The sequence below is a fragment of the Flavobacterium sp. FlaQc-47 genome, assembly GCF_044006475.1.
GTDB lineage: Bacteria > Bacteroidota > Bacteroidia > Flavobacteriales > Flavobacteriaceae > Flavobacterium.
Map to the genome: position 1 here is coordinate 461,373 of NZ_JBIPCQ010000004.1, position 115,343 is coordinate 576,715.

Annotated in this window: 103 protein-coding genes and 3 tRNA genes (2 of these 106 cut by a window edge); 61 read left to right on the forward strand and 45 right to left on the reverse strand. The window is 33.7% G+C overall.

The window, feature by feature from the left end; translation table 11 throughout:
* The 7 genes from ACHRVX_RS15205 to ACHRVX_RS15235 all read right to left on the reverse strand — a co-directional run.
* Nucleotides 1–272, reverse strand: partial view of a GNAT family N-acetyltransferase gene (locus tag ACHRVX_RS15205; protein WP_395333666.1) — the 5' portion only. The gene continues 133 nt to the left of window position 1, outside the view; only the first 272 of its 405 coding nucleotides appear in the window; it begins with the start codon at nt 270–272; its stop codon lies beyond the left edge, outside the window.
* Between the two features lie 74 nt (nt 273–346).
* Complete coding sequence (locus ACHRVX_RS15210) at nt 347–964, reverse strand: hypothetical protein (RefSeq protein WP_395333668.1); 618 nt, start codon at nt 962–964, stop codon at nt 347–349.
* A gap of 180 nt (nt 965–1,144) precedes the next feature.
* The gene (locus ACHRVX_RS15215; protein WP_395333670.1) at nt 1,145–1,537 is read right to left on the reverse strand and encodes an ACT domain-containing protein; all 393 of its coding nucleotides are present in this window, start codon (nt 1,535–1,537) and stop codon (nt 1,145–1,147) included.
* 21 nt (nt 1,538–1,558) lie between these two features.
* Nucleotides 1,559–3,430 (reverse strand): M1 family metallopeptidase, encoded by a 1,872-nt coding sequence (locus ACHRVX_RS15220; RefSeq protein WP_395333671.1) that lies wholly within the window; start codon nt 3,428–3,430, stop codon nt 1,559–1,561.
* A 163-nt stretch (nt 3,431–3,593) separates the two neighbouring features.
* Nucleotides 3,594–4,205 (reverse strand): hypothetical protein, encoded by a 612-nt coding sequence (locus ACHRVX_RS15225; protein WP_395333673.1) that lies wholly within the window; start codon nt 4,203–4,205, stop codon nt 3,594–3,596.
* Between the two features lie 149 nt (nt 4,206–4,354).
* Nucleotides 4,355–5,935, reverse strand: coding sequence for an NADP-dependent glyceraldehyde-3-phosphate dehydrogenase (locus tag ACHRVX_RS15230; RefSeq protein ID WP_395333675.1), 1,581 nt, complete (start codon nt 5,933–5,935; stop codon nt 4,355–4,357).
* A gap of 74 nt (nt 5,936–6,009) precedes the next feature.
* Complete coding sequence (locus ACHRVX_RS15235; RefSeq protein ID WP_395333677.1) at nt 6,010–6,321, reverse strand: rhodanese-like domain-containing protein; 312 nt, start codon at nt 6,319–6,321, stop codon at nt 6,010–6,012.
* A gap of 598 nt (nt 6,322–6,919) precedes the next feature.
* On the opposite strand from ACHRVX_RS15235, the gene ACHRVX_RS15240 reads away from it, so the two are divergent.
* Both ACHRVX_RS15240 and ACHRVX_RS15245 read left to right on the forward strand, forming a co-directional pair.
* Nucleotides 6,920–7,546, forward strand: a complete 627-nt coding sequence (locus tag ACHRVX_RS15240) for a Crp/Fnr family transcriptional regulator (protein ID WP_395333678.1) — start codon at nt 6,920–6,922, stop codon at nt 7,544–7,546.
* 272 nt (nt 7,547–7,818) lie between these two features.
* The gene (locus tag ACHRVX_RS15245; RefSeq protein WP_395333680.1) at nt 7,819–8,604 is read left to right on the forward strand and encodes a sulfite exporter TauE/SafE family protein; all 786 of its coding nucleotides are present in this window, start codon (nt 7,819–7,821) and stop codon (nt 8,602–8,604) included.
* 284 nt (nt 8,605–8,888) lie between these two features.
* On the opposite strand, the gene ACHRVX_RS15250 is transcribed toward ACHRVX_RS15245, so the two are convergent.
* From ACHRVX_RS15250 to ACHRVX_RS15280, 7 genes are all read right to left on the reverse strand, one after another.
* Nucleotides 8,889–9,305 carry a helix-turn-helix domain-containing protein gene (locus tag ACHRVX_RS15250; protein ID WP_395333682.1) on the reverse strand — a complete coding sequence of 139 codons (417 nt, stop codon included), beginning with the start codon at nt 9,303–9,305 and terminating at the stop codon, nt 8,889–8,891.
* A gap of 19 nt (nt 9,306–9,324) precedes the next feature.
* Nucleotides 9,325–9,732, reverse strand: coding sequence for a helix-turn-helix domain-containing protein (locus ACHRVX_RS15255; protein WP_395333684.1), 408 nt, complete (start codon nt 9,730–9,732; stop codon nt 9,325–9,327).
* Nucleotides 9,733–9,751: 19 nt separating this feature from the next.
* Nucleotides 9,752–10,165 carry a helix-turn-helix domain-containing protein gene (locus ACHRVX_RS15260; protein ID WP_395333686.1) on the reverse strand — a complete coding sequence of 138 codons (414 nt, stop codon included), beginning with the start codon at nt 10,163–10,165 and terminating at the stop codon, nt 9,752–9,754.
* 129 nt (nt 10,166–10,294) lie between these two features.
* The gene (locus ACHRVX_RS15265) at nt 10,295–10,675 is read right to left on the reverse strand and encodes a hypothetical protein (RefSeq protein ID WP_395333688.1); all 381 of its coding nucleotides are present in this window, start codon (nt 10,673–10,675) and stop codon (nt 10,295–10,297) included.
* Between the two features lie 193 nt (nt 10,676–10,868).
* Nucleotides 10,869–11,945 (reverse strand): cytochrome d ubiquinol oxidase subunit II, encoded by a 1,077-nt coding sequence (cydB, locus tag ACHRVX_RS15270; protein ID WP_395333690.1) that lies wholly within the window; start codon nt 11,943–11,945, stop codon nt 10,869–10,871.
* Nucleotides 11,946–11,947: 2 nt separating this feature from the next.
* Complete coding sequence (locus ACHRVX_RS15275; protein WP_395333692.1) at nt 11,948–13,294, reverse strand: cytochrome ubiquinol oxidase subunit I; 1,347 nt, start codon at nt 13,292–13,294, stop codon at nt 11,948–11,950.
* 234 nt (nt 13,295–13,528) lie between these two features.
* A complete protein-coding gene (locus ACHRVX_RS15280; RefSeq protein ID WP_395333694.1) occupies nt 13,529–14,122 on the reverse strand; it encodes an HD family hydrolase in 594 nt (197 codons plus the stop codon).
* Nucleotides 14,123–14,420: 298 nt separating this feature from the next.
* Here ACHRVX_RS15280 and ACHRVX_RS15285 point away from each other — a divergent pair, with 298 nt between their 5' ends.
* From ACHRVX_RS15285 to ACHRVX_RS15300, 4 genes are all read left to right on the forward strand, one after another.
* Nucleotides 14,421–15,839 (forward strand): rhodanese-like domain-containing protein, encoded by a 1,419-nt coding sequence (locus ACHRVX_RS15285; protein WP_395333696.1) that lies wholly within the window; start codon nt 14,421–14,423, stop codon nt 15,837–15,839.
* A 263-nt stretch (nt 15,840–16,102) separates the two neighbouring features.
* The gene (locus tag ACHRVX_RS15290; RefSeq protein ID WP_395333698.1) at nt 16,103–16,672 is read left to right on the forward strand and encodes a YeeE/YedE family protein; all 570 of its coding nucleotides are present in this window, start codon (nt 16,103–16,105) and stop codon (nt 16,670–16,672) included.
* Nucleotides 16,673–16,700: 28 nt separating this feature from the next.
* Nucleotides 16,701–17,180: a DUF6691 family protein gene (locus tag ACHRVX_RS15295; RefSeq protein WP_395333700.1), complete on the forward strand. Its 480-nt coding sequence runs from the start codon at nt 16,701–16,703 to the stop codon at nt 17,178–17,180.
* Nucleotides 17,181–17,208: 28 nt separating this feature from the next.
* A complete protein-coding gene (locus ACHRVX_RS15300) occupies nt 17,209–17,730 on the forward strand; it encodes a GNAT family N-acetyltransferase (protein WP_395333702.1) in 522 nt (173 codons plus the stop codon).
* A 1,067-nt stretch (nt 17,731–18,797) separates the two neighbouring features.
* Here the strand turns inward: ACHRVX_RS15300 and ACHRVX_RS15305 are convergent.
* Nucleotides 18,798–19,568: a DeoR/GlpR family DNA-binding transcription regulator gene (locus tag ACHRVX_RS15305; RefSeq protein WP_395333704.1), complete on the reverse strand. Its 771-nt coding sequence runs from the start codon at nt 19,566–19,568 to the stop codon at nt 18,798–18,800.
* Between the two features lie 155 nt (nt 19,569–19,723).
* Between ACHRVX_RS15305 and ACHRVX_RS15310 the strand changes: the two genes are divergently transcribed.
* From ACHRVX_RS15310 to ACHRVX_RS15425, 24 genes are all read left to right on the forward strand, one after another.
* Nucleotides 19,724–21,301, forward strand: a complete 1,578-nt coding sequence (locus tag ACHRVX_RS15310) for an FAD-dependent oxidoreductase (RefSeq protein WP_395333706.1) — start codon at nt 19,724–19,726, stop codon at nt 21,299–21,301.
* A 28-nt stretch (nt 21,302–21,329) separates the two neighbouring features.
* The gene (glpK, locus tag ACHRVX_RS15315) at nt 21,330–22,826 is read left to right on the forward strand and encodes a glycerol kinase GlpK (RefSeq protein ID WP_395333708.1); all 1,497 of its coding nucleotides are present in this window, start codon (nt 21,330–21,332) and stop codon (nt 22,824–22,826) included.
* A gap of 20 nt (nt 22,827–22,846) precedes the next feature.
* Complete coding sequence (locus ACHRVX_RS15320; protein ID WP_395333710.1) at nt 22,847–23,578, forward strand: MIP/aquaporin family protein; 732 nt, start codon at nt 22,847–22,849, stop codon at nt 23,576–23,578.
* A gap of 27 nt (nt 23,579–23,605) precedes the next feature.
* Nucleotides 23,606–24,376 carry a hypothetical protein gene (locus tag ACHRVX_RS15325; RefSeq protein ID WP_395333712.1) on the forward strand — a complete coding sequence of 257 codons (771 nt, stop codon included), beginning with the start codon at nt 23,606–23,608 and terminating at the stop codon, nt 24,374–24,376.
* A gap of 450 nt (nt 24,377–24,826) precedes the next feature.
* On the forward strand, nt 24,827–25,288 hold the full coding sequence (locus tag ACHRVX_RS15330) for a MarR family winged helix-turn-helix transcriptional regulator (RefSeq protein ID WP_395333714.1): 462 nt from the start codon (nt 24,827–24,829) through the stop codon (nt 25,286–25,288).
* 4 nt (nt 25,289–25,292) lie between these two features.
* Nucleotides 25,293–25,925, forward strand: coding sequence for an NAD(P)H-dependent oxidoreductase (locus ACHRVX_RS15335; RefSeq protein WP_395333716.1), 633 nt, complete (start codon nt 25,293–25,295; stop codon nt 25,923–25,925).
* Between the two features lie 31 nt (nt 25,926–25,956).
* Nucleotides 25,957–26,526, forward strand: a complete 570-nt coding sequence (locus ACHRVX_RS15340; protein WP_395333718.1) for a YceI family protein — start codon at nt 25,957–25,959, stop codon at nt 26,524–26,526.
* A gap of 205 nt (nt 26,527–26,731) precedes the next feature.
* The gene (locus tag ACHRVX_RS15345; protein ID WP_395333720.1) at nt 26,732–28,009 is read left to right on the forward strand and encodes a hypothetical protein; all 1,278 of its coding nucleotides are present in this window, start codon (nt 26,732–26,734) and stop codon (nt 28,007–28,009) included.
* Between the two features lie 294 nt (nt 28,010–28,303).
* On the forward strand, nt 28,304–29,704 hold the full coding sequence (locus ACHRVX_RS15350) for an anthranilate synthase component I family protein (protein ID WP_395333722.1): 1,401 nt from the start codon (nt 28,304–28,306) through the stop codon (nt 29,702–29,704).
* A 105-nt stretch (nt 29,705–29,809) separates the two neighbouring features.
* On the forward strand, nt 29,810–30,253 hold the full coding sequence (locus ACHRVX_RS15355; RefSeq protein WP_395333724.1) for a hypothetical protein: 444 nt from the start codon (nt 29,810–29,812) through the stop codon (nt 30,251–30,253).
* Nucleotides 30,254–30,335: 82 nt separating this feature from the next.
* Entirely contained in the window at nt 30,336–30,902 is a 567-nt protein-coding gene (locus ACHRVX_RS15360; protein WP_395333726.1) for an anthranilate synthase component II, read from the forward strand.
* Nucleotides 30,903–31,067: 165 nt separating this feature from the next.
* Complete coding sequence (locus tag ACHRVX_RS15365) at nt 31,068–31,472, forward strand: GNAT family N-acetyltransferase (RefSeq protein WP_395333728.1); 405 nt, start codon at nt 31,068–31,070, stop codon at nt 31,470–31,472.
* Between the two features lie 72 nt (nt 31,473–31,544).
* A complete protein-coding gene (trpD, locus tag ACHRVX_RS15370; protein ID WP_395333730.1) occupies nt 31,545–32,537 on the forward strand; it encodes an anthranilate phosphoribosyltransferase in 993 nt (330 codons plus the stop codon).
* 98 nt (nt 32,538–32,635) lie between these two features.
* Complete coding sequence (gene trpC / locus ACHRVX_RS15375) at nt 32,636–33,415, forward strand: indole-3-glycerol phosphate synthase TrpC (protein WP_395333732.1); 780 nt, start codon at nt 32,636–32,638, stop codon at nt 33,413–33,415.
* Between the two features lie 74 nt (nt 33,416–33,489).
* Nucleotides 33,490–34,113, forward strand: a complete 624-nt coding sequence (locus tag ACHRVX_RS15380; RefSeq protein WP_395333734.1) for a phosphoribosylanthranilate isomerase — start codon at nt 33,490–33,492, stop codon at nt 34,111–34,113.
* Nucleotides 34,114–34,125: 12 nt separating this feature from the next.
* Nucleotides 34,126–35,307 (forward strand): tryptophan synthase subunit beta, encoded by a 1,182-nt coding sequence (gene trpB / locus ACHRVX_RS15385; protein ID WP_395333736.1) that lies wholly within the window; start codon nt 34,126–34,128, stop codon nt 35,305–35,307.
* A 197-nt stretch (nt 35,308–35,504) separates the two neighbouring features.
* Complete coding sequence (locus ACHRVX_RS15390; protein ID WP_395333738.1) at nt 35,505–35,822, forward strand: gamma-glutamylcyclotransferase family protein; 318 nt, start codon at nt 35,505–35,507, stop codon at nt 35,820–35,822.
* Nucleotides 35,823–36,094: 272 nt separating this feature from the next.
* On the forward strand, nt 36,095–36,856 hold the full coding sequence (gene trpA / locus ACHRVX_RS15395; RefSeq protein ID WP_395333740.1) for a tryptophan synthase subunit alpha: 762 nt from the start codon (nt 36,095–36,097) through the stop codon (nt 36,854–36,856).
* Nucleotides 36,857–36,905: 49 nt separating this feature from the next.
* Nucleotides 36,906–37,148 (forward strand): hypothetical protein, encoded by a 243-nt coding sequence (locus tag ACHRVX_RS15400; protein WP_395333742.1) that lies wholly within the window; start codon nt 36,906–36,908, stop codon nt 37,146–37,148.
* Nucleotides 37,139–37,357, forward strand: coding sequence for a type II toxin-antitoxin system RelE/ParE family toxin (locus tag ACHRVX_RS15405; RefSeq protein ID WP_395333744.1), 219 nt, complete (start codon nt 37,139–37,141; stop codon nt 37,355–37,357). The genes ACHRVX_RS15400 and ACHRVX_RS15405 overlap by 10 nt, the downstream gene beginning before the upstream one ends.
* Nucleotides 37,358–37,599: 242 nt before the next feature.
* Nucleotides 37,600–38,229: a TetR family transcriptional regulator gene (locus ACHRVX_RS15410; protein WP_395333746.1), complete on the forward strand. Its 630-nt coding sequence runs from the start codon at nt 37,600–37,602 to the stop codon at nt 38,227–38,229.
* Nucleotides 38,219–39,547, forward strand: coding sequence for a TolC family protein (locus ACHRVX_RS15415; protein WP_395333748.1), 1,329 nt, complete (start codon nt 38,219–38,221; stop codon nt 39,545–39,547). The genes ACHRVX_RS15410 and ACHRVX_RS15415 overlap by 11 nt, the downstream gene beginning before the upstream one ends.
* Nucleotides 39,548–39,559: 12 nt before the next feature.
* Nucleotides 39,560–40,639: an HlyD family secretion protein gene (locus ACHRVX_RS15420; protein ID WP_395333750.1), complete on the forward strand. Its 1,080-nt coding sequence runs from the start codon at nt 39,560–39,562 to the stop codon at nt 40,637–40,639.
* A gap of 4 nt (nt 40,640–40,643) precedes the next feature.
* On the forward strand, nt 40,644–42,230 hold the full coding sequence (locus ACHRVX_RS15425) for an MDR family MFS transporter (protein WP_395333752.1): 1,587 nt from the start codon (nt 40,644–40,646) through the stop codon (nt 42,228–42,230).
* Nucleotides 42,231–42,563: 333 nt separating this feature from the next.
* Here ACHRVX_RS15425 and yaaA read toward each other — a convergent pair whose 3' ends face one another.
* Nucleotides 42,564–43,322 carry a peroxide stress protein YaaA gene (yaaA, locus tag ACHRVX_RS15430; RefSeq protein WP_395333754.1) on the reverse strand — a complete coding sequence of 253 codons (759 nt, stop codon included), beginning with the start codon at nt 43,320–43,322 and terminating at the stop codon, nt 42,564–42,566.
* Nucleotides 43,323–43,653: 331 nt separating this feature from the next.
* Between yaaA and ACHRVX_RS15435 the strand changes: the two genes are divergently transcribed.
* Nucleotides 43,654–45,081 carry a CCA tRNA nucleotidyltransferase gene (locus ACHRVX_RS15435; protein ID WP_395333756.1) on the forward strand — a complete coding sequence of 476 codons (1,428 nt, stop codon included), beginning with the start codon at nt 43,654–43,656 and terminating at the stop codon, nt 45,079–45,081.
* A 17-nt stretch (nt 45,082–45,098) separates the two neighbouring features.
* Nucleotides 45,099–46,124 (forward strand): COX15/CtaA family protein, encoded by a 1,026-nt coding sequence (locus tag ACHRVX_RS15440; RefSeq protein WP_213304631.1) that lies wholly within the window; start codon nt 45,099–45,101, stop codon nt 46,122–46,124.
* Between the two features lie 215 nt (nt 46,125–46,339).
* On the opposite strand, the gene ACHRVX_RS15445 is transcribed toward ACHRVX_RS15440, so the two are convergent.
* The 7 genes from ACHRVX_RS15445 to ACHRVX_RS15475 all read right to left on the reverse strand — a co-directional run bounded on the left by ACHRVX_RS15445 (nt 46,340) and on the right by ACHRVX_RS15475 (nt 52,786).
* On the reverse strand, nt 46,340–47,107 hold the full coding sequence (locus ACHRVX_RS15445) for a LytR/AlgR family response regulator transcription factor (protein WP_395333758.1): 768 nt from the start codon (nt 47,105–47,107) through the stop codon (nt 46,340–46,342).
* 35 nt (nt 47,108–47,142) lie between these two features.
* Nucleotides 47,143–47,511 (reverse strand): 2TM domain-containing protein, encoded by a 369-nt coding sequence (locus tag ACHRVX_RS15450; RefSeq protein ID WP_395333760.1) that lies wholly within the window; start codon nt 47,509–47,511, stop codon nt 47,143–47,145.
* 15 nt (nt 47,512–47,526) lie between these two features.
* Nucleotides 47,527–47,832 carry a 2TM domain-containing protein gene (locus tag ACHRVX_RS15455; protein WP_395333762.1) on the reverse strand — a complete coding sequence of 102 codons (306 nt, stop codon included), beginning with the start codon at nt 47,830–47,832 and terminating at the stop codon, nt 47,527–47,529.
* Nucleotides 47,832–49,190, reverse strand: coding sequence for a histidine kinase (locus tag ACHRVX_RS15460; protein ID WP_395333764.1), 1,359 nt, complete (start codon nt 49,188–49,190; stop codon nt 47,832–47,834). Before ACHRVX_RS15460 ends, ACHRVX_RS15455 begins: the two co-directional genes overlap by 1 nt.
* Before the next feature lie 20 nt (nt 49,191–49,210).
* A complete protein-coding gene (locus ACHRVX_RS15465; protein ID WP_395333766.1) occupies nt 49,211–49,834 on the reverse strand; it encodes a hypothetical protein in 624 nt (207 codons plus the stop codon).
* 46 nt (nt 49,835–49,880) lie between these two features.
* Entirely contained in the window at nt 49,881–50,288 is a 408-nt protein-coding gene (locus ACHRVX_RS15470; protein ID WP_395333768.1) for a DUF2141 domain-containing protein, read from the reverse strand.
* Between the two features lie 335 nt (nt 50,289–50,623).
* Complete coding sequence (locus tag ACHRVX_RS15475; protein ID WP_395333770.1) at nt 50,624–52,786, reverse strand: carboxypeptidase-like regulatory domain-containing protein; 2,163 nt, start codon at nt 52,784–52,786, stop codon at nt 50,624–50,626.
* Nucleotides 52,787–52,940: 154 nt separating this feature from the next.
* Here ACHRVX_RS15475 and ACHRVX_RS15480 point away from each other — a divergent pair, with 154 nt between their 5' ends.
* The 9 genes from ACHRVX_RS15480 (at nt 52,941) to ACHRVX_RS15520 (ending at nt 59,439) form a co-directional block, all read left to right on the forward strand.
* The gene (locus ACHRVX_RS15480; protein WP_395333772.1) at nt 52,941–53,399 is read left to right on the forward strand and encodes a DinB family protein; all 459 of its coding nucleotides are present in this window, start codon (nt 52,941–52,943) and stop codon (nt 53,397–53,399) included.
* Nucleotides 53,400–53,410: 11 nt separating this feature from the next.
* Nucleotides 53,411–53,974, forward strand: coding sequence for a sugar O-acetyltransferase (locus tag ACHRVX_RS15485; RefSeq protein ID WP_395333774.1), 564 nt, complete (start codon nt 53,411–53,413; stop codon nt 53,972–53,974).
* Between the two features lie 7 nt (nt 53,975–53,981).
* Entirely contained in the window at nt 53,982–54,371 is a 390-nt protein-coding gene (locus ACHRVX_RS15490) for a VOC family protein (protein ID WP_395333776.1), read from the forward strand.
* Nucleotides 54,372–54,626: 255 nt separating this feature from the next.
* Nucleotides 54,627–55,907, forward strand: coding sequence for a chloride channel protein (locus ACHRVX_RS15495; protein ID WP_395333778.1), 1,281 nt, complete (start codon nt 54,627–54,629; stop codon nt 55,905–55,907).
* A gap of 98 nt (nt 55,908–56,005) precedes the next feature.
* Complete coding sequence (locus tag ACHRVX_RS15500; protein ID WP_395333780.1) at nt 56,006–56,605, forward strand: HPP family protein; 600 nt, start codon at nt 56,006–56,008, stop codon at nt 56,603–56,605.
* Nucleotides 56,606–56,843: 238 nt separating this feature from the next.
* Nucleotides 56,844–57,383, forward strand: a complete 540-nt coding sequence (locus ACHRVX_RS15505) for a hypothetical protein (RefSeq protein ID WP_395333782.1) — start codon at nt 56,844–56,846, stop codon at nt 57,381–57,383.
* Nucleotides 57,384–57,495: 112 nt separating this feature from the next.
* Nucleotides 57,496–57,855, forward strand: a complete 360-nt coding sequence (locus tag ACHRVX_RS15510) for a four helix bundle protein (RefSeq protein WP_213304670.1) — start codon at nt 57,496–57,498, stop codon at nt 57,853–57,855.
* Nucleotides 57,856–57,901: 46 nt separating this feature from the next.
* A complete protein-coding gene (locus ACHRVX_RS15515) occupies nt 57,902–58,960 on the forward strand; it encodes a nucleoid-associated protein (RefSeq protein ID WP_395333784.1) in 1,059 nt (352 codons plus the stop codon).
* Between the two features lie 242 nt (nt 58,961–59,202).
* The gene (locus ACHRVX_RS15520) at nt 59,203–59,439 is read left to right on the forward strand and encodes a hypothetical protein (protein ID WP_395333786.1); all 237 of its coding nucleotides are present in this window, start codon (nt 59,203–59,205) and stop codon (nt 59,437–59,439) included.
* A gap of 74 nt (nt 59,440–59,513) precedes the next feature.
* On the opposite strand, the gene ACHRVX_RS15525 is transcribed toward ACHRVX_RS15520, so the two are convergent.
* Nucleotides 59,514–60,095 (reverse strand): TetR/AcrR family transcriptional regulator, encoded by a 582-nt coding sequence (locus tag ACHRVX_RS15525; RefSeq protein WP_395333788.1) that lies wholly within the window; start codon nt 60,093–60,095, stop codon nt 59,514–59,516.
* Between the two features lie 266 nt (nt 60,096–60,361).
* Nucleotides 60,362–61,114 carry a glucose 1-dehydrogenase gene (locus ACHRVX_RS15530; RefSeq protein ID WP_395333790.1) on the reverse strand — a complete coding sequence of 251 codons (753 nt, stop codon included), beginning with the start codon at nt 61,112–61,114 and terminating at the stop codon, nt 60,362–60,364.
* A gap of 226 nt (nt 61,115–61,340) precedes the next feature.
* On the opposite strand from ACHRVX_RS15530, the gene ACHRVX_RS15535 reads away from it, so the two are divergent.
* On the forward strand, nt 61,341–63,710 hold the full coding sequence (locus tag ACHRVX_RS15535) for a GAF domain-containing protein (RefSeq protein WP_395333792.1): 2,370 nt from the start codon (nt 61,341–61,343) through the stop codon (nt 63,708–63,710).
* Between the two features lie 181 nt (nt 63,711–63,891).
* On the opposite strand, the gene ACHRVX_RS15540 is transcribed toward ACHRVX_RS15535, so the two are convergent.
* Nucleotides 63,892–65,070 (reverse strand): Pycsar system effector family protein, encoded by a 1,179-nt coding sequence (locus ACHRVX_RS15540; protein WP_395333794.1) that lies wholly within the window; start codon nt 65,068–65,070, stop codon nt 63,892–63,894.
* Between the two features lie 26 nt (nt 65,071–65,096).
* Between ACHRVX_RS15540 and ACHRVX_RS15545 the strand changes: the two genes are divergently transcribed.
* Nucleotides 65,097–68,831, forward strand: coding sequence for a metallophosphoesterase (locus tag ACHRVX_RS15545; RefSeq protein WP_395333796.1), 3,735 nt, complete (start codon nt 65,097–65,099; stop codon nt 68,829–68,831).
* Between the two features lie 238 nt (nt 68,832–69,069).
* Here ACHRVX_RS15545 and ACHRVX_RS15550 read toward each other — a convergent pair whose 3' ends face one another.
* Both ACHRVX_RS15550 and ACHRVX_RS15555 read right to left on the reverse strand, forming a co-directional pair.
* A complete protein-coding gene (locus ACHRVX_RS15550; RefSeq protein ID WP_395333798.1) occupies nt 69,070–69,927 on the reverse strand; it encodes a hypothetical protein in 858 nt (285 codons plus the stop codon).
* Between the two features lie 93 nt (nt 69,928–70,020).
* Nucleotides 70,021–71,073, reverse strand: a complete 1,053-nt coding sequence (locus ACHRVX_RS15555; protein WP_395333800.1) for a hypothetical protein — start codon at nt 71,071–71,073, stop codon at nt 70,021–70,023.
* A 94-nt stretch (nt 71,074–71,167) separates the two neighbouring features.
* Between ACHRVX_RS15555 and ACHRVX_RS15560 the strand changes: the two genes are divergently transcribed.
* Genes ACHRVX_RS15560 through ACHRVX_RS15570 form a run of 3 tightly spaced genes read left to right on the forward strand, consistent with a single transcriptional unit; the run spans nt 71,168 to nt 75,286 of the window.
* Complete coding sequence (locus tag ACHRVX_RS15560; protein ID WP_395333802.1) at nt 71,168–72,079, forward strand: ABC transporter ATP-binding protein; 912 nt, start codon at nt 71,168–71,170, stop codon at nt 72,077–72,079.
* Between the two features lie 3 nt (nt 72,080–72,082).
* Nucleotides 72,083–72,919, forward strand: a complete 837-nt coding sequence (locus tag ACHRVX_RS15565) for an ABC transporter permease (protein ID WP_395333804.1) — start codon at nt 72,083–72,085, stop codon at nt 72,917–72,919.
* A 51-nt stretch (nt 72,920–72,970) separates the two neighbouring features.
* Nucleotides 72,971–75,286 carry a choice-of-anchor L domain-containing protein gene (locus ACHRVX_RS15570; RefSeq protein WP_395333806.1) on the forward strand — a complete coding sequence of 772 codons (2,316 nt, stop codon included), beginning with the start codon at nt 72,971–72,973 and terminating at the stop codon, nt 75,284–75,286.
* Nucleotides 75,287–75,474: 188 nt separating this feature from the next.
* Here ACHRVX_RS15570 and typA read toward each other — a convergent pair whose 3' ends face one another.
* Nucleotides 75,475–77,271 (reverse strand): translational GTPase TypA, encoded by a 1,797-nt coding sequence (gene typA, locus ACHRVX_RS15575; RefSeq protein WP_213304733.1) that lies wholly within the window; start codon nt 77,269–77,271, stop codon nt 75,475–75,477.
* 222 nt (nt 77,272–77,493) lie between these two features.
* Between typA and ACHRVX_RS15580 the strand changes: the two genes are divergently transcribed.
* Both ACHRVX_RS15580 and ACHRVX_RS15585 read left to right on the forward strand, forming a co-directional pair.
* Nucleotides 77,494–79,149, forward strand: a complete 1,656-nt coding sequence (locus ACHRVX_RS15580) for a PAS domain S-box protein (protein ID WP_395333808.1) — start codon at nt 77,494–77,496, stop codon at nt 79,147–79,149.
* A gap of 5 nt (nt 79,150–79,154) precedes the next feature.
* Nucleotides 79,155–79,562, forward strand: coding sequence for a response regulator (locus ACHRVX_RS15585; RefSeq protein ID WP_395333810.1), 408 nt, complete (start codon nt 79,155–79,157; stop codon nt 79,560–79,562).
* Between the two features lie 864 nt (nt 79,563–80,426).
* Here ACHRVX_RS15585 and rpsT read toward each other — a convergent pair.
* The 5 genes from rpsT to proS all read right to left on the reverse strand — a co-directional run bounded on the left by rpsT (nt 80,427) and on the right by proS (nt 82,691).
* Entirely contained in the window at nt 80,427–80,678 is a 252-nt protein-coding gene (gene rpsT / locus ACHRVX_RS15590; RefSeq protein ID WP_055095632.1) for a 30S ribosomal protein S20, read from the reverse strand.
* A gap of 154 nt (nt 80,679–80,832) precedes the next feature.
* Nucleotides 80,833–80,904, reverse strand: a tRNA-Glu gene (locus ACHRVX_RS15595).
* 44 nt (nt 80,905–80,948) lie between these two features.
* Nucleotides 80,949–81,020, reverse strand: a tRNA-Glu gene (locus tag ACHRVX_RS15600).
* 43 nt (nt 81,021–81,063) lie between these two features.
* A tRNA-Glu gene (locus ACHRVX_RS15605) sits at nt 81,064–81,135 on the reverse strand.
* A gap of 77 nt (nt 81,136–81,212) precedes the next feature.
* Complete coding sequence (gene proS, locus ACHRVX_RS15610) at nt 81,213–82,691, reverse strand: proline--tRNA ligase (protein ID WP_395333812.1); 1,479 nt, start codon at nt 82,689–82,691, stop codon at nt 81,213–81,215.
* Between the two features lie 101 nt (nt 82,692–82,792).
* On the opposite strand from proS, the gene ACHRVX_RS15615 reads away from it, so the two are divergent.
* From ACHRVX_RS15615 to ACHRVX_RS15640, 6 genes are read left to right on the forward strand one after another with little or no spacing between them, the layout of a single operon-like run.
* Nucleotides 82,793–83,803, forward strand: a complete 1,011-nt coding sequence (locus tag ACHRVX_RS15615) for a hypothetical protein (protein ID WP_395333814.1) — start codon at nt 82,793–82,795, stop codon at nt 83,801–83,803.
* A 38-nt stretch (nt 83,804–83,841) separates the two neighbouring features.
* Entirely contained in the window at nt 83,842–85,344 is a 1,503-nt protein-coding gene (locus ACHRVX_RS15620) for an OmpP1/FadL family transporter (RefSeq protein ID WP_395333816.1), read from the forward strand.
* Nucleotides 85,345–85,363: 19 nt separating this feature from the next.
* A complete protein-coding gene (locus ACHRVX_RS15625) occupies nt 85,364–85,519 on the forward strand; it encodes a hypothetical protein (protein WP_395333818.1) in 156 nt (51 codons plus the stop codon).
* 35 nt (nt 85,520–85,554) lie between these two features.
* Nucleotides 85,555–86,868 carry a 30S ribosomal protein S12 methylthiotransferase RimO gene (rimO, locus tag ACHRVX_RS15630; RefSeq protein ID WP_395333820.1) on the forward strand — a complete coding sequence of 438 codons (1,314 nt, stop codon included), beginning with the start codon at nt 85,555–85,557 and terminating at the stop codon, nt 86,866–86,868.
* Between the two features lie 42 nt (nt 86,869–86,910).
* Entirely contained in the window at nt 86,911–87,483 is a 573-nt protein-coding gene (locus ACHRVX_RS15635; RefSeq protein ID WP_395333822.1) for a hypothetical protein, read from the forward strand.
* Between the two features lie 33 nt (nt 87,484–87,516).
* Nucleotides 87,517–88,422 (forward strand): N-acetylmuramoyl-L-alanine amidase, encoded by a 906-nt coding sequence (locus tag ACHRVX_RS15640; RefSeq protein ID WP_395333824.1) that lies wholly within the window; start codon nt 87,517–87,519, stop codon nt 88,420–88,422.
* Nucleotides 88,423–88,808: 386 nt separating this feature from the next.
* Here ACHRVX_RS15640 and ACHRVX_RS15645 read toward each other — a convergent pair whose 3' ends face one another.
* The 7 genes from ACHRVX_RS15645 to ACHRVX_RS15675 all read right to left on the reverse strand — a co-directional run bounded on the left by ACHRVX_RS15645 (nt 88,809) and on the right by ACHRVX_RS15675 (nt 99,877).
* On the reverse strand, nt 88,809–89,903 hold the full coding sequence (locus ACHRVX_RS15645) for an outer membrane beta-barrel protein (RefSeq protein WP_395333826.1): 1,095 nt from the start codon (nt 89,901–89,903) through the stop codon (nt 88,809–88,811).
* Between the two features lie 597 nt (nt 89,904–90,500).
* Complete coding sequence (locus ACHRVX_RS15650; RefSeq protein ID WP_395333828.1) at nt 90,501–91,460, reverse strand: glycoside hydrolase family 5 protein; 960 nt, start codon at nt 91,458–91,460, stop codon at nt 90,501–90,503.
* An 18-nt stretch (nt 91,461–91,478) separates the two neighbouring features.
* Complete coding sequence (locus tag ACHRVX_RS15655) at nt 91,479–92,714, reverse strand: glycoside hydrolase family 27 protein (RefSeq protein ID WP_395333830.1); 1,236 nt, start codon at nt 92,712–92,714, stop codon at nt 91,479–91,481.
* Nucleotides 92,715–92,804: 90 nt separating this feature from the next.
* On the reverse strand, nt 92,805–93,860 hold the full coding sequence (locus ACHRVX_RS15660) for an IPT/TIG domain-containing protein (RefSeq protein WP_395333832.1): 1,056 nt from the start codon (nt 93,858–93,860) through the stop codon (nt 92,805–92,807).
* An 18-nt stretch (nt 93,861–93,878) separates the two neighbouring features.
* A complete protein-coding gene (locus tag ACHRVX_RS15665) occupies nt 93,879–95,477 on the reverse strand; it encodes a RagB/SusD family nutrient uptake outer membrane protein (protein ID WP_395333834.1) in 1,599 nt (532 codons plus the stop codon).
* A gap of 11 nt (nt 95,478–95,488) precedes the next feature.
* Nucleotides 95,489–98,686, reverse strand: coding sequence for a SusC/RagA family TonB-linked outer membrane protein (locus ACHRVX_RS15670; protein ID WP_395333836.1), 3,198 nt, complete (start codon nt 98,684–98,686; stop codon nt 95,489–95,491).
* 312 nt (nt 98,687–98,998) lie between these two features.
* Nucleotides 98,999–99,877, reverse strand: a complete 879-nt coding sequence (locus tag ACHRVX_RS15675; RefSeq protein WP_213304827.1) for an AraC family transcriptional regulator — start codon at nt 99,875–99,877, stop codon at nt 98,999–99,001.
* A 318-nt stretch (nt 99,878–100,195) separates the two neighbouring features.
* Here ACHRVX_RS15675 and ACHRVX_RS15680 point away from each other — a divergent pair, with 318 nt between their 5' ends.
* The 6 genes from ACHRVX_RS15680 to ACHRVX_RS15705 all read left to right on the forward strand — a co-directional run bounded on the left by ACHRVX_RS15680 (nt 100,196) and on the right by ACHRVX_RS15705 (nt 109,365).
* The gene (locus tag ACHRVX_RS15680; RefSeq protein ID WP_395333838.1) at nt 100,196–101,311 is read left to right on the forward strand and encodes a glycoside hydrolase family 26 protein; all 1,116 of its coding nucleotides are present in this window, start codon (nt 100,196–100,198) and stop codon (nt 101,309–101,311) included.
* A 485-nt stretch (nt 101,312–101,796) separates the two neighbouring features.
* Nucleotides 101,797–103,188, forward strand: a complete 1,392-nt coding sequence (locus ACHRVX_RS15685; RefSeq protein WP_395333840.1) for an MFS transporter — start codon at nt 101,797–101,799, stop codon at nt 103,186–103,188.
* Between the two features lie 28 nt (nt 103,189–103,216).
* Complete coding sequence (locus tag ACHRVX_RS15690; protein WP_395333842.1) at nt 103,217–104,407, forward strand: glycosidase; 1,191 nt, start codon at nt 103,217–103,219, stop codon at nt 104,405–104,407.
* Nucleotides 104,408–104,412: 5 nt separating this feature from the next.
* A complete protein-coding gene (locus ACHRVX_RS15695; protein ID WP_395333844.1) occupies nt 104,413–105,606 on the forward strand; it encodes an AGE family epimerase/isomerase in 1,194 nt (397 codons plus the stop codon).
* Nucleotides 105,607–105,907: 301 nt separating this feature from the next.
* The gene (locus ACHRVX_RS15700) at nt 105,908–107,197 is read left to right on the forward strand and encodes a cellulase family glycosylhydrolase (RefSeq protein WP_395333846.1); all 1,290 of its coding nucleotides are present in this window, start codon (nt 105,908–105,910) and stop codon (nt 107,195–107,197) included.
* A 188-nt stretch (nt 107,198–107,385) separates the two neighbouring features.
* Entirely contained in the window at nt 107,386–109,365 is a 1,980-nt protein-coding gene (locus ACHRVX_RS15705; protein ID WP_395333848.1) for a glycoside hydrolase family 97 protein, read from the forward strand.
* Nucleotides 109,366–109,466: 101 nt separating this feature from the next.
* Here ACHRVX_RS15705 and ACHRVX_RS15710 read toward each other — a convergent pair whose 3' ends face one another.
* Nucleotides 109,467–110,423, reverse strand: coding sequence for an aldo/keto reductase (locus ACHRVX_RS15710; protein ID WP_395333850.1), 957 nt, complete (start codon nt 110,421–110,423; stop codon nt 109,467–109,469).
* Nucleotides 110,424–110,538: 115 nt separating this feature from the next.
* Between ACHRVX_RS15710 and ACHRVX_RS15715 the strand changes: the two genes are divergently transcribed.
* On the forward strand, nt 110,539–110,769 hold the full coding sequence (locus ACHRVX_RS15715) for a DUF433 domain-containing protein (protein WP_395333852.1): 231 nt from the start codon (nt 110,539–110,541) through the stop codon (nt 110,767–110,769).
* A gap of 321 nt (nt 110,770–111,090) precedes the next feature.
* On the opposite strand, the gene bglX is transcribed toward ACHRVX_RS15715, so the two are convergent.
* The 3 genes from bglX to ACHRVX_RS15730 form a co-directional block, all read right to left on the reverse strand.
* Entirely contained in the window at nt 111,091–113,385 is a 2,295-nt protein-coding gene (gene bglX / locus ACHRVX_RS15720) for a beta-glucosidase BglX (protein WP_395333854.1), read from the reverse strand.
* Nucleotides 113,386–113,776: 391 nt separating this feature from the next.
* Nucleotides 113,777–115,156 carry a sialate O-acetylesterase gene (locus ACHRVX_RS15725; protein ID WP_395333856.1) on the reverse strand — a complete coding sequence of 460 codons (1,380 nt, stop codon included), beginning with the start codon at nt 115,154–115,156 and terminating at the stop codon, nt 113,777–113,779.
* Nucleotides 115,146–115,343, reverse strand: the 3' portion of a protein-coding gene (locus tag ACHRVX_RS15730; protein WP_395333858.1) for a GDSL-type esterase/lipase family protein. 891 nt of this gene lie beyond the right edge of the window; 198 of the gene's 1,089 nt are visible here — the last part of the coding sequence; its start codon lies off the right edge, out of view; the stop codon is at nt 115,146–115,148. The genes ACHRVX_RS15725 and ACHRVX_RS15730 overlap by 11 nt, the downstream gene beginning before the upstream one ends.

The window sequence follows — 115,343 nt, forward strand, 5'->3', positions numbered from 1 at the left end:
TTCTGTTTTGCGAGTTTCAAAATATATTTTAAAAGCTCAGAAGCGATTCCTTTTTGCTGAAATTCTTCTAAAGTTGCTAATTTTCTAAACTGCATTTCCTGATCAGTAATAAAACAAGAAACAATTGAAACTAATTTTTCCTGATCAAAAACGCCAAAATGCAATCCTGAATCATCTTCTTCTAATTGTACAAATTCAAAAGGCTGATCCGGCCACATTACCTCATGCCTGATTTGCCAGGTTTGTGAAGCTTCAATTTCTTTTATTTCCATAAACAGTATTTATTCAAGAATACAAATTTACTTATTATGCATAAAAAAAGGGAATCAAATTGATTCCCTTTTGGCTATTTTACTTTAACATAAAATCGTTCTATGTTATTGCTGGTTATTTTTTCGACACCGTTCTCTCCTGTTTTACCTACATTAATAACATGTAATTCATTTCCATCGTCATTTATATTGCAATTCCAGATTGTACCATCTGATAAAATAACATCAGAAAACAAAGCATCTGATTGTTCTTTATTATAGTACGCTAATTTCTCTGTTTTGATCAATTTCTTTTCCTGCGTTTTGGTATTCTTCTGATAAAATAAAATCTCATTTTGTGTTATTACCACAATTTCATCAAAATCTTTATTTGTATAATCACTCGTTTGTTTGGCTGCCCAGACTGGTTTATCACCAATCATTTTCCAGGTACCCAAAGCATGGGTCATTATATCTTGTCTTAAAATCGTTTTTAGAGTATCTACTTTTTTTATAGATTCTATACCTATTTCACTATCAGGTTTAATTTTAGAAGCAACATAAAATAAATCAATTGCTTTTTCAAAATCTGCCTTTTTGTATGATGCAACAGCTAATTCGTATCTGCTCTTTTGAAATGCAATTTTTGAATTGTTTTGAGCTACTGTTTTAAAAGCAATTAATAAAACGATAAATAGTAATTTTCTTTTCATTAACAATGTTGGTTTTTATTTTTTGCAAACGTAGTTTTTTAATTTGGATTACGTTTACGGTTTCCCACATTTGTTTTATTTATAAAAAAAGCAAGGTTTTGGTAATAAAAAAAAGGAAGTCTCTGCTTTAGACTTCCTTTTTTTACGATATTCGTTTTCTGACGAAATTTAAAAATCAAATTATTTAGAGAAAGAATGCAGGATTTGCATGGCTTTATCGGTATCTTTTTTATTCACAAAAATATGATCGTGATAAAAAGCGGCTACAACATTACAGCTAATTTCATGCTCTGAAAGTGCTTTTGAAAATGCCGCTGTTAAACCCACAGCTTCTAATGACGAATGAACTGTAAGCGTTATCCAGGACATGACAACCGAGTAATCCAGTTTTAATGTATCAGCAATTTCTTTTTTTAGAATTAAAGTGATCGCTTCTTTTTCTTTAAAAAACATTTCAATTTTATCAAGATTCACATTTTCTAAATTATCGATTTTACAAAAAACATAATCGCCTGAATTATATTCCGGCTTCATGCTTTTAAGTAATTCCTGTAAATCTTTTTCTCCGGACATATTTTGGTTTTATTCAATCAATTATTTAACAGCAAAAGTATTATTCTCTGGTGTTGCATCCATAAAAATACCACCGTCAACAGTAATTTGTTTCACTTGCTTGTTACTTTTTAAAGCAATAGTAACAGCTTTAGAATTTGCCTGCCAGACTGCAGGAGTTTGATGTAAAGTTTCTGTTGTATTATCTGAATAGGTAACCATTACATCAAACGGAATTGCAAAACCGCCCACATTTTCGACAGTAACTACATTTTTAGCCACATTTTTTACCGAGATATCGATATAATTATTCGTGAAAAACCAGTTGTTAAAAAACCAGTTCAGGTTTTTTCCTGAAGCTGTATTGAAGGAATTAAAATAATCCCAAGGAATTGGGTGTTTGCCATTCCAATTATCCATATAAGCGTGAAGCGATTTTTTAAACAAATCATCACCCAATAAATCTTTTAAAGCAAGGTAGGAAAGAGAAGCTTTTCCGTAAGAATTATTTCCATAACCTGCATCAGACACCTGAGATGACATGGAGATGATGGGCTGATCTTCTTCGGCTGATTTATCTTTGATATATCCTTGTACTCTAAATTGTTTGTAAAATTTATCCGCAGCTTCTTTTCCATGTTCTGCTATTCCTATTAAATATTCAAAAGTTGTTGCCCAGCCTTCATCCATAAAGGCATAACGTGTTTCGTTGATTCCCATATAAAACGGAAAATACGTATGCGCTACTTCATGATCCTGAACCAATTGTGCAAAAACAGGATCACCCATTTGTGAATCGTTACACATCATAGGATATTCCATATCTGCGAAACCCTGAAAAGCCGTCATTTTAGAAAACGGATACGGAACTCCGGGCCAACTGTGTGAAAAATAATCTAAAGCATATTGGTTATTTTTTACCGAATTCACAAAATCAGTTCCTTTACTATCATAAGCTGCCTGAACACTTGCACGACGATTTGTTTTTTTATCGACAATTACGCTGCTCGCATCCCATAAATAATGATCGCTTAAACCAAAACAAACATCTGAGATATTTTTAGCTTCAAATTTCCAGACATTCCAGTCATTTTGTTTTGTCACTATTCCCGTTTGCAATTCTTGCTCGTTTGCAATATGCAGAATTTCATCTGTTGTATATGATTTTTTTAAGCGTGCCGAAAATTCCGGTTGTAAAACATCATCAGGATTTAACAAATCTCCCGTTGCATAAACCACATAATTTTTAGGCGCTTTTACTGTAAATGTATAGTCATTAAAATCATTATAAAACTCCTGACGATCTGTGTGAGGCAATCTGTCCCATTTATTATAATCATCAAAAACACTTACACGAGGATAACTATAGGCAACAAAAAATGTTGTTTCGTCTATTTGTCCTTCTCTTCCGCTTTCTTTTGATAAAGGATAATTCCAATCGATATTGATAGTAACTTTAGTATGTGGCGCAACTGGTTTTTTCATTTTGATATTCCCCACTGTTCCCCATTTTCTTCCATCTTCTTTATAAACTTCTCCCTCAATTTTCAATGAAGTAATTGTCAAACCATCGCTTAAAAAATCATCACTTACACTTCCGCTTCTTGGCGAAGATGGCTTGTGCAGATTATTTACAAAACGAATTGGCAAATTCTTTAATGTATCTGTACTATTATTTTCATAAACAATAGTTTCAGTTCCGCTAACGATTTTTGTTTTTGGATCTACACTAATTTCCATAGTATATTTCCCGTGATTCTGCCAATAGTTTTTTCCGGGTTTTCCGTCCATCGAGCGCGTTCCTTTCGCGTAAGCATCTTTTATATTTCTTGGCATATAAAGATCCTGGGCGAAACTATTTTGTGCCAAAAATAAAAAAGCTATAAACAGTAATTGAAGTGATTTTTTTATCATAAGTGGTTTTTGGATTTTGATGATTTAATATTGTTTATAATATTAGAAGATTTTTTTAACTTAAAGTTACAATTATCAGTAAAATTATTTTTTAAAATATAAAAACCGCCTAATTCTAAAAGTAATAGACGGTTTAAAATAGAACAATCAACAAAATTATTTTTTATTTAACTCTGGTATAATAGAGTTCCTTATTATCTAAATAAATGCTATTTCTGCCTGAGATCGTTTTATTACCGGTATTAATTATGCGAAGATTCTTTGAAGATGCATCAATAACAAAAAGCCATAGTTCATTGACTGAATCTACCATTTCTGTAACTTGGTTATTCGCTTCAAAACCATTATAAAACTCTATTTTATCGGCTTTAAGAAACTTTTGCTCACTTGATTTAATATTTTTTACGTAATACGAAATTTGATCGCTTGTAATCATCATCATCGTATCACTAACTTTATTATTCACTTGCTTTTTAAGGATCCAAATAGGTTGGTTTCCTATTAGCTTCCATGTCCCTGTGAGTTGATTCACCAGATTTTTTCTAACTATTGGTATTAATGAATCTATTTTAACTTTTGAGATTTTTCCTGTTTCTGATTCCGGATTAATTTTATAAGCGAATAAAAAGGAATCAATAGCTTTATCCAATTGTTTGTTCTGCAGACATGAAACTGCGAGACTGTATTTGTTTTTTTGAAGAAATAATTTTTTATCGTTTTGTGACCATGAATACACTGAACAAAAGAGAAGCAATATTATTGTAGTTTTTTTCATTTAATGTAATATTTTTCTTAAATTTTTATTTGGTAAAAATAGTGCGATTAGTTTACCAAACAATAAAAATGTAAGATTTTATTTAAATAAAAACCGCCTTGTTCAAAAAGAAGAAGACGGTATCTACAATTAATATATAACCTCGATAGCTACAAAATATAATCGGTATTAATAAAATTCGATTCCTTGCTGTTTAGCAATTCCTGCAAAATTTCATTATTATAAGCGATATCTTTTGAAGCCACAAACGTACGAATGGAGAATGAACGCAATGCATCAGGAATACTTAAAGTTCCAACAGCCGAATCTTTACGACCTGTAAACGGAAACGCATCCGGACCTCTCTGGCAAGAACTGTTCAGGTTTACCCTGCAAACTAAATTCACTAACGAATCAATAAGCGGAGCCAGAGTTTTAATATCCTTCCCGAACAAACTTACTTGTTGACCATAATTTGATTCGGCCATATCATCCAGTGGTTCATCAATATGTTTAAACGAAATAATAGGCACAACAGGACCAAATTGTTCTTCGTGATACACACGCATATTTTTATCTACAGGATACAAAACGGCTGGAAAAATATAATTCTCAGTATGTTTACCTCCTTTTTCGTTGAGTATTTTTGCACCTTTAGAAGTTGCATCGTCAATTAAACCCTGAATATAAGCTGGTTTTTCGGCTTCAGGAAGTGGTGTTAACGAAACTCCTTTTTCCCAAGGATTCCCAAATACCAAACCATCAACTTTTTCAGAGAAACGTTTATTAAATTCTTCGGCAATTGATTCATGCACATAAAGTACTTTTAAAGCCGTACAACGCTGACCGTTAAAAGACAAACTTCCTGCAATACATTCCTGAATTGCCAGATCTAAATCAGCGTCCGGTAAAATAATCGCTGGATTTTTAGCTTCTAAACCAAGAATCAAACGCAATCTGTTTTTATTTGGATGTTGATCCTGTAACGCAATCGCAGATTTACTGTTCCCGATTAATGCCAAAACATCAATTTTTCCTGATTTCATTATCGGGGAAGCCACTTCGCGACCACGACCGTAAACAATATTAATTACACCTTTAGGAAAACTGCTTCTAAAAGCGTGTAATAATGGTGAAATACATAAAACACCATGTTTTGCAGGTTTAAAAATAACCGTATTACCCATAATTATTGCGGGAATCAACAATGAAAAAGTTTCGTTTAGCGGATAATTGTATGGTCCAAGACACAATACAACCCCAAGAGGTCCGCGGCGAATCATGGCATTCACGCCCTGAACTTTTTCAAAATGCGAACTACGACCGTTTAATTCCTTATAACTATCAATTGTATCCTGAATATATTCTACCGTTCTGTCAAATTCTTTTTGCGAATCGCCCAGGTTTTTGCCTATTTCCCACATCAAAAGTTTCACTACTTCCTCACGGGTTTCCTTCATTTGTCGCACGAAATTTTCCATACATTTAATACGGTCAGCAACTTTCATTGTTGGCCATAATCCTTGGCCTTTATTATAAGCTCCATTAGCAGCTTCAACAACTTCAGCGGCTTCTTTTTCTCCCATAAAGGGAATTGATCCCAATAATGTTGGCGTATATTTTTCTGTAGAAGAAATGGTCGAAAAAACAGGCGTGGTTTGTCCTGACCATTTTTTCAACTCTCCGTTTACAAGATAAGTATCCTGATTTATAATGGTTTTTATTTGATATTCTTCGGGTATTAAACTCATAATCTGGTAATTTATGTTTGGTTATTAATAGCGCTTAAAAGAAAAAAGAGGCTTATAGTGCCTCTTAATTTGTTTTATGGATTTATGGTTTCGCCTTCCCAATCCAGGATTCCGCCAAGCAGGTTATAGGCATTATTTATACCTAACTCATTCATAACCTGACATGCTTTTGCACTTCTGGCTCCTGAACGGCAATACACGTAATAATTTTTATTTTTATCTAACTCTTCAATTTCATAAATAAAACCCTGACCTTTATTAATGTCAATGTTTACGGCATTCTCGATATAGCCGTCATTAAATTCGTCCTGAGTTCTAACGTCCAGTATAACTGCATTCTCGTCAGCAGCAAGCTGATTAACCCAATCTTCTTGTGATAAATTCATAGTATCTGTTTTTTGTAAAATTACGACGTTTCTATTAATTAAAAACGTGCCAAATGCGATTTCGATTATTATTCTCAGAAAACGTTTTAGAGAAAGTATTATAATCAGTGAAATACAAATTTACTCACTATTTTTAAAAATACAGTCTATAAAATCGATAGAAAATAGGATTTTTTCATTTTCATAAAATGCATCAAAATATAGTTTTCTGATAATTAATAAGCTATCAATCTTCTATCTTTGTAATAAATTATATATTTTAATTTCTATTTCATAAAAAAGTTTAGCCACGAATTTCACGAATTAATTAGTACAACTTCGTGCAATTCATATTCATGTCGAAAAATAAAATTTCAACACATAGAAACATAGATTTATTATTTTGAGAATAGAGCAAAATAAAATAACACATTATTGTCACATAGCTATGTGTATGTATTAAAAAGTGAAATGCCTTTCATGATTTCTAAAAGCTATGTCTCTATGTGTTTAAAAAAATCGCCACACATTAATTCGAGAAATTCGTGGCAAAAGAAAAACTTGTAAAAACCCGTTCAATCCGTAAAATCCGTGGGTCAATAATCTCCAACAATAAAAAATGCAAAACTCCCTTAAAAATATATTTCCTAATTTCTCTACTGAACTTATTTCGACTATAGAAGAAAATGGAAGTCCGCAGAATTTTGAAGCTGGAACCATTTTAATGCGAACCGGACAATATATTAAAAACACCGTTTTAATCACCAAAGGAAAAATCAAAATCTACCGCGAAGGCGAAGATGGCGGCGAATTTTTAATGTACTATTTGCAACCCGGACAAGCCTGCGCGATTTCGATGATTTGCACTGCTAAAAGTGAAAAAAGCCAAATCATGGCAAAAGTTGTCGAAGATGTTTCGGTTATGATGATTCCGTTGCAAATGATGGATAAATGGATGATGGAACACAGAACCTGGTATGAATTTGTAATCGAAACGTATAGAAGCCGCTTTGAAGAAGTTCTTGAAGTTGTTGATAATATTGCTTTCCGTTCTATGGATGAGCGTTTGGAGTTTTATCTAAAACGTCATTCAGAAGCTTGTGGTTGTTCTCAAGTTAACCTTTCGCATCAGGAAATCGCAACCGAATTAAACACCTCACGCGAAGTCGTTTCAAGATTACTAAAAAAAATGGAACAACGAGGTTTAGTCAAACTCAATAGAAACCAAATAGAACTTTTGAAATAAAAATGTTTAGCCCACGGGTTTTATGGATCGAACGGATTTTTACAGATTTTTCTTTTTTTCGTGATAGTGAAAGCTCTGTTTTGTCAGTTCGAGCGAAGTCGCGAACCCACAAAGCATTTCGACTACCATAAATGTAATAAAATAAAAAAATAAACCCGCGAAAACCAGTTTGACCCGTAAAACCTGTGGGCAATAATTCAAAATTATCCTTATGTGATAAATGTTACTGTACATTTCTATTTATCAAAGCACCTTTGTATAAAACAAATGCAATGGAATATTTAGGTTATTTTGCTTCGATCATTATCGGGATTTCGCTGGGCTTAATTGGCGGAGGCGGATCGATATTGACCATTCCTATATTAGTGTATTTATTCAAGATAAATCCCGAGCAAGCCACATCATATTCACTATTTATTGTGGGATTAACTGCCATGTTTGGGAGTTTCAGCCATTATAAAATGGGAAATCTAAAATTGAAATCGGCTTTGTATTTTGCGATTCCTTCCGTGATTTCGATTTTGATAATTCGCGAAGTTATTTTTCCTCAAATTGCTTCCACACTATTTTCAATTGCATCATATTCTGTTTCAAAAGATTTCCTGATTATGATAATCTTTTCGATATTGATGATAACGGCAGCAATCTCGATGATCCGTAAAAATAAACCCGAAATAAAAACAAACGAAACCAATTATATTCAACTTAGTATAATAGGTTTCGTAGTCGGGATCATAACAGGATTTCTTGGTGCCGGCGGAGGATTTCTCATCATTCCTGCTTTGCTCTTTTTCGCTAATTTACCTATGAAACAAGCCGTAGGAACATCATTATTGATAATCTCAATAAATTCAACAATAGGTTTTGGAGGTGATTTATACATTGGCACTCCCATAAATTATCCTTTTTTACTAAGCGTTTCTGGAATGGCACTTATTGGAATGATTATAGGAAGTCAGCTTTCTAAAAAAATCGATGGATCCAAACTAAAACCTATTTTTGGCTGGTTTGTTCTCGTAATGGGATTTTATATTATTACGAAAGAGGTTTTGTTTTAGATCTTTCTCTCGCAGATTTTTCAATCATTGTCATTCCGAGGAAAGAGGAATCTCATCAAGTAATTTCGCTCAGAAAAGCCCACAATCGTTGCAAATGTGATTAACAAAGATGAGAACTAAAAAATCCGTTTATTCCTGAGAGTAAACGGATTTGTATTTTTTTGGGCGTTCCCTTCGGTCGGGCTATCCACTAAATTCCCGGTTAACAAAAACTACGGCTAAAAAGCCTTGTTTTTCTAAATCGGGAGATATCGTTCCTATCCCTAACGCAAATCCAAGTATTTCTATTTATTCAAAAGTTTTTCAAGATATTGCACTTTTTCTTTTTCAGCATTAACTAATTCTTTTTCGGCCAGAACCAAACGTTCGTAAAGTTCAACTATTTTCTCTAAAGGATTGAAAGTAGCAAACATACCTTGATTAAAGCTATTTCCCTGACTTGAACTATTATCATAGAAATTATTAAAAAAATTAAAAACTGATTCTTCCGAAAAGTTTTCAATTGCTTCTACCGTAACTCCAAGAACTTTTGCAATTTGTACAAGTTTGTTACTATCAACTTCTTCGCTTCCTTCAATATTAGAAACAGTTTGTTGGCTTAAGCCAATAGCTTCCGCGAGAATTTCTTGTTTCATTCCTTTAAGCTCTCTTATTCGGCTTATATTTCGTCCAATATGTTTTGGTTTTGTTGCTGTGCTCATAGTTCAAAAGTTGAGATTTCTATTTATTCAAAAGTTTTTCAAGATATTGAACTTTTTCTTTTTCGGCATTAACTAATTCTTTTTCGGCAATAACTAAACGTTCGTAAAGTTCAACCACTTTATCTAACGGATTGAAAGTACAAGAATTATTGGTTATAAAACTACCTGAAACAGATTCATTAAATGTGTTAAAATAATTGATAATACTTTCTTCCGAAAAGTTTTCAATCGCTTCCACCGTAACTCCAAGCGCTTTTGCAATTTGTTCAAGTTTGTTACTATCAACTTCTTCGCTTCCTTCAATATTAGAAACAGTTTGTTGGCTTAAGCCAATAGCTTCCGCAAGAATTTCTTGTTTCATTCCTTTAAGCTCTCTGATTCGGCTTATATTTCGTCCAATATGTTTTTGTTTTGTTACTGTGCTCATAGTTCAAAAGTTGAGATTTCTATTTATTCAAAAGTTTTTCAAGATATTGAACTTTTTCTTTTTCGGCATTAACTAACTCTTTTTCAGCCAGAACCAAACGTTCGTAAAGCTCAACCATTTTATCTAACGGATTGAAAGTAAAAATAGGTCCAGATGCTCCTTGTCCATTACTTGCACTGTTATCATAAAAATTATTAAAAAAATTAAAAACTGATTCTTCAGAAAAGTTTTCAATCGCTTCCACCGTAACTCCAAGAACTTTTGCAATTTCTACAAGTCTTTTATTCTCAACTTCCTCACTTCCTTCAATGCTGGAAATAGTTTGTTGGCTTATACCAATAGCTTCCGCGAGAATCTCTTGTTTCATTCCTTTAAGCTCTCTGATTCGGCTTATATTTCGTCCAATATGTTTTGGTTTTGTTGCTGTGCTCATAGTTCAAAGATATTTAAAATTCTTTAGAAAAATATAGATATGGTAAAATACAGATTCTTTTTTGTAAGATACGTTTTACATCCTTTAATTGATCTTTGTCAAAGTTTAATTCGTAAAGATAGTGCAGATTTATTTTTCCCAAGAATAAATTATTTCTTTATTATCTAATACAAATTTTTCTTTATTTCTATAAACTGTAATAATTGTTTCTCCTTTTTTCTTTACAACTGAATCCCCAATCTTGATTTCTGCCCAAAATTGTCCAAAAACAGCAAACTTGGTATTATTACTCAGATATATCATTAATGCATTATGATTAAACCTTTCAAATCCTTTACCGATAACATAGCCTTGGAAATTTTCTTCTTCAATATTTTTTATTGATTCTTCAAATCTTTTTTTATCAGTATCTATAAAAAAAGCCTTGATAAAAAGAAAAATTGCAAAAACAATAGTTACAATATTTAAAATATTTTTCCAATGTTTATCTGATAATTCTAAAGCTTTCATATTTTTATTTTGATTTGACAGCCGTTGGTTTTAAACAACTGAGTTTAGTAAAGATTTCACTTCGGCTTTAGCCAAATATACGCAACATTCGGCTAAAGCCATTCTTACTAAAACTAAAAAACCGTTGGTTAAAACCAACGGCTATTCATATAATTAATTCGTGAAAATTTGTGAAATTCGTGGCAAAAAAAAATCAATGTTCTCCGTACCCAACTTCATCCATTTTACCACTAAAAACTCTATACTGAACAATAAAATAAATAATTACCAAAAACAAAGCGATAAAAAACCAACTCATTCCGGCATTCAATCCATATTCTTCGGCGGCAGTATTATAAATGGTTAATGAAGGATTTACTTTATTTGTCGAAGGCAAAACATTCGGGAAAATCGAAACGGCTGTTGAAGCAAAACCTCCAACCAGAAATAAAGTCGAAAACAAAAATCCCATTCCGTCTTTTTGCCAGGAACGAACTTTGAATAAGCCTAAAATCCCAACAAAAGCCATTATCGGGAAAAACCAAAGAATTGGATTTTCGACAAAATTATGAAAAGGTCTTGGTTCAATAAAATGCCAGATTTGTAATGAAATACAAACCAAAACCAGTAAAACGATATTGAGTTTAAAAACCACATTTTTCAGTTGCGGATTCAACGACGAATTGGTTTTATAAATAATCCAGTTGGCACCGTGAATTGACAAGGCCACAACGCTTACAATTCCCAGGAAAAGCGTAAACCAGTCGATGATTCCTAATTCATTCGCTTGCGGACTAAAAGTTGGATTCCATAAAGGCAAAAAGAAAAAATGTGCTTCCTGAGTTGAAACTCCGTTTGTTACCATTCCCAGATTTACCCCGCGAACAATATTCCCCAAAGCAATCCCGAAGAACAATGCTAAAAGCAAACTTGCGATCCCGAAAGCTTTATCCCAAATGGCTTCCCACATGGGGTGATGTACTTGTCCGCGCATTTCCAGACCAATCGCACGGAAAATCAAAAGCCATAAAATCATGATCAACGGCAAATAAAATCCGCTGAATGATGAAGCGTATAAGGTAGGAAAAGCAAAAAACAAAACGCCTCCCGCTGCAATTATCCAAACTTCATTAGCATCCCAAAACGGACCAATAGCGCTTGTAATTGCTTTTTTATCTTTTTCGTTTTTAGCTAAAAATAAATGAATAATTCCTGCTCCAAAATCATAACCGTCTAATACAATATAAACGGCGAGAATTCCCATTAAAACAACATACCAAAAAAATTCCATAATTATATTTTTTCTGAATTCAGTTCAACATTATGAGGTCCTTTATTGATTATTTTTCCAATCAACAGTAAAAACAACATTCCAAGTAAAAGATACAATCCTATAAAACCCAGTAAAGTAAACAAGGTATTTCCGGATGAAACCGTTGGTGAAGCTCCCGCAGAAGTTCGTAATAAATTATAAACAAGCCAGGGTTGTCTTCCTAATTCGGCGGTGTACCAACCTGTTGTATTGGCGATGTACGGAAACGGCATCATAAACATCAACGACCATAAAATCCATTTGGTCTCGAATAATTTTTTTCTGATCAATTGAAAAAGCGCCAAAGCCATCAAACCTATAAATATAGTTCCCAGTCCCACCATAATATGATACGCATAATACAATCCGGAAATATTGGTTGGGTGAAGATCTTCTTCAAACTGGTCCAATCCTTTTATTTCCTGATGCCAACTACCGTAAGTAAGGAAACTCAGGATATTAGGAACCGCGATTTTATTGTCCAGTTTTTTATCTTTTACATCGGGCTGACCTATTAAAACAATTTCAGAACCTTTTTTCTCGGTATGAAAAATCCCTTCCATTGCGGCAAAAGTTACCGGTTGATATTTTACAACATTTTTAGCCAGTAAATCTCCCGTAGGAACGGCAACAATAATACTCGAAATCAATCCGAAGATTACGCCTGTTTTCAGGAATAATTTCCCAAAAGAAACATTCTTCTGGCTTAAAATATAAAATGCTCCAATTCCCGCCACAACAAATGAACTTGTAACCAATGACGCTGCCTGATTATGCAAATACGAAGGCCATAACCACGGATTCAGAAATAAAGCTTTGAAATTTGTCAGAACAAATCTTCCGTTTTCGAGAATTTCATAACCCACAGGATTTTGCATCCACGAATGTGTCGCTATAATAAGATATCCGCTTGCCCAGGAGCCAATCATAATTAATACTCCGGTGACAAAATGCCATTTATGTCCAATTATTTTTTCTCCAAATAAAAAGATTCCGAGGAAAGACGATTCTAAGAAAAAGGAAAACATTCCTTCCATCGCTAAAGTCTGACCGATAATTCCACCGGTTAATTCAGAGAATTTTGCCCAATTGGTTCCAAACTGAAACTCCATTGGGATTCCGGTAACAACCCCCATTGCAAAATTCAGGGCGAAAATTTTCATCCAGAAATGTGTGGCGTGATTGTATTGTTCGTTTTTGGTTTTAAGGTATTTCCATTTAAAATAAACAATGATCAGCGAAAGACCCATTGTAAGTTGCGGAAAAAGATAGTGAAAAGTAATGGTGAAGGCGAATTGCATTCGGTCATAAAAAAGCATTTCTTCCATAGTGGTATTTTATTTATGAAGTCCCACAAATTTACCCATTAAAACCCGAAATTCCTGCCTTTAAAAAAAGTTTATCCGCTAGTATTTGTTAAACTTTTCAACAATTTTGCCAAAGTTTGTCATTTCGACGAAGGAGAAATCTCCGCGAGAAACTCGACAAAGATTTGATTCTCAGTGAGGAGCTACTTTGCGAAGATTTCTCCTTCGTCGAAATGACAAGATTGTGTAAAAAAACTACTCGTCTTTCAAAATTCCTTTTGCTACACTTTCATTTATTAATCCTTCGGCATAATTCCATATCGTTTTTGAACCATCTTTTATAACACTCTTTTTTTCATAGACTTTGGTATAATTTACGTCGAATTCTTTCCATGTTCCACCATCATTAGATGTATTTTGAAGTAAAGGCTCTAATCTGTCCATTGATTTTGCAAATTTGGCTTCGTTGGTTTCCCCTGCTTCAAATTCTTCCCAAATGGCAATCATTTCTTCGGCTTGTTTCTGCGGAAGCAAACCAAAAATACGATTTGCCGCCAATCTTTCTTCATCGGTATTATCATGATTTTTTTGAGTATCGTATATAAAAACATCTCCTGCGTCTATTTCTACAATATCATGTATCAATACCATTTTTACCACTTTCAAAATATCAATTGGCTCATTTGAATGTCCTGCCAAAACAATTGCCATTAACGCAAGATGCCAACTGTGTTCTGCGTCATTTTCGTTTCGATCGCTATTGAACAGCTTCGTTTTACGCTGAATATATTTTACTTTATCAATCTCTTTTATAAAAGCAATCTGATTTAATAAATCTTCTGTGTTCATAGAAATGATTTTTGTAGAGTTGCAAAATTACGTAGATTTTTTTTTCTCACCATATAAGTTATATAAGTTCATTTTAGCATAAGGCAAATTACGTAAAGCCTTAAATTTACTTATATTACCTATATGTTAAAAATTAATTTAGCATAAAGTGATTGCGCGAAGGCTTAAATTTACTTATATAACTTATATGGTGAAAATTCCATTTTTTACATAAAAATCAAATTTGTGTAACATTAGTCACCCTATTTAATAAAAAAGTAGGTTACCTTTGTATTCCCATATTTTTAGAATATTTATCATGAAAATAGAACAAATTTACACCGGATGCCTTGCGCAAGGTGCTTACTATATAACTTCAAATGGCGAAGCTGCGATTATTGATCCGCTTAGAGAAATTCAGCCTTATTTAGATCGTTTAGAACGCGATAATGTAAAATTGAAATACATTTTCGAAACGCATTTCCACGCTGATTTTGTTTCAGGACATATTGATTTAAGCAAAGAAACTCAGGCGCCAATTGTTTACGGTCCTAATGCAGCTTGCGAATTTGATTGTATTTCTGCCAAAGACGGACAAGAATTTAAGGTTGGGAAAATTACCATTAAAGCCTTGCATACTCCTGGTCACACTATGGAAAGCACAACGTATTTACTGATTGACGAAAACGGAAAAGATCACGCGATTTTCTCCGGAGATACTTTATTTATTGGTGATGTTGGTCGTCCTGATTTGGCACAAAAAGCAGCCGGAATGACTCAGGATCAATTAGCCGGAATTTTATTTCATTCCTTAAGAGATAAAATAATGACTCTTGCAGATGATGTTATTGTTTATCCCGCGCACGGAGCCGGAAGTGCCTGCGGAAAAAACATGAGCAAAGAAACCGTTTCAACAATTGGGAATCAAAAAGCAAATAATTATGCTTTGCGCGCCAATATGACTGAAGCCGAATTTATCACGGAAGTTACAGACGGTTTATTGCCTCCTCCAGCCTATTTCAGCATGAATGTTGCCATGAACAAAGGTGGTTATGAAAGTTTTGAAAGTGTTTTACATAACGGAATGAAAGCGATTGATGTAAAAGATTTTGAGGCTGTTGCCGAAGAAACCGGAGCATTGATTTTAGATACCAGAAAAAGCGCTGATTTTTACAAAGGATATATTCCGCAATCGATCAATATAGGAATTAACGGTGATTTTGCGCCGTGGGTTGGAACTTTGGTTGCCGATGTAAAACAACCTATTATATTAATAACCGAAGCTGGTCTCGAAGAAGAAACCGTAACGCGTTTAAGCCGTGTAGGTTTCGATTCGATTATCGGGCATCTTGACGGAGGTTTTGAAGCCTGGGAAAAAGCGGGTTTTGAAACTGATACCGTAAATAGAATTTCGGCAGATCAATTTGCAAGTCAATTTAAAATTGAAGAAGATAAAGTAATCGACATTCGTAAAGAAACCGAATACAGTGCTGAACATATCGATGATGCATACAATAAACCTTTGGCTTTTATAAATGACTGGGTAAAAGACATTGACCCAAACGAGCATTTTTATTTGCATTGTGCCGGAGGATATCGCAGTATGATCGCAGCTTCTATATTACAAGCTCGCGGTTTCAGAAATTTTACCGAAATTGACGGTGGTTTTGGAGCAATTGCAAAAACAAATATCCCAAAATCAGATTTCGTTTGCCAGAGCAAGGTGCTGAAAGCATAAAAGTTGAATATAAATTTTTCACCATATAAGTTATTTAAGTTCATTTAATTACGGTGCGTTTTAATTCTAAAGTGGCTAAAATTATATGATCTCATATAAGTTCAGCGCGATTAAACTCCAACTTATAATAACTTATATGACTTTATAAGGTAAAAAAAAATATACAGATTATATGAGCTTAACAAGTTCAGCGCGATTTAAACGGCAGCTTATAATTGCTTATATCACTTATATGGTAAAAAAAAAATCTAATTTAAAAAAAAATGAACCTACTAGAAATTTTGAGAGAACCTTGGCCTTGGTACGTTTCAGGTCCGTTGATTGGATTGACCGTTCCTATTTTATTGATTATAGGGAATAAATCTTTTGGGATAAGTTCTTCGCTTCGTCATATTTGCGCGGCTTGTATTCCGGCGAATATTTCGTTTTTTAAATACGACTGGAAAAAAGAAAGCTGGAATTTATTCTTCGTTTTCGGAATTTTCCTTGGCGGAATAATCGCAACTTACTTTTTATCTAATCCAAATCCGGTTGAAATTACTGCCAAACTTTCAGAACAATTGAACTCTTACGGAATCACGGATCGTTCCGGTTTATTGCCGAAAGAACTTTTTTCTTGGGAAAGTCTTTTCACAATTCGCGGATTTATTATGATTGTGGTTGGAGGATTTTTGGTAGGTTTTGGAACTCGTTATGCCGGCGGATGTACAAGCGGACACGCCATTATGGGAATTTCAAATTTACAATGGCCTTCATTAGTAGCGACAATTTGTTTTATGATTGGCGGTTTTATTATGGCGAATTTGATTCTTCCTTATATTCTTGCTCTTTAAGATATTCCTTCACTTTAAAATTTTAAAAATGAATAATTTAGAAAATAAAAATACAGATACAGAAGGAATCAACGGAAGCCAATTGAAAGATTCAGGATTCTCAAACTTAAAATATATGTTGGTTGGAATTCTTTTCGGAATTGTATTTGTAAAAGCCGAAATCATTAGTTGGTTTCGTATTCAGGAAATGTTTCAGTTGCAATCCTTCTTTATGTATGGCGTAATTGGAAGCGCAGTTATTGTTGGAATTATCTCAGTTCAAATCATCAAAAGATTCAATATTAAAACCCTTCAGGGAGAAAAAATAGAAATTCAGCCTAAGACTTTCAGCAAAGGACAAATCTACGGCGGATTATTATTTGGCTTTGGCTGGGCGATTACCGGAGCTTGTCCCGGACCTTTGTTTGCTCAAATTGGTACCGGAGTTACTGTAATTGTGGTTACTTTACTAAGTGCTATTTTAGGAACCTGGTTTTACGGTTTGATTAAAGATAAATTACCTCATTAAAATTTGATCTACGCTTAATACTTAAAAAATGAACAAAACAACAGAACAGCTAATTTTAAGGAAAGCAGATCTTTCTGAAGTCCCTTTAATCTGGACTATCCTGCAAGATGCAATCGAACAAAGACGACAAGACGGAAGCACGCAATGGCAAGACGGATATCCTAATGAACTTACAATCCAGAACGATATACAAAATGGTTACGCATATGTACTCACAGAGAATGACTTGATTTTATGTTACGCTGCCATCATATTCGACAAAGAACCTGCTTACGAAGACATACAAGGCAAATGGCTCACCAATGGTGATTATGCTGTTGTACATCGTGTAGCGGTATCAAAATTAGCTAAAGGAAAAGGTATTGCCACAAAACTTTTTGAAAATATAGAGGATTTATGCCTCACACAGAATATCTACAGCATTAAAGTAGATACGAATTTTGACAATGTTCCAATGCTTAAAATTTTGGACCGATTAAGTTATACCTATTGTGGTGAGGTTTTTTTTAGAGGTGCGGCTAGAAAAGCATTCGAAAAAAAGTTGATTTAAAATTTAATTATTTGGGCGTGCCACCATTTAATAAAAGGCCTAATGCAGTTTGCGCTCATTAGGCCTTTTATTAAATACTGTCGGGCTATCCGCACTGCTTCGGCAGTTTCCTCCTATCCCTCACGCAAACCAACATACCAGAAACCGGGCAGGTTTTTAAAACCTGTCCAGTTTACTTACAATTTGTGCCGTTAGGCACTACAAATCGGTAGTTAATAGGAATAGAAGTAATCCAGCGTGCCGTAAGTATCCAACAGTTATAATTTTGTTGCGTACCTACGGCACGCCAACGTATTGCTAATCTATATTAACTACCAATTTGTAGTGCCTAACGGCACATTTCAACTCTTGGTTCAAATTAATCATAATTATCAAAAAAACTTAACTTAATGACATTTGCTCCTATCTCTCACGCAAACCATTATACGAGAAACCGTACAGGTTTTAAAAACCGGTACGGTTTACTTAGAATTTGTGCCGTTAGGCACTAAATATCGGTAGTTAATAGGAATAGAATTAAATCCAGCGTGCCGTAGGTACGCAACAGTTATAATTTTGTTGCGTACCTACGGCACGCCAACGTATCTCTAATCTATATTAACTACCAATATTTAGTGCGCAAAGGCACATTTCAACTATTGGTTGACATTAATCATAATTATCAAAAAAGCTTAACTTAATGACATTTGCTCCTATGTCTCACGCGAAACTATTATACGAGAAACCGGACAGGTTTTTAAAACCTGTCCGGTTTACTTATAATTTGTGCCGTTAGGCACTAAATATCGGTAGTTAATAAAAATAGAAGTAAATCCAGCGTGCCGTAGGTACGCAACAGTTATAATTTTGTTGCGTACCTACGGCACGCCAAAGTATCTCTAATCTATATTAACTACCAATGTTTAGTGCCTGGCGGCACATTTCAACTATTGGTTCTCATTAATTATAATTATCAAAAAAGCTTAACTTAATGAAATTTGATTCTATATCTCACGCGAAACCATTATACGAGAAACGCGACAGATTTTTAAAACTGTCGCGTTTCTCGTATGTATAAATATTAAAATTTATTTCGAAGCAATTACCACCTCTACTCCTATTTCTTCTAGTTTCGTTTTGGTTTCGATATCCATTCCGTCATCAGTAATCAATACATCTATTTTATCTAAATTACAGATTTTACCAAAACCCCTGACATTCATTTTCGTAGAATCTACCAGAATAATAACCTTTTCTGCTACCGAAATCATGGCTTGATTAAGATGCGCTTCTAAAGCATTTGAAGTACTCAAACCAAAATCAAGATGAAGTCCATCTGCTCCCAGAAACAATTTATTACAAGAAAACTGACTCAAAATCGCTTCAGAAATTGGACCAACAGCTGAGTTTGAACTTTTACGAATATCTCCGCCAAGTTGTATCGTATCTACATTTGCTTCTTTACTTAACTCTAAAGACACTTTTAAAGAAGGTGTGATTACGGTTAGTTTTTGAAATCCTGAAATAATCTGAGCTAAATATTGAATATTAGATCCTGATCCTAAAATGATATAATCTGAATTATGGATATATTTTAAAGCTTCTTTTGCTATTTGTTTTTTTTGCTCAACCTGCAAACCTTCCTTATCATTTACATCTCTTTCAAAAGCATAAATGGGCTGTTTACTTGCGCCCCCATGTGTTCGGTGCAATAAATTTTCGTTTTCTAAAAAATTCAGATCCTTTCGTATTGTTACAGTTGAAACATTTAAAATCTCGCATAAATCAGCCACGTTTACATGCCCGTTTTTATCCAGTTCTTTCAATATTTCTTCTTGTCTTTTATTTATCATCACCATAATAACCCATCCTATTTAGATTTTGGAAAGTATAAATATACGACAAAAAAATAATCAAAAAAAAAACCTTATTCTATTACTTTAGTTTCATTTAGTTTCGTTAATTTTGCTTTTACGAAAACAAAAACAATAAAAAGAAACAAAAGAAACACGATATGAAACGTTCAGAACAGTTATCGAAATTAAAAAGCACTGAAAAGTGGGATGTAATTGTAATAGGTGGCGGAGCAAGCGGACTTGGAACTGCTCTTGATGCTGCAAGCAGAGGTTACAAAACAATCTTAGTTGAAGCGATAGATTTTGCAAAAGGAACCTCAAGCAGAAGTACCAAATTAGTTCATGGCGGTGTACGCTATTTAGAACAGGGCGATGTGCATTTAGTGAGAGAAGCATTAAAAGAAAGAGGCTTAATGGCAAAAAATGCGGGACATTTAGTTAAAAATCAATCTTTTGTAATTCCTAATTACAATTGGTGGGGCGGTTCGTTTTATACCATTGGATTAAAAATCTATGATCTTTTATCAGGGCGATTAAGTTTAGGAAGCTCAAAATATATTTCAAAGAAAAAAACAATCGAAATGCTTCCTGCCGTAGAGCAAAAAGGTTTGGTGAGCGGTGTTATTTATCATGACGGACAATTTGACGATTCGCGTTTGGCTATCAATATTGCTCAGACAGCAGTAGAAAAAGGAGCTTGTTTATTAAATTATGCAAAAGTAATCAACTTATTGAAAGACGATAACAACCAGATTGTTGGTGTTCAGGCAATAGACCACGAAACAGGCGACAAATATGATATAAAAGGATCTGCGATAATAAATGCAACAGGAGTTTTTACAAATGCCATAATGAAACTAAACGATACTGTTTATAAAAAATATATTGTTCCAAGTCAGGGAATTCACCTTGTATTTGATAAGTCCTTTTTACCCGGCGACCATGCTTTAATGGTTCCCAAAACAAGTGATGGGAGAGTTTTATTTGCCGTGCCATGGCATAATCGTATTGTAGTAGGAACTACAGATACATTGATTAAAAAACATAGTCTGGAACCTATTGCTTTAGAAAGTGAAATTGCATTTGTACTGGAAACTGCGCAACGCTTTTTAGCCAAAAAGCCCACCAGAGCAGATGTTTTATCTGTTTATGCAGGTTTGCGCCCTTTAGCCGCTCCGGAAGACGAAGGAAAAAGTACTAAAGAGGTTTCCAGAAGCCATAAAATTATTGTTTCAGAAACCGGATTAATTACCATTACAGGAGGAAAATGGACAACGTACAGAAAAATTTCTGAAGACATTATAGACAAAGCGATAAGCACAGGCAAATTACCTAAAAAAGCGTGTAATACAGAACATCTTGCTATTCACGGAAATCAGGCCACTACAACTTTAGACAGAGAAAATCACTTGTACATTTATGGGACAGATATTCCTGAAATAATCAAATTGAAAGAAAACGAACCTGAATTAAAAGAAAAACTGCATCCTGATCACGAGTTTACAATGGCAGAAGTTGTTTGGGCTATTCGATATGAAATGGCAAGAACAGTAGATGATATTTTAGCAAGACGCGTTCGTTTATTATTCTTAGATGCAAGAGCAGCAATTCAGTCTTCTGAAAAAGTAGCAAGAATACTTGCGAAAGAACTTGGACATGATGAGGCTTGGATTCACAAGGAAATTGACCATTTCAAAGAAATTTCGAAAGGATTTCTCTTATCAGAATTTAGATAAAACTTTATTAACACTTTATAATACAACCATGCAAAACAAATTAATTCTGGCGCTGGATCAAGGAACAACTTCATCCAGAGCCATTGTCTTTAATCATGAAGGTGAGATTGTAAGCGTCTCCCAAAAACCATTTGAACAAATTTTTCCAAAACCGGGATGGGTAGAACATGACCCGAACGAAATATGGTCTTCACAAATAAGCGTTGCTGCCGAAGTAATTGCAAAAGTTGGAATCTCCGGCAAAGAAGTTGCCGCAATAGGAATCACGAATCAAAGAGAAACTACCATTGTCTGGGATCGCGAAACCAGCGAACCTGTATATAATGCTATTGTGTGGCAAGATCGCAGAACTGCAAAATATTGTGATGAATTGAAAGCACAGGGACATGCAGAGATGATTCAGAAAAAAACAGGCTTAATTCTGGATGCTTACTTTTCAGGAACAAAAGTAAAATGGATTCTGGATAATGTTCCCGGAGCACGTGAAAAAGCAGAACAGGGAAAACTTTGTTTTGGAACTGTAGATACCTGGCTGATCTGGAAATTAACCCGAAGTAAATTGTTTATGACGGACGTTTCTAACGCCAGCAGAACCTTATTATTCAATATTCATACACTGGAATGGGATAATGAATTATTAGAATTATTTGACATTCCGAGAGCTATGCTGCCGGAAGTAAAAGAAAGCAGTGCTATTTACGGAGAAACATCTACTACTCTGTTTGCAACAAAAATTCCTATTGCAGGAGTTGCGGGAGATCAGCAAGCGGCCCTTTTTGGTCAGTTATGTATCACTCCGGGAATGGTAAAAAACACCTACGGAACAGGTTGTTTTATGTTAATGAATACGGGTGACAAACCTATTCTTTCTACTCACAACCTGCTAACTACTATTGCCTGGAAAATCAACGGAAAAACAACTTATGCTTTAGAAGGCAGTGTTTTTGTTGGAGGTGCCGCTGTACAATGGTTACGCGACGGAGCAAAAATGATCAGCTCATCAGAAGAAATCGAGACTCTGGCCGCTAAAGTTCCTGATAATGGAGGCGTTTATTTTGTACCTGCATTGACAGGTTTAGGAGCTCCGCATTGGGATCAATATGCAAGAGGTGCAATAGTAGGAATAACAAGAGGAACAACAAATGCCCATATTGCCAGAGCGACTTTAGAAGGAATTGCTTATCAGGTAAATGACCTTGTTAAGGCAATGGAGGCAGATTTTGGAGATAAAGGAAAAGAACTACGAGTTGATGGCGGTGCGGCAAACAACAACTTGTTAATGCAATTTCAATCAGATATTTTTGGGACCACTGTTACACGTCCTAAAACACTCGAGACAACAGCTTTAGGAGCTGCCTATTTAGCCGGACTTGCGGTTGGGTATTGGAAAAACATAGATGAATTAAAAAAACAATGGTCTATAGACAGGGTGTTTTCACCTCAAATGCCAAAAGAAGATGTAAATCTACTGGTAAAAAACTGGGATAAAGCTGTTGGACGCGCATCAAACTGGATTGAAGAATAGAAATTTAAAAACATAAAGATATGACTCCTTTTATAGCAGAAATTTTAGGCACAATGGTGATGATTTTATTGGGGAATGGTGTTGTTGCTAACGTCAATCTTAAAGGCACAAATGGCAACAATTCAGGTTGGATTGTGATCGCAACAGCTTGGGCATTTGCCGTTTTTGTAGGCGTAACGATTGCAGGCCCCATTAGTGGAGCACATTTAAACCCAATTGTTACACTGGGTTTAGCGCTTATTGGCAAATTTAGCTGGAGCTTAGTTCCTACCTATATACTTGGTGAAATGATTGGAGCAATGTTAGGCGCATTTTTAGTATGGCTATCGCACAAAGACCATTTTGCCATAACAGAAGATGAAGGAGCAAAACTTGCGTGTTTTTCTACAGGTCCCGCAATTAAAAATAACGTTTCAAATATTATAAGTGAAGCAATTGCATCATTTGTATTGATATTCTCTGTCTTTTATATTGCAGGTCCAAGTCTCTCGATAGCGTCAGACACAAACGCTGCAATTGGTTTAGGAACCGTAGGCGCACTTCCTGTCGCAATAGTGGTTTGGGCAATAGGTTTATCATTAGGAGGTACAACCGGATATGCCATAAATCCAGCAAGAGATCTAGGTCCCAGAATCATGCACTCGATCTTACCTATAAAAGGAAGCAGCAATTGGGGATATGCCTGGATACCTATTGTAGGACCAATAATTGGTGCTGGCTTAGCAGCTGCCTTATACCTAACTCTTAACTAATCACGGTTATCTAAAACAAAAATTTTTATGAAAAATTTACTTCTTTCCTCTATGATTGCTATCATAGGGTTAACCGGATATGCCCAACAAACAGCCTCACAAAATATTCCCGACAAAGAACCTAGTCGTTTAAATTTTAATGTTACCCTTGCAACCAGCCATCTCTGGAGAGGATTAATCATTAATCCAAGCATGACTGTTATGGGAGATATTCATTATACTTTCGATAAAAAACAAAACTTTTCAGTGGGCGTCTGGGGAGGTAACGGATTTGATGGTAAATATACTGAGGTCGATTATTATGTTCAATACAAACATAAAGGACTCACCATTGGTTTGTGGGATTTATTTAACACTACAAATGTGGAGCGTCCTGAAGTTTTTAATTACGATAAAAACACGACAACACATCTTATTGATTTGAGAACTTCCTACCGTTTTTCTCAGGAATTCCCTTTGCGAATTGAAGCTGACATTATTCTTTATGGAAATGATAAAGAGTTAAAATCTGATTCTGATTATAAAAGCAGATATTCAACTTACTTTGAATTAGGATATCCATTGATAAAAAATGAAGAAATAACATTGGATGCTTATGTGGGAGCAGGATTTTCGCTTGATGGAAGATCAAATCTATATCTTACAGATCCTAATAGTAATTTTGGCATCGTAAATACAGGACTTAAAGCTTCTAAAAACATTTCGATATTACAATATAAACTTCCTGTTTTTGCAGGTATCATGTGGAATCCAGCTGAAAAATATACTCGTATACAAGTTGGTGTTTCATTATTCTAAACTTATAAAAATTATTCTGTACCAAACCCGACAGGTTTTAAAACCTGTCGGGTTTCTTGCATTCTGGGCTCGCGTGAGGGATAGAAACTAACTGCCGAAGCAGTGTGGATAGCCCGACAGCATCCATGCAAAAGGGCGAATATGCGTAGAGTAGCTTTGCCCTTTTGCATGGATGGTGGCACGCCCAACTATTAAATTTGAGTATTTATTTTAAAGTTCAAATTCAAAAGATGTAAAACCTTAATAAGATGCACTCACTTTAAACAATCGTTAAATATCAAAATATCAATGTATTATGTTAATAAATTTATAGTATTTTTATACTAATTTTTGAAGCGTTATCTCACTAAAATCATGCATTATTTCAATTAACAAAAAATTAACATGACATTTGTATATACAACTATTAATTGACATACATTTGTATATACAAATTATACACTTACGACTATGACAATTGAAGAGGTTATAAAAAGTACAGTTAAGATGGATAATGCGAAAAAAGTTATTCTGAATATCATGTACACGCAAAATGTGATTCAGGATCATTTCAACGAGTTGATAAAACCGTATGATTTATCTGGAGAACAATATAATGTGTTACGAATATTAAGAGGACAAAAAGGAAATCCTGCTAATATGTGTGTAATACAGGAACGTATGCTGGCAAAAACAAGTAATACTACCCGATTAGTAGACAAATTATTGCTTAAGGATTTTGTTACCCGAAATGTATGCCCCGGCAATAGACGGAAAATCGAAGTATCGATCACCCAAAAAGGTTTAGATGTTTTAAAAGAATTAGACCCGAAGGTCGATGAACACGAGAGAGCATTTGCTGAGAATATAAGTCAGGAAGAATTAGAATTATTAAACCAATTATTAGAAAAATACAGAACCCAACAAAATTAATTTTATGAGTACATTATTAGAAAATTTAAACTGGAGATATGCCACAAAGAAATTTGATGGAACAAAAAAAATATCTTCAGAAGATTTAAATACTTTGAAAGAAGCCGTTAGATTGGCTGCTTCGTCTTACGGATTACAACCTTATAAAGTTGTAATTGTAGAAAATCCTGAAATTAGAGAGCAATTAAAAGCTGCTGCTTACGGACAAACTCAAATTACAGATGCTTCTCAACTTTTTATTTTTGCAAATGACTTAAATGCAGGACCGGAATCTGTAGCTGCTTACATTAAAAACATTAGCGAAACAAGAGGTGTTCCTACTGAAGCTTTAGGAGGATTTGCAGACATGATGAATGGTGTAATTTCAAACCTATCTCAAGATGCAAAAAATATCTGGACAGCTAAACAAACTTATATTGCATTAGGAACTTTATTAGCTGCCGCTGCCGAATTAAAAATCGATGCAACTCCAATGGAGGGTTTTAATCCTGCTGCTTTCAATGAAATCTTAGGTTTTGACAAACTAGGTTTAAATGCTTCGGTTATTGCAACCGTTGGTTACAGACATGATGAGGACGAATCTCAACATCACAAAAAAGTTAGAAAATCTCACGAAGAATTATTTATCACTATATAATTATTATTAATCCAAAATCAATTTTCACAACATGAAAAATTTTAAAACAATTGCAATAGCATTATTCGTAGCAGTAGCTAGTATTTCAGTAAATGCTCAAACTAAAAAAATCGACGTAGCGTCAAGTACTATCAAATGGGTAGGTAAAAAAGTAACTGGAGAACACTCTGGAACTGTAAACTTTAAAGATGGATCTATTATTTTTAAAGGAAAAAAATTAACTGGCGGAAGCTTTGTAGTTGATATGACTTCATTAACATCTACAGATTTAACTGGAGAATACCAAGGAAAATTAAACGGTCACTTAAAAGCTGATGACTTTTTTGGAACTGAAAAATTCCCAACTGCAAAATTAGTTTTCAAAAAAATTGGAACTACTAAAACTGCTAATGTTTATGCTGTAACTGCTGATTTAACTATCAAAGGAATCACTAAACCTGTAACTTTTGATCTTACTGTAAACCCAAACAGTGCTACAACAGCTTTTAAAGTTGACAGAACTAAATATGATATTAAATACAACTCTGGTAACTTCTTTGAAAACTTAGGAGACAAAACTATCAATGATGATTTCGAATTAGCTGTAGCTTTAAAATTCTAATATTTTAAAACATATTAATTCTTATAAGACAAACCCCAATAGTTGAGTAACTATTGGGGTTTCTTTATATATTTTATTTCCAAAAAGATAACATCCTTAATATTCACCTAACACTTTCGTAATATCATACAATGGTTTGATTAACATTCGGCTTCTAATTTTGGGATTATTAAAAAATCAAAAACTAGAAATCAAAATTATAGTTATGAAAACACAAATACATATTACAGTTATTGCACTTTTAGGTACTTTATTACTACAGGCTCAACCACCAAAAGGAATTATTGGCAACAATAACTGGATGAATAACTGGACTAATTTTAAACCTGCAAATACAGAATATAATGAAGCTACAAATATCATTGCAGGAACTATCGATAAAGACACTAAATTAACTAAACGCAATACATACCAGCTAGTTGGTGTAGTATACGTGACTAATAATGCCGTTTTAACCATTGAACCCGGAACAGTTATTCGCGGAGATGATAAATCCTGCGGAACTCTTGTTATAACGAATGGTTCAAAAATTATGGCAGAAGGATTAGAAACTGATCCAATTGTTTTTACTTCAAATAAAGAAATTTCAGAAAGAAAACCCGGCGATTGGGGCGGAATTATCATTTTAGGAAAAGCTCCAATAAACACCATTGGCGGCATTCATACACTACCATTTGATTTAGAACCATTGCTAAATCACTATGGAGGTCAGGATGCAGAAGATAATTCGGGAATTTTAAAATTTGTCAGAATTGAATATTCCGGAAGAAAATTAAGTGCTGCAAAGGAACTTAACGGACTTTCATTAGCCGGTGTTGGCAGAAAAACGATTTTAAACAGCATTCAGATTAGTTTTTCAAACGATGATTCTTTCGAGTGTTACGGAGGAGATTTAAATATGACTAATCTTGTTTCATACAGAACAACCGATGATGATTTTGATTTTACTCAGGGAGCGCAAATCAATATTAATAATAGCATTGCGATACGTCACCCGTTTTCATCTGATATTTCGGGTTCAAGATGTTTTGAAGTCGATTCATATGACAAAATTGGAAATACAGATATGAGCAAAAAACTGACTAAAATAAACGCGAACAATATTACTCTGGTAAATTTAGAAGAAAACAATCAGGGACTTGTGAGAGAATCTGTTTATGTACGGGAAAACACTTTATTTAATTTAACAAACAGTATTATTTCAGGCTTTACTCCTTTTGCATTATTAGAGGGAAATATTGGAAATGGAGAAGTTAACTTAGCCAAAATTACATTCAAAAACTTAATCGTTAATAATTGTAATGGCGGAATTACAAGCGAAGCCGGCGGAGCTAATCCTACAATTGAAAAATTTTACAGCAATCCTAATTTTGAAATTAATTTTACAAAAATAAAAAACAGTGAATTGTTCACAATGCCTAATATCAAAGGAAACCCTGACTTTAGGATGAACCAAAACAATACAATTGCGATTGGGAATTAAATAATCAAACCGATTGATTTTTTCAAAATTTAACAAATTTCAGTATTTAGGTAAGTTTTTTTTTAACTTTTATGTATTGTAATCCAAATTACATTTATATATTTGTGATATCAAAATAAGATATGAAAACAATAACAAACAATACTTGGTGGTGGAAGAAATTACGTCAAACGTCGTGAACTAAGCTTCCTATGGTATTATCAAACTATAAATATAAAAGGCTTGTCATCACGACAAGCCTTTTTTTTTGGTCAAAACTCAAGTGAAATCTATTAAAAATAAAAACAACATACTTTGAAACCATTTATACTCAACACACATTACAAACAAATTCTGGCAGATACAATTACGCCGGTAAGTATTTATTTTAAAATCAGAGATAAATTCCCAAACAGTTTATTATTGGAAAGCAGTGATTATCACGGAAATGACAATAGCTTCTCCTACATTTGCTGTAACCCGATTGCAACGATTAAAATCGAAAACGAAATTATCTCTAAAACATTTCCTGACGGAACAACGGAGCAAATCACAATCGATGCTTCAACTAATATTCCGGAAGTAATTCAGGAATTTTCAAGTCAGTTTAAATCAGAGAAAAACGATTTTAAATTTATCAACAACGGACTTTTTGGATATATTTCTTATGATGCTGTTCGCTATTTTGAGAAAGTTTCAATCGCTAAAAAAGACAATGCAACTTCAATTCCGGATGTATTTTATGCAGTTTACCAAAACATCATTGCTATTAATCACTTTAAAAACGAAGCTTATATTTTTTGCCATAGTTTAGATGGAAGAAATAATATTTCGGAAATCGAGCAATTACTACAATCCAGAAATATTGCCTCATATAAATTTACCAAAGAAGGTGAAGGTTTCTCTAATTTAACCGATGAAGAATTCAAACACAATGTGGCTTTAGCCAAAAAACATTGTTTCCGTGGAGATGTTTTTCAATTGGTCCTGTCGCGTCGTTTTACACAAGGCTTTAAAGGTGACGAGTTTAATGTTTATCGCGCTTTACGCAGCATCAATCCATCTCCCTATTTATTCTTTTTTGATTATGGAGATTTCAAAATATTTGGGTCTTCGCCAGAGGCACAAATTATCGTAAAAAACAGAAAAGCAGAAATTCACCCAATCGCAGGAACGTTTAAAAGAACCGGAAATGACGAACGAGACGCGGTTTTAGCAAAACAACTTTCTGAAGATAAAAAAGAAAACAGCGAACACGTTATGTTAGTTGATTTAGCCCGAAATGATTTAAGCAGAAACGGACATGATGTAAATGTAGAAAAATACAGAGAAGTTCAGTTTTTCTCTCACGTAATTCACTTAGTTTCTAAAGTTACCGGACACTTACATGAAAAAGCGACCACTATGCAAGTTGTTGCAGATACTTTTCCGGCAGGAACTTTAAGCGGCGCACCAAAACACAGAGCGATGCAATTGATTGAAGATTACGAAAAAACAAATCGTAATTTTTACGGAGGCGCAATTGGTTTCATGGATTTTGAAGGTAATTTTAATCACGCTATTATGATTCGAACTTTCCTGAGCAAAAATCATCAGTTGCATTGTCAGGCGGGAGCCGGAATTGTTGCCAGCTCTGATGAAGAAAGCGAAATGCAGGAAGTGTATAATAAATTAAGAGCATTGAATACAGCGCTGGAAATGGCAGAGAAAATATAGATATTGTTTCAAGTTTTATTTGTTTCAGGTTTCAAGTTGGTTGGAGCGTGAACTAAGAAAACTTGAAACCTGAAACTTGAAACAAATTAACTAATCAAAAAACCTATGAAAAATTTTATCCCTGTTGTTATTGCAATTTTATTTTTCGCGTCATGCGAAAAGAAAGATTCAGAGATTCTTCCGTTAGTGGGAACCTGGCGCTTGATAGCAGCAGAAACCACTGAGAATGATTCTACATTTTCAACTTTCAATCCAAAAACAAAAATGATTAAAATTATAAATGACACTCATTTTGCTTTTTTTAATCATGACCTCAATCATGGCAAAGATAGTTTAGCCGTGTTTTTTGGAGGAGCAGGGAAATATACTTTAAAAGATAGTGTTTATACAGAACATTTAGAGTTTTTCAATAACAGACAATGGGAGAATAATAAGTTTGAATTTGTGGTAAAAATCAAAAATGATACTCTGATACAAAGAGGATTCGAAAAAATAGAAAAATTAGGCGTCGACCGAATTATTATTGAAAAATACATTCGGGAAAAATAAAAAAACAATCAGTTTTCAGTCGCAGTTTTCAGTCACAGAACTTGAAACCTGAAACAAAGAAAACCTGAAACAAAATTAAGAAATGAAAAAAATATTAGTTATAGACAATTACGATAGTTTCACTTATAATTTAGTGCACTATTTAGAAGATTTAAACTGCGAAGTTACCGTTTACAGAAACGATGAATTTGATATTGACGAAATCGCATCTTTCGATAAAATATTACTTTCGCCAGGTCCCGGAATTCCGGATGAAGCTGGTTTATTAAAAGCGGTAATTGCAAAATATGCGCCAACAAAAAGCATTTTAGGCGTTTGTTTAGGTCAGCAAGCCATTGGAGAAGTTTTTGGCGGTACACTTTCGAATCTTGACAAAGTATATCACGGAGTTGCTACAAATGTAAAAACCGTAGTTTCAGATGAGATTTTGTTTGAAGGTTTAGGTAATGAATTCGAAGTGGGACGATACCATTCGTGGGTTGTGGATGCCAATTTACCAGATGTTCTTGAAGCAACTTCAATCGACGAAAATGGACAAATTATGTCACTAAGACACAAAACATTTGATGTAAGAGGCGTTCAGTTTCATCCTGAAAGTGTTTTAACACCAAACGGGAAAAGGATCTTGGAAAACTGGATTAAGAGTTAGTATTTAGTTTACAGTCTCAGTATTCAGTCTCAGTATTCAGTCTCAGTATTCAGTCTCAGTATTCAGTCTCAGTATTCAGTCTCAGTATTCAGTCTCAGTCTCAGTTACATTTTACAGAAAGACTTTAGAAACTTAGCCTCTCAGAACCTTAGCAACTTTAAAAAAATGATCACAATTTCAGAAACAAGAGAAATCAATATTGAAGATATATTGGTTTTATACAAAGCAAACGAATGGAGTTCAGCAAATAAGCCAAATGAATTATATAATGCTTTATTAAATTCAGAAAGTTTGATTACAGCTTGGGAAGGAAAAAAGTTAATTGGATTAGGAAATGCAATTTCTGATGGATTTCTAACCGTTTATTATCCGCATTTATTGGTTCTTCCAGAGTATCAGGGAAAAGGAATTGGAAAATTGATTATGGACAAAATGCAGGAGAAATACAGTCACTTTCACATGCAAATGCTTACTGCAGACGGACGATCAGTTGATTTCTATAAAAAAAACGGATTTGAACGCGCCGGAAAAACAGAACCGATGTGGATTTATCAGGGAAATGAACATTAACGGTTTTCAGTCTCAGTCACAGTTTAAAAACTCAGAAACTTAGTATCTCAGCAATTTAGCACCTTAAAAAGAATGAAAAATATATTAAATAAATTAATCAACCACGAAGTTCTTACTAAAGAAGAAGCAAAAAACGTATTGATTAATATTTCGAGCGGTCAATATAATCCAAGTCAAATTTCGGCATTTTTGACTGTTTTTATGATGCGAAGTATTACAATTGATGAGCTTTCTGGATTTCGTGAAGCTTTGTTAGAATTGTGCGTTCGCGTTGACTTATCAGCTTATAACACAATCGATTTATGCGGAACTGGCGGTGACGGAAAAGATACTTTTAACATCTCGACTTTGGCCTCTTTTATATCCGCCGGAGCCGGAATTAAAGTTGCCAAGCACGGAAATTACGGTGTTTCATCGATTTCAGGATCGAGCAACGTAATGGAAAAAATGGGAATCAAATTCAGCAATGACGCAGACTTTTTAGAAAACTGTATTGACAAAGCGGGAATTTGCGTTTTACACGCTCCCCTATTTCACCCGGCAATGAAAAATGTTGGCCCAATTCGTAAAGAATTAGCGGTGAAAACGTTCTTTAATATGTTGGGACCAATGGTAAATCCATCGTTTCCACAGAATCAATTAGTGGGTGTTTTCAATTTAGAATTAGCCCGAATGTATGCGTATTTATATCAAAATACCGATATCAATTTCACCATTTTACATTCGCTTGACGGCTATGACGAAATCTCTTTAACTGGTCCAACCAAAACGATTACATCAAACATGGAAGGTATGTTGAATCCTTCAGATTTTGGAGTTCGCCTGTTATCACAACGCGAAATCGAAGGTGGAAAAACCATCGAAGAATCGGCTGATATGTTTATCAATATCCTATCTGGAAAAGGAACTGAAGCTCAAAACAATGTAGTTTTAGCAAATGCTGCAATGGCCATTGCAACGGTTACAAAATGTTCTCCGCTGGAAGGTTTTGAATTAGCAAAAGAAAGTCTTTTCTCAGGAAAAGGATTAAAAGCATTTACAACATTACAAGAATTAAGTAAGTAAAAAAATAGTTTCAAGTTTATTTTGTTTCAGGTTTCAAGTTAGCGGAACGTTCCAACAACCTGAAACCTGAAACCTGAAACTTTAAAACAAAATAAAACATGAATATTTTAGATAAAATAATATTTGATAAACAACGGGAAGTCGTTCTTAAAAAGTCGATCATTCCGGTTTCGCAATTAGAAAGTTCTGTGTTTTTTGAGAGAGAAACCATTTCTTTAAGTCAAAAATTAAAAACAAGTTCAACTGGAATTATTGCCGAACACAAACGTCGTTCTCCTTCAAAATCAGTAATTAATCATAATTTTACGGTTGAAGAAGTGGTAAAAGGATATGAAAATGCAGGCGCTTGCGGAATTTCAGTTTTAACGGATGGCAAATATTTTGGTGGATCATTAGACGATTTACTTTTGGCAAGAGCGAGCGTAAATATTCCGCTTTTGCGAAAAGAATTTATTGTTGATGAATATCAAATTCTGGAAGCAAAAGCTTTTGGAGCTGATTTGATTTTATTGATTGCAGCAGTTTTAACTCGTGAAGAAATCAAATCATTATCACAATTTGCTAAGAAATTAGACTTAGAAGTTTTACTTGAAGTTCACAATCAGGAAGAATTAGAAAAATCGATTATGCCAACTTTAGATATGATTGGCGTGAATAACCGAAACCTAAAAACTTTTGAAGTAAGCCTTGATTTCAGTAAACAATTAGCATCGCAAATTCCGGATGATTTTGTAAAAGTATCTGAAAGTGGTATTTCATCCATCGAAGCCATTTCTGAACTTAAACCTTACGGCTACAAAGGATTTTTAATTGGAGAAAACTTCATGAAAACGGATAATGCCGGAAAAGCCGCAAAAGATTTTATTAAATCGCTATAGGCAGTAAGCTTTAAGCCTATTCTCAATACTAATTAGCCTAAAGCGTACAGCTTAAAGCTTAAAGCATTAAAAAAATGAAACTCAAAATATGCGGCATGAAATATCCCGAAAACATAATCGAAGTAGGCGCACTTCTACCCGATTATATGGGATTTATTTTCTATGAAAAATCCGCTCGATATTTTAACGGAACGATTCCCGAGCTTATCAAAACAATCAAAAAGGTGGGCGTTTTTGTAAATGAATCAGTTGAAAATATTATCGGAAAAATCAATAAACATAATTTACAAGCTGTCCAGTTACATGGAGAAGAATCTGTAGTATTCTGTGAGGAATTAAAAAATAAGATTGATAATAAAATCGAAATCATAAAAGTATTTTCAGTTGGAGATGATTTTAATTTTGACCTTTTAAAACCTTTTGAAGATGTTTGCGATTATTTTTTATTCGATACAAAAGGAAAATTACCCGGAGGAAACGGAACAACTTTCGACTGGAAAATATTGAAAAATTACACATCTGACAAACCATTTTTCCTAAGTGGCGGAATTGGACTTGAAGAAATAGCAGCGATTAAAAATCTCAAATTACCCGTTTATGCCATTGATGTAAACAGTAGATTTGAAATCGAACCTGGATTAAAAAACAAAAATTTATTAACCAATTTCAAACGAAAGCTTGAGATTGTCAACCTTTAAAATTTCGACAAAATGAATTTTAACGTCAACGAAAAAGGATATTACGGAGAATTTGGAGGAGCTTACATTCCTGAAATGTTGTATCCAAATGTAGAAGAATTACGCCAGAATTATTTAAAAATAACAAGCGAACCAGACTTTAAAGCAGAGTTTGACCAATTGCTAAAAGATTATGTTGGACGCCCAAGTCCGCTTTATTTTGCAAAGCGTTTGTCTGAAAAATACAATACAAAAGTATATTTAAAAAGAGAAGACTTAAACCATACCGGAGCACATAAAGTAAACAATACAATTGGGCAAATACTGGTTGCGAAACGTTTGGGTAAAAAACGTATTATTGCCGAAACCGGAGCTGGTCAGCATGGCGTTGCAACGGCAACAGTTTGCGCTCTTATGGGATTGGAATGTATCGTTTATATGGGTGAAATCGACATTGCACGTCAGGCACCAAACGTGGCACGTATGAAAATGTTAGGCGCTGAGGTTCGTCCCGCACTTTCAGGTTCAAGAACATTGAAAGATGCAACAAACGAAGCCATACGTGACTGGATCAACAATCCGGTTGATACACATTATATCATTGGATCTGCGATTGGACCACATCCTTATCCGGATATGGTGACACGTTTTCAGAGTGTAATTTCCGAAGAAATAAAATGGCAGTTAAAAGAAAAAGAAGGGCGTGAAAATCCTGATTACGTAGTTGCTTGTATTGGTGGCGGAAGTAACGCTGCCGGAACGTATTACCACTTTTTGCACGAGCCGGAAGTTGGAATTATTGCCGTTGAAGCAGCCGGAAAAGGTGTTGATAGCGGTCATAGCGCTGCTACAAGTAAGTTAGGAAAAGTAGGCGTTATTCACGGTTGCAAAACCCTTTTAATGCAAACGCCAGACGGACAAATTACGGAACCGTATTCTATTTCGGCTGGTCTGGATTATCCGGGAGTTGGTCCCATGCACGCGCATTTAGCAAAAACAGGTCGTGGAGAATTCTTCTCGGTAACTGATGATGATGCGATGCTTGCAGGTTTGCAATTGACTAAATTAGAAGGAATTATTCCCGCAATCGAGAGCGCGCATGCCTTTGCAGTTTTGGATCAAAAGAAATTTAAACCAACAGATATTGTGGTAATCAGTCTTTCTGGTCGTGGCGATAAAGATTTAGACAATTATATCGATTATTTTAAATTGTAATAAAAATCGTAATTTGCGCGTTCCCTTCGGTCGGGCTATCCGCTATATTCTCGATTAACAAAAACTACGGCTAAAAAGCCTTGTTTTTCTAAATCGGGAGATGCCGCTCCAACGAAGTTCACTGAAATCTACTAAAAAACAGAATCAAGTGAAGTAATCCCTAACGCAAAAAAATAAACAACGAGAAAAATCATATTATGGAAAAATTATTCTCCTACGGAACAATAAGATCAAAAGAAATTCAGAGGCAAATTTTTAATAAAATATTAATTGGAACTCCGGATCAACTTTTGGGTCACAAACTAAAAAGTCTTCAAATAGAAGAAGAATTTGGAATGGCAGACTATGTTGTAGCTGTCCCAACCGCAGAGTCATCAGATCCTATACACGGTATGGCTTTTGACATTTCTACTTCTGACTTGGCTAAAGTGGATATTTTCGAATCGAATGCTTATAAAAGAGTTGAGGTCACGTTGAAGTCCGGAACAGTGGCGTGGGTTTATATAGAAAATTAATTTTCGGATAAAAACCCAGCTTACACTGTTTTAAAATATAATGACGCAGATTAAAAAAATTTTCAATAATTATTCTGCAGATTTATTTCACACAGATTTAAATTGATTTAAAGCCGATTAAAATATATGTAATTAAAATCTGATGAATCTTCGTGAAACAAAGAATCTGAAAAATCTTATTTATCTGTGGCCAAATAATAATAACATACCTGACAGCTTTTATCTGATTCTGAAACTTCGGAATTGGGACTGTTAGGAGAAAAAATACAAACATGAACAGAATAACTCAAAAATTACAAGAAGATAAAAAGATACTTTCTATTTATTTTTCGGCGGGATATCCTAACTTAACTGATACCGTTCAGATCATTCAGGATTTAGAAAAAAATGGCGTGGACTTAATCGAAATTGGTTTACCATTTAGTGATCCTTTGGCGGATGGACCAACAATTCAGGCGAGTTCTACGCAGGCACTTAAAAACGGAATGACAACTCAAATTCTTTTTGATCAGCTGAAGAACATCCGCGAAAGCGTAAAAATACCGTTGATTATTATGGGATATTTCAACCCAATGTTACAATACGGAATTGAAGAATTTTGTAAAAAATGTGCCGAAATTGGTATCGACGGATTAATCATTCCTGATTTACCGGTTGATGTTTATGCAGATGAATACAAAGCAATTTTCGAAAAATACGGCTTAATTAATGTGTTCCTTATTACGCCTCAAACTTCTGATGAGCGCATTCGTTTTATCGACAGTGTCTCAAACGGATTTATCTATATGGTAAGTTCTGCGAGTGTTACAGGTTCTCAATCTGGTTTTGGAAATGTGCAGGAAGATTATTTCGAAAGGATTTCGAATATGAATCTTAAAAATCCACAGATTATTGGTTTCGGAATTTCGAATAAAGAAACGTTTAATCAGGCTACGAAATTTGCAAAAGGAGCTATTATTGGTAGTGCTTTTATTAAACATTTGAGTGAAAGTGGAAGCGGGAAAATTTCTGAATTTGTTGGAGCGATTCGATAGAAAATACAACTTTTACAATTATTTTGTACATTTGAATAAATCAATTATCATGGATTTAGAAGCTCGCAAAATATCTTTCGTTCAGGAATTTCTAAGACTTGAAAGTGAAGAAATAGTCACTCATCTTGAAACCATACTTCACAAACAAAAGGTTGAATTATTAGACCAGAAAATGCAATCAATGAGTATTGATCAATTTAACAAAGAAATTGATCAATCTCTTGATGATGCTAAAAATGGTCGAATTATATCTGCTAAAGACTTACAATCGAAAATTCAAAAATGGTATTAACAGTTTATTGGACACAATTTGCTGAGGATAAAATTAATGACATTTTTGAATACTACAAATTTAAAGGAGGAATTGCAGTTGCCCAAAACTTATTAAATGGAATAATTGATGTTTCGTTAAGTTTAGAGTTTAATGCTTATGGCGGGCAAAAAGAAGAACTTCTTTCAAATAAAAATGAAGATTTTAGATATTCAATTTTCAAAAATTAGAAAATCATATACTGGATAGAGGAACATATACAAATTGTATATGTTTCGAATATTTTCGATACCAGACAAAATCCGCAAAAGCTTAGTTTGGGAAAATAAATTCCTTTTTTGACTAATGATTTTCAATTAAAATTTACTTAAATCAACTACAAGGTTTTCTGTTAATATTGTGTTAAAATAAAATTAAACAGCTGTTTAAATTAAACGCTTGTTTAATTTTGTACCCGATTAGAAACAATACCATGTCAAACATCGAATTAAACGATAAAAAAATTCAGATTCTGGAAGTTGCTGAAAAGCTATTTTCAGAAAAAGGTTTTGAAGGTACATCAATACGAGACATCTCAAAGGTGGCAAAAATTAATATTGCCATGATTTCGTATTATTTCGGTTCAAAAGAAAGATTACTTGAGGCTCTTATTTTTTACAAAACTTCTGATATTAAACTTCAATTAGACAATTTATTACTTGAAAATCTCGAACCTCTTGATAAAGTCAATAAATTAATCGAAATTTACATTAACAGAATCAATTGTAACAGAGGGATTTACAGAATTTTACATTTTGAACTTACTTCAAAAAAAAGGGAACAAAACTTAGCTGCTTTTACTGAATTGAAAAAGGGCAACTTAAAATCCCTGGAAACAATAGTGAAAGAAGGACAATCTAAAGGAGTTTTTAGAAAAGATGTAATTATTCCGCTTATAACGCCAACTATAATGGGAACATTTTTTCACTTTCATATGAACAAACCTTTTTTTGAGGAACTTCTCAATTTAAACACCGAAACGTTATACAACGATTATATTAAAAACAGTCTTACAAAGCACATTCAACAAACTATAAAAGCTCTACTTGTTTATGAAAATTAATCAATTAATGCTCTTTGGGATTTTCTTTATTGGAATATCATCAATAGAAGCGCAAGAAAAAACAAGTTTAACCTTAGACGAAGCCGTGAAAATGGCCTGGGAAAAAAGTAACGAAGTTACGCTTGCCAATACTAAGGTAAACACAAAAAAATACGAATCACAAGAGGTAAGAAACAATCAGTATCCGGATTTAAAAATTTCCGGTCAATATCAGCGATTGACAAAAGCTTCAATTGACTTGCACAATAACGGTGATACGGCAAGTTCTGATCCAATGCCTTCTCCGGATCAGGCAATGTTAGGAATGGCAAATCTTAGTTTGCCAATATTTGCAGGATTTAAAATTCAGAACAGCATTAAAGCATCTGATAATTTATATGAAGCTGAAAGTGCTTATGCTGCAAAAACTAAAGAGGATGTGACTTTACGTGTAATTACGTATTACAGCGCTTTATACAAAGCACAAAAAACGTTAGATCTTTTAAACGAAAATCAAAAACAAGCGAAACAGCGTGTTACTGATTTTACGGAATTAGAGAAAAACGGAATCATCCCAAGAAATGATTTATTGAAAGCACAATTGTTAGTTTCAAAAACGCAATTATCTATTGATGAAGCAAATAACAACATCAACAATATCAACTTCTATCTTACGACTTTATTAAAATTAGATCCAAGTGTAAAACTTGAGATTAACGAAACTGATTTCTTTAATCTAAAAACAAGTAATGCGCCTACATCTGATGTATTGGCTTTAGAAAACAGAAAAGATTTAGAAGCGATTCGTTTTCAACAAAAAGCGAGTGAAGCAAATATTAAAATAGCGAAATCAGGTTATTACCCAGCTCTTTCATTACTGGGTGGTTATACTGCTTTAGATCTTAAAGATTTTATTACAGTAAAATATGCAATGAATTTTGGAGTTGGTTTATCTTATGATTTATCAGGAATTTTAAAAAACAGCGCAAATGTAAAAGCTGCAGAAAGCAAAGCTTTAGAAGTTAAAAATACAGAAGCCGTAATGACGGATCGTATTAAAGTTGAAGTTCAAAAATCTATTGAAGATTATAACTTAGCGATCAATCAAAGTGTGGTTTATGATGAAGCTCTTTTACAGGCTGCAGAAAACTACAGACTTGTTAAAGATAAATTTGACAATGGCTTATCAGACACTAACGATTTAGTTGAGGCTGATGTAGAACACTTAAATGCTAAAATCAACACAGCTTTGTCTAAAGCAACTATTATTCAAAAATATTACGAATTATTATCCGTATCAGGACAATTATCACAATCATTCAATCTTTCTAAAATATAATCGATAGCTCTCATGGAAAAGAAAAAAACAAATACTAAATTCATCATTATACTAACCGTTTTGGTTTTATTGGGGGGAACTTACGGAATAACAAAATATTTACACGGACAGGCTCACGAAGAAACGGATGATGCTCAGATCGAGAAAAAAATGAATCCAATTATCCCCAGAGTATCAGGATATATTAGCAAAGTGTATGTAAAAGATAATGATTTTGTAAAAAAAGGAGATACTTTATTTACTATCGACAAAAGAGATTACCAATTGAAAATTGATGAAGCTAATGCTGCTTTACTAGGTGCTGAAGGTCAATACGAAGCTGCTAAAGCTGATATTGGGAGCGCATACGCAAGTATATCGGTTTCTGATGCGAATATGAGATCTGCAGGTGGTTCTATCGAAAGTGCAAAAATCAGATTAAGACAGCTTACGAATGATTTCAACCGTTACAATAATTTGTATAAAACACATACAATCACAAAACAACAATTTGAGCAGGCTCAGAGTGCAAAAGATGAGGCTGAAAATCAAGTTAGAGTATTAGAACAACAACAAAGAGCAAGTTCTTACCAAAAATCAGTAATTCAATCTAAATCGAAAGTTTCTGATAAACAAACTGAAGTTGCTGCTGCTAACATCAAAAGGGCTAAAACAATGCTTGATGTAGCACATTTAAATCTTACATATACTGTTGTAACTGCTGCAATTGACGGGCAAGTTTCTAAAGTTGATATTCAGCCGGGACAATTAGTTCAGCCAGGACAATCTTTATTTTACATTATCAATAATACTGAAGCCTGGGTTGTAGCTAACTTTAAAGAAACACAATTAAACAAAATGATTGTGGGACAAAAAGTAAGCTTAAAAGTTGATGCTTATCCTAACTATGAATTCAAAGGAACTTTAACTTCTTTCTCTCCTGCAACAGGATCTCGTTTTTCATTATTACCTCCTGATAACGCAACAGGTAACTTCGTAAAAACAATTCAGAGATTACCGGTAAAAATTAGTTTAGACGAATCAAACGATCCTGAAAAAGTAAAATTACTAAGACCAGGAATGAATGTTGATGTAGATGTACATTTAAAATAAAATAATGACAGCAGTACAAGGAGATGACGATTTAGTAGAATACGGTTATAGACGTGTGATTATTACGATTACCGCAGTACTTTGTGCGCTGCTGGAAATTGTAGATACCACAATTGTAAACGTAGCACTAACAGACATGCGAGGTAGCCTTGGTGCTACTTTGACTGATGTGGCTTGGGTAATTACAGCATACGCAATTGCGAATGTTATTGTAATTCCGATGACAAGTTGGCTTTCACAACAATTTGGAAGACGTAATTATTTTGTGGCTTCAATCATTCTATTTACAGTCTGTTCCTTTTTATGTGGAAATGCCAGTAATATTTGGGAATTAGTTGCTTTTAGGTTTGTACAAGGTATGGGTGGGGGAGCTTTATTAGTAACAGCCCAGACTATTATTACCGAAAGTTATCCCATCGCAAAACGTGGTATGGCGCAGGCTATTTACGGAATGGGGGTAATTGTTGGTCCCACTTTAGGGCCGCCTTTAGGAGGTTATTTAGTAGATAATTATTCGTGGCCTTATATTTTTTATATTAATATTCCGCTAGGAATTATTGCTACTATTTTGGCACTTACTTTTGTAAGAAGTCCTAAATATGGAGAAAAGTTAAAAGCAAATCAGGTTGACTGGTGGGGAATTATATTATTAGCTTCTTTTATCGGATCATTACAATTCGTTTTAGAGCACGGTCAGCAAGATGACTGGTTCAATGATTCGCTAATTGTAACTTTAAGCGTTGTTACTGTTCTGGGATTAATATTATTTATCTGGAGAGAGCTGACCTATAAATATCCTATTGTAAACCTAAGTGTTTTAAAAGATGGAAATTTAAGAATTGGAACCGTAATGTGTTTTATTCTTGGTTTCGGTTTATACGGATCAACATTGATTATCCCAATTTACACGCAATCTGTTTTAGGATGGACCGCAACAGATGCCGGATTATTATTGATTCCGGGTTCAATTACAACAGCGATCATGATGCCATTTGTGGGTAATATGATACAAAAAGGAGTTCCGCAAGGCTATATGGTTGGAGTTGGATTTTTAGTATTCTTCTTCTTTACCTTTATGATGCAAACCCGCATGACACCTGACACTGGTGTTGAACATATGTATTGGCCTTTGATTTTAAGAGGAATTGGATTAGGATTACTTTTTGTACCTATTACAACACTTTCACTTTCTACATTAAAAGGAAAACATATTGGCGAAGGTGCTGCTTTTACAGGAATGATGAGACAATTAGGTGGTTCATTTGGTATTGCAATTATTACCACTTTTATCACTCGTTTCAGTCAGGAACACAGAGTTGATTTATTGACTAATTTAGATCCTGCAAAATTCGATGTTCAGCAAAGAATTGCAGGAATGCAAAGGGCTTTTGAAGCTAAAGGTTATAGTCCGGATGTTGCTCTTAAAAAAGCTTATCAGGCTTTAGAATATTCTATAATGAAACAAAGTACTGTAATGTCGTACATAGATATTTTTATGTATTTGGGAATTATGTTTTTATGCTGTATACCAATTATTCTTTTCATTAAAAAAGGAAAAAACAAGATTAATCCTGCTGATGCAATGCATTAATAATAATTGATTTATAATACGAAAAAGCCGAACTATTTATTTAGCCCGGCTTTTTTTATTTGCGAATTTGAAATTTTATTTATTGAATATGTTATACAGGGATTGAAATCCCTAGCCAAAATATATTTTAATTTTGAAGGAATTAAAATCCGCTCCTATACTATTTTACAAATCCGAAGGGATTGAAATCCCTACATACAATATGAAGCGAGTCTCCGACTCTCTGTGATAAAAAAAACTCAGAAATTCAGTAAATTAGATTCTTAGCATTTTTTTTAAAACCTTTGAACCTTTGAACCTCTGCACCTTTGAACCTTTGTTCCTTCAAAAAACCTATCTCGTAAACACCAAATGATCTCCTTCTGAAAGATTCGCATCAAAAGCATATCCATCATAATTGAAACCTTTTAAGTCATCAATAGTTGCTGCATTTGTATCAATGATATAACGAACCATCATTCCCCTTGCTTTTTTAGCGAAGAAACTGATTATTTTTAATTTACCATCTTTGTAATCTTTAAAATCAGGAGTAATTACGGGAACTTTTAAAGCCTTAACATCAACTGCTGAGAAATATTCGTTACTGGCTAAATTCACAAACAACTCTCCTTTTTCAAGTTCCTTATTTAAGGATTTGGTTACAGTTGGCTTCCAGAATTCATGAAGGTTTTTATATTCACCAACAGGCAATTTAGTTCCCATTTCCAGACGATATGCCTGCATTAAATCGAGCGGTTTTAAAACTCCGTAAAGTCCTGATAAAATTCTAAGCTTGCTTTGCAGAACCTCTACTTTTTCAAGCGGAATTGTATACGCATCTAAACCTGTATAAACATCTCCATCAAAAGTATAAATTGCCGGACGTGCATTTTCCGGTGTAAACGGTGTTTTCCAGTCCTGGTTTCTTTTCCAGTTTAAGTCTGATAATTTATCCGAAATTGACATTAATTCAGATAATTCAGCTGGCTTTTTCTCTTTTAAAATTTTATGAACCTGACGTGCTTCTTTTAAAAAAGACGGTTCTGTATAGTCTTTAGTTGGTAATTCTTTTTCGAAATTTAATGACTTCGCCGGAGATATAACAATTTTCATTTGTGCGTTTTTATAGGATTCAAAAATACAAATTGAAATTTTAAAAATAAGAGATATGGATTGATTTGTTCAATAGCGGTATCAATGTTTTTTTTACTACAAATTGCACAAATTTTCACAAATCATTCGTGGTAAAATTTAAAAAAAATTAGTACTAATTCGTGAAATTCGTGGCAACCTTTATTCTTTTAATAAAATTCTCCACCTCAAACTATGAATTTGTTCAAAAAAGTCAACAATAGATTATAATAGGCATTTTCTATGTTGTAAATTTGCACACGTTTCATTCTTCGTAAAGAATAGAAATGTATTACTTAAAATTGGTGAATTCGTGGCTATACAAACAAACTATAAAACAGCATTAGAACATAAAATCTTCGAAGTAATTTCGAAGGCATCTCAGGAACTTAACGTCGACAGTTATGTAATTGGGGGATTTGTCAGGGATTTACTTTTAAACAGGGGATCTAAAAAAGATATTGATGTTGTTGCAGTTGGCAGTGGTATCGAATTAGCTTTGAAAGTCTCAGAATTGCTTCCAAAAAAACCAAAAGTTCAGGTTTTCAAAACTTACGGAACTGCAATGTTGCGCTTTGAAGATACTGATATCGAATTTGTTGGCGCACGAAAAGAATCTTATAATTTCGACAGCAGAAATCCTATTGTTGAAAACGGAACTCTTGAAGATGATCAAAACCGCCGTGATTTTACCATCAATGCATTAGCTTTATCACTAAACGAAAAAACATTTGGTGATCTTTCTGATCCGTTTAACGGATTATCCGATTTAGGAAATAAAACAATCAAAACACCTTTAGATCCAAGTATAACCTATTCTGACGATCCATTGAGAATGCTTCGTGCCATTCGCTTTGCGAATCAATTGGGATTTGAAATCGAGAAAAACTCTCTTGACGCGATTACTAAAAATGCGGAGAGAATTAATATTATTTCAGGCGAAAGGATTGTTGATGAATTAAACAAAATTCTTTCGACAGACAAACCTTCAATTGGTTTTTTACTTTTATACCAAACCGGACTTTTAGATATTATTCTTCCTGAATTAACTGCTTTGAATCAGGTCGAAGAAATTGAAGGTCATACCCATAAAAATAATTTTTATCACACACTTGAAGTAGTGGACAATATTTGTCCAAATACAGATGATGTCTGGTTGCGTTGGTCGGCATTGTTACATGATATTGGAAAAGCGCCAACAAAACGTTTCAATAAAAAACAAGGCTGGACGTTTCACGGACATGAATTTTTAGGTGGTAAAATGGCCAAAAAAATATTCGAACGTTTGCATATGCCTTTGAATCACAAAATGAAATTTGTGCAAAAAATGGTCATCATGAGTTCGCGCCCAATTGTATTGGCACAGGACATTGTGACTGACAGCGCGGTTCGTCGTTTGGTTTTTGATGCCGGAGAAGATGTTGAAGATTTAATGATTTTATGTGAAGCTGATATCACAACTAAAAATCCGTCGAAGTTTAAGAAATACCATAAAAATTTTGAAATCGTACGCAAGAAAATTGTAGAAGTTGAAGAACGCGATCATGTTCGTAATTTTCAACCGCCTATTTCAGGTGAACAAATTATGGAAATGTTTGATTTGCAACCGGGTCGTGAAATTGGAGTTTTGAAAGAAGCGGTAAAAGAAGCTATTTTAGAAGGTGATATCCTCAATGAATATCAGGCTGCTTATGATTTTATTATTAAAAGAGCGGAGAAATTAGGTTTAAAAAAAGTTTAAGAATAAGTTTTTACATAATGAAAAAAGAGAATAAATCAGTAATCATTTGGTTACTATCAGGCTGTGTTTTATTGTTTTTAATGGTTGTAGTTGGGGGAATTACCCGCTTAACCAATTCAGGTTTATCAATGACCGACTGGCATTTGGTAACCGATACTTTCCCGCCTTTGACGGATGCAAAATGGAATGAAGCTTTTGAGCAATACAAGAAATTTCCCGAATATCAAAAAATCAATATTCACAACGATTTTCAACTTTCAGATTATAAATTTATTTATTTCTGGGAATGGTTTCACCGTTTTATTGGTCGCATCATTGGATTGGTTTTCTTTGTGCCGTTTGTTTATTTCTTAATGAGAAAAAAACTGGATCGTCCAACAATCAAAAAATGTATTGTTTTATTGGCAATGGGAGGTTTTCAGGGGTTTTTAGGCTGGTTTATGGTTCGCAGCGGGTTAATTGACAATCCTGATGTAAGCCATTTTAGACTTTCATTACACCTTACTTTCGCCTTTATCACTTTTGCTTATACTTTATGGGTAGCATTGGATTTAATTTATCCTGAAAGAACAATTACTAAAGTAATTCCGCTTCGAAATATCGCGAGATTTGCATTGGTGGCATTATTAATACAAATTATTTATGGTGGTTTTGTAGCAGGATTAAATGCAGGATTAATTCATAATCACTGGCCCTTAATGAGCGACGGACAATTTATCCATGATTCGGTTTTTATCGAACAGCCAACTTTGGTTAAAAACTTAATCGAAGGAAAAAGTGGCGTTCAGTTTGTTCATAGAACTTTTGCTTATGTTGTTGTCGCTTTTATTCTGTTTTTATATTACAAAAGCACTAAATTTTCGCTTACAAGAACGCAAAGTAACGGAATCAAAACTTTAGTTGTTTTTGTATTTATCCAATTTGCATTAGGAGTTTTTACGCTCTTATATAGTGTTCCACTAGCTTTAGGATTAATTCACCAAATTATGGCTTTCTTCCTTTTAAGTGCCATGACATTTACTTTGCATAGATTAAGCAAATAATACCAAACTTATAAGAACAAAAAAATCCTTCGCTGAAGGATTTTCTTGTTTTTATTACGAACCTAAATCGTATTGAACCTAAACCGGATTAAAATCCGGCCCTACAAAATGAATCGAGCCGATGGCTCTTTAATATTGGATTGAATTCCGTGGGAATGGTTTATAATGTAGGGCTGGATTCTAATCCAGTTTACATATAGTGAAAATATTATTTTTTATCCCAGCCAATTTTTAAAATCCTGAACTTTTTCGCGGCTTACAATTACCTCATCTTCTTTATATGATGGTAAAATTACCTTAAGTCTGGAATTTGTATATACCTGAATTTCTTTAATCGCTGTAAGCGGAACAATGAATTTTCGGCTTACGCGAAAGAAATCTTTTTTGTCTAATTCTTGCTCCAGAATCTCAAGAGTCGAATCGATTAAATAGTTTCTATTATCAAAAGTATGAATATAAGTTCCTTTGTTTTCACTAAAAAAACACTCAATTTCTTCTGTAGCAATCACCTTTAAATGTTGCCCTATTTTTACTGTAAATCGTTTTTTATAACTCTTTTCAAAAGGATTTGATAACATTTGACGTATTTGTTCAAAATCCAGCTGAAGATTCTGATTTACTGAATCTGCTTTGGGAAGTCTTGCTTTAAACTTAGTAACAGCCACTTCCAGATCATCTTCGTCAATGGGTTTCAAAAGATAATCGATGCTATTAAGTTTGAAAGCTTTTAGGGCATATTCATCATAAGCGGTTGTAAAAATAATGGCGCTTTGAATGTCTATTTTTTCGAAAATTTCAAACGATAAACCATCTGATAACTGAATATCGAGAAAAATTAAATCCGGATGTTGATTATTTGAAAACCAGTGAATTGATTCTTCTACAGAATGCAACATGGTTTCTACAGTGATATCTAACTTTTCTAGTTTTCGCTGCAATAACCTTGCAGCCGGTTTTTCGTCTTCTATAATTAATGTGGTCATTTAGCAGGATCCAAAAATTGAAAATTTAGTTAAAATTACTCCCATTTATTTTTATTCTGAGCATCTTTGTCCATATATTTTTGAATTTTCTTTTGCTCCCAATCTCTGTTGAAAAAAACATCAGGTCCAAATACTGTGAATGCATGAATCAATAAGGCAATTCCCCAGTAAAATAAGGTCGAATAACTTTGCCAGTTTTCAAAACCCCTCACTTCAATATGATTCCAGGCAAAATTTCTGCTGAAATTGGAGATAAGAATTATAGCGTTTACAATAATAAAAATTCTTAAATGCGAATAAAATCCTTTGATTCTTTTCACTTTTTTGAATGCAATCTCATAACTTTCTTCTGTACTAAATTTGTGTGCATGTTCATCATACATCTGTTCTCTAAATCGTCCCATTTTATTTTGATTTAATTATTGCCATTTATTTTTGCCTTCTTTTTCTTTTTCTATCAGTTCTCTGATTTTTCGTTCTTCCCAGTCTTTTCCAAGAACCGGAAATATTTCAAAAACCTTTAATCCGTGAAAAACAACTCCTATTCCCCACCACAATAAGGGCCAGTAAAACCACAAATGATCTGGAGATGTATATAGATTTACAAAGATCAAAACAATATTTACACCTATATATGATGTGAGATTGGCATAAAATCCTTTAAGATCCTCAACTTTCTTTTTTGCAAGTTGATATCTGTCTTCTTCATTTAAATTCACTTCCATTATTTCCAGTTTTGTTTATTATTTTCTTTTTGCAAAATCTCTCTAATTTTTCGTTCTTCCCAATTTGAGCTGTAACCATATACTTTAAAAGCATGCATTACAACGCCAAATCCCCAACCTAAAGCCGAAAACCAAAACCATTGAAATCCTGGAGAAAACCTCAGATTAATAAATATTAAAAACGGAATTATACAACAATATGATATTATATTAGCATAAAATCCTTTTAACTCTTCTACTCTTTTTTTAGCTCTGAAATAGGCTTTATTCTCATCGCTATATGCTGCATTTGTTTCCATAACTGATATTTGTTTGGTTAAAATTGGAATTTTAACTGTGAAATTTTTCTCGTTTTGTTCAATAACGACCTTTCTGTCTGTAATGATTCCGTATCGATTCACGATATTTTGCAATCCCACTCCCTGCCTGTCCTGTAAAACTTCTTTTTTCTGAAAATCATTTTGAATCGCTAAATAATCTCCATCAACAAAAATTCTGATGTGCAATGGTTTTTGTTCGCTTACTACATTATGTTTAACCGTATTTTCGAGCAAAAGCTGTAATGATAACGGAACCACTTTTGCATCCGGATTTATGTTTGTCGTAGGTAATTCATAAAACAAACTATTCTCGAAACGCATTTTCAACAGGTTCATATAGGTTTTGGCAAAAGCCAATTCATCTTCAACCGAAACCAATTCTTTATCCTTTTGCTCTAAAACGTATCGATAAATTTTAGATAATGAAGTAGTAAAACGTTGCGCATTATCCGGATTTTCTTCAATCAAAGAACTTAAAACATTCAGGCTGTTAAAAAGAAAATGAGGATCTATTTGATTTTTTAAACTTTCAAATTTAGCATTTGCCGTTCCTGCGATAATCTTTTGTTGAGTTATTTCAAATTTTGATGCCTGTTTCCATTTTACCATAAAACTTCTGGCTTGCAGGAAAATCGAAACTCCAAGCGATAAAATGATATAAAAAAAATGTTTCCAAATCATTCTGTCGCTAAAAAAATTATCTAAAGGAATATTTTGAACGACTACAAAAATGATATAATTGATTCCTAACACAGCAGGAACTGTATATAAAACAGTAAACAAAATTCCGTAATAAACTCTCAAATTGGTATTTTCCAGCCAGTCCCATTTTCGATCTAAAAGAACACTAATAAAACCGTTTCCAAAACCAAGTCCAAAAGAGTAAAGACAACTCAATAGGAATGTAAGAACAACATTTTGTACATTTAAATCTGCGCCTAAAAAAGCAGAGAATATTACCGTAAAGACCATAGAAATCTTGAAACAAATAATTGTTCCACTTTTTAAATCAGCAAAGGTATTTCCATGATCTTTCATTACAGTATTAATTTTTTAATTTATTTTTTACAATTTTTTTGAATTTCCAAAGCTCTGTCTAATCCCCATTTTGGAGAAAAAGAAGTTTCCGGTTTAAAAGTAGCAAAAAGTTCTACAGCTTTATCCACTTGTGCACATAATGGTTTTGTGTCGACTCCTGTCCATTTTGCGCCACCCAATTGATAATCTGCTTCGCCAAAAACGATTCTTGGATTGTTTGGGTCGATCGCTTTTCCTTTTGCATACGTTTCCATTATTTTAGCCGAATATTTCATGCCGTTTGTCATAGGATCTGCAATAACATAACCTGTATATATCAACGCCTGAAGCGCGTATAACTCTGCATTATTTTGATCTTTTATCAATTCAACATCAAGTGCGTCTTGTGCTTTTGTCAATAACAAATCAACTTTTGTTTTGTCTTTTTCAGTAAATGAAGATGTAGTATTGATTAAAGCGACATAGTAATTGGGCAAATAACTTGTTTTTTCTGCTGTTGCAATTCTTTCAAACAATGCCGAAGCTTCTGTGTTTTTTCCTTCTTTCCAAAGTCCGAAAGCTTTTCCCATTCCTTGTTCAAATTGTGTTTGTGCAGAGCTTATTACTACTACAAGTAATGATACGAAAGTGATAATTTTTTTCATTTTAATAAATAATTTAATTGGTTATTTTTAGGTGGTTAGTTATTATTTAGAGTGTAATTTCAATTTTTGAATCTTTATTGACAACAAATTTAGCATCTTTATATGCAGGAGGTCCCATAAATCCTTTTGCATTATTTGAAGCGGCATAATCTTCAGAAGGTATTCCCATCATATTTTTATCCAGTTTTCCGTTATTGTTTTCATCGTGATACGTTGAAATTGCATATTCTCCGGCAGGAATACTTTCGAATGTTACGGTAGCTTCGTTATTTTTAATTTTTGAAGCTACACTTTTATAAATGGTTTTAAGAAATGTTCCATCTGAATTGTACAAGCCAACCCTAACCATTCCTGTATTGTTTTTTAAACCTGAAACCGAAACTGTAAGGTTTACATTTTGAGCAGAGATAAAACTGCAGATAAATAATGTGATTATGGTAATAATTTTTGTCATGATTTTGTTTTTTTAAGTTACTAAGTGTCTCAGTTTTTTTGTTGATGATTAAAACTCTGTTTGTTATTTGATTTTCTAAGTTTTTACGGAATTAAGTTTCTAAGTTTTTTTTACTTAGTAACTCAGAACCTTAGCAACTTAGTCGCTTATTATTTATACTTCAAAAGTATGTTTGTTTTTATTGTTTTAAAATTAATTGATACTGAGTTGTTGAATTTGATGACTGAATTGTTTTTTTGAGGGGCAAAGGTTCAGAGTAACAAAGGGACAAAGGTTTTCTTTGAATTTTCTATACAAAACTTTGTTCCTTTGAACCTTTGCCGCTTTGTACCTCTTTAAAGATTTTTCAATTGATTCTCATTTTTATTATCGCTAATCGTCCAGAAGAAACCTACGAAGAAAAATCGATCTGCAGTTGGTAAAACGGGTTGTCTGTTGTAGACTCCGTTTGCGTCCGGAAGTTTTGCATAATCATATCCAAAAACATTTTGAGTTCCTAATACATTCGAAACTGAGAAATAAAGAATTTTTTGTGTCGTTAATAAATATGCCCAGTTAAAACTCAAACTATTATATGATTTTGTTTTTCCGTTCATGAATTGCGTTTGGTTTGGATCATTATAAGGACGTCCAGAACTATAACTGTTCGTGAAACCTATTTGCGATTTCCAATCTGTAATAAAATATTTAGTTACGATTGACAAACTGTGATTGGCCACAAAGTTTGGAGTTGCCATGTTTGGAAAATTCTTGTATTGTCTTTCTGAATCAATGTAAGAATACGAAATCCAATATTCTAAGTTTTTATATAAATTACTGTCTCTCCAAAACAAATCCAGTCCTTTTGCATATCCTGAACCGTTATTATTGAAAACCGAATTGTACTGAATATCTCTGGTATTATATTGCACTAAATTGCTGTAATCTTTATAATAAGCTTCGGCTCTAAAAGTCTGACCTGGTTTTGTAAATTGATAATTTAAGATATAATGGCTTGCTTTTTCACTTTCAAATTGATGGTATTTAGAATATTTAATATAATCAACAACAGGAGTTTGAGAAAAATCTCCGTAAGCAAATGAAAATTGACTGCTTTTAGATACTTTATAAGCCATAGAAGCTCTTGGTGCAAAATTAGTTTCGTCTAATAAACTATTATTAGAAAGTCTTACTCCTACTTTCATAGCCAGCTTTTTTGAGAACAAAATATCTCCTTCAGTATAAAAAGCAGCAATATTTGAGTCGTAACCATTTGATGATTGTATTGAAATATTGTCATTGAAATTCTCATTGAATTTGGTCATAAAATAATCGGCCCCAAAAGACAATTTAAAATAATTTGAAATGTTTTTTCTTAATTTCAATTTCAGTTGCGCTGCATTTTCGTTGCTGTCAACATCATTAATATCATATTTGACTTTGTTTTTGCTATAACCATAACTAATTCCTGATGTAAGTTGCCAGCCGGTACCAAAATCTCCTTTATATGACGCATTCAAATAAAAATTATTATTATTTAAATCAGTTCTTACCGGATCTGTAAAATTTACATTCTTCTGATTTAAATCGAATTTTTCAGCATCAAAAGCAGCATAAAATTTAAAAATTCCTCTTTCAAAATGATATCTGTAAACTGCTTCTCCACCTATGGATTGGTACGGACTATTCCAGTCAACATTTTGAGGAATTACAGCCTGATATGGTGCCAGATTAATATAGTTGGTATTGATACTAAACGAACTTTTTTTCCATTTTTGTGTATTTCCAACCCCTAAACCTACCGTCATTAAAGCAATATCAGTTTTATTCTGGTCGGGTTCATCTTGTGTATTCAATAACAAAACACTTGATAAAGCTTCACCATATTCTGCAGAATAACCTCCTGTTGAAAATGCAATTCCGCTAAACAAGAAAGGCGAAAACCTGCTTCTGGTTGGCAAATTATTAGTTGATGCGCCATAAGGTTGCGCCACACGAAGTCCGTCTACAAAAGTTTGTGTTTCGCTTGCTTCTCCCCCACGAACAAATAAACGCCCGTCTTCGCCCACAGTTTGTGTTCCCGGTAAAGTTTGTAAAGCGGCGATTATATTCCCTGCAGAACCTGCCGTAGTTACAATATCTAAAGGTTTTAATACCGAAACTCTTGCTTTATCACCAGATTCTAATGTTCCCGCAGTGATTACAACGGCATCAAGGGAATTGACATTCTCTCTCAGTTTTACGCTTTGGTCTTTGAAATTTGTAACATCAATTTCTTTTTTGAAAGTTTCAAAAAGTAAAAAACTAATCACTAAAGTCTGGTTTCCTGTTGCAGTAGTTTCAAAAGAGAAATCTCCGGTTTCAGAACTTGTTGCTCCGTCATAAGTTCCATCAATATAAATGTTAGCTCCGGGAACTGGTTTTCCTTTTTGATCTAATACTTTACCCGAAATCGTGTTTTGAGCAAAAATGAAAGCGGTAAAAAGTAAAAAGGCAATTGTAAAAATTTTGGTTTTCATACCTGTTGGTTTAAATATTATTTTGTTTTGGTGAGACAAATGTATTTTAACAGTTTTAGTTAAAAAATATTAAATAACCCAATTGTAGAATTTCAAGGATGAGTTGTAAATTACTTATTTGTATCTTAGCTTTCGAGTTTTAAAACCATTCATTATGTCAGAAAGTAAAAGAATTTCGAATTTATATCAATCCATTTACAATGGAAATCCGTGGTTGGAAGTTAACTTGACGAATACATTAGAAAATGTAACCGCAGAACAGGCTTATAGAAAAATCAATCCAAATTTAAACACAATTTGGGAAATTGTCAATCACCTGATTCAATGGCGAAGAAATATATTAAGACGCGTTGAAGGAGAAGTAGTGACTCCGCCTGATCATAATTATTTTGTTCCGGTTTTAGATCCTTCAGAAGCTGCATGGGAACAGTCTCTTCAAAATCTTGCTAAATCACAAGAATCATGGAATGTGTTTTTTGAAGATTTTAATGATGCCGATTTAGAGAAAGTATACGTAAATAATGAACATACTTATTATGAGCATATTCACGGAATTATTCAGCACGATGTTTATCATTTGGGGCAGATTGTTATTTTAAAGAAGATGCTTTAAACTCAATATTTATGACAGAAAAAGAAAAAATGATTGCCGGGGAATATTATATCGCTACGGATCCTGTTTTAATAAAAGAACGCCGAAAAGCTAAAAACTTATTGCATCGTTTGAATGTAACAGAATATCGTTTGACTAAAAAAGCAAAGGAAATTTTAGCCGAATTAATTCCCAATACAGGAAAAGGTTTTTACATTGAACCTCCCTTTCATTGTGATTATGGCTACAATATTACTTGTGGTGAAAATGTTTATTTTAATGTGAATTGTGTCGTTTTAGATTGTGCGCCGGTAAATATTGGGTCAAATGTATTTTTTGCCCCAAATGTTCAAATTTACACCGCGACTCATCCGCTTGACGCCGAATTAAGAAAATCGCTCGAAAATGCATTACCCATTTCAATTGGAGACGATTGCTGGATTGGTGGAAACTCTGTAATTTGTCCTGGCGTAACCATAGGAAAAGGGTGTGTTATTGGCGCAGGATCTGTAGTCACAAAAGACATTCCGGACAATTCACTCGCGGTTGGAAATCCGGCAAAAGTAATTCGAAAATTAAATCAGAAACCCCAATAAATAAACAATGCTTACCTTAAATAAAGTTCACCATATCGCTATTTTATGTTCTGATTATCAGAAATCAAAAACTTTTTATACCGAAGTTTTGGGTTTAACCATCATTAGAGAAATATATCGCGAAGAACGCCAATCGTATAAACTGGATTTAGCTTTAAATGGTTCTTATGCGATTGAATTGTTTTCATTTCCAAATCCGCCACAACGTCCTTCACGCCCTGAAGCGGTAGGTTTGCGTCATTTAGCTTTTGAAGTGATAAATTTAGAAGAAACAATTGCTTTTTTGAATACAAAAAATATAGAATCGGAGCCAATCAGAATTGATGAAACAACCCAAAAGCGATTTACTTTTATCGCTGATCCGGATGAATTGCCCATTGAGTTTTATGAAAGATAGAATATTCGCGCAAAGCAGCTAAGTTCCTTTAATCTGTAGCTAAAAGTCTTTGCGGCTTCGCGACTTTGCCGCGAGATTTTTACCAGTGTTCACTAAAAAAGACTTTGTGCCTTAGTGCCTTCATAGCAATAGAAGATTTTCCTTCTTCCAAAGTTTTAACATAATATACTGAGCCATTTTTATTAAAAAACGAAAATGATTCTCTAATTTTGTGAAATCGCAAATAAAAATCCTGCGATTTCAAATCCAAATCTGATGAACAAAACGGCGAAAATCAAAAAAAATCATCAATTCATTGTCCTTCAAAAATTAGTTATCGTTTCTATTTTAATTGGCTTTCTTTCTGCCTTTTTAGGAATTTCACTAAAAAAAATTACCGAATATTACGAGGAAATCTTCTTTCATGAAGTAACAATAAATCCTGTTTTTTATATCATTTTCCCGGTTTTCGGATTATCTGTAATTTATTTCCTAAGGCAATATCTTTTTAAGAAAAAAGAAAACAAAGGAATTAAAGAAGTATTTGAAAGTACAAAATCAAGTACCAAAAACTTACCTTCCTATAAAATTCCTTCTCACTTTATAAACGGATTATTAACTGTTGTTTTTGGAGGCTCAACCGGAATCGAAGTTTCTACCGTTGTGGCAACCGCTACAATTGGATCTGTTGCCCAACAAAAAGAAAATGTATTTCGTAAATATAAAACCGAACTTATTTGTGCAGGTGTTGCAGCCGGAGTTACGGCTTTATTCAGCAGCCCGATTGCCGGAATTTTATTTGCGCTTGAAGTAATTTCGAGAAAAGTAACCCGCGCTTTTATAATTTCAAATATCATTGCCGTTGCTGTTGCTTTTGGATTGCTTTCCATCTTAAAAGAAGAACCTTTATTTGCTGTTTCAATTACAACCTGGCATTTAAAAGCGATTCCGTATTTTATTCTTTTAGGCATTTTAGCCGGAATAAACTCGGTTTATTTAACACGTTGTGTACTGTTCTTTAAATCACAATTCGGAAAAATCGATACTCATTATTATAAGATCTTAATAGGTTCAGTAGTTTTAAGCGTTTCATTATTTATTTTTCCACAATTGTACGGAGAAGGATATCACGCTATAAAAGGAATATTTGGTAACTCGGCCGAAATTCCGTTAACGCTGACTTTAGCTTTCACGTTTGTTGGAATTTTGCTTTTAAAACCTATTGTAACTTCTATAACATTAGCTTCCGGAGGTGACGGAGGAGTTTTTGCACCCAGTTTATTTATTGGTGCTTTTTTAGGATTATTACTGGCTTCGGTTTTAAATACCTTTTTTCATGTACATGTAATTCCCGTTAATTTTATGATTATAGGAATGGCTGCTGTTTTAAGTGCCAGTATTCATGCGCCTTTTACAGCAATCTTCTTAGTTTGCGGATTAACAAATGACTATACTTTATTTTTACCGATTTTAGTCGTTTGCTTAATTTCAAAATACACAGCAAAAATGATTTATCCGTATACCGTTTATTCTTATTCTCCGAGTTTAATAAAATAGATATATATATTTCCCCACAGATTCCCTCCCATTTTATCTTTTAAATCATTAAATCTGCGGGTAAAAAATATCAAAGTTTACCCAAAAAATACCACATAATGCCAACTCCAAAAATTAAAAGAGGCTATCGTAAAACGCGCTACATTCTTTATAAGGAAACTTTAATCGATTCTAAGGAACATTTTTGGTCCTTTATCGGATCATTTGTCGGAATTGGAATTTTATCCTATCTGGAATCTATTCGTTTTTCAGGCAGCGACATTGTTTTCCTGATTGGTTCTTTTGGAGCATCGAGCGTGTTAGTTTACGGAATTATTCAAAGCCCGTTTTCACAACCCCGAAATTTAATTGGCAGTCATGTAATTTCAGCAGTTATTGGGGTTACGATAAACAAATTAGTACCTGACATTATTTGGTTGTCTGCGCCGTTGGCAGTTTCTCTTTCGATTATTTTTATGCAAATTACTAAAACGCTTCATCCGCCCGGAGGTGCAACGGCACTTATTGCAGTTACAGGTTCTGCGCAAATAAAAGATTTGGGATATATGTATGTGCTTTCTCCGGTTTTAGATGGTGTTTTGATTCTGTTCGTAACAGCATTAATTTTCAATAATATGACTTCAACCAGATCATATCCCAGTCATAGCACCTATCATAAACATTATCACAAGATGAGGAAAAGATTGGTTGGGAAGTAATATTCTCTGTAACTCATTGTCACCCTGAGCGAAGTCGAAGGCTTGTTAATTGGAACGGGGCTTCGACTCCGCTCAGCCTGACAAATATATTGTGCTCAGCCTGACAAATACACTTCGCTAAGCCTGACAAATACATTTGGCTCAGCCTCACAAAAAAATCTTTTCAACAAATCGTAATTCACAATTCGTATTTCGTTTTTTATATTTTACCTTTGACCTTTCAATAAAAACAAAGATTATGGTTTATAAATTTAGAGTAATTCTAGACGCCGAAGAAGATATTTTTAGAGACATTGCAATTCTTGAAGATGATACTCTTGAAGATTTCCATAATGCGATCTTCAACGCTTTTGGTTTTGACGGAATGGAAGTAGCTTCGTTTTATACCTGCGATGAAACTTGGAATCAGGAAGATGAAATTGCACTTTTTGATACTGGCGATGTTCCCGGAGAACAAAGAACCATGAGCGATTATAAATTATCGGATCTCTTAGATGAACAAAATACTAAAATCATATACGTATATGATTTCATTAATATGTGGACTTTTTTAGTTGAATTAGCCGCTATCGAAGATCAGATTGCCGGAGCTCCTTATCCCGAAACTCTATTCTCTCACGGAGAAATGCCAGACGAAGCCGGTGAAAAAAGCTTTGAAGCAGATATGCACGACGATATCTACGGAGAATTTGAAGATGACCTTGACGAAGATGATCTTGATATGTTTGAAGGTGACGACAGCTTTGAAGATTTTGGATTTGAGGAGAATTGGAATTAGAGGAAAGGTTCAAAGGCTTAGAGTTGCAAAGGTTCAGAGGTTGTTTAAAAACTATGATTTTTACAATGTAATATTATTCTTATTTTTGTATTTAATTTTTTAAATATAAACTATGAATACTTTTCGAGACCTTTTAATCTGGCAGAAATCAATGAGCCTGGTAACTTCAATTTATCAAATAACAAATTCATTTCCAAAAGAAGAAATTTATGGACTATCTTCACAAATTAGAAGAAGTTCAGTATCAATACCCAGTAATATTGCGGAAGGTTATGGCAGAGATGGAAATAACGATTATTTGAGATTTTTAAACATTTCAATTTCATCACTCTTCGAAATGCAAACCCAACTTGAAATCTCATTCAATTTAAAATATTTAAACGAGAATCAATTTAATAAAATAAATGGAGAAAGCAGAGAAATAGAAAGAATGTTAAGTTCTTTTATTCGAAAGATAAAAGATCGCAAATAAACCTTTGCCACTCTGAACCTTTGCCACTCTGAACCTAAATAAATAGATGATAAACCTTTTCAACACCCACATCGAGACGCTTGCGATACACCGCGTAGGAAACAAAAGCAGAAACGAAGCGATTTTTTTATCGGAACAGCCTTTTAACTTAAATGATGAAATTGTGCCTTTGATAAAAGAGTACTTTTTTAAGCCTTTTAGAGAGAAAGAAGAAAACTATTATCAGTTTGCGCACGAAGTCGATTTGGATTACAACGACATGTTTAAATATGCTACTGAGATTTTTGATAATCCGAATAATCTACAGGAGATTTCAAAAAAAATAACAACGCATTTATTTGAACAATCGAATCATCCGCACATTAAAAACGGAGAAGTTTATGTAACTTATTTAACGAATTTAAGTATCGATAATAATGTTGTTGACGCTATCGGAATTTTTAAAAGTGAAATTCAGGCTGACTTTTTACAGTTTGAAGAAAAAAACAGCAATCTTGAAATGATTCTGCAACAAGGCATCAACCTGAGCAAGTTAGATAAAGGTTGTTTGATTTTTAATTATAAAAAAGAGGAAGGATATAAAATTCTGACTGTTGACAGTAACCGTTATGATGCGCGTTATTGGTTAGAGCATTTTTTATCTGTTGATGCTTTTGAAGATGAAAACTTCATCACAAAAAAATACTTGAAATTTTGTCAGGGATTTGCAAAAGACGTTGTTTTTCCTGCTGAAGACAAAAAAGAAGAAGTAATGTTTATGAACAGATCTGTGAATTATTTCGCTAAAAATGATCAGTTTGAAGAACAAAATTTCTTAAATGAAGTATTAGACAATCCCGACTTAATTCCTGAATTCAAAAACTACAAAGTTGATAAAGGAGAAAAATACAGCATCGAAGATGTAACCTCATTCCCTATTGCGAACGCAGCAGTTTCTGACGCGAGAAAATCGATTAAAAACGTTATTAACCTGGATACACATATTCAGATTAAAATGGATTTTATCAATCCTGAAAGTGCAGAGAAATTTGTTGAAAAAGGCTGGGATGAAGAAAAACAAATGTATTACTATTTAGTTTACTTCAACAAAGAAGAAAAAAGCTAGTAGTCTTTCATTTTCTATTACTTACTTAAAACAAAAAACGGCAATTGCATTTGTGATTGCCGTTTTTTTATTGACTTGTTTTTATTCAAAAAAGTAAAAAATACGTATTAAGATAATTTCTAAAATATTTTTTAACGCCATTTAAAAAAAATAATTTTAAATTGTAGTAGATTTGATATTCAGAGCAATGACAAAAACATAATATTAGATTTAGAAAATATTTTACTAACACTAAAAATTTAATGGCAGATTTAAAAAAAACAGGACTTACATTAGAAGAGCGGGCTTTTGAAACTGCAAAAGCATTACTTGAAAAATATCAATATCCGAATGATCTCACTCTTGAGGAAAATGCAAATTTAGATGAATCCTATACTATTTTAATTACGCTATTATATACCGAAGAATTAATTGAAGAAGAACAGTTAGCAATTTTATCCATCATAGATGAAATGAAACTACTGGACGGCAACAGATAAAATAGAAAACTGTAAACAAAAAACGACAACTACATTTATCTGTAATTGCCGTTTTTATTAAAGCCCTTTAACTTTTATAATATTGAGAATAGAGCTTTTACAATATCATCGTAAACTTGTTTGTCTCTTTCACCCGCACGAGCCAGTACGCGGATTCCGGAATAATTATTAAAAATAAATCTCGCCAAAGTTCTCGCATCTAAATTCTTAGAGATCTGACCTGAATCCTGCCCTTTTTGAACGGCTTTTGTAAAAACTTCTTCCATTATACGGCTGTTATCTTTTACAATTTTTGCAATTTCTTCATCATGCATAGCAAGTTCAACAGAAGAATTGACCATAAAACAGCCTTTGGTAATGCTGTCTTCTAAACTCTCAATAACTGCTTGTTTAAAAATATCCCGCAGCGTTTCTTTTATATTATCCGATTGATCGAAAAGTTCAACAATCTGATTTTGTGCATTTTTTTGATAACGCTGTAAAGATTGCGAAAACAATTTTTGTTTGTCACCAAAAGTATCATACAAACTGGAACGGCTTAAACCTAAATGCGTCACTAAATCCTGAGCCGAAGTTCCGTTGTAACCTTTGTGCCAAAAAATTTCGATGGCTTTATCTAAAGCCTTATCTTCATTAAATTCTTTTGTTCTTGCCATGATATATGAAATTAAATTAATCCGTTTGGGAGTAATTTTTAACACATAGAAACATAGGTTTTGTATCTAAAAAATTCACTTATTTAAAATACACAAAGGTAACTATGTGAAAAGAAATATGTTTCTTTTTTGGATTCCCTTTTAATTATAAAATCTATGTTTCTATGTGTTCAATTTAGTTTTATTATTATACCCGATAGATTAAATTACTTTACAAAGATACAAAAATACGGAACAATCGTTCCCGAATTAAAGTAAAAAAAAAATTAAACTACTGCATTAACAATAAGTCCGCCATCCACAACGATTTCAGAACCTGTAATAAATGAAGCGTCATCTGAAGCAAGGAAACTAACTGTTTTTGCAATTTCTGAAGCTTGTCCGAAACGTTTCAATAAAATTTTCTCACCTAAAATAGTTCCAAAACCTTCAACTTCTTCTTTCTCTAAACCTAACTTTCCATACAACGGAGTTTCAACAGGACCAGGAGAAACTGCATTTACTCTGATTTTTCTTGGAGCTAATTCTGTAGCAAAAACTTTATTTAAAGATAATACAGCAGCTTTGCTTGATGCATAAACACTAGAGTTTGGCATACCAACGTGAGCATTGATTGAAGTATTGAAAATAATAGATCCGCCATCATTTAAAATGGGCAATACTTTTTGAACAGTAAAATACACGCCTTTTACATTTACATTCATAATGCTGTCATAATGTTCCTCTGAAGCTGAATCTACCGGAGCAAAAGCTGCAATTCCTGCATTCAAAAACAAGATATCTACTTTGCCAAATTGAGATTTTACTTGTTCTACTAAACTATCAATAGATTTTAAATCAGATTGATCTGATACGATTCCGGTAACATTCAATTCTGCTTCGGCTTTAGCCAAAGATTCTTTGTTTCTTCCTGTTATAATTACTTTTGCGCCCTTTGCTACAAATTCAGCAGCAGTCGCATACCCTATTCCGCTATTTCCACCCGTTATAATAGCTACTTTGTTTTCTAAATTTTTCATTTTTATTTGTTTTAAATTATTGATTATTCAATTATTACAGCACAAAGATATTATAACGGAACGATCGTTCCGTTATAATTAAAGTTAATATTTCGTTAAAATAAAAAGCAACGCTAAAAACATTGATATCCAGAGGATAAAATCTATCGAACCATAAACGAAAGAAATAATAAAATGACCAACATTCTTAATATTTGCTTAATTTTGCATTCTAAAATAAACTAAGATGGATAATCTTGTAGACTACGAAAGTCCCTTCACTACAATAATCTCGTTTCATAAACTAATCGAATCATTTGAAGAAATTGCTTTATCAAATGTAGATTACCGTTCCAATTATGCTAAAGCTATTTTAAAAGAAATAGAATCCATACCACAATTAAGGACGGGAATTACGGATTACAGTATCATTAAAAAAAATGAAGGATTAATCAAGAATATACTGGCAGACTTATTCCCTACTGCTTTGACTAATAATGAAGTAAAAGCGGTTACAATTCCTTTTCAGAATATATCATTCAATTATACCGAACGTTTTAAGAAAATTCTTAAAAATGCCGGGGATGAATTTTACATGGAAATTAGAAATTTTGATGATCATCAATTCTATGTCAATAATTGCTGCTTAATTTTAAGCAGTTACTACAAGCAAAAGTTTGCTTTCAGTAAACCATTCTTTTATGATATTCCTGATGAAGAGGGTGTTGAAAAACATTATCGCATTATGTACAATGCTGATTTTATGGAAATTACTCCAACAGAAAATTCTGTACAGCTTACACAGGATGATATTGATGTATTGATGGATAATTACAATGATCTTGCTTTATGGAAATCTAAATTTCCTCCGGGAAGCTGGTCGTTAAAAGGTTTTGGAATTGTTTCTTTATTTGATGCAACGACAGAAAGTGCTATTTCTAATTTGAAAAGTAATTTGCTAAAACCTGATGCGCAAACGGCAACATCTGATGAAGCGTTAACGAATATTTTTAGATCTATATTCATGATACAGGATTTAAAAGTTGGTTTCATTATTTATAATCAGGAAGAGGAAAAATTTATAAGACCCATTAAATTTGATAATAAAATACAAAGCTTTTTACTTTCAACAGATCAGGAAGTGGAATGTAAGAATGCTTTTTTTGGATGTTCTTTTGAAAATTTACTGGATAATAAAGAACCTTTTGTTATTTCAAATGTTGAAAAATTCACTGAACATTCAACCAACAAAAGGCTTGGTCAGCATTTACTGAAACAAAATATTCACAGCTGTATTTTTGCACCGGTTATAAAAGACGGTCATTTATTGGGCGTTGTTGAATTAGTTTCTTCAAAAGCAAGGGATTTAAATACTGTGAATGCGACTAAACTTGAATTGGTTCTCCCCTATTTAACAGACACTGTAGATCGTTATAATACAGATATGCAGCATCAAATTGAGGCGATCATTCAGCGTGAATATACGACGATTCATCCAAGTGTTTACTGGAAATTTAAAAAAGAATCCCAAAATTACTTCCAGAATATCAATCATACTAAGGATTATATTTTTAAGGAAATTGTGTTTAAAAATGTATATCCGTTATACGGACAAATCGATATCAAAGGTTCCTCTGAACACAGAAATGAAACGGTTAAAAAAGATCTTAAAAATCAATTAACGGCTATTTTACAAATATTTGAATCTCAGGATCCTAATACGAATCTTGTATTGCTGGAACAACGAAAATTTGAATTGGAATCGTTTCGCAATGAATTAGATTTTCCTCTAAAAGCAGATACAGAACAACACATTCAGCGTTATATTGAGGAAGAAATTCACCCTTTATTGAAGAACACGAAAGAAACGGCAAAAAGTCAAAAACTGGAGCGTTTGTATTTTGAAAGTCTCGATGAAAAAAGCGGTTTATTTTATCAGGAACGAAAGAAATTTGATAACGCAATGTCCATTATCAATAAAAGGTTAGCAACTGTTTTAGACAAAAAACAAATTGAAGCGCAACAAATCTATCCTCATTATTATGAGCGTTTTAAAACAGATGGCGTTGAACACAATTTGTATATTGGAGCTTCTATTTCGCCAACAAAACCTTTTGATATTATGTATTTGCATAATTTGCGTTTGTGGCAATTGCAAACGTTGTGCGAAATGGAACTGGAACATCATCAGCTAAAGGAATCATTGCCTTATGAGTTAGATGTCACTTCGCTTATTTTAGTTTTCAGTGCTCCGCTTTCAATCCGTTTTAGAATGGATGAGAAACGTTTTGACGTTGACGGAACATACAATGCAAGATATGAAGTGGTAAAAAAACGTATCGATAAATCGAATATAAAAGGCACAAAAGACAGAATTACAGAGAAAGAGAAAATCACGATTGTATATTCTCAAAACAGTGAAGAAGCTGAATATTTAAAATACATCAAGTATTTACAGCACAAAAAAATCCTCGAACCTTCAATTGAACAATTTGAGGTTGAAGATCTTCAGGGAGTTTCCGGTTTGAGAGCAATTCGCGTAAAAGTCATTAATAATAACGCCATTTCTGTAGCGCAAAAAATTACTTATCAGGATTTATTAGATGAGCTCAACTAATTTTAGTTGAGCTTATTTATAGGAATCATATCTTATAAAATAATTTAAAAAATAGAACCATAGCTTTTTAAACTTAAAAAAGGTGTTTCACTTATCTAACCGCACATAGCTATTTTTAAGAAACTTCTCTTTGTACAATTCTTTTACATCAAAACTTTTCTCTATGTGTTAAAAATTAGAATTATATTGATTTAAAAGCAATTACAAACGCGATTACTGTAATAATGATTCCTATCATAAAAAAGTTATATGCAATTCGCAATAAGTTGTATTTGCGCTGTAGAACCAATCCCAGATAATATAAATCTTTGATCATTGTAGAATATAAATAATCGCGATCTTTCATCATTTCATTCATCGCCCAATCGTATTCTTCCAGTGGCATTTTATAGAAATTTCCAAAAAATAATAAGTTAATCTTTTTATTCTCAATATCTTCTCTGGTAAAAACTCCCGTAGTTACTTTGGGTCTTGTTGAAAGAATGGCGAAAATTATAGTGATAACGCTAGATATCAACATTATAAAGGTTGGAATTACTAAATGCGCATTTTTCGGACTGTCTAATTTCGGGATAATTGATGAAAGTGCAATGGAGATAATAATCGCATTTACAGATAATAAAATATTCGCTTTACTATCAGCAATTCCGCTTAAGCGAGTATGATTTCCTAAAGTTACACGAAATAGAGTGTCAACACCACGATCCGGTTTTTCGATTTTTTCTTTCTTTTTAATTTCAGCTTCAAGCTTATCAGCTTCCTTTTTTTTCTGCTTCTCAATTTTCTTTTGCACCATCAGCAGGTTTTTCTCTTTTAAGGGCTGCCATTTTTTCAGTGCGTGATTGGTATAAAAGCGATGTTTATTCATTAAAAAATTCAGATTTTCTTTTGCCCATTCTGCATTAGAAAAATCTAAATTCCATGTATTTTTCAATTCAATTCGCAATAATTCACAAGTAGTTTCATATTCAGTTCCCACAAGGTGTGCAAAATCAGCATCTTTGATTATTTTCTCTAAATGTGTTTTCGGAATATACTCTTTTATGGTCGCCATTATCAAACTGGAAACAATTGAGATAAATTTATCAGACTGTTCTTTTTCTTTCAAAAAAGCAGTAGCGATTTTCACACTTTCTGCTTCATGATTTTCATATCCTACTATATAACCCGTATCGTGAAACCACGCCGCGACTAACAAAATTTCTTTATCATCGCCTTTAACATCTTCTTTTTTACAGAGCTCTTTTACCGCATTTACTACCGTTAAAGTATGGTTAAAATTATGATAAGAATATAAATTAGAAAGTTTATCTTTGAGTAAATTACTGACGAAATCTTCGGATTGCTCTATTAAATTCATGGAGATTTATTTTATACCACTAAATTATGAAATTGTTTTTGGATAATCATTTTATTACTAAAATTAAAAACTATTCTTTAGTAATAGTTGTTCTGTCACTGCTCTATTCCTGTGCGACGCATAAAGCGCAATATGGGAAAAATGTTAGTGCTAACGAAACGGAAAACGCAACTGATACTATAAAAATTGCACACACTATTTACTTAGTTGGTGATGCAGGAAATGCTGATGAAGAACAAGCGCAGCAAACGCTGGAACTATTACACCAAAAGCTGAAGAAATCGAATAAAAAAGCCACATTATTATTTTTAGGCGATAATATTTATCCTAAGGGTTTTCCTAGTGATGACAATGCTTCAGAAAAGGCTTTAGCCGAAACAAAACTTACTAATCAATTAAAACTTACTAAAGGTTTTAAGGGAAAAACAATTATGATTCCCGGAAATCATGATTGGTATAATGGGATTAAAGGTCTGGAACGCCAGGCAGATTTTGTTACGAAATATCTGAATGATAAAAAATCATTTTTACCAAGAAAAAGTTGTGCAATCGAAGATGTAAAAATTGACAGTACCGCCACTTTAATTACAATTGATAGCGAATGGTTCCTGGAAGATTGGGACAATCACCCCACAATCAATGATAATTGCGACATTAAAACAAGAGAAGATTTTTTTGATGAACTGGAAAATCTTTTAAATAAAAATCAGGAAAAAACAGTTGTGATCGCTATTCATCATCCTTTGATGAGTAACGGCACGCATGGCGGACAATTTTCGTTAGAGAAACAATTATTTCCTTTAGAGAAAAAAATACCGTTACCAATAATTGGTTCGTTTATTAATTTATTGCGAAAAACATCCGGCGCAAGTCCGCAAGATGTCCAGAACAAGCAATACACTATTTATGCAAAAAGAATTAAGACACTTTTACAAAAACAAAAAAATGTAATTGTAGTTTCCGGACACGATCACAATTTACAATACGTTAATAAGGAAAATATTAAGCAAATTATTAGTGGTGCGGGATCAAAATCTGAAGCTGCAAGGGCAATCAATCCAACTGAATTCTCCTATGGAGGAAATGGTTATGCAACCCTGACTTTATTTAAAAGCGGGGATGCAAAGGTTGCCTTCTTTGGGAATGAAAACAACAAAGAGAAACTTCTTTTTGAGCATGAGATCATAAAAGCCAAAGAAATTAACTGGGCTGAAGGAGTTGATAATAAGTTTCCTAAAACAGTTACGACTTCGATCTATTCTGCAAAAATGACCCAAAAAAGTTTGTTTCATAAATTTTTATTTGGTAATCACTATAGAAAATATTATAGTTTACCCATTGAAGCCCGCACAGCAACTTTAGACACTTTAATGGGCGGTTTAAAACCTATTCGCGAAGGTGGAGGACATCAATCGGTTTCTTTGAGAATGTCTGATCCTAAAGGTCGTGAATATGTATTGCGCGCCTTGAAAAAAAGTGCTACAGTATTTTTACAGTCAGTTGCTTTTAAGGATCAATATGTTGTAAATGATTTTGAAGATACGTATGCAGAGAATTTCTTATTAGATTTTTACACAACTTCGCATCCTTATACTCCCTTTGCAATTGGTACTATGGCAGACAAAATAGGATTAGCACATACAAATCCGATTTTATATTACATCCCAAAACAAAATGGTTTGAGAGAATTTAATTCGAATTTTGGAGATGAATTATATATGGTGGAAGAAAGACCGGCAGACAATCATTTAGACGGTAAAAATTTTGGAAATCCGTCTAATATTATCAGTACCGAAGATATGATGTCGAATCTTCATAAGGATGAAAAGTATTCTGTGGATGAAAATGAATATATAAAAGCGCGTTTGTTTGATATGCTTATTGGCGATTGGGACAGACACAGCGATCAATGGCGTTGGGCAGAATATAAAAAAGATGGTAAAGTTACTTACAAGCCTATTCCTCGTGACCGTGATCAGGCTTTTGCTAAATACGACGGAACTTTACTTTCTATTTTAATGAATATTCCTGCGTTGCGTCATATGCGAACTTTCAAAAATAAAATTGACAATGTAAAATGGCTTAACAGAGAACCTTATCCAATGGATCTTGCTTTTTTAAGAACCGCTGATGAAAAAGACTGGCTTGCTCAGGCAAAATATATACAGGAAAACTTATCTGATAATGATATTGACAATGCTTTTAAAAATTTACCAAAAGAAGTTCAGGATGCAACGATTGCTGATATCAGACAAAAATTAAAAAACAGAAAGAAAGATCTTCAAAAATATGCTTCGGACTATTTTGATGTTTTGAGCCATACGGTTATGCTTGCCGGAACTGATAAAAAAGACAAATTTGTTATTAATCATAATGCTAAAAAAAGCATCGAAATTCAGGTTTACCGAGTTAAAAAAGAAGGTGATGAATTAGTTTACACTAAAAATGTAACAGATGCCAAAACCAGTAATCTATGGATTTATGGACTGGATGATAATGATATTTTTCAGGTAACGGGAAATGCAAAATCAAAAATAAAAATTCGTTTGATTGGTGGTCAAAACAATGATACGTATAATATTGAAAACGGAAAACGAGTTATTGTCTATGACTTTAAATCAAAAGAAAACACTTATAATTTGGATTCTAAAACTCAGACGCAATTAACGGATGATTATGATGTGAATTTATACAATTATGAAAAACCTAAATATAATGTTGTTTCAGGATTGCCTAACATTGGATTTAATCCTGACGATGGTGTAAAAGTGGGTATTAATTTAAATTATACGGTTAACAATTTCAAGCAGAATCCTTACACGCAAAGACACGTTCTAAACGCTTTTTATTACTTTGCAACCGGTGGTTTAGAGTTTAATTATGTGGCACATTTTCCGGGATTACTGGGTAAATGGGTTATTGATGTTGAATCACAATATACGACGCCTAATTTTGCCATAAATTATTTTGGATACGGAAATGAATCTGTAAATAATTCTGATGATTTAGGAATGGATTTTAATCGCGTTCGAATTCAGAAATTTAATCTTTCCGGAGCGATCAGGCACGTCGGACGATACGGAAGCGAATTTACTATTCAGCCAATGTTACAGCAAATGAGGGTTGAAGAAACTGAAAACAGATTTATTGACACTCCAAATATTATAAATCCAAACGTTTTTGACAGTCAGGTTTATGGAGGAGCAAAAATTAAATATGCATTCAAAAATGCTGATTTTGCTGCAAAACCTACTTTAGGAATTGCTTTTATGGTTTCGGCTGCGTGGATGACAAATTTGGATGATACGAAGAAAAACTTTCCAACTATTGAAAGTTTATTAGGCTTTACTCATAAAATTGATCACAATGGCAAACTAGTTTTGGCTACTCTTTTTAAAGGAAAAGCTATTTTAAATAATAATTATGAGTTTTATCAAGGTGCCACTTTAGGCGGAGATACTGATTTACGCGGTTATAGAAACGAACGCTTTTTAGGAAGTTCGTATTTCTCTCAAAGTAGTGATTTGCGATTGAGCCTTGGTAAAATCAGAAAAACTATTGCGCCTTTGACTTACGGAGTTTTGGGTGGTTTTGATTACGGAAGAATATGGCTTGATGGCGAAAGTTCAAAAAAATGGCATCAGGATTATGGGGGCGGACTTTGGCTGAATGCGATTAATGTTTTAACAGCAAGAATCTCTTATTTCAAATCTCCTGACGAAGAAGGAAGAGTTATTTTTGGAGCGGCATATAGTTTTTAAGGAAAGGTTCTGAGGTTCTGAGTTGCTAAGGTTCTAAGTTTTTAGTATTAGGCTCAAAGTTACAAAGGATCAAAATAACAAGGTTTTTTGCCACGAATTTCACCAATTTTCCACGAATATATATTCGTGGAAAATTGGTGAAATTCGTGGCAAACTTTTTTATTCCTGATTCGTTTTTGAGTTCAATTTTTACTTTTAAGCCTAGAAACTTAGCAACTCAGAATCTCAGCAACTTATATCAAAGCTTAAACTCATAAACGTTCCCTCCTACTTTATTTGTCTTTTCATCGGCAATTAATAACGTGTTATTGTCTTTGAAAACTATCGCTTCTTTTTGTGAAAAGTGGTTTAGTTTTATTTCGGTTTGAGTTCCTTTATGAAATAAATCACCTTTATAGCCTTTAAATAAAACAATTTTATCGTGACTTAATAAAACTACTTTTTTTCCGTCAGGACTAATTGTAGCACTTGTTAAAACGCAATGATTGTAATTATCACAGGTTTTAAATTCACCTATTTTAGTAGCTTTCTGAGTTCCCGGAGCATTTAATATCTTGTAGATAAAAGCTGTTCCGTCAAATCCTTTGCTTCGGTTTTTTGTAAAAAGATAAAAATAATTTCCGTGTTCAAAAAAACCTTCAACATCATAAAATAATTCTTTTTTCTTAGGAGGAAATTCTGTTTGTTCCGGATAGGAAAATGAAACTTTATATTCGGCTACAGCCAAATCCTTATTCAGTTGATTTTTATTGACTTTGTAAATACACAAATCTTTACGTTCGTTATCATTATTCCCAAAATCTCCAATATACAGATTACCGCTTTTATCTTTTGTAATATCTTCCCAGTCAACATTTGTTGCATTTGAAATTGTAATTGTTTTGGCTATTTTACCATTTGAATTTATGGCGTAAATGGCATTTTTATTCCCACTGTCTTCTAATGTATAAATCAAATTGTTTTCAGGGAAATAAGTAATTCCCGAAACTTCTTTTAATTTTTTCGGCAGTGAATAAAGTGTTTTCAAATCATTATCTGATTGCTGTTGACAAGCTAATAAAGCAATGGAAACTCCAAGTAAAAAAAACTTTTTCATAAGTATATATTTTTTAAACCATATAAGTTATAATTAAGATAATTTAAGAAATTGCTTTTAAATGAACTTATATAACTTATATGGTAAACGATTTTAAATCAAATTAGTATTTTTAAAATTGCGTGTGATAAATTCAAACGCAGCAAACATAATATGTCCCATTGATATGGCGTTTTTAAATTTCATATCATTGGTATAACGGTACAATTCCATTTTTAGCTGATTCAAATGTTCATCGGTCGAAATAGTATCGTGACACATGATATTCAATAATTTTTTGACTCTGTTTTCTGCAGAGTGAATGCGTTTTGCCAAAATTGCTCTTTCTTCATCTTTATACTGAATTATTGATCGGTCTTCCAGTTTATCCTTAATCAATTTAATCATTGGATAATTCTCTTTAAAAAACTGTGGACGATATACTTTAAAATTCCCCTCGTAACATTGCTGGTCAAAATCAATTGGGCGAATTTTATAAACCACCTGATCAAAATCATGAATGGGAACTATCACATAATTGTAAGCTCTCATATCGCCTAAAAGCCTGATCATACAACGTTCATTAAACTTTACAAACTCTTTTGCGATTTGCGATTTTTCCATTTCGGTACATTTATCCAGTAATGTATCCATAAAAACATCGCCCGGAATCCCAATAATATGTTCTTCGATTAAAGTGTCTTTATAAACCAGAAAATTGATTTTATCCGGCGATAGAATATCTTCTAATTCCAGTCCGTAAATTCTGGAAGCATCTGCTTTTTTGATGTAAAAATGGACATAATTATCATTGAGAATATTTCGGACTTTTATTCTGAAAGGTTTTGAGTTTCCAAAAGTACAATAATCGATTGCATCGACATTTAAGAACTGAATAATCTCGCTGTTTCCATCAGAATGCAAAAGTGAATATATTTTTTTCAGATTTAAATCAATTTCATTTCTTTCAAATTCACTATAATAAACCCGAATCCATAAAGTATCGGTTTCGTTTTTATCATACACATTTACAGAACCTGAAAACCGTAATAAATCATCGTAGAATACAGATACTTTCGAAATACGTTCGTATCGTTCTAAATAATTTAAAAGAGATTGCGTTAAAGGGTATGACGGTTTTTTTAAAACCATTAAAGGTTCGCTCATTTTGAATATCTTTATTACAAATTTACATTAAATAAAATTTAGCGTAACAATATCGAAGTTGAATCGTCATACTTAAAACTAAAACCTAAATAATTTGGAAACCATACTAACTATTGAGAATCTTCACAAAAGATACGGGCGAATTCAAGCCTTGAAAAATGTTTCTTTTGAAATACAAAAAGGCCGCGTTTACGGGATTTTAGGCCCAAACGGAAGCGGAAAATCAACCACTTTAGGGATTGTACTGAATGTTGTAAACCGTACATCAGGAAATTACAGCTGGTTTGGAGGTAAAGTTCAAACTCACGAAGCTTTGAAAAAAGTAGGCGCCATTATCGAAAGACCTAACTTTTATCCTTACATGACTGCCGAAGAAAACTTGAAATTAGTCTGTAAAATAAAAAGCATCGATTACTCTAAAATCAACGAAAAACTTGATTTAGTGGGTTTAACGGAAAGAAAAGACAGCAAATTCAGCACTTTTTCGTTAGGAATGAAACAGCGTTTAGCCATTGCATCAGCACTTTTAAACGATCCTGAAATATTGATTTTAGATGAACCTACAAATGGTTTAGATCCGCAGGGAATTCACCAGATTCGTGATATTATCAAAAAAATTGCCTCTCAGGGAACTACAATTTTACTGGCATCGCATTTATTAGACGAAGTTGAAAAAGTTTGTTCACATGTAATTGTTTTACGAAAAGGAGAAATTCTTTATTCAGGAGCAGTAGATACAATGTCAGCAAATGAAGGTTTTTTTGAAGTTATGTCAGATGATAATGTTGCACTAAAAAGTGTTTTAGCAACACATTCAGCAATTGACAAAATCACCGATGAAGATGGAAAAATTTTAGTTTACTTAAAATCAGATTTATCAGCTTCAGAATTAAATCAGTTTTTATTTTCTAAAAATATTGCTCTGAGCCATCTGGTAAAACGCAAAAACAGTTTAGAAGCTCAATTTTTAGAATTAACAAAAAACGCCACTATCCAAAACAACTAAACCATGAACAGACTTATCTCTATAGAATTACAAAAAATCTGGAAAAACAAAGCCAGTCGTGTCCTTACTTTAACTTATTTCATTTTACTTTCCTTTATTGCATTAATTGCCTCCATAAAATTTGATATTGGTCCTTTTAAATTTCATTTTGCCGAAATGGGAATTTTTAATTTTCCGTATATATGGCATTTTAACACTTATGTTGCGGCTTTACTGAAATTTTTCCTCGCTATTGTTATTGTTTCCATGATGGCAAACGAATATAGCTATGGTACATTAAAACAAAATTTAATTGATGGTTTAAGCAAACAGGAATTTATATTGTCTAAATTTCTAACGGTCGTATTATTTGCTTTAATCTCCACCATTTTTGTTTTTGTAATGAGTTTAATTCTCGGATTTAGCTTTTCGTCCTATACAGAATTGGATGTTGTATTTATGGATTTAGATTATCTTCTGGCATTTTTTGTGAAACTTACGGCTTTCTTTTCGTTCTGTTTGTTTTTAGGAATTTTAGTCAAACGTTCTGCATTTGCATTAGGATTTCTTTTGGTCTGGAGCATTTTTGAAGGCATTTTAAAAGGACTATTAGTCTTTCAAATTTTTCCAAACAGCAATATTGGTAACTATATTACACAATTTTTTCCTCTGGAAGCAATGTCAAATTTAATAGTTGAACCTATTACACGATTATCAGTTATAAAAAGTATTGGATCATCAATGGGCGTAGAAAACATTAAAGATTATAGCGTGCATTATGTTTCGATTCTTATCGTTTTGGTATGGACATTTTTATTCATATACTTTTCTTACAAACTATTAAAAAATCGAGATTTATAGTATATTTGTCAGGCTATGAATTATTTTAAAAGTTTTTTATTTTTCTTGTTTATGTGCTGTTTATCTGTGAAGATTAATGCGCAAAACATTACTGTAGATGCCTCGAAAACGCCTGAGGAATTAGTAAAGAATATATTGATAAACAGTTCTTGTATAGATATTGGGACTGTTAATGCATCCGGAAATCCCACAAGCAGCGGAAACAGTTATGCTTATTTTAGCTCAGCGACCAGCAGTTTTCCATTTCCTGGAGGAATTATATTAAGCACTTCTCCCAGTCGAAACGCTGCCGGACCTTTTGATCAATCAAATTCTGAAGGACAGACGAATAAAAACTGGAAAGGTGATTCTGATTTAGAAAAAGCTTTAAACACACCGGGAAGTACACAGTCAACAGTTTTAGAATTCGATTTTATTGCCTTGACTAACTCCATTAGTTTCAACTATATTTTTGCGTCTAATGAATATCAGACTTACTTTCCCTGCAAATATTCTGATGGATTTGCTTTTTTAATAAAGGAAGCAGGAACATCAGAAGAATATAAGAATCTGGCTGTTTTACCTAATACCACAACTCCGGTTTCTTCTACAACAGTTCATTCAATAATAAGCACTGTAACTTCACAAGGGCAAACTTTTGAAGGTTGTCCTGAAATAAATGAAGAATTTTTTAATGGTTATAATACGACAAATAGTCCAATAAATTATGCCGGACAAACTGTAGTTATGAATGCTCAGACTACAGTTGTTCCTAATAAAACATACCATTTAAAATTGGTCATTGCAGATGATGCAACGGGACAATACAATTCTGCTGTATTTATCGAAGCAGGAAGTTTTGCTTCGACAATAAATTTTGGAACAGATAAAACCATTGCAAATAACAATCCTGCATGTTTTGGCGTAGCCACACCTTTAGACACTCAATTAGACAATACCAAATATACTTTTAAATGGTTCAAAGCAGATGCATCTAATAATTTTTCAGCAATTACATCAGAAACTGGCTCCATTTTAAATGTTACTGCAACAGGTAATTATAAAGTAGAAGCTACTTTAACCGGCACAACTTGCGTATCTACAGGTCAAATAAAGATTGAATATGCACCGGAAATAATGTCAACCAAAACCAGTTTATTGCAGTGTGATGATGATACAGACGGAATTACGATTTTTAACTTAACCAAAGTTGATAATATCATCAAAAACAATGTTTCGTCTATTTTAAATAAAGGTTATTATGAGTCCCTTACGGATGCCCAGACAAAAGCAAATCCTATTGTAAATCCTGAAAAATATAATAATAAAGTTCCCGATCAAATTGTTTATGCCAGGCTGGAAAACCAATATGGCTGTTTTACAATAGTTGAAGTAACATTAAAAGTTTCAAATTCAACAATTCCTGATCAAAATCCAATTGCGACTTGTGATGCAGATGAAAAACAAGATGGTTTATATCAGTTTAATCTAAGTTCAGAAGTAACTCCGCAAATTTCAGCAGGCTTACCAACCGGATTAGTATTCAACTATTATTTAAACCCTAATGATGCTTTGACTGACTCAAATCCAATACCAAATATTTTTAAAAACATAACTGCATTCAGCCAAGTTATTTATGCGAAAGCTACAAACGGAGCAGATTGTTTTGATATAACTCCGGTTACACTTATTGTAAATACTTTTGATCCACCTAATTTTCAGGAGGAAACAAAATATTTATGCAAAGGAGAAGAAATAACAGTGAGCGTTGAGACAGGTTTTGCGAGTTATTTATGGAATACAGGAAGTACTGATAATTCTATAATAATAAATACATCAGGTGACTATTCAGTAGTTGTAACAGATACAAACGGTTGTGAAAAAACCAAGAAGTTTAAAGTAAATTTATCTGAACCAGCATCAATAACAGATACAACTATTAAAGATTTTTCCGGAGTTGATAATTCGGTTTTGATCAAATATACAGGAGTTGGAAATTATGAATTTTCATTAGACGGAACTATCTTTCAGGAAGATCCTTTATTTAATAATGTAAAACCAGGAATTTATAATGCTATTGCAAGAGATAAAAATGGTTGTGGATTGTCTAATTCCTATCTTCTGTATGTTTTAGATTATCCAAGGTTTTTTACTCCAAACGGAGATGGATATAATGATTTATGGGTCATTACAAACATAGATCAGCTTCCGGATTACCGAATCTTTATTTTTGATCGTTATGGTAAACTACTCAAACAAATGAACCAGAATAGCGATGGATGGAATGGTCTTTTTAATAATCAACAATTACCTGCAGATGATTATTGGTTTACTTTAGAATTTACAGATGGCAGAACGATTAAAGGTCATTTTAGTCTAAAAAGATAAACTAAAGAAATTCCAATTTTAAATTACAAATCCCAAACTCTTTGATTGTAATTTCAAAAAAGTCATTTAGTCTAAAAAACACTAAGAAATTACAATTTTTAAATTTCAAATCTCAATAATTTTAAGTCAAAAAAAAATCCCAAACTCCTTGATTGGAATTTGGGATTTCTATATTGAAATTTAAATTCTTAGAATTTAAATCTTTTTCTATCAGTTTCTGTCAAATAGATTTTTCTCAAACGAATAGATTTTGGTGTAACCTCTACATATTCATCTTTTTGAATATACTCTAAAGCTTCTTCAAGAGAGAAAATAATTGGAGGAATAATCCTTGCTTTTTCATCATTTCCAGAAGAACGAACGTTAGATTGTTTTTTCTCTTTAGTTACGTTTACACACATATCATCAGCACGAGAGTTTTCTCCAATAACCTGTCCTTCGTAAATTTCAGCATTTGGTTCAACAAAAAACTTACCACGATCTTGTAATTTATCGATAGAATAAGGAATAGCTTTTCCTTTTTCCATAGAAATCAATGAACCTTTATTACGTCCGGAAATTTCTCCTTTGTATGGCTCATATCCTATAAAACGGTGTGCCATAATAGCTTCACCTGCTGTTGCAGTAAGTAATTGATTACGCAATCCAATAATTCCACGTGATGGAATATTAAATTTCACAATCATACGTTCTCCTTTAGTTTCCATAGAAAGCATTTCTCCTTTACGTAATGTAACGAATTCAACTGCTCTTCCTGAAAGATTTTCTGGTAAATCGATTGTTAATTCCTCAATTGGCTCACATTTTTTACCATCAATTTCTTTGATGATAACTTGTGGCTGACCAATTTGTAACTCATAACCTTCTCTTCTCATTGTTTCAATAAGAACAGATAAGTGAAGTACACCACGACCAAAAACCATGAATTTATCAGCAGAATCAGTTTCACCTAACTTCATAGCTAAGTTTTTCTCTAATTCTTTTGTCAATCTTTCTCTAATATGACGAGATGTTACAAATTTACCTTCTTTACCAAAGAAAGGTGAATCGTTAATTGTAAACAACATACTCATTGTAGGCTCATCAATAGCAATTGTTTGCAAAGCTTCAGGATTTTCAGAATCAGCGATTGTATCTCCAATTTCAAAACCTTCAACTCCAATAATTGCACAAATATCTCCGGCAATTACTTGTTGTACTTTTTTACGGCCTAAACCTTCAAAAGTATGTAATTCTTTGATACGTGATTTTATTACTTTACCATCTCTTTTTACCAAAGAAATTGGCATTCCTTCATTCAACACACCTCTTTCAAGACGACCGATAGCGATACGACCTGTAAAAGCAGAGAAATCCAAAGATGTAATTAACATTTGTGGCGTTCCTTCAGATACTTTAGGAGCTGGTACATTTTTGATTACCATATCCAATAATGCTTCAACATTATCAGTTACGTTTTCCCAATGATCAGACATCCAGTTGTTTTTAGCAGAACCGTAAACAGTTGGAAAATCCAATTGTTCTTCAGAAGCACCTAATTCAAACATTAAGTCAAAAACTTTCTCATGAACTTCTTCAGGAGTACAGTTTTCTTTATCAACTTTGTTGATAACTACACAAGGTTTTAAACCAAGGTCAATCGCTTTTTGCAATACAAAACGCGTTTGAGGCATTGGACCTTCAAAAGCATCGACTAGCAAACATACACCATCGGCCATGTTTAATACACGTTCTACTTCTCCTCCAAAATCGGCGTGACCAGGAGTATCGATAATATTGATTTTTGTTCCTTTATATTGAACTGATACGTTTTTTGAAGTAATAGTAATACCTCTCTCACGCTCTAAATCGTTATTATCAAGAATTAAATCACCTGTGTTTTCGTTGTCACGAAATAATTGACAGTGATACATAATTTTATCAACCAAAGTGGTTTTACCGTGATCGACGTGGGCAATAATTGCAATGTTTCTAATAGATTCCATCTGAGATTTTTAATGGGTGCAAAGGTACACTTTATTTTGATATAAAAAACGTTTCTGCGATAGTTTGCGTATATACAAGTAATTAGTTCGTTAAAACAACGTAAATTTTAACCCTAAATTGAACTTTGCTTGTTGTTTAGTTATAGTTAATTTAACTATATTTGAGTAATGAAAAGTAAAACTCTCCAAATTACTCTAATTTACGTTATCATATCGCTAATTATGGCAATTCTATGTCATAAACTACTCACTACCTACTTTTCTAAAACAGAATATTTTTATTTATTCTTTATAAAAGATGTCTTTTTCATATTAACTACAGGATTTATCTTCAAGTATATACTCGCGAAAAACGAAAACAAAAATATTTCTATTTTCGAAAAATTAAAAAGCACAAATGAGGAAATAAAAGAATCAAACGAAAAATATGACATTGTAGCAAAAGCTACCAGCGACACAATTTGGGATTGGAAAATTCAGGAAGACAGCATTAACTGGAACAAAGGTATTGAAGCTGTTTTTGGCTATAATCAGTCAGAAGTAGGAAAAACGTCAAAATGGTGGTTTGATAAAATACATCCTGAAGACAGCATCAGAATGTCAATCAAATTATATTCCTTTATCGAACAAAAAACCGAAAAATGGCAAGATCAATATCGCTTTAAATGTGCCGATGGAACTTATAAATATGTTCTGGACAGAGGTTTTTTACTAAAAGACGAAAACGGAAGAGCCATTAGAATGATTGGAGCCATTCAGGATATTACCAAACAAAAAGAAGAAGAACAAAGGTTAAAACTATTAGAAACCGTAATTACACAATCTAAAGATTCCATTTTAATTACCGAAGCAAATTCAGCAGATCGAAAAATTCCAAAAATAGTATACGTAAATCCTGCATTTTCACACATGTCAGGATATTTATCACATGAAATAATAGGAAAGTCACCCAATATTTTCAAAGGTCCAAAATCAGATTCCGAAGAACTAAAAAAGCTACTGAGAGCTATCAAAAATGAAGAAGAATGCCTAATAGAAACCATTAGTTACACAAAAAATAAGGAAGAATTTTGGGTTCGCTTTTCAATGATTCCTATTTTTAGCAATGAGGGTGTAATTTCACACTGGATCTCTATTCAAAGAGACATTACTGATGAAAAAAAATTAGAAACAGAAAAAGAACATCTCATCAGGGAACTAACACAAAATAACAAGGATCTAAAACAATTCTCCTATATAACATCGCACAATTTAAGAGCACCGTTATCTAACTTAATTGGACTTTTAAACCTTATTGAAGATATTCAGATTGAAAACCCTGAACTGGAAGAAATCCTTACAGGATTTACAAAATCAACACATTTATTAAACGAAACCATAAACGATTTAGTAAAAGTTATCATTATCAAAGACAATCCTTCTATGCAAAAAGAAGAAGTCTCATTAAAAGAAGTTTTTGAAAATGTTTTTAGTCAATTATCTTTTCAAATCGAATTACACAAACCAATTATTAAACTTAAATTTGACAGAGTTCCCTTTTTAAACACAAATAAGGCATACATTGAAAGTATCTTACTTAATTTACTTACAAATTCAATAAAATATAAATCAGAAAACAGGAAACTAAAAATTGCCATCATTGCTGAACAAATAGACAATCGCACTATTCTAACCTTTAAAGACAACGGAATTGGAATCGATCTGGAAAGAAATGGCGACAAAGTCTTTGGTCTATATCAAAGATTTCACAATTATCCTGACAGCAAAGGATTAGGCCTATATCTTGTAAAATCACAAGTTGAAACAATGGGAGGAACAATTAGTATTGAAAGCGAAGTCAATAAGGGAACAACATTTACAATAACATTCAAAAATTAATAAATATGCTGGAGCAAATTTTATGCATTGATGACGATCCAATCACGCTAATGTTATGCAAGAAAGTAATTTTGAAATCATCATTTTCAAAGGAAATAATTACCGCTCCAAATGGTGAAGAAGCACTGCATCATTTCAATACTTTAAAATACAATAAAAACAAAGCCAATAAACCTCAATTGATTTTTTTAGACTTAAATATGCCAGTTATGGGCGGTTGGGAGTTTTTAGATCATTTTACCTCTATGGATTATAATGAATTTAATTCTGCAAAAGTAATTGTGTTATCCTCTACAATTGATCCCGAAGACCTGGCTAAAGCAAAAAAATACCCTATTATTATCGATTTTCTTTCAAAGCCAATTACACAACAAATGCTGGAATATTTAAAAAAGAAAATGAATCTTCAGTAATACTATATTTCTCAAGCATTTATATTAATAATGGCGTTACCCTCCGGGTCGGGCTGTACACTAAATCTTTTGCTCCAGTTTATTTAGGAACGAACCAGAAATTTTATCTTGTCACAAAAGGATATCGTTCCCATCCCTAACGCAATATATAACTATGGATCAAGACTAAATGTTGTGGAAAAACATAAAAGAGATTAGTAGTTAATTGAAGTTGCTCGTTTAATAATTCAATAAATAAATTGGCTTTAAAAAGTTTAATTCCTACGGGATATTTTTCTGGTTGATTTTTATCCTACCAATATTAAACTCCTAACGAAGTAAAAAAAATATCCCGAAGAGATTACATTTATATACTGGATGATTTTTACCGCAAAGCAAGCAAAGTTTTTTATCGTAGAGTGTGTTGACAAACACAAAGTTCACAAAGCTTTGTGCTGAACTAGCTTTGTGAACTTTGTGTTTATATCCATCTTGCTTAGTAAAAAATCTTTGAGTGCTCTGGTATTTTTTTTTTTCTCTCCACAGGTTTTCGTGTTGATCCGTAACTATCAACAAAATTCAAAACAAATAAATTCCCGAATTTTAATAGATATAGCTATAATAAAAACCAAATAAAAATTCCAAATTCCATATCTATCACAGTATTGACAGTGTATAAGTTGAGCATTTAAAATTCCGGCTCCAAAATTTTTCATGTTGATCCATAAAACCCAATAAAAAAATCCAAATCCCAATATAGATCGCAGTATTTACCGCATACAAGTTGGAATTTGGATTTTTTTAATTTGGAATTTCTCCGCGTTAATTTCAAATAAAAAAGTCCTCTAAAAGAGGACTTTTTATATATTAGGAAATTGTAATTAATTACAATTTAGCAACATGCTTAGTTAATTTAGACTTCAGGTTAGAAGCTTTATTATCATGAATGATGTTCTTTTTAGCTAATTTATCAATCATAGAAATAACAGTTGATAATTTTGAAGTAGCATCAGCTTTATCAGTAGCTATTCTTAATGCTTTAATTGCATTACGAGTAGTTTTATGTTGATATCTGTTAAGAACTCTTCTTTTTTCGTTACTTCTGATTCTTTTTAATGCTGACTTATGATTTGCCATTTTCTTTAATTTTAGATGTAATAATTATTATATATACTAGTTAAAAAAGAAAAACCTCCCACAATTGCAAAACAATCACTTTGGTTTTAACTAATAAAATAAAGACCGAGACACCAGTTTTTATTTTACAAAACTTATTCACAACTAATTTTAGTAGTCTGTAAGGGAATCGAACCCCTGTTACCAGGACGAAAGCCTGGAGTCCTAACCCCTAGACGAACAGACCAGTATCCTCTAAGTTTTCTCCAATTTTAATAAATTGAAATTTTGTAGCCCGTAGCGGAATCGAACCGCTCTTACATGGATGAAAACCATGCGTCCTAACCGATAGACGAACGGGCCATTTTAATTTTCAGTATTTCAAGAAAATTCGCAAAAAAAGTAGTAGCCCGTAGCGGAATCGAACCGCTCTTACATGGATGAAAACCATGCGTCCTAACCGATAGACGAACGGGCCTGCTTCTCTAATGCGGATGCAAAAATACAACTATTTTTAAGATGTACAATACCTGATGCAAAAAAAATTAAAAAAAATTAATATGCCTTAGCAAACAACACTCTTTTTGATGAAGGATTCCCAGTAAACACACAGGTTCCCGCCTCTTCTACAGCGTCTAAAGGAATACATCGAATCGTAGCTTTTGTCAGGTCTTTTATTTTCTCTTCTGTCTCAGCAGTACCGTCCCAATGTGCCGATACAAAACCACCTTTCCCGTCTAAAATTTCTTTAAATTCCTCAAAACTATTTACTTCCGTAATATGAGTATCGCGATAATTTAATGCTTTATTAAATAAATCAGTTTGTATCTGTTCCAGAAGGTCATTTATATAAGTAACGATTCCTTCACCAGAAACTGTCTCTTTTGTCAATGTATCACGTCTGGCAACCTCAAAAGTTCCGTTTTCTAAATCTTTTGGTCCAACGGCAATTCTAACAGGCACACCTTTCAATTCCCATTCCGCAAACTTGAATCCTGGTTTTTGGGTCGTTCTGTCATCATACTTAACCGAAATTTTTAATTTCTTAAACTTAGCAGTTAATTCATTGACCGCTGCGCTAATTTCAGCAAATTGCTCATCTGTTTTATAAATAGGAACAATAACCACTTGTATAGGAGCCAAATTTGGAGGCAACACTAATCCCTGATCATCAGAATGCGTCATTACCAAAGCTCCCATCAAACGAGTAGAAACTCCCCATGAAGTTCCCCAAACATATTCCTGCTTTCCTTCGGCGTTTGTGAATTTCACCTCAAAAGCCTTTGCGAAATTTTGCCCTAAAAAGTGCGATGTTCCAGCCTGCAATGCTTTTCCATCCTGCATTAAAGCTTCAATGCAATACGTTTCATCAGCACCTGCAAAACGTTCTGTTTCTGTTTTAATACCTTTAACCACTGGAATCGCCATAAAGTCCTGAGCAAAATCAGCATAAACATTCATCATCTTTTCAGATTCCTCTAAAGCTTCAGCCTTTGTTGCATGAGCCGTATGGCCTTCCTGCCATAAAAACTCAGCAGTTCTTAAAAACAAACGAGTACGCATTTCCCAACGAACAACATTGGCCCATTGATTAATCAACAAAGGCAAATCTCTGTAAGATTGCACCCATCCTTTATAAGTAGACCAAATAATTGCTTCACTGGTAGGACGAACAATAAGCTCTTCCTCTAATTTAGCATCCGGATCCACCATTAGTTTTCCGGGTTTGTCCGGATCATTTTTCAATCTGTAATGTGTTACAATAGCACATTCTTTTGCAAATCCTTCTGCATTTTTTTCTTCAGCCTCAAACATGCTTTTAGGCACGAATAAAGGAAAATATGCGTTTTGATGTCCGGTTTCCTTAAACATTCGATCTAACTCAGCCTGCATTTTTTCCCAAATAGCATATCCGTACGGCTTAATAACCATACATCCTCTAACTCCTGAATTTTCGGCTAGATCTGCTTTAACAACCAGCTCGTTATACCATTTCGAATAATCTTCTGATCTTGTAGTGAGGTTCTTACTCATATTGAATAGTTTGGCACAAATTTTGTTTTAATAATTTTAACTAAATAGTTTGACAAAACTAACTATTTTTGTAATGTGCAACAATAAAAAACACCACAGATATGAAAACTTCTACATCTCTCCGCCAAAACTCAAGTCATTTTTATATAATTGGATTTCTGAGTTTTCTATTAGCTTCATGTGGTTCTTACCAAAATACTTCATACAATGACAATGACGGAGTATATGGTGGCTCAACAAGAACGTATGCTACAAATACCACAAACACCAACAATCAATATAAGGACTACTTTAAATCATTGCAAGATGATAATCAACCAACTGAGATTTTCACAGACGTTGATTCTTATGGTAATTACTCAGATAACGACAGTACACAAACTGCTAGTGCAACCGCTTATCCTGCTTGGGGAAGTGCAAATTCAGAAGTTGCTGTAAACGTATATTCTGACCCTACATGGTCAATGGGATTCGGAATTGGTTTCGGATATCCATATTATGGATGGGGTTACGGAGGCGGTGGTTATTGGGGTTACCCAAGTTACTGGGGACCTGGATGGGGTTATCCGGGATGGGGATACCCAGGATATTGGGGCGGTGGTTATGGATACGGTTATAACAATTACTCTTACAGCTATGGAAGAAGAGGATCTGCCGCTTATTACGGAGGAAGAAACTACGCTTCCAACAGAAGCTACATGACAAACAGAGGTTATAACACTAATAGAAACTATACTTCAGGAAGAAATTATAATACAAACAGAAACAGCTACACATCAAACAGACAAAATGGCTACTCTGACTTTAGAAGAAGTTCGTCCGCAAGCACAAGAACATATAATTCATCAAGTCCAAATTTCACAAATAGAAGAGGTACAACAACTCAAGGTCAAAGTAATAGTTACGACTATTCTAACAGAAGATCAAGCAGTAACACAACAACAAACAGAAGCTACAACAATAACACAAACAGCGCACCATCAAGAAGCTACTCTCCTAGCCCATCTCGCTCTATGAATAATAGCGGCGGTGGAGGAAGCATGAGATCATCTGGCGGCGGTGGAGGCGGTGGCGGAAGATCATACGGCGGAGGCGGAGGCGGAAGAAGATAATTTACTCTTCCTAAAAAATCACAATAAAACTTATCCAAATGAAAAAAATATTATTCCTACTTATTACAGGACTAGCTGTCAGCGTCTCACATTCACAAGAAATATCAGATGCTGTTCGTTACTCACAAGACAACTTAACAGGAACTGCAAGATTTAGAGCAATGAGCGGTGCGTTTGGAGCAGTTGGTGGAGATTTATCTTCTATGAGTGTCAATCCTGCCGGATCTGCGATTTTCTCTAATAACCAAATGGGAGTAACTTTAAGCAATCAGGATATTAAAAATAAATCAGACTATTTTGGAAATCAGACAAGTGATAAAGAAAATTCATTTTTACTGAATCAAGCCGGAGCTGTATTTGTTTTTCATGATCATAATCCAAGTAACAGCTGGAAAAAAATTGCTATTGGCGCAACTTACGAAAACACAAATAATTTCAATAACAACAGTGTATCCGTAGGAACGAACCCAACAAATTCTGTTGCAAATTATTTTTTAGCGTATGCTAACGGAATTTCATTAGGCGATATAACCCAAATCCCTTACAGAGATCAATTTTATAATGAACAACAAGCGTATTTTGGATATAAAGGATATGTAATAAATCCAGTTGCAAATACAGACAACAATACTCAATACACTTCTAATGTTCCTGCAGGAGGTAATTATTATCAGGAAAATGAAACTCACACCAGCGGCTACAATGGTAAATTAAGCTTTAATATTGCCACATCATTTAAGGACAGACTTTATTTAGGAGCAAACTTAAATGTACACATTACTGATTTCAGAAGATCTAGTACATTCTACGAAGACAATGATAATCCATTGCAAGCCACAGAAACCATATCAAATTTACGTTTCAATAACGAGCTTTACACATACGGTAACGGATTCTCCTTTCAACTTGGTGCAATAGCTAAAGTTACAGAGTCATTCAGATTTGGCTTAGCATACGAATCCAATACGTGGTACGAACTTTATGACGAAGTTTCTCAAAGTTTATACACAACAACACAAGCTACTGGAGGACAACCAATAAATAATAATGTTAATCCAAATATTGTAAATGTATATGAATCATATACCTTACAAACTCCCGGAAAAACAACTTTTAGTGCCGCGTATGTATTTGGAAAATCCGGATTAATTAGTGTTGATTACGCTATTAAAGATTATGGAAATGCCAAATACAAACCAACAAACGATGCTGGATTTAGAGGTGTAAACAGTGATATCAGCAATCAATTAACCAGCAATGGCGAATTAAGAGTTGGTGCCGAATACAAAATAAAGCAACTGAGCTTGCGCGGCGGCTATCGTTTTGAAGGAAGTCCATATAAAAACGGAACCACAATTGGAGATCTAAACAGCTATTCCGGAGGTTTAGGTTACAATTTTGGAGGAACTAAAGTAGATTTAGCGTACTCCTATTTAGAAAGAAAATCCAATCAGGGATTTTTCGCTACAGGATTTACTGATGGCGCCAACATTACATCGAAACTAAACAATGTTTCTTTGACTTTATTATTTGAATTGTAATTAAGAATAAATAGATGAATTGAAATTTCCGTCAGGTTTACTTGACGGATTTTTTTTAGCCCTGATGGAAGCGGCATCCTTTTATGGCGGGGTTCGCCATAAAAGATATAGCGGACAGCAGGATTTGCTTCATAAAAAACAACTAAAAGAACCGAAACAAGTGGTGTTTGGATAAAAAAAGTGTAATTTTGCACTCCAATTTATAAAAGTATGAGAACCAAGTCTTTAAAAAAGAACAAAATTAACGTAATCACTCTTGGGTGTTCGAAGAATGTATATGATAGCGAAGTGCTTATGGGTCAGCTTCGTGCGAATGGAAAAGAAGTACAACACGAGGCACCAGCAGCTGAAGAAGGAAACATTATCGTAATCAACACTTGTGGTTTTATTGATAATGCCAAAGCAGAATCAGTAAACATGATTTTAGAATACGCAGACAAGAAAGAAAGAGGATTAGTTGATAAGGTTTTCGTAACAGGATGTTTGTCTGAGCGTTACAGACCTGATTTAGAAAAAGAAATCCCGAATGTAGACCAATATTTTGGCACAACAGAATTACCTCAATTATTGAAAGCTTTAGGAGCTGATTATAAACATGAATTACTAGGAGAACGTTTAACAACAACTCCAAAAAACTACGCTTACCTAAAAATCGCCGAAGGTTGTGACAGACCTTGTAGCTTTTGTGCAATTCCGTTAATGAGAGGTACGCACGTTTCTCAACCAATTGAAAAATTAGTAAAAGAAGCTCAGGGATTAGCTAAAAACGGCGTTAAAGAATTAATTTTAATTGCACAGGACTTAACTTATTATGGTCTTGATATTTATAAAAAGAGAAATCTTGCTGAACTTCTTGAAGAATTAGCTAAAGTAGAAGGCATCGAATGGATTCGTTTGCATTATGCGTATCCTACCGGTTTCCCGATGGACGTTTTAGAATTAATGAAACGCGAACCTAAAATTTGTAATTACATTGATATTCCGTTGCAGCATATTTCAGATTCTATTTTGAAATCTATGCGTCGTGGTACAACTCAGGCAAAAACGACTCAATTATTAAAAGATTTCAGAGCCGCTGTTCCTGGAATGGCAATCAGAACTACTTTAATTGTTGGATATCCTGGTGAGACTCAGGAAGATTTTGAAATTTTGAAAGATTTTGTTCAGGAAATGAAATTTGACAGAATGGGATGTTTTGCGTATTCTCATGAAGAAAATACTCATGCTTATTTATTAGAAGATGATGTTCCTGCTGATGTAAAACAAGCCAGAGCAAACGAAATAATGGAATTGCAATCGCAAATTTCATGGGATTTGAATCAGGAGAAAGTTGGTCAGGTTTATAAATGTATCATCGATAGAAAAGAAGGTGCTCATTTTGTGGGAAGATCTGAATTTGATAGTCCGGATGTTGACAACGAAGTTTTGATTGACGCCTCTAAACATTATGTAAAAACTGGGGAATTTGTTAATATAAGAATAATAGAAGCAACAGAATTTGATTTATACGGAGAACCTGCTTAAATTTACCCTATACAATTATCAATTTTAGATAAAAACACTTTTATGAAAGCTATACAATCTTTATTTCTTTTGGTTTTTACCTTATTCTGCTTCAATTCTGTTTCGGCTCAATACGGAAACGGATATAACAATGGTTATGGAGGCGGCAATGGCTATGGCAATAATGGTTATGGAAGAGGTGGCGGAATGGGTATGGACAGAAGTATGATGGGAGGACCGCAAGGCAACACCAGCAAACCTAAAGAAACACCACCCGAAGAAAACGCAGCCAGAATTGTAGAACAAATGAAACCGGTAGTAAATCTTGATGAACTTCAGGCTATTGCTATTGCAAATGTTTTTACAGACAGCATGAAAGAGCAAGGAATTCTTTTGAAAAACGAAAGCAGCAGTCAGGACGAAAAACTGGAGCAAATTAAAGCACTGAGAGAAAGCACTACTAAAAAAATAACTGCTTTTTTAAATCCTGATCAGATTGAAAAATACACCACTTTCATGGCTGAATTCAAAGAGTTAAAAAAACCTTCGAAATCAAAAAAGAAAAAAGATTCTAAAGAAAACAAAGACACAAAAGAAATTAAGGAAGATACAGAAGCAACAAAAATTAAAGAATAATTGTTTCATACCTCATCTTAAAATTTAAGCATTATGGCAAAAAAACATTTTTGTTATCTCATATTAGCACTTATTATTACTGCTTGTTCAACAAACCCTTATAAAACCACAGAAAAGGTTTACGACAAACAGTTAAAAACATTAGAAAATCAAATTACAAATAAAGAAGCTCAGCCTATACCTGCAGTTAGTCCTGTCGTTATTGATACTACCTATGCAGCACAATTAGGCATTGTAAAAGACACTTTATCAAAAACCGGATCTACTTATTTACTAAATGGAGTAAATACAGAATGGATAGGAACTGTGAACTTTAATTTAAGAAAGCCAAGTTTTATTGTTATTCATCATACTGCACAGGATTCGATTCAGCAAACAATTAAAACATTTACCATTACCAGAACGCAAGTGAGTGCTCACTATATCATTTCTGAAAACGGTAAAGTAGTTCAAATGCTGAATGATTATTTAAGAGCATGGCACGCAGGAGCATCAACCTGGGGGAAAAATACAGATTTAAACTCTTCTTCAATTGGAATTGAACTTGACAATAACGGTTCTAAACCTTTTACTGAAGCTCAAATTAGCAGTTTAGTTGCGCTTTTAACAAAATTAAAGAAAGACTATAACATTCCGACGCAAAACATTTTAGGTCATGCCGATATTGCTCCAGGAAGAAAACAAGATCCAAGCGCTCTGTTTCCATGGAAAACTTTGGCAGAAAAAGGATTTGGAATCTGGCCTGATGAAGTCTTGGAAGAAGCACCTTTTGATTTTAAAATAGAACAAGCGTTGAGAATTATTGGCTATAATACCAAAAATCTTTCGGCAGCAATTCAAGCTTTTAAATTACATTACATACAAACTGATGCTACTTCAACTTTAGACAGAAAAACAATAGATACTATTTACTCTATTTACAAAAAGCAACTTCAGTAAAAAATATATAATTCAAAATACAAAACGCGTTTCTAAATATTTAGAAACGCGTTTTTTTTGCTTAAAATTTTGCCACTCACGATAGCCTATCGAATAAATAATTGAGTTTTGCTCGCCACAAATTGCACGAATTAACGCGAATTAAATACTGAGTTTAGCTATCATTAAAATGATGATTATTTAATTTCAATAAAACCCAACAATTTATACGAAGAGAAAATTCAATTTCTTCAGCAAGAGATAAGCGAAAAAAGATTAGTGGAAATTAGTGCAATTCGTGGCAAAAAAAAAAAATTCAAGCAAAATCCCATTTAAATAAAAAAGCTGCCAAAACATTAGTATGTTTCGACAGCTCCAAAAAAAAAAAAAAATATCAATCTTTATCTCTAGAAAGAGTATGTTGTAGCAATTAATCCGTAGAAAGATCCTCCTGTTGGCAAAGTATCTTTATCTAAAAAGATATCTTCTGAGGCAGCATCGTATCTTAACTCAGGAATTATTGTTAGTTTTCCAACTTTATAATTTAAAGAAACTGTATTAGCAAAAACACTTGATCCTGTTAATGTTCCTAAACTTGGAGCAGCATCTTTAGCATCAAAATATTCAATTCTGTAAGCCAAACTCAAAGATGGTTTAAAAGCATAATTTGCATATCCTACTATCGAAAACCATTCTCCGTCTAGCGTACTGTCAAAATCATTTTTGCTTTTAGCATAAGTTGCATTAAATCCAAGTCCGAAACTATCACTTATTGTTTTTGAAGCAGTTAAATCAAACTGAGTTTTATTTTCATCAGATGGCACCACTAAAGTTCCGGGAGTAGGATTAGTACTTCCAGTTGTAAAGTTTAAATATGCACTTCCTGTATCACCAATATATCCTATTTGTCCTATGTATGTTTTTTGACTTGAACCTGCATCCATTGCAGATTTAAAATCGGTAGGATTTGTGATACCTAGCATCGCTGTAAATTTTCCTGACGTATACTGAGCTTTTACTCCTGTATTAAAGAACGGTCCATAAGAAAACGCATAAGACATACTGTAGTTTTTATTATCTACTGCATCTAATACTTCATATCCTATATGTGTTCCAAAACTTCCTGCCACTACTTTAAATTTGTCTGTTATCTGATACGTGAAAAATAATTGTTTAATTAAAAATTTTGCATTTATATCTTTATCTGTTGTTTCATTATATGAAAATTCCCCTGCTCTTTTTCCGAAACCTAAATCTACAAAAACAGAAGCTTTTCCGAACGTATGTGATGCTTCTACTGAAGCCATTCCTAATTCGAATGAATCTTGTGAGTTGGTAAAGCTCGTTAATCCATTCATTTGTTTTGAAAAATCATATTTATAGTAAGCGTCTGCCGATCCTCCCCAAGTTGTTGCCGGTGAAACTGAAGCTTCAGTATCATCTTGGGCAAAAGCAAAAGAACTTGTTAACATCGCGGCTAAAATGTGAAATACTTTTTTCATGTGTAATTGGTTTTTAGTTATTAATTGATTCTGGTTAGTTAATCTTTTATATATCTATGTAATAGTATAAGTCATTTCTAAAACCTCTTATTCGCCGCCAAAACATCCTCATTTTCATTAGCGAATTTATTAACTTTTGTATGAGGAAAAGGCCTGAACCTTATTTTTTTGACGATTTAATAGCAGAATTATGGATTACAAAAATTAAATTAACAATAATCGTGATTTGATATTTATACTTAATTATTTTTGAAAATTCAACAAACAATTTTACCCGTTTTTAATCTAAAAATGGATAAAAAATTGAATATACTCCATAAAAAACAATAGCAAAACATAAAAATCATCTTTGAAATCAAAACACCCCTATAAAAAATAGGGGCTTTTATAAAAAAAATTAAAATACATCAATTTTAAACTTCAAAAAAAATCAAATCACAGTCAAAAAATCCAACAGTTAAAATTCTTACAAATATTCCATGATTTATATTTGGGTTTTTAAATTCCATTATTCTGAATGAAATTTGAAATTACTTCTATAGAAATAAAAAAGCCTGTTCAAAATGAACAGGCTTTAAAAAATTTAGAAAACTAAATCTAATCTTGCGTATTGTATTTTCTTAAAAACTCACGAACTTTAATTCCCGATTCTTTTAAGTCCTGATCTTTCCATTTTCCTTCTGATTTTGCAGATTTTTTTAAAATTGAGCATGTTTCATCTTTATCCGAAACAGACCATGTTATCCAGCTTAGTTTTTTAGCTTCCATCCAATCTATATATTCCTGCCAGGCTTTACTATTTAAAGGTCCATCACCCGTAGCTTCCATACCCGCAGATTCTGAAACAAAAATTGGAAGACCATTTTTTATAGCTGCATCCGTTCTATCCCTTAAATCTTTACCATGTGTTGCAGCATAAAAATGCATGGTGTACATTATATTATCAAATCCTTTAATTGGGTCTGCAGCCGGAAGATTTACATCCTGATCCCAATGTGGTGATCCCACTAAAATAATATTGTGAGGATCATTCTCTCTGATTACCTTAATTACTTCTTCGGCGTAAGCCTTAATTTCAGGCCAGGATTCATAATCAGGTTCATTAAAAATCTCATATATTATATTAGGATATTTTGCATACTTTTTAGAAACCTCAGCAAAAAATTCTTTGGCTTCTTTGAGATTAATATTATGGCTGTGCCAATCTATTATTACATATATATCAGATTTTATAGCTCCGTTTACAACAGCTTCTATTTTTTGTTTAGAAAATTGTTGTTCCTTAATATAGGACATCTCCCCTAACTCAATTCCCATTGCTGCACGAACAATATTGCAATTGAAATCTTTTTTTAACCAATTAACCGCTTTTTCATTATAAAATCTCGGCCACATACTATGCCAGCCAAAACTCATTCCGCGTAAAACAATTGGGTTATTATTTTTATCTACTAATTGAGTTCCTTGAACGCTTAACTGACCATGATGTTTTACAAATTGTGCATTTGAAACCGAAACGATCATTAATAAGGTAAGTGTAAAAAATATTGTTTTCATTTTCATAATCAATATGATTTAAGGAATTAGTCGCAAAGTAATTACGTCATGAGGAGCAATATCAGCAATGAGATTCTTTTTTGTAGTTCCAATTTCCTTATTCTTCCAGAGATCTTTTAATTTATAAACTGTTGTATTAAAATTAGCTTCGTAACCAAAATCAGCATCTTTGATGGTCTGTTTTTTCCAATCGAAGTTTACTTTTTTAAGAACTTCACTCCTATTTAAAAAAGTTACAGCCCAATTTCCATCGGATAAAGGCTTGACCCAGATTTCTAAACCATCTTCGGCAGCATATTTAAAACCCTGAATTCCCAGTTTATCCTGATCAACAGCAATTAGTTCCTTATTGGTTAATATTGCTAAAGTTTCTTTTGACATTTTTCTGAAATCATTTCCGGCAACAAGCGGAGACGCCATCATACACCACATTGAGAAATGCGATTTATCTTCGGTATCATTCATTTCGTTCCCTACTTCCATCATATCAAAATCATTCCAGTGATCGGGACCAGAATATTTACGAATGTCTTTTCGCATTTCTATGATTTTCATAAATCCCCAAGACGACCAATTTCCTTCTTCGTGTTTGAACTCGCAATCAAAACAAGGATAAATATCTCCGGAAATCCTCCACAAATTCCCAACTGGTTTTCCCCACTCCCAAGGTTGGTTATCACCCCATTCACAAAGACTAAATACAATAGGTCTTCCTGCGGTTTTAAGCGCATTGCTCATTGTTGTATAGGCTTCTTTAGCGGTAATTCCTTGTGTATTACACCAATCATATTTTAAAAAATCGATTCCTAATTTCGCATAAAATCTGGCGTCCTGATATTCATAACCACGAGTTCCGGGATAACCCGCACAAGTTTGCGTTCCGGCACAATTGTACAAACCAAATTTTAAACCCTTGCTATGTACATAATCTATTACTGCTTTCATTCCGTTAGGGAATTTGACCGGATCCGGGATTAAATCCCCGTTAGCATCGCGTTCTCTGGTCATCCAGCCATCATCAAGTACAATATAATTGTAGCCTGCCGCAGCCATTCCGGACGAAACCATAATATCTGCCGTTTCTTTTACTAATTTTTCATCGATACTTGTTCCGAAGGTATTCCAGGAATTCCAACCCATTGGCGGTGTCATCGCTAAACCTTCAAATTTTCCTGCAGCCTGCGTATGAGTATTCCCTTGGCTAAAGCCAAAATTTGACAAACACAAAGCAAATACTAAAATGATTTTTTTCATTATTAAAAATTCAAATTAATTATATTAAAAAAAATATTCCCTAATGGAGTTGATTAGGGAATATTTAAAACAAAACTCAAAATAAATATTTTATTTCAATACAAATCCCATGTCATCCATAAGGATTGTATTGCCGCCAAAATTTCCGGATTCCTGTAAAGTCAACTGATCAAATGTTGTTGGATTTCCAATATCCGAAAAAGGAATCTCAATAGTTGTCCATGTTGATGTTAATGATTTTTTGATTTGATAAGCCCATCCGCCAAATACAAAAGTGATACTTGCATTGGTGTTTTGTGAGATACTTTTAACCTTAACCCTAAAAGCTTTATATTTTGAAACATCTCTTGAATTAAATTTCATGTCTGCACCATTCCATCCACCAAAAACAAACTTAATAGAGGACTCTCCTTGTACTTTATCATCTTTAAATGAAGTATTAAAAGTATCTGCAGTTTGCCACGCATTATGACCTATATCTCCTTGCAATACATCATCATAAAGTGCTGAACCAATCGCTTCAGCAGAAACCGCAGCACCAGAAATATTACTAACTGTTACATACTTATCAGTTGCATTGGCTGGCATTTTAAATTTCACCTCAGTTAAAGTAGAAGAAACAACCGGTACATTTTCTGTACCAACTTTTACCACTGGATTCAAAAAATAATCACCGTTAATCGTTACTATATCTCCTTCGGAAGCATTGATGGAATTGAACCAGTTAAAAGTAGGAACCGGAGGCGCAACCGTTAAATTAAAAACTGCAGTTCCTCTGCCTGTAACCACTTTTAGTTCATTTGAAGTATTTGAATAAGGTGTTTTTTCATCAATTAATATTACTATATCTGTATCTGTTACAAAAGTAGGTCTGAAATAAGTATCAAAATCATTGAAATAGACTTTCGTTGTTGAAAGCAATCCTTTTCCGTGAATGATATAATAATTTTTTGGATCAACTAAAGTTACGGGAGTTGATGGCAAAAGATTTCCTGCTAAATCATAACCGGAACGTGATATTGATTCTATAACCGGCGCACCTGTATAAACCGAAGCACTATCATCATTTGAGCATGAACTTAAAAACATTAAGGATAACATCCATGCCATACATGCTGTTAACGAAACAATTTTTATATTTTTCATATTTTTATTTTTAAAAAATTATTTAAAAGTATACGGTGCTACTTCTGTCAATTTTGGATTTTTAATCAAATCATCTGCCGGATAAGGCAATAAAAGGTTGCTTGCAGAAATCGAAATGTGTTTTTCAACCAGTTTATCTCCTCTGTTTTGTGCTTCTAATATTGCTTTTGCTTTAGCGAAAGGCAAACGTCCCAAGTCAAAATAGTAATCACCTTCGCAAGCTAATTCAGCACGTCTTTCTTTAAAAATATCATCAAATGAAATAGAAGCTTTTATAGGAAGTCCCGCTCTTAAACGAACTGCATTAAACGATTTTAAAGCCATAGCATCTGTCGTACTTCCTGACTGTCCGCCTAAAATTGCTTCGGCATGAATCAATAAAAGTTCTGCGTAACGCATCATATAGCTGTTCATACTGCTTTCTCCGTTAAACGGAGGATTGAATGGTCCTGTGATTGGCAAATTCTCTTTTCCGATTACATATTTTTTCAATCCGCCACCTGAACTTTGAGCTTCATTTTCGATTGCAAATGTATATCCTAAAATTAGTGGAGAATCAACAGCAAGTGTTTGAGCATAAGTCAAATTTGGATAAAAATCTCCCGGAAGCATAAATGTTTCTTTTCTTCTTTTGTCCCCATCTTCAAAAACATTATGAATTAAATCCTGAGATGGTGCAATCTGACCTGAATAAGTCGTTTCAACTAATCTGTTTTCAGGAGCAAAAAGAGTATTGGAGAAATTACCTTCAAAATAGGTTCCCGCTCCAGTCCATTGCCATGAAAAGATAGATTCTTCGTTATTATTATTTTTCTGTAAAAATAAATCGGCAAAAGATTTTGTAGGCAATTCTTCGCCACCTAACAATTTAAACTCTCCGCTATTAATAACTTCCTGAGCCATTTGTCTCGCCAAGTCATATTTCTTTTGGTACAAATATACTTTTGCCAAAAAAGCTTTTGCAGATCCGCTTGATACGTGAGCATTTGACGCATAGTCAGAACCTCTGTTTTTAGTTCTTAAATTCGCAATAGCAAATTTTAAATCATTTTCGATAAACTTGTAAACATCTTCGGTAGGATTACTTGGGATCACAAAGTTTTTAGAATAATCAGCATTGTTTTCGATAATTGGCACGTTTCCCCATAATCTTACCAGAAAGAAATAAGAAAAAGCTCTGATAAAATGGGATTCTCCTAATGCATTATTCAACGCTTCTTTACTTACATTAGGTCCAACACTTTGAGGCAAATTGCTGATGTAAGCATTAGAATTTGCAATAGCACCAAAACATGATCTCCATGCATCTGATATAAAAGCTTGTGAATTAGTAAAACTCAAATCTGTGAATTTTCCAAAATCATTATATTGACTTGCATACATATTACCGGAAATTACATCAGTAATACCATAAAATGCCGATTTGTTCATATTAAACCACACAAGACCGTATAAGCCGTTACTGGCATTATCCAGTTTAGAATCTGAGTCGTAATAATTACCAATTGTAGGAGTTCCTTCTGCAGGCACATCAAGAAAATCCTGAGAACATGACGATGAGATTAGTAATAGCAACGCCATAGCAATGGCACCGTTTATTTTTAGTATATTTTTCATATTAATTCGTATTAAAATTCAACATTAAAACCAAAAGTTATTTGTCTCGGCGTTGGGTAACGTCCGTTATCAACACCTGATAATAATGCGTCCTGGTTATAAGAACCCACTTCAGGATCATATCCTTTATATTTAGTAAATGTGAACAAATTTTGTCCTGAAGCGTACAGCCTCAATCTTGATAATTTTAGTTTTGAAATAACATCCGAAGGCAAAGAATACCCTAGAGTCACATTCTGAATTCTTAAATAAGATCCATTTTCAATAAAGCGCGTCGAAACTGCATTATTGATATGATCGTAAGTTGATGGCGCTGGTAAAGAAGCATCCAGATTTGAAGCAGAATAAAAATCAGCAGCTTCGGTTAAATAGTTTGTCCCTAAATTACTGTTCATTGTACCTGAAGCACGCGTTAAATTCATTAACTTATTCCCTGCCGTTCCCTGCACAAAAACAGATAAATCGACATTTCTATATTTAAAGTTATTGGTAAAACCATAAGTGAATTTAGGATTTGGATTTCCAATATTCACCATATCTTTTAAGTCAATAACACCATCGTTATTTTGATCTTTGTAAATCACATCTCCTTTTTGAAAACTTGGCAATAATGAATTTGTTCCGTTTTTAAGGACCACTTTATTACCCGTTGCATCTGCATGACCGTAAGTTGTCAAATCGTCATCTGTTCTGTAAATTCCTAAAGCCTCGTAACCAATAAAAGAACCTATTGGCAAACCTTCCTGAGTTCTTGAAACAGTTACGGTATTATAAGCAAGCGTTCCCATTGTTTTCACAATATTTAATCCCGCCATATTCGTAACTTCATTTACATATTTAGTAAAGTTTAAGTTAGCATTCCAGGAAAAATCTTTTGTGAATTGATTGGTATAACCAAGTGTAATCTCAATACCTTTATTTTCCATGCTTCCAAGATTAAAATACGGAGGATTTACACCACCTTCATAATCTCCACCACCAGAAAGATAGTTAGGCAAAGGCACCTGATACAAGAAATTTTTAGATACTTTTTTATATAAATCAACCGAAGCCGTTAGTTTTGATTTGAACAAAGCAAAATCTAATCCCAAGTTAGTCTGATCCTGAGTTTCCCATTTCAAATCTTTATTTGGTGTATTTGATGGCAAGTAAGATGTTCCCATGGAACTATTAATCAAGTGTAAATTTGCGTCATATAAATTATTTCCAATTTGGTTATTTCCGGTTTGTCCCCAACCAAATCTAATTTTTATACCGTCAACATATTTTTTAGTTCCTTCCATAAAAGATTCATTAGAAAGTTTCCATGAACCACCTACAGAACTAAAAACGCCCCATTTATTACCCACGAAAAACTTTGAAGAACCATCAGTTCTAACCGCTGCTGAAATTCCGTATTTATCTCCATAATCATAAACAACCCTTCCTAAATATGAAGCTAAAGTTTGAGTTCCTGAATATACACCGCTAGTAACCGCTTTAGGCAAATCTGAAGCTGCAAGCGATTTATCATTATTATCTTTATAGCCTTCACCCGTAATCGTATATCCTTCCCAATGCGCTCTGTTAGATTCCTGCACTGCCAGAACTGTAAAGTTGTGTTTACCAATAGTATTTCTATAAGTAAGCATGTTTTTTAAGTTCCATGAATTTCCGCTTGAAGGATTGTAATATAAATTAGCAAAACTTTTTACCGCATTTCCTAATGAGTACATAGGATCAAAACGCTCGCCTAAATTGTCATATAAATAACCACCGGCTTCAAAACGATATTCTAACCCTTTAAACAAATCAACCTGAGTATAAAAGTTTCCTGAATAATTTTTTCTTACCAATGTATTAGATCCTAATAAAGATGTTGCTACAGGATTAACAAACGATGTAGCTCCTCCTGCAGGCGGACCTGCAAAGGCTCCCGATAATTCTCTAACTGCCACATCCGGAGTTGCTAATAAAGAAGTTGCCACTACACCATTAAACTGACCGTTTAACGTTAATTTTTCATCAGTAATGGCACCGCTTACGTTAATACCAACCTTAATAAATTTATTAACTTTTGCATCAACATTAGTTCTAAAGTTATATCGTTTAAAACCAGATTCGATTACAATACCTTCCTGATTTAAAACTCCACCGGATATGTAGTAATTAACTCCTTCTTTTCCACCAGAAAAAGACAACTGATTTGAAGTCATAATTCCGGTTTCATAAATTGCATCCTGCCAATCTGTTCCCTGTCCTAAAACTTCAGGGTGAGCAAATTCAGGACGTTTAGACGTAGGATCATAAACCTCAGCCAAAGCATTTTGATGAACCGCATATTGCTGCAAATTCATAGAATGTAATTTCTTAGGCAGATTACTAATAGAATAAGAATTCTCGAAAGATAATTTTCCAGTTCCTTTTTTACCGGATTTTGTAGTTACAATTACAACTCCGTTTGCTCCACGAGAACCATAAATTGCAGTTGCAGAAGCATCTTTTAAAATATCAATAGATTCAATATCATTAGGATTGATAAGCGCCAAAGGACTTAAGGTAATATTACCTGAATTAGAAAAGTTGGAATTTCCCGAAGCATTTCTACCAGAAGTAGAGGAGTTACGGGCATCACCTGAAATTGGCACACCATCAATTACATATAAAGGCTCATTTGTTCCTGTTAAAGATGAAACACCCCTGATTTTTACCGAAACATTACTTCCAGGTTCCCCTGAATTGCTGCTTACAACAACACCGGCAGCCTTACCCTGCATCATCTGGTCAAATGAAACGACCTTTAAATTCTCAATATCTTTTGAACTAATACTGGAAATAGCACTGTTGATGTCTTTTCTCTTTTGAGTTCCGTAACCTATCACGACTACATCTTTTAAGTCTTCAGCATTCGTTTTTAAAACTACGTTGATTGTTTTATTGGTTCCAACAGCTATTTTTTGAGTATTAAACCCGATAAATGAGAATACTAAAGTTGAATTTGCAGGAACATCAATTGTATATTTTCCGTCGAAGTCAGTAGAAACAGTAATTTTTTGTCCCACAACAGAAATATTTGCTCCCGGAATAGAAAGTCCCTTTTCATCTGCAACAATTCCTGATACTTTTACCTGAGCCGAAATAAAATTACTGGTAAGTAACAAAAATAAAATCAAAGGAACTGCTCTGTGGTTAGCGTTCCAATGAATGAAGTTAGTCATTAGTTTTTTCATAATAAAGTTTGGTTAGTTTAAATTTGTTATCCATAATTCAAGTTGTAAAAGGTTGGTGTTTTAAATCTTAAATTATTTAACAAATCTATAACAGTAGAAAACATTAAATCGATAGTATTATATCATTTAATGATAATATTTTTACTATACCACTTTAAAAAAACACATATGAAAATAAAATACAATAAAAATTACATTATTCGCAAACACAGCCAGTTAAACCACTATAAACTATAAATAAAAATTAACAAAACCGTCAAAATGCAAACGATTTCGTTAAAAATAATATTTGTTTGTGCAAAAAAAGTATCACTACAGAATACGCTTTAATCCAGAAAAATCTTCTCTATATTGGCTCGGCGTACAATTTTTAATAGCTTTAAAACTACGATTGAAGTTCGCAATATTATTAAAGCCGGATTTAAACGCAACTTCAGACACACTCATATCCTTTTCTACAAGCCAGCGCGCAGCATAACCAATACGGATATCATTAATATAATTCACAAAAGTTTTTCCGGTACGTTTTTTTATAAACCGATTAAAAGAAATAATCGACATACTCGCAATATTAGCAACATCCTCTAAAGTAATTTTTTCTGCAAAATGTTTCTGTACATATTCATAAACCAGTTTCATTTTATCATAATCATCAAACGTATCATAATCGACCGTATAAGTCGAAAGTAAACGTTGATTTCTGGAATTTGCCAAATCATATAATAATGATGTGATTTCAAGAAAATAGTCCATACCATCTAGTTTGGAGAGTTTTACTAGTCTTGGCGTTAATTCTTCAGCAACTTTTTTAGAAAATAAAATCCCGTGAATCGATCTATTGAACATATCCCGAATTGGATTCATAATACGCCTCGCAAGAAAAGATTCGTGAAATAAATCATTATGAAACTGAATCGTAATTTCATGAATTTTTTTACTTGTGCACTTATTTAATTCCCAGCCATGATATAAATTTGGACCAATCAAAACTAATTCGACATTGTCAATTTCTTCAATATTATCGCCCACAACACGCTTCACTCCTTTTCCGTTTAAGATGAAATTGATCTCAAATTCCGGATGATAATGCACCGGAAAATCAAAGTTATCTTTCACTCTGTCGAAAACTAAAAAACTATCTCCAGCCGAAAGCGGAGCAATTTCTCTGTAAAAATTTTTAGTGCTACTCATCTTTAAAAACTATTTTAGAAAGTAATATTGATTTTTTTGTTTGCAATAATATGATATATAATTGATAAAATAATATTAATTAGACAATAAACATCCGATTATCTTTGAAAAATAGAATTATCATTTTTATAAAAACTATATTGATAATAAACATTAATCATTTTTAATGCAATATCTTTTTATAGTTTTGATAATTTTAATCCAAAATCAGTATCAAATTTCAAAATAAGAAATTGGTTACTTTTTAATTCATTGCCAATTTATAAATCACAGTTATTAAACTGAATAACAAGCATACTTGTAATGAAAAAAAACATTATGACCTTAATCTTTGCAGTAGTTACAGGAATTTCATGTTCTGGACAGCGTGCTGACAGTAATACTAATTTGTCACTTGCAGATAAAAAAGCAACACCTGAGACAGTTTCTCTGTATAAAAAACTGAATCAATTAGTGCAAAAAGGATATATGTTTGGTCATCAGGACGATCTTGCATACGGTGTAAACTGGAAATATGAAGACGGTCGAAGCGACATAAAAGATGTTGTTGGTGATTATCCCGCAGTTTACGGTTGGGACCTTGCAGGTCTTGAAAAAGACAGTCCGAACAATATAGACGGTATTCCGTTTGAAAAAATGAAACAATATATAGAAGAAAGTAATGCAAGAGGCGGCATCACAACCATAAGCTGGCATTTTGATAATCCTGCAACCGGAAAAAGCGCTTGGGATAATACGCCAAATTCACTTAAAACCGTTTTGCCGGGTGGAGAAAATCATCAAAAATTTACCATTTGGTTAGATAAAGCAGCAAAATATCTTTTATCTCTAAAAGACAAAAAAGGAAAAAACATTCCAATCCTGTTCAGACCTTATCATGAACTTACCGGAGGTTGGTTTTGGTGGGGTAAAGGAAATTGTACCCCGGAAGAATTTAAAGCATTGTGGAAATTCACCGCTGATTATTTACAAAAAAAAGGAGTTCATAATTTGATTTATATTTATAACACCGGCGGTTTCAACTCAGCAGAAGAATTTTTAACCAATTATGCCGGAGATAATTATGCTGATATTCTAAGTTTTGATTCCTACCAGAACAATGATGACAAGGAAGGAAAAAAGTTTATTGACGAAGTACAAAAACAGCTTAAAATCATCAACGAAATTGGTATAAAACAGCATAAATTAATTGCGATAGCCGAAGCAGGTTATGAAGCAATTCCAGACCCAAAATGGTGGACAGGAACATTATCAAAAGCGATTGGCGATTATAAAATATCTTATGTTTTATTATGGAGAAATCACGGCTGGCAGGAAAAAGAGCAAAAAATGCATTATTACGCGCCATTTTCAGGACAAGTAAGCGAAAAGGATTTTGTTGAATATTATAAGCTTGATAAAACCTTATTTGAGAAGGACATCGATAAAAATTAAAAATTGAGAATTAAAAATTAAAAATCTGCTTAAATCTGCGTGATCTGCGTGCAAAAAAAATTCAACACATAGAAACATAGATTTTATAGTTTAAAAAAAAGAATACAAAAGAAAGCAAGCTTACTCACATAGGTGACTATTGTGTTTTATTAAAAGTGAAATGCCTTTATAGATTCCAAAAAGCTATGTTTCTACGTGTTTAAAATTGCGTTCCAAAAAAAAATCTGCGTGATCTGCGTGCAAAAAAAATTCAACACATAGAAACATAGATTCTATAGTTAAAAAAAAAGAATACAAAAGAAAGCAAGCTTACTCACATAGGTGACTATTGTGTTTTATTAAAAGTGAAATGCCTTTATAGATTCCAAAAAGCTATGTTTCTATGTGTTTAAAATTGCGTTCCAAAAAAAAATCTGCATGATCTGCGTGCAAAAACATTAAAATAACTAACCAAATCTAAACCACAACCATAAAACAAAACCTAAATGCACGACAAAATTAGTTTAAAAGAAAAAGTAGGTTACGGTCTTGGAGATGCCGCATCATCCATGTTCTGGAAAATTTTCAGTATGTACCTTCTCTTTTTCTACACAGATGTTTTCGGACTGGCACCTGCCGTTGTTGGAACCATGTTTTTGATTACCAGAATTTGGGATTCATGTTTTGACCCAATCGTAGGCATCATAGCAGACCGAACAAAAAGCAAATGGGGGAAATTCAGACCCTATTTATTATGGGTTGCCGTGCCTTTTGCCGTAATTGGCGTTTTAACTTTTTACACACCTGATTTTGACGAAAAAGGAAAAATAATTTATGCCTACGTAACATATTCGGCAATGATGATGATTTATTCCTTAATCAACGTTCCGTATGCATCGCTTTTAGGTGTTATGTCATCTGATCGAAAAGAAAGAACGACACTATCATCTTATAGAATGGTATTTGCCTTTGGAGGAAGTTTATTAGCACTTTGGTTAATTGAACCTTTAGTAAATTATTTCGGCGGAAGCCTGAATTCTAAATCGGGTTGGCTGGCAACAATTTCCGTTTTCGGATTTATTACAACCGCTTTTTTCTGGGGATGCTTCTTCTTCACAAAAGAAAGGGTAAAACCAATTTCAGACGAGAAAAACAACTTAAAAGAAGATTTACAGGATTTACTAAAAAACAAACCGTGGTGGATTTTACTGGGTGCCGGAATTTTTATGTTGGTTTTTAATTCTATTCGTGATGGAGCAGCCGTTTATTATTTCAAATATTATGTCAGCAGCAGCGTCAACTTTGATTTTTCACTTTTTGGAACGGATTTTCACATGACGCCAACTTCAATTTATTTAGTTCTGGGACAAGCAGCAAACATCATCGGAGTTATTGCTGCTACGCCAATTGCCAATAAAATTGGTAAAAAGAAAACCTTCCTTGGCGCAATGGCATTAGCCGCAATATTGAGTTTGATATTCTACTTATTCGGAAAAAATGATGTTTTCCTAATCATGAGTTTCCAGGTATTAATCAGTATTTGTGCCGGATGCATCTTCCCGTTAATTTGGTCAATGTATGCAGACAGCGCTGATTATTCTGAGTGGAAACAAGGACGCAGAGCCACAGGATTGGTATTTTCAGCATCGTCAATGTCACAAAAATTTGGGTGGACAATTGGCGGCGCCGGAGCAGGATGGCTTTTGGGTTATTACGGTTTTCAGGCAAATGTTGAACAAACTGCCACAGCTCAAAACGGAATTCAGCTAATGTTAAGTATTCTCCCCGCCATAGCAGCAATAATATCAGTCGTTTTTATCGCATTCTATCCATTATCCGAAGAAAAACTTCAGATAATTGAACAGGATTTAAACGAAAAAAGAGATCAAATAAATTAAAATAATACAGATACAGAAATCTATTTATATGACAGCAATAGCCACTTCAACTACATTTCAGGATAGAAAAGTAGCATTAGAAAAAGAACACAATACACTAATCGGGCAAAAAAATACTCCTCAGGATACTGCTGGAAACGGCATCTACGAACGCTATAAAAACCCGGTTGTTACGGCAGCTCACATACCATTGAACTGGCGTTTTGACTTAAACGAAAAAACGAATCCGTTTTTACAGGAACGAATTGGAATGAATGCCGCTTTTAATGCCGGAGCCATGAAATGGAACGGAAAATATTTGCTTGCTGTTCGTGTAGAAGGAATCGACAGGAAATCTTTTTTTGCTATAGCAGAAAGCCCAAACGGAATAGATAATTTTAAGTTTTGGGACAAACCATGCGTGATTCCACAAACCGAAGAACCGGATACAAATGTTTATGATATGCGTTTGATTCATCATGAAGACGGTTGGGTTTACGGTATTTTTTGTACCGAAAGAAAAGATCCAAAAGCACCAAAAGGCGATACAAGTTCGGCTGTAGCCAATGCCGGAATTGTACGTACAAAAGATTTAATACACTGGGAAAGACTGCCGGATTTAATTTCGAATACGGGACAACAACGTAATGTAGTCTTGCATCCCGAATTTGTAAGCGGAAAATATGCTTTATACACACGTCCGCAAGATGGTTTTATTGATGTTGGTGCTGGCGGCGGAATTGGTTTAGGCTATGTTGAAGACATGACAAAACCGGTTGTAAAAGACGAAAAAATTATTTTCGGGAAACAATATCATACTATTTATGAATTGAAAAATGGTCTTGGTCCCGCTCCTATCAGAACTGAAAAAGGATGGCTACATCTTGCACACGGAGTTCGTAATACTGCTGCGGGATTACGTTATACGCTATATATGTTCATGACAGATTTGCATGATATTACAAAAGTAACCCACGTTCCGGCCGGACATTTTATGGGACCTGAAGGAATTGAGAGAGTTGGTGATGTATCGAATGTGTTATTCTCAAACGGATGGATTGAAGACAATGACGGAACCGTTTATGTGTATTATGCCTCATCAGATACGAGAATGCATGTTGCAGTTTCATCTGTAGAAAAACTGGTTGATTATGTCACAAATGCACCGTCAGATACGTTTATATCAGCAGGTTCTGTAAAAACAATTATCAATCAAATCGAAAAAAATAACGCAATATAATTACCGTGTCAGTACAACTAAAGCAACTAAAATCTGAATTATCAACAGAACTTGAATCCATTTTAAACTATTGGTCGACACATACTGTAGACAATGAAAATGGCGGTTTTATAGGTCAGATTGATTTTCACGATCACATTATTGCCAATACCGAAAAAGGGGCTGTTTTAAACGCAAGGATTTTATGGAGTTTTTCGTCAGGTTATAAAGTAACTAAAAACGAAAGTCATAAAAAAATTGCCGAACGTGCTTTTGAATTCTTGTCAAACAATTTTTATGATGCTGAGTGTGGAGGCTTATTTTGGAGTATTAACGCTGACAAAACACCAAAGGACACTAAAAATCAAATTTATGCTTTAGCTTTTGCGATCTACGGTTTATCTGAATATTATACAATTTCTAATGATGATAAAGCCCTGGCAATTGCAATAAATTTATATTTAAAAATACAAAAACACAGCTACGATCCCGTAAACAAAGGCTATTTTGAAGCTTTAACCCGCGATTGGCAGCCTATTGATGATTTACGTTTGAGTGATAAAGATGCCAACGAAAAGAAAACCATGAACACTCATTTGCATATTGTTGAAGCATATGCAAATTTGTTTAAGGTGTGGAAAGATAAAGAGCTTCAAAGTAATATTATTGAATTATTACAAACCATAGAAACTCATTTTATCAATACACACACAGGTCATTTACGCTTGTTTTTTGATGAAAACTGGCTCGAAAAACCAGATGTTATTTCGTACGGACACGACATTGAAGCTGCCTGGCTTTTATTGCAATGTGCCGAAATTAATGAAGATGAAAATCTAATTGCGAATTACAAAAAATATGCGATTCAAATGGCAGAAGTGACCAAAGAAGGTCTGGATTCTGACGGAGGTTTATGGTATGAATTTGATCCCGAAAAAAACGAATTAGTTGCCGAAAAACACTGGTGGGTTCAGGCAGAAGCTTTAATTGGTTTTTATAATGCCTATCAATTAACCGGAAATGAAGACTATTTACAAATTGTTGTAAAGAACTGGGAATTTATTAAAAACCATATTTTAGACAAACAAAACGGCGAATGGTATTGGGGAATTAACAAAGACAATTCGCTTATTGAAAAAGACAAAGCCGGATTCTGGAAATGTCCTTATCATAACAGTCGTGCTTGTTTAGAACTTATTTATAGAATAAAAATGGAATAAATTGCCCGCTGATTTTACGGATTAAACGGATTTTCGCAGGTTTACATTTTTTTTGTCATTGCGACGGAGGAGAAATCACATCTAGTATTCGACAACAGTGTGCGCTCAGCTTATGTGATTTCCAACAATAAGCTTTATGAAGATAAGACCTAACAGTTTTTGAAAACCTGTTAGGAGAATAAACATCTCATCAAATGGAGATTCCTAGCCCTGATAGAAGTGGAAATCCTTTTATTTTTTTTCTTTAGAAAAAATAAAAGATTGAAACGGATAGCAGGATTAGCTCCTAAAAAAATAAATAATGAAAAATATATTTCTAAAAACCCTCGGATTAGCTTTAATTTTCTCGACAATGGCTTGTCAGGCGCAGGAACGAATTACGGTAAAAGGAACGCAATTTTACAAAGGCGATAAACCGTACGCGTATATTGGAACGAATTATTGGTACGGAAGTTTACTGGCGTCAAAAAAAGTAGGCGACAGAAAAAGATTGATTCGGGAACTGGATTTAATGCAAAAAAACGGAATCGATAACCTCCGAATTCTTGTTGGCGGCGATGGCGGAAAATATGATTTCACCGTACGTCCGGCGTTGCAATACGAGCAGGGAAAATACGATGAAGATTTGCTTGACGGATTGGATTTCCTGATCAATGAAATGAGCAAACGTAAAATGTATGTGGTTTTGTATTTGACAAATAACTGGGAATGGTCTGGCGGAATGTCACAATATTTAGAATGGAATGGCAAAGGCGCGATTCCGGTTCCCGCAATTCCACCCAATACGTGGCCGCAATTTATGAGTTATACAGAGCAATTTCATAGCTGTGAACCTTGTATGAAAGCTTTAGAAAATCATGTGAAGTTTATTATTGGAAGAACAAATAAATATTCAAAAAAGAAATACAACGAAGATAATACCATTATGGCGTGGCAGGTTGGAAATGAGCCGAGACTTTTTACGGTAGAAAACGAAAAAAAATTTACCGTTTGGCTCAATACTATTGTAGATTTAATTGATAGTTTAGATAAAAATCATTTGGTTTCGACAGGTTCTGAAGGAAAAAACAGCTCGAACGACAGCATGGAAATTTTCGAAAGAACACATCAAAATCCCAATATTGATTATCTGACCATGCACATCTGGCCGAAAAACTGGAATTGGTTTAAGGCTGATAGCGCCGAAAAAACGATGCCAACAACACTTGAAAATGCCGGAAAATATATTGATGATCATATTAAAGTGGCCAACAATTTAAAACGCCCCATTATCATTGAGGAATTTGGTTTACCAAGAGAAAATGAAAATTTAACCGCAGGAACTTCTGTTGCAAACAGAGATATTTTTTACAATTATATTTTTAGCCGTGTTGCCGAAAGTGTCAAAAATAACGGTCCGTTGCAGGCGGCGAATTTCTGGGGTTTTGGCGGTGAAGGAAAAGCGGTTACCAAAGACGGAAAATGGAATCCCGGCGATCCTTTAACAACAGATCCTCCACAAGAACCACAAGGTTTAAACTCTGTTTTTTCGAGTGATAAATCAACTCTCGATATTGTAAAAAAATACAACAAACAGCTTACAAAAAATTAAATTATTTAAACCATATAAGTTCATGTAAGAGATTATAAGCTAAACTTTGTGCTATTATTAAATGAACTTAATAGCACTTATATTGTGGAAAAATTTAAACCATATAAGTGATATAAGAAATTATAAGCAAACCTTTGTGCAATATTATATAAACTTATATAACTTATATGGTTTAAAAACACTCAAACATGAAAAAAGTCTTTATTCTTTTTTGTTTCGTATTTATTAATCTTGCATTTTCGCAGAAGAAGCAGGATTTTGTTTTGAACTCTCCGGATGGGAAAATTGAAATCAAAATTTTGGTGAATGATAAAATAAGCTGGACAATTTCTCATGAAAAGGATGTGATTTTGTCACCTTCGGCAATGTCTATGACTTTGGATGGAAATGTTGTTTTAGGAAAAAATGCTGTTGTTTTAAATTCAAAAAAAGAAAGTGTAGATGCGTCATTTGAATCTCCGTTTTATAAAAAGAAATCGGTTCAAAACAAATACAATCAGCTTACTATAAACTTTAAAAATGATTTCAGTATTGAATATTGCGCTTTTGATGATGGCGTTGCGTATCGTTTTATTACCAAAAAGAAAAAAGATATCACCGTAAAATGGGAAGAGGTTACTTTGAATTTTGATCAGGATTATAACACTTTAATACCTTACGTTCGTGATCTGCGAAATCCGAAAGATCCTTTTATTTCCTCGTTTGAAGCGCATTACGAGAATAAAAAAATAAGTGAATTTTCTAAAGATACTTTGGCATTTTTACCTTTTTTAATTGATTATAAAAACCATAAAAAAGCGGTTTTCTTAGAAGCAAATCTCGAAGATTATCCGGGATTGTTTGTAACCAACAACACTTCGAAATCTGGTTTTGAATCTCGATTTTCGAAATATCCATTACAGGAAAAAAACGGAGGATTCAACAATATAAATCGTTTAATTACAGAAAGGGCAGATTATTTGGTTCAAACAAAAGGAACAAGAAATTTTCCGTGGAGAGCGATTGTTATTTCAAATAATGATGCGGCTTTAGCGAATAATGATATGGTTCAAAAATTATCTGAACCTTCAAGAATAAAAGACATTTCATGGATAAAACCTGGAAAAGTAGCTTGGGATTGGTGGAACGACTGGAATATTTACAACATCGATTTTAAAGCCGGAATCAACACGCAAACCTATAAATATTATATTGATTTTGCTTCTAAAAATAAAGTCGAATATGTAGTTCTGGACGAAGGCTGGAGTTTAGAAGATGATATTATGAAACACAATCCGAATGTCGATCTCGAAGCTTTGATTGCATACGGAAAAGAACGAAATGTCGGTATTATTTTGTGGAGTTCCTGGATGGCTTTAACCAAAAACACAGCAGGAATTTTAAAGAATTATGCTGATTTGGGAATCAAAGGTTTCAAGGTTGATTTCTTAGATCGGGACGATGCTAAAATGGTAAATTCAGTTTATGATATTGCTCAAAAAGCAGCAGATCATAAATTGATTTTGGATTTTCACGGAATGTACAAACCAACGGGAATTCAGAGAACTTTTCCTAATATCCTCAATTTTGAAGGCGTAAAAGGTTTAGAAAATAATAAATGGACACCAAACGACGATGTTCCGCTATATGATTGTACGATTCCCTTTATCAGAATGATGGCGGGACCAATGGATTACACGCCCGGAGCGATGCGAAATGCTACAAAAAGTGAATTCAAACCAAGTCATTCCAACCCAATGAGTCAGGGTACAAGATGCCATCAACTGGCACTTTACACCATTTTTGAAGCGCCTTTGCAAATGATGGCAGATAGTCCGACAGCTTACATAAAGGAACAGGAAAGCACTGATTTTATTGCTAAAATTCCAACGACTTTTGATGAAACCGTTTCCTTAAACGGAGAAGTGGGAAAATTTGTGACAATCGCCAGAAAAAAATCAAACACATGGTACTTAGGTTCGATAGCCAATTGGGATTCCAGAGAAATTACAATTGATTTTTCTTTCCTTGAAAAAGACAAAAAATTCGAAGCAGAAATTTTCTCTGACGGTTTAAACGCTGATAAAGCGGCTGTTGATTATAAAAGGGAAATTATTACCGTAGATTCTAATACGAAATTAAAATATCGATTGGCATCAGGCGGAGGTTTGGCAATGATTATTCAATAAAATCATTCAATTCATTATGTCATTCTATACGTTTGCAAACCCGACAGGTTTTTTTAAACCTGTCAGGTTTATATTGTAAACGTGATATTATTTATTAAAAATCAAGATAATATCTTCTCAATCGCATTTAATTCATCTTGAGAAAATTCCAGACTTTGCAAACAATCAATATTATTATTTAACTGTCTCACAGAACTCGCCCCAATTAAAACCGAAGTAATTCGTTTGTCTTTTTGCAGCCAGGCCAATGCCATTTGCGCCAAAGATTGGTTTCTATTCTGCGCAATTTCATTCAGTTGAACTAATTTCTGGATTCTTTCACCAGTAACCTCATCTTCTTTTAAATGTCCGTTTGGATTATGCGCTCTCGAATTTTCCGGAATTCCTTTTAGATATTTGTCCGTTAAAAGACCTTGTGCCAAAGGCGAAAAAGCAATACAACCCACCCCTTTTTCTTCCAGAACATCAAGTAAACCGTTTTCTACCCAACGCTCTAACATCGAATATTTTGCCTGATGAATCAAACATGGCGTTCCCAATTTCTTTAAAACATCAACTGCAACACGTGTTTCTTCTGCCGAATAATTACTGATTCCCACATACAATGCTTTTCCACTTCTTACGGCGTAATCTAATGCCATCATAGTTTCTTCAATTGGCGTTTCTGGATCCGGACGATGCGAATAAAAAATATCGACATAATCGACTTTCATTCTTTTTAAACTTTGGTCTAAACTTGATAATAGATATTTTCTAGATCCCCAATCGCCGTAAGGTCCATCCCACATGGTGTAACCCGCTTTTGTCGAAATAATAATTTCATCGCGTAAGTTTCCCTGAAAATTATGCCATAATATTTTACCGAAGTTAGTTTCAGCAGAACCCGGAACCGGTCCGTAATTATTGGCTAAATCAAAATGCGTAATTCCTTTATCAAAGGCTTCGACCGCGATACTTTCGGCATTATCAAAATTATCTACTGACCCGAAGTTGTGCCATAATCCTAAAGAAATCTCAGGCAGCAATAACCCACTTTTTCCACATCTGTTATATTTCATTATTTTAGATTAATTGGTTGGTATTTTTAATAGATTTTAAAGGTAGAAAACTAACTTCAATAATTAAAAATCTAATTTGTCTTTAATTTTTTAAATTTGTTTAAATAATAAAATTATGGAAAATAACTGGCAAAATTTAATTTCGATAAATCCAGATATCAGATTTGGCAAACCTGTTATTACCGGAACCCGAATTTGTGTATCAGATATTCTTTCTTGGCTTTCTACAGGAATGTCTTTTGATGAAATTATCGAAGATTTTCCAGAATTAAAAAGAGAAGATATTCTTGCTGCTTTGGCTTTTGCTGCTAATCGAGAGAATATTACAAAAATAATTGCAGCATAATGAAATTACTTCTTGATGCAAACATCTCATGGAGATTAATTAAGATAATTGGAAATGATTTTTCAAAGAGTTAATGATTTAGAAATATATTAATAAAGTTTTTATAATCGGCAAAGTTGCAGAGGCGCAAAGTTTTTTTTAAGTTTTAAGATTGAATAGCGTCCAGCTTTAGCTGGACGTAAAAATAGCTCAAACAAAAGGCTTTAGCCAAAACGTTATAGTTTGGGCTAAAGCCTTTGCTTTTTTTTAATATAAATTCCCAAGCTAAAGCCAGGGGCTATTCAAAAAACTTTGCGCCACTGACTTTGCGCGATTAAACTTTTATTCTTTTATTTCAAAACCACTCTCCAAACCTGTATCAGAACTTCCGCCCACCATAATTTTAAAAGTTCCCGGTTCAACTAAATAATTTCCATCATTATCATAAAAGCCAAGTTCCTTTTCCGTCAAAGTAAAAGTCACGGTTTTAATTTCTCCTTTTTTCAAATTCACCAATTCAAAACCTTTTAATTCTTTAATTGGTCGCACAATGCTTGCGAATTCATCATGAATATACAATTGTACCACTTCTTTTCCATCATAATTTCCGGAGTTGGTAACCTCAACTGTAACCTGTACACTTTCACCTTTTGCAAAAGCAGTTTTGCTTACTTTGAGGTTTTTATAATCAAACTTCGTATAACTCAATCCAAAACCAAACGGATATTGAGGCGTTTTCTCTACATCCATATAATGTGACCAAAAAACGTTTTTATCACTATCAATAGGTCTTCCCGTACTATATTTATTGTAATAAATAGGAACCTGACCCACATTTCTCGGGAACGACATAGGCAGTTTTGCACTTGGGTTATAATCTCCGTATAAAACCTGTGCCACGGCATTTCCGGTTTGAGTTCCTAATTGCCAGGCTTCTACAATTGCCGGAACATTTTCTGCTGCCCAAGGAATACTCAACGGACGACCGTTATTTAAAACCAAAACAATATTCGGATTCACTTTATAAACTTCTTCCAACAATTCTTGTTGCAATCCCGGTAAATTCAAATCGGTTCTGCTTCTGCCCTCGCCGCTTTGAAAGCCGTATTCACCTAAAACCATTACAACAACATCGGCATTTTTTGCGGCTGTTTTTGCCGCTTCAAATCCACTTTTATCTGTTGTATTAAAAACTGTTTCCGTTAAAAATGTCGCTTTTTGCGAAAGTAAATCAACTCCTTTTTCAAAAACCAGTTGATTGTCTTTATATTGCTGCATCCCTTCTAAAACCGAAACAGCTGTATTGTCATCTGCCGCAATTCTCCAACTTCCAAGAGGACTGTTTTTATCGTTTGCCAAAGCGCCAATCAAAGCGATTTTTTGTCCTGATTTTTTCAGCGGAAGCAAATTCTTATCATTCTTTAATAATACAATAGACTTTTTCGCCATATCCAGAACGCCATCGTTATTGGTTTTACTTCCCACCACAGCTTTTTCACGTTTCTCATCGCAATATCTGTAAGGATCATCAAATAATCCCAATTCAAATTTCACGCGCAAAATTCTGCGAACGGCATCATCAATCAAAGCTTCTTTTACTTTTCCTTCTTTTACCAAAGTGGCTAATTTTGCCACATACAAATACGATTCCATATCCATGTCCGAACCTGCAATTACGCCTTTTAAAGTTGCATCATTTTCGTCCTTAGCATATCCGTGCGCAATCATTTCGCGAATCGAAGCATAATCTGAAATTACAAATCCATCAAACTTCCATTTTCCTTTCAGGATATCTCTTTGCAGAAAAACATTTCCCGTTGCCGGCACTCCATTCAAGGTATTAAAGGAATTCATAAACGTACGAACACCCGCCTGAACCGTAGCTTCAAAAGGAGGTAAAACCGAATTATACAATTTAGAATTACTAATATCCACAATATTATATTCCAATCCCGCCTCAACATACCCATACGCCGCAAAGTGTTTTGCGCAAGCTGCGATCGTATTTATTTTAGCCAAATCATCAATCGTTTCACCCTGAAAACCGTGAACTCTGGCAATCGCAATTTTACTTCCTAAATATGGATCTTCTCCTGCGCCTTCCATCACACGACCCCAACGCGCATCATTTGCTACATCGACATTTGGACCAAAGGTCCAGTTAATTCCAGATGCCGAAGCTTCATCCGCAGCAATTGCCGCCGATTTTTTAATCGCTTCTAAATCCCAACTCGCAGCTTCTGCCAACGGGATAGGGCTTAACGTTTTATAACCATGAATTACATCAAAACCAATTATTAGCGGAATTCCCAATCGGGTTTCTTCCACCGCAATTTTCTGCACCGCGCGAACTTCCTTCACTCCACGAACAGTTAACATCGAACCTACCCATCCTTTTCGCAAATGTTCGTATTTCAGTTCCGCGGTTCCGCCTTTTGGAGCCGGTCCCGTTACATCCCAAAACCCGTTATATTGATTCATCTGCCCCACTTTTTCCTCCAGAGTCATCAAAGGCAAAAGCAGATCAATTCGTTGTTCAATTGTTTTATTTTTATCCAGATACGGTTTTTTCTGTGCATTCATATTTCCAACAGTAAAAAGGGCAAAAAACCCAATTGTTATTATTTTATTTTTCATTGGTTAGTTAGTTTAGTAATTTGGGCGTGTCCCTTCGGGTCGGGCTATCCGTTTCAAGTCCTCGCACTTCCTTCGTCAGGCTGTGGGCTTTTCACTACTATCCCTCACGCGATTTACGGTAAACGACAACTTTTTTGTTTCTTATTTTTCTATACGCAATTTTGTCATTTCGAGGTACGAGAAATCACACTAGAAACTCTGCAAAAATAATCATCAACCTTTGTCGAATTACGAGTGTGATTTCTCCTCCGTCGAAATGACACAAAATGAATTAATTCCCTTTTTTTGTCGCATTAGTTTGCGGGCTTCGACTCCGCTCAGCCTGACATAAAATGAGATAAAAAAATCAGTAAAAATCCGTTTAAATCCGTACAATCCGTGGACCAATTCTCTACTCAGTTATAAAACAAGAAGCTGGCAAATTCGCTTTATTAAACAAATCAGATTGTATCGTATTTCCCCACGCAAATCTTACTTTTGCAGGAATAGCAACTTTTTTACTTGTCAAAATCACTTCATTATTTTTAATCGAAGTTTCTGCCGGATAAAATATTCCATCGGGTCCAGCCAATTCAAACTGATTTGAAATTTTATTTTTGAAATGCAATCCATCCGAATAATCAAAAGAAACGATCGCTTTGTTTTTATCAATCTTTAAATCTTTAAAAAGTGGCCCGTTTACCAAATTAGAATTGACTTTATAAGTATCAGCCAAAGCCAGATTCGCCAAACGAATTCCGACATCTTTTTTATTCTTTGGATGAATATCAATCGTATCCGAAATATCGCTGATTACGACCATTCCGGTTTTCGACACTTCTTTTAGGACTTTTCGTTGAGAATCCCTGATAGTAACGTTCGAGAAATTATTACTACCAGTTTTATAAGGTGCAATTTGTACAAAGTAAAAAGGAAATTCATCATTCCAGACTTTTCGCCACGAAGTAATCAAAGCCGACAAGGTTTTATCATAAACTAACGAACCCACATTCGATTCTCCCTGATACCAGAGTGTTCCTGCAATCTTGAAGCCAACAAATGGGTAAATCATCGCATTATAAGCACGCCCGGGTTGGCGTGGTCCGTATTCCTGTTCGTTTAGTTTTTTAGCATTTTCCAGCAAAACCAGATCGTTCTGAACTACTTCTTCCGGCATCCAGATTTCGGCAGGAGTTCCACCCCAGTTGGAAGAAATTAATCCTATTGGAACATTTTTTAAATCTTCTTGCAGGCGTTTGGCAAAAAAGTAACCAATCGCGCTGAAGTTTTTCATGGTTTCCTGAGTCGATTCGACCCAGTTTCCCAAGAGATTATTTTGAGGTGTTGTTGCTGTTAATTTCGGAACGGTAAAAAAACGAATGTTGGGGTTTGTGGCATTTTTCATTTCTTCTTCGCCATTATCAATTCCCCAACTTACTGACATTTCCATGTTTGATTGTCCGGAACAAACCCAAATTTCACCAATCAAAATGTTTTTCAGCACAACTTCATTATATCCTTTTATAGCAATTGTGTAAGGTCCGCCCGCTTGAGGCGTTTTAATATGCAATTCCCATTGCGCCTGATTATTGGCAACCACTTTATATTCCTGATTGTTCCAGCTCGAAACTAATTTGATTTCTTCTTTGGGATTTGCCCAACCCCAAATTTTCACTTCGGAATTGCGTTGTAAAACCATATTGTCGCCAAAAATATTCGGAAGTGTAACGTTTGCCATCATAGTACTGGAAATCATCAGAATGAAAACAAACTTAAATATATTATTTTTCATTTAAGAGCTTTTTTAGAAATGGAGCATATTCATTAGCTAAAACCTTATGGTCTGCCACATCAGGATGTCCCAAACAGCCTTTTGGTGTCATAGGCTTAAATTTAAAAATCAGGATGGATTTATGAGTTTTGTCTTCCGCGAAAGCGTTTTTTACTTTAGTCAGGCAATCTTCAAAAATAACTCCTCT

Bases quoted from the DNA above. Each gene is read 5' to 3' on its own strand.
- ACHRVX_RS15210 (WP_395333668.1), bottom strand. From the start codon at position 964: ATGAAAAGAAAATTACTATTTATCGTTTTATTAATTGCTTTTAAAACA.
- ACHRVX_RS15215 (WP_395333670.1), bottom strand. From the start codon at position 1,537: ATGTCCGGAGAAAAAGATTTACAGGAATTACTTAAAAGCATGAAGCCG.
- ACHRVX_RS15220 (WP_395333671.1), bottom strand. From the start codon at position 3,430: ATGATAAAAAAATCACTTCAATTACTGTTTATAGCTTTTTTATTTTTG.
- ACHRVX_RS15225 (WP_395333673.1), bottom strand. From the start codon at position 4,205: ATGAAAAAAACTACAATAATATTGCTTCTCTTTTGTTCAGTGTATTCA.
- ACHRVX_RS15230 (WP_395333675.1), bottom strand. From the start codon at position 5,935: ATGAGTTTAATACCCGAAGAATATCAAATAAAAACCATTATAAATCAG.
- ACHRVX_RS15235 (WP_395333677.1), bottom strand. From the start codon at position 6,321: ATGAATTTATCACAAGAAGATTGGGTTAATCAGCTTGCTGCTGACGAG.
- ACHRVX_RS15240 (WP_395333678.1), top strand. From the start codon at position 6,920: ATGCAAAACTCCCTTAAAAATATATTTCCTAATTTCTCTACTGAACTT.
- ACHRVX_RS15245 (WP_395333680.1), top strand. From the start codon at position 7,819: ATGGAATATTTAGGTTATTTTGCTTCGATCATTATCGGGATTTCGCTG.
- ACHRVX_RS15250 (WP_395333682.1), bottom strand. From the start codon at position 9,305: ATGAGCACAGCAACAAAACCAAAACATATTGGACGAAATATAAGCCGA.
- ACHRVX_RS15255 (WP_395333684.1), bottom strand. From the start codon at position 9,732: ATGAGCACAGTAACAAAACAAAAACATATTGGACGAAATATAAGCCGA.
- ACHRVX_RS15260 (WP_395333686.1), bottom strand. From the start codon at position 10,165: ATGAGCACAGCAACAAAACCAAAACATATTGGACGAAATATAAGCCGA.
- ACHRVX_RS15265 (WP_395333688.1), bottom strand. From the start codon at position 10,675: ATGAAAGCTTTAGAATTATCAGATAAACATTGGAAAAATATTTTAAAT.
- cydB (WP_395333690.1), bottom strand. From the start codon at position 11,945: ATGGAATTTTTTTGGTATGTTGTTTTAATGGGAATTCTCGCCGTTTAT.
- ACHRVX_RS15275 (WP_395333692.1), bottom strand. From the start codon at position 13,294: ATGGAAGAAATGCTTTTTTATGACCGAATGCAATTCGCCTTCACCATT.
- ACHRVX_RS15280 (WP_395333694.1), bottom strand. From the start codon at position 14,122: ATGAACACAGAAGATTTATTAAATCAGATTGCTTTTATAAAAGAGATT.
- ACHRVX_RS15285 (WP_395333696.1), top strand. From the start codon at position 14,421: ATGAAAATAGAACAAATTTACACCGGATGCCTTGCGCAAGGTGCTTAC.
- ACHRVX_RS15290 (WP_395333698.1), top strand. From the start codon at position 16,103: ATGAACCTACTAGAAATTTTGAGAGAACCTTGGCCTTGGTACGTTTCA.
- ACHRVX_RS15295 (WP_395333700.1), top strand. From the start codon at position 16,701: ATGAATAATTTAGAAAATAAAAATACAGATACAGAAGGAATCAACGGA.
- ACHRVX_RS15300 (WP_395333702.1), top strand. From the start codon at position 17,209: ATGAACAAAACAACAGAACAGCTAATTTTAAGGAAAGCAGATCTTTCT.
- ACHRVX_RS15305 (WP_395333704.1), bottom strand. From the start codon at position 19,568: ATGGTGATGATAAATAAAAGACAAGAAGAAATATTGAAAGAACTGGAT.
- ACHRVX_RS15310 (WP_395333706.1), top strand. From the start codon at position 19,724: ATGAAACGTTCAGAACAGTTATCGAAATTAAAAAGCACTGAAAAGTGG.
- glpK (WP_395333708.1), top strand. From the start codon at position 21,330: ATGCAAAACAAATTAATTCTGGCGCTGGATCAAGGAACAACTTCATCC.
- ACHRVX_RS15320 (WP_395333710.1), top strand. From the start codon at position 22,847: ATGACTCCTTTTATAGCAGAAATTTTAGGCACAATGGTGATGATTTTA.
- ACHRVX_RS15325 (WP_395333712.1), top strand. From the start codon at position 23,606: ATGAAAAATTTACTTCTTTCCTCTATGATTGCTATCATAGGGTTAACC.
- ACHRVX_RS15330 (WP_395333714.1), top strand. From the start codon at position 24,827: ATGACAATTGAAGAGGTTATAAAAAGTACAGTTAAGATGGATAATGCG.
- ACHRVX_RS15335 (WP_395333716.1), top strand. From the start codon at position 25,293: ATGAGTACATTATTAGAAAATTTAAACTGGAGATATGCCACAAAGAAA.
- ACHRVX_RS15340 (WP_395333718.1), top strand. From the start codon at position 25,957: ATGAAAAATTTTAAAACAATTGCAATAGCATTATTCGTAGCAGTAGCT.
- ACHRVX_RS15345 (WP_395333720.1), top strand. From the start codon at position 26,732: ATGAAAACACAAATACATATTACAGTTATTGCACTTTTAGGTACTTTA.
- ACHRVX_RS15355 (WP_395333724.1), top strand. From the start codon at position 29,810: ATGAAAAATTTTATCCCTGTTGTTATTGCAATTTTATTTTTCGCGTCA.
- ACHRVX_RS15360 (WP_395333726.1), top strand. From the start codon at position 30,336: ATGAAAAAAATATTAGTTATAGACAATTACGATAGTTTCACTTATAAT.
- ACHRVX_RS15365 (WP_395333728.1), top strand. From the start codon at position 31,068: ATGATCACAATTTCAGAAACAAGAGAAATCAATATTGAAGATATATTG.
- trpD (WP_395333730.1), top strand. From the start codon at position 31,545: ATGAAAAATATATTAAATAAATTAATCAACCACGAAGTTCTTACTAAA.
- trpC (WP_395333732.1), top strand. From the start codon at position 32,636: ATGAATATTTTAGATAAAATAATATTTGATAAACAACGGGAAGTCGTT.
- ACHRVX_RS15380 (WP_395333734.1), top strand. From the start codon at position 33,490: ATGAAACTCAAAATATGCGGCATGAAATATCCCGAAAACATAATCGAA.
- trpB (WP_395333736.1), top strand. From the start codon at position 34,126: ATGAATTTTAACGTCAACGAAAAAGGATATTACGGAGAATTTGGAGGA.
- ACHRVX_RS15390 (WP_395333738.1), top strand. From the start codon at position 35,505: ATGGAAAAATTATTCTCCTACGGAACAATAAGATCAAAAGAAATTCAG.
- trpA (WP_395333740.1), top strand. From the start codon at position 36,095: ATGAACAGAATAACTCAAAAATTACAAGAAGATAAAAAGATACTTTCT.
- ACHRVX_RS15400 (WP_395333742.1), top strand. From the start codon at position 36,906: ATGGATTTAGAAGCTCGCAAAATATCTTTCGTTCAGGAATTTCTAAGA.
- ACHRVX_RS15405 (WP_395333744.1), top strand. From the start codon at position 37,139: ATGGTATTAACAGTTTATTGGACACAATTTGCTGAGGATAAAATTAAT.
- ACHRVX_RS15410 (WP_395333746.1), top strand. From the start codon at position 37,600: ATGTCAAACATCGAATTAAACGATAAAAAAATTCAGATTCTGGAAGTT.
- ACHRVX_RS15415 (WP_395333748.1), top strand. From the start codon at position 38,219: ATGAAAATTAATCAATTAATGCTCTTTGGGATTTTCTTTATTGGAATA.
- ACHRVX_RS15420 (WP_395333750.1), top strand. From the start codon at position 39,560: ATGGAAAAGAAAAAAACAAATACTAAATTCATCATTATACTAACCGTT.
- ACHRVX_RS15425 (WP_395333752.1), top strand. From the start codon at position 40,644: ATGACAGCAGTACAAGGAGATGACGATTTAGTAGAATACGGTTATAGA.
- yaaA (WP_395333754.1), bottom strand. From the start codon at position 43,322: ATGAAAATTGTTATATCTCCGGCGAAGTCATTAAATTTCGAAAAAGAA.
- ACHRVX_RS15440 (WP_213304631.1), top strand. From the start codon at position 45,099: ATGAAAAAAGAGAATAAATCAGTAATCATTTGGTTACTATCAGGCTGT.
- ACHRVX_RS15445 (WP_395333758.1), bottom strand. From the start codon at position 47,107: ATGACCACATTAATTATAGAAGACGAAAAACCGGCTGCAAGGTTATTG.
- ACHRVX_RS15450 (WP_395333760.1), bottom strand. From the start codon at position 47,511: ATGGGACGATTTAGAGAACAGATGTATGATGAACATGCACACAAATTT.
- ACHRVX_RS15455 (WP_395333762.1), bottom strand. From the start codon at position 47,832: ATGGAAGTGAATTTAAATGAAGAAGACAGATATCAACTTGCAAAAAAG.
- ACHRVX_RS15460 (WP_395333764.1), bottom strand. From the start codon at position 49,190: ATGAAAGATCATGGAAATACCTTTGCTGATTTAAAAAGTGGAACAATT.
- ACHRVX_RS15465 (WP_395333766.1), bottom strand. From the start codon at position 49,834: ATGAAAAAAATTATCACTTTCGTATCATTACTTGTAGTAGTAATAAGC.
- ACHRVX_RS15470 (WP_395333768.1), bottom strand. From the start codon at position 50,288: ATGACAAAAATTATTACCATAATCACATTATTTATCTGCAGTTTTATC.
- ACHRVX_RS15475 (WP_395333770.1), bottom strand. From the start codon at position 52,786: ATGAAAACCAAAATTTTTACAATTGCCTTTTTACTTTTTACCGCTTTC.
- ACHRVX_RS15480 (WP_395333772.1), top strand. From the start codon at position 52,941: ATGTCAGAAAGTAAAAGAATTTCGAATTTATATCAATCCATTTACAAT.
- ACHRVX_RS15485 (WP_395333774.1), top strand. From the start codon at position 53,411: ATGACAGAAAAAGAAAAAATGATTGCCGGGGAATATTATATCGCTACG.
- ACHRVX_RS15490 (WP_395333776.1), top strand. From the start codon at position 53,982: ATGCTTACCTTAAATAAAGTTCACCATATCGCTATTTTATGTTCTGAT.
- ACHRVX_RS15495 (WP_395333778.1), top strand. From the start codon at position 54,627: ATGAACAAAACGGCGAAAATCAAAAAAAATCATCAATTCATTGTCCTT.
- ACHRVX_RS15500 (WP_395333780.1), top strand. From the start codon at position 56,006: ATGCCAACTCCAAAAATTAAAAGAGGCTATCGTAAAACGCGCTACATT.
- ACHRVX_RS15505 (WP_395333782.1), top strand. From the start codon at position 56,844: ATGGTTTATAAATTTAGAGTAATTCTAGACGCCGAAGAAGATATTTTT.
- ACHRVX_RS15510 (WP_213304670.1), top strand. From the start codon at position 57,496: ATGAATACTTTTCGAGACCTTTTAATCTGGCAGAAATCAATGAGCCTG.
- ACHRVX_RS15515 (WP_395333784.1), top strand. From the start codon at position 57,902: ATGATAAACCTTTTCAACACCCACATCGAGACGCTTGCGATACACCGC.
- ACHRVX_RS15520 (WP_395333786.1), top strand. From the start codon at position 59,203: ATGGCAGATTTAAAAAAAACAGGACTTACATTAGAAGAGCGGGCTTTT.
- ACHRVX_RS15525 (WP_395333788.1), bottom strand. From the start codon at position 60,095: ATGGCAAGAACAAAAGAATTTAATGAAGATAAGGCTTTAGATAAAGCC.
- ACHRVX_RS15530 (WP_395333790.1), bottom strand. From the start codon at position 61,114: ATGAAAAATTTAGAAAACAAAGTAGCTATTATAACGGGTGGAAATAGC.
- ACHRVX_RS15535 (WP_395333792.1), top strand. From the start codon at position 61,341: ATGGATAATCTTGTAGACTACGAAAGTCCCTTCACTACAATAATCTCG.
- ACHRVX_RS15540 (WP_395333794.1), bottom strand. From the start codon at position 65,070: ATGAATTTAATAGAGCAATCCGAAGATTTCGTCAGTAATTTACTCAAA.
- ACHRVX_RS15545 (WP_395333796.1), top strand. From the start codon at position 65,097: ATGAAATTGTTTTTGGATAATCATTTTATTACTAAAATTAAAAACTAT.
- ACHRVX_RS15550 (WP_395333798.1), bottom strand. From the start codon at position 69,927: ATGAAAAAGTTTTTTTTACTTGGAGTTTCCATTGCTTTATTAGCTTGT.
- ACHRVX_RS15555 (WP_395333800.1), bottom strand. From the start codon at position 71,073: ATGAGCGAACCTTTAATGGTTTTAAAAAAACCGTCATACCCTTTAACG.
- ACHRVX_RS15565 (WP_395333804.1), top strand. From the start codon at position 72,083: ATGAACAGACTTATCTCTATAGAATTACAAAAAATCTGGAAAAACAAA.
- ACHRVX_RS15570 (WP_395333806.1), top strand. From the start codon at position 72,971: ATGTGCTGTTTATCTGTGAAGATTAATGCGCAAAACATTACTGTAGAT.
- typA (WP_213304733.1), bottom strand. From the start codon at position 77,271: ATGGAATCTATTAGAAACATTGCAATTATTGCCCACGTCGATCACGGT.
- ACHRVX_RS15580 (WP_395333808.1), top strand. From the start codon at position 77,494: ATGGCAATTCTATGTCATAAACTACTCACTACCTACTTTTCTAAAACA.
- ACHRVX_RS15585 (WP_395333810.1), top strand. From the start codon at position 79,155: ATGCTGGAGCAAATTTTATGCATTGATGACGATCCAATCACGCTAATG.
- rpsT (WP_055095632.1), bottom strand. From the start codon at position 80,678: ATGGCAAATCATAAGTCAGCATTAAAAAGAATCAGAAGTAACGAAAAA.
- proS (WP_395333812.1), bottom strand. From the start codon at position 82,691: ATGAGTAAGAACCTCACTACAAGATCAGAAGATTATTCGAAATGGTAT.
- ACHRVX_RS15615 (WP_395333814.1), top strand. From the start codon at position 82,793: ATGAAAACTTCTACATCTCTCCGCCAAAACTCAAGTCATTTTTATATA.
- ACHRVX_RS15620 (WP_395333816.1), top strand. From the start codon at position 83,842: ATGAAAAAAATATTATTCCTACTTATTACAGGACTAGCTGTCAGCGTC.
- rimO (WP_395333820.1), top strand. From the start codon at position 85,555: ATGAGAACCAAGTCTTTAAAAAAGAACAAAATTAACGTAATCACTCTT.
- ACHRVX_RS15635 (WP_395333822.1), top strand. From the start codon at position 86,911: ATGAAAGCTATACAATCTTTATTTCTTTTGGTTTTTACCTTATTCTGC.
- ACHRVX_RS15640 (WP_395333824.1), top strand. From the start codon at position 87,517: ATGGCAAAAAAACATTTTTGTTATCTCATATTAGCACTTATTATTACT.
- ACHRVX_RS15645 (WP_395333826.1), bottom strand. From the start codon at position 89,903: ATGAAAAAAGTATTTCACATTTTAGCCGCGATGTTAACAAGTTCTTTT.
- ACHRVX_RS15650 (WP_395333828.1), bottom strand. From the start codon at position 91,460: ATGAAAACAATATTTTTTACACTTACCTTATTAATGATCGTTTCGGTT.
- ACHRVX_RS15655 (WP_395333830.1), bottom strand. From the start codon at position 92,714: ATGAAAAAAATCATTTTAGTATTTGCTTTGTGTTTGTCAAATTTTGGC.
- ACHRVX_RS15660 (WP_395333832.1), bottom strand. From the start codon at position 93,860: ATGAAAAATATAAAAATTGTTTCGTTAACAGCATGTATGGCATGGATG.
- ACHRVX_RS15665 (WP_395333834.1), bottom strand. From the start codon at position 95,477: ATGAAAAATATACTAAAAATAAACGGTGCCATTGCTATGGCGTTGCTA.
- ACHRVX_RS15670 (WP_395333836.1), bottom strand. From the start codon at position 98,686: ATGAAAAAACTAATGACTAACTTCATTCATTGGAACGCTAACCACAGA.
- ACHRVX_RS15675 (WP_213304827.1), bottom strand. From the start codon at position 99,877: ATGAGTAGCACTAAAAATTTTTACAGAGAAATTGCTCCGCTTTCGGCT.
- ACHRVX_RS15680 (WP_395333838.1), top strand. From the start codon at position 100,196: ATGACCTTAATCTTTGCAGTAGTTACAGGAATTTCATGTTCTGGACAG.
- ACHRVX_RS15685 (WP_395333840.1), top strand. From the start codon at position 101,797: ATGCACGACAAAATTAGTTTAAAAGAAAAAGTAGGTTACGGTCTTGGA.
- ACHRVX_RS15690 (WP_395333842.1), top strand. From the start codon at position 103,217: ATGACAGCAATAGCCACTTCAACTACATTTCAGGATAGAAAAGTAGCA.
- ACHRVX_RS15700 (WP_395333846.1), top strand. From the start codon at position 105,908: ATGAAAAATATATTTCTAAAAACCCTCGGATTAGCTTTAATTTTCTCG.
- ACHRVX_RS15705 (WP_395333848.1), top strand. From the start codon at position 107,386: ATGAAAAAAGTCTTTATTCTTTTTTGTTTCGTATTTATTAATCTTGCA.
- ACHRVX_RS15710 (WP_395333850.1), bottom strand. From the start codon at position 110,423: ATGAAATATAACAGATGTGGAAAAAGTGGGTTATTGCTGCCTGAGATT.
- ACHRVX_RS15715 (WP_395333852.1), top strand. From the start codon at position 110,539: ATGGAAAATAACTGGCAAAATTTAATTTCGATAAATCCAGATATCAGA.
- bglX (WP_395333854.1), bottom strand. From the start codon at position 113,385: ATGAAAAATAAAATAATAACAATTGGGTTTTTTGCCCTTTTTACTGTT.
- ACHRVX_RS15725 (WP_395333856.1), bottom strand. From the start codon at position 115,156: ATGAAAAATAATATATTTAAGTTTGTTTTCATTCTGATGATTTCCAGT.